The 115,343-nt window shown below is 64.1% G+C and carries 106 protein-coding genes, 1 tRNA gene and 1 riboswitch; of the genes, 63 read left to right on the top strand and 44 right to left on the bottom strand.

The window, feature by feature from the left end:
• Positions 1-32: 32 nt before the first annotated feature.
• The 4 genes from VLA65_RS01365 to VLA65_RS01350 all read right to left on the bottom strand — a co-directional run bounded on the left by VLA65_RS01365 (position 33) and on the right by VLA65_RS01350 (position 4,434).
• On the bottom strand, positions 33-275 hold the full coding sequence (locus tag VLA65_RS01365) for a hypothetical protein (protein ID WP_284991741.1): 243 nt from the start codon (positions 273-275) through the stop codon (positions 33-35).
• 8 nt (positions 276-283) lie between these two features.
• Positions 284-1,720: a flotillin family protein gene (locus VLA65_RS01360; protein ID WP_284991740.1), complete on the bottom strand. Its 1,437-nt coding sequence runs from the start codon at positions 1,718-1,720 to the stop codon at positions 284-286.
• Between the two features lie 109 nt (positions 1,721-1,829).
• Positions 1,830-3,101, bottom strand: a complete 1,272-nt coding sequence (locus VLA65_RS01355) for an FAD-dependent oxidoreductase (protein ID WP_332601570.1) — start codon at positions 3,099-3,101, stop codon at positions 1,830-1,832.
• Positions 3,094-4,434, bottom strand: coding sequence for an MFS transporter (locus VLA65_RS01350; protein WP_332601569.1), 1,341 nt, complete (start codon positions 4,432-4,434; stop codon positions 3,094-3,096). Before VLA65_RS01350 ends, VLA65_RS01355 begins: the two co-directional genes overlap by 8 nt.
• Before the next feature lie 48 nt (positions 4,435-4,482).
• Between VLA65_RS01350 and VLA65_RS01345 the strand changes: the two genes are divergently transcribed.
• The 4 genes from VLA65_RS01345 to VLA65_RS01330 all read left to right on the top strand — a co-directional run bounded on the left by VLA65_RS01345 (position 4,483) and on the right by VLA65_RS01330 (position 8,265).
• Positions 4,483-5,283, top strand: coding sequence for an IclR family transcriptional regulator (locus VLA65_RS01345; RefSeq protein ID WP_332601568.1), 801 nt, complete (start codon positions 4,483-4,485; stop codon positions 5,281-5,283).
• Between the two features lie 287 nt (positions 5,284-5,570).
• On the top strand, positions 5,571-6,701 hold the full coding sequence (locus VLA65_RS01340) for a cupin domain-containing protein (RefSeq protein ID WP_332601567.1): 1,131 nt from the start codon (positions 5,571-5,573) through the stop codon (positions 6,699-6,701).
• Positions 6,698-7,534, top strand: coding sequence for a fumarylacetoacetate hydrolase family protein (locus VLA65_RS01335; RefSeq protein WP_332601566.1), 837 nt, complete (start codon positions 6,698-6,700; stop codon positions 7,532-7,534). The genes VLA65_RS01340 and VLA65_RS01335 overlap by 4 nt, the downstream gene beginning before the upstream one ends.
• The gene (locus tag VLA65_RS01330) at positions 7,534-8,265 is read left to right on the top strand and encodes a maleylpyruvate isomerase family mycothiol-dependent enzyme (RefSeq protein WP_332601565.1); all 732 of its coding nucleotides are present in this window, start codon (positions 7,534-7,536) and stop codon (positions 8,263-8,265) included. Before VLA65_RS01335 ends, VLA65_RS01330 begins: the two co-directional genes overlap by 1 nt.
• A 154-nt stretch (positions 8,266-8,419) precedes the next feature.
• On the opposite strand, the gene VLA65_RS01325 is transcribed toward VLA65_RS01330, so the two are convergent.
• Positions 8,420-8,884 carry a DUF4383 domain-containing protein gene (locus VLA65_RS01325; protein ID WP_332601564.1) on the bottom strand — a complete coding sequence of 155 codons (465 nt, stop codon included), beginning with the start codon at positions 8,882-8,884 and terminating at the stop codon, positions 8,420-8,422.
• 397 nt (positions 8,885-9,281) lie between these two features.
• Here VLA65_RS01325 and VLA65_RS01320 point away from each other — a divergent pair, with 397 nt between their 5' ends.
• Positions 9,282-10,613: a cell division protein PerM gene (locus tag VLA65_RS01320; protein ID WP_284991733.1), complete on the top strand. Its 1,332-nt coding sequence runs from the start codon at positions 9,282-9,284 to the stop codon at positions 10,611-10,613.
• A 30-nt stretch (positions 10,614-10,643) separates the two neighbouring features.
• Here VLA65_RS01320 and VLA65_RS01315 read toward each other — a convergent pair whose 3' ends face one another.
• Complete coding sequence (locus VLA65_RS01315) at positions 10,644-11,066, bottom strand: hypothetical protein (RefSeq protein ID WP_253257189.1); 423 nt, start codon at positions 11,064-11,066, stop codon at positions 10,644-10,646.
• A 38-nt stretch (positions 11,067-11,104) separates the two neighbouring features.
• Between VLA65_RS01315 and purN the strand changes: the two genes are divergently transcribed.
• Complete coding sequence (purN, locus tag VLA65_RS01310) at positions 11,105-11,677, top strand: phosphoribosylglycinamide formyltransferase (protein WP_284991732.1); 573 nt, start codon at positions 11,105-11,107, stop codon at positions 11,675-11,677.
• A 97-nt stretch (positions 11,678-11,774) separates the two neighbouring features.
• Here purN and VLA65_RS01305 read toward each other — a convergent pair whose 3' ends face one another.
• The 3 genes from VLA65_RS01305 to VLA65_RS01295 are packed head-to-tail and all read right to left on the bottom strand — an operon-like array spanning position 11,775 to position 15,038.
• Positions 11,775-13,127, bottom strand: coding sequence for an MFS transporter (locus VLA65_RS01305; RefSeq protein ID WP_332601563.1), 1,353 nt, complete (start codon positions 13,125-13,127; stop codon positions 11,775-11,777).
• Between the two features lie 20 nt (positions 13,128-13,147).
• On the bottom strand, positions 13,148-14,116 hold the full coding sequence (gene murQ / locus VLA65_RS01300; protein WP_307053051.1) for an N-acetylmuramic acid 6-phosphate etherase: 969 nt from the start codon (positions 14,114-14,116) through the stop codon (positions 13,148-13,150).
• Complete coding sequence (locus VLA65_RS01295; protein ID WP_307053052.1) at positions 14,100-15,038, bottom strand: N-acetylglucosamine kinase; 939 nt, start codon at positions 15,036-15,038, stop codon at positions 14,100-14,102. Before VLA65_RS01295 ends, murQ begins: the two co-directional genes overlap by 17 nt.
• Before the next feature lie 120 nt (positions 15,039-15,158).
• On the opposite strand from VLA65_RS01295, the gene purH reads away from it, so the two are divergent.
• Positions 15,159-16,829 carry a bifunctional phosphoribosylaminoimidazolecarboxamide formyltransferase/IMP cyclohydrolase gene (gene purH, locus VLA65_RS01290; protein WP_307053053.1) on the top strand — a complete coding sequence of 557 codons (1,671 nt, stop codon included), beginning with the start codon at positions 15,159-15,161 and terminating at the stop codon, positions 16,827-16,829.
• Between the two features lie 174 nt (positions 16,830-17,003).
• On the opposite strand, the gene VLA65_RS01285 is transcribed toward purH, so the two are convergent.
• A complete protein-coding gene (locus VLA65_RS01285; protein WP_332601562.1) occupies positions 17,004-18,035 on the bottom strand; it encodes a trypsin-like serine peptidase in 1,032 nt (343 codons plus the stop codon).
• A gap of 172 nt (positions 18,036-18,207) precedes the next feature.
• Positions 18,208-19,191: a trypsin-like serine peptidase gene (locus VLA65_RS01280; protein WP_059388023.1), complete on the bottom strand. Its 984-nt coding sequence runs from the start codon at positions 19,189-19,191 to the stop codon at positions 18,208-18,210.
• A 210-nt stretch (positions 19,192-19,401) separates the two neighbouring features.
• On the opposite strand from VLA65_RS01280, the gene VLA65_RS01275 reads away from it, so the two are divergent.
• Complete coding sequence (locus VLA65_RS01275) at positions 19,402-21,621, top strand: NADP-dependent isocitrate dehydrogenase (protein WP_059388022.1); 2,220 nt, start codon at positions 19,402-19,404, stop codon at positions 21,619-21,621.
• A 79-nt stretch (positions 21,622-21,700) separates the two neighbouring features.
• On the opposite strand, the gene VLA65_RS01270 is transcribed toward VLA65_RS01275, so the two are convergent.
• Positions 21,701-22,801: an FAD-dependent oxidoreductase gene (locus VLA65_RS01270; RefSeq protein ID WP_332601838.1), complete on the bottom strand. Its 1,101-nt coding sequence runs from the start codon at positions 22,799-22,801 to the stop codon at positions 21,701-21,703.
• 117 nt (positions 22,802-22,918) lie between these two features.
• Between VLA65_RS01270 and VLA65_RS01265 the strand changes: the two genes are divergently transcribed.
• Positions 22,919-23,365 (top strand): DoxX family protein, encoded by a 447-nt coding sequence (locus tag VLA65_RS01265; protein ID WP_306964029.1) that lies wholly within the window; start codon positions 22,919-22,921, stop codon positions 23,363-23,365.
• 5 nt (positions 23,366-23,370) lie between these two features.
• On the opposite strand, the gene VLA65_RS01260 is transcribed toward VLA65_RS01265, so the two are convergent.
• Entirely contained in the window at positions 23,371-23,868 is a 498-nt protein-coding gene (locus VLA65_RS01260) for a uracil-DNA glycosylase (protein ID WP_284992035.1), read from the bottom strand.
• Positions 23,869-24,757: 889 nt separating this feature from the next.
• On the bottom strand, positions 24,758-26,167 hold the full coding sequence (locus VLA65_RS01255) for a DUF3100 domain-containing protein (protein WP_253257187.1): 1,410 nt from the start codon (positions 26,165-26,167) through the stop codon (positions 24,758-24,760).
• A 210-nt stretch (positions 26,168-26,377) separates the two neighbouring features.
• Here VLA65_RS01255 and VLA65_RS01250 point away from each other — a divergent pair, with 210 nt between their 5' ends.
• A complete protein-coding gene (locus VLA65_RS01250) occupies positions 26,378-27,874 on the top strand; it encodes a chlorohydrolase family protein (RefSeq protein WP_332601561.1) in 1,497 nt (498 codons plus the stop codon).
• A gap of 110 nt (positions 27,875-27,984) precedes the next feature.
• Here the strand turns inward: VLA65_RS01250 and VLA65_RS01245 are convergent, their stop codons facing one another.
• The 9 genes from VLA65_RS01245 to VLA65_RS01205 all read right to left on the bottom strand — a co-directional run bounded on the left by VLA65_RS01245 (position 27,985) and on the right by VLA65_RS01205 (position 39,443).
• Complete coding sequence (locus tag VLA65_RS01245; protein ID WP_332601560.1) at positions 27,985-29,445, bottom strand: hypothetical protein; 1,461 nt, start codon at positions 29,443-29,445, stop codon at positions 27,985-27,987.
• Between the two features lie 107 nt (positions 29,446-29,552).
• A complete protein-coding gene (locus tag VLA65_RS01240; protein ID WP_332601559.1) occupies positions 29,553-30,497 on the bottom strand; it encodes a hypothetical protein in 945 nt (314 codons plus the stop codon).
• Positions 30,498-30,598: 101 nt separating this feature from the next.
• Entirely contained in the window at positions 30,599-31,669 is a 1,071-nt protein-coding gene (locus VLA65_RS01235; RefSeq protein WP_059388017.1) for a Gfo/Idh/MocA family protein, read from the bottom strand.
• 107 nt (positions 31,670-31,776) lie between these two features.
• Positions 31,777-32,478 (bottom strand): ABC transporter ATP-binding protein, encoded by a 702-nt coding sequence (locus tag VLA65_RS01230; RefSeq protein WP_059388016.1) that lies wholly within the window; start codon positions 32,476-32,478, stop codon positions 31,777-31,779.
• A 2-nt stretch (positions 32,479-32,480) separates the two neighbouring features.
• Positions 32,481-33,893 (bottom strand): ABC transporter permease, encoded by a 1,413-nt coding sequence (locus VLA65_RS01225; RefSeq protein ID WP_332601558.1) that lies wholly within the window; start codon positions 33,891-33,893, stop codon positions 32,481-32,483.
• A gap of 199 nt (positions 33,894-34,092) precedes the next feature.
• Entirely contained in the window at positions 34,093-35,193 is a 1,101-nt protein-coding gene (locus tag VLA65_RS01220) for a substrate-binding domain-containing protein (RefSeq protein WP_059388015.1), read from the bottom strand.
• 51 nt (positions 35,194-35,244) lie between these two features.
• Entirely contained in the window at positions 35,245-36,513 is a 1,269-nt protein-coding gene (mmsB, locus tag VLA65_RS01215; RefSeq protein ID WP_059388014.1) for a multiple monosaccharide ABC transporter permease, read from the bottom strand.
• Positions 36,514-36,557: 44 nt separating this feature from the next.
• Positions 36,558-38,114: a multiple monosaccharide ABC transporter ATP-binding protein gene (mmsA, locus tag VLA65_RS01210; protein ID WP_284992025.1), complete on the bottom strand. Its 1,557-nt coding sequence runs from the start codon at positions 38,112-38,114 to the stop codon at positions 36,558-36,560.
• Between the two features lie 138 nt (positions 38,115-38,252).
• On the bottom strand, positions 38,253-39,443 hold the full coding sequence (locus VLA65_RS01205; RefSeq protein WP_284992024.1) for an ROK family transcriptional regulator: 1,191 nt from the start codon (positions 39,441-39,443) through the stop codon (positions 38,253-38,255).
• A 239-nt stretch (positions 39,444-39,682) separates the two neighbouring features.
• Here VLA65_RS01205 and VLA65_RS01200 point away from each other — a divergent pair, with 239 nt between their 5' ends.
• Complete coding sequence (locus VLA65_RS01200; protein ID WP_442880158.1) at positions 39,683-40,492, top strand: carbon-nitrogen hydrolase family protein; 810 nt, start codon at positions 39,683-39,685, stop codon at positions 40,490-40,492.
• A 30-nt stretch (positions 40,493-40,522) separates the two neighbouring features.
• On the opposite strand, the gene VLA65_RS01195 is transcribed toward VLA65_RS01200, so the two are convergent.
• From VLA65_RS01195 to alr, 7 genes are all read right to left on the bottom strand, one after another.
• On the bottom strand, positions 40,523-41,059 hold the full coding sequence (locus tag VLA65_RS01195) for a hypothetical protein (protein WP_332601556.1): 537 nt from the start codon (positions 41,057-41,059) through the stop codon (positions 40,523-40,525).
• The gene (locus tag VLA65_RS01190; RefSeq protein WP_307053064.1) at positions 41,056-41,373 is read right to left on the bottom strand and encodes a hypothetical protein; all 318 of its coding nucleotides are present in this window, start codon (positions 41,371-41,373) and stop codon (positions 41,056-41,058) included. The genes VLA65_RS01195 and VLA65_RS01190 overlap by 4 nt, the downstream gene beginning before the upstream one ends.
• A complete protein-coding gene (locus tag VLA65_RS01185; protein ID WP_306964050.1) occupies positions 41,357-42,784 on the bottom strand; it encodes a hypothetical protein in 1,428 nt (475 codons plus the stop codon). The genes VLA65_RS01190 and VLA65_RS01185 overlap by 17 nt, the downstream gene beginning before the upstream one ends.
• Complete coding sequence (locus VLA65_RS01180) at positions 42,785-43,501, bottom strand: ATP-binding cassette domain-containing protein (protein ID WP_306964052.1); 717 nt, start codon at positions 43,499-43,501, stop codon at positions 42,785-42,787.
• A gap of 72 nt (positions 43,502-43,573) precedes the next feature.
• Entirely contained in the window at positions 43,574-43,813 is a 240-nt protein-coding gene (locus tag VLA65_RS01175; protein WP_059388008.1) for a hypothetical protein, read from the bottom strand.
• 223 nt (positions 43,814-44,036) lie between these two features.
• Positions 44,037-45,644 (bottom strand): PucR family transcriptional regulator, encoded by a 1,608-nt coding sequence (locus VLA65_RS01170; RefSeq protein WP_332601555.1) that lies wholly within the window; start codon positions 45,642-45,644, stop codon positions 44,037-44,039.
• Positions 45,634-46,854: an alanine racemase gene (alr, locus tag VLA65_RS01165; RefSeq protein ID WP_332601554.1), complete on the bottom strand. Its 1,221-nt coding sequence runs from the start codon at positions 46,852-46,854 to the stop codon at positions 45,634-45,636. The genes VLA65_RS01170 and alr overlap by 11 nt, the downstream gene beginning before the upstream one ends.
• Before the next feature lie 219 nt (positions 46,855-47,073).
• Between alr and VLA65_RS01160 the strand changes: the two genes are divergently transcribed.
• Together VLA65_RS01160 and VLA65_RS01155 are read left to right on the top strand one after the other, a co-directional pair.
• Positions 47,074-48,504, top strand: coding sequence for an amino acid permease (locus VLA65_RS01160; RefSeq protein WP_172465546.1), 1,431 nt, complete (start codon positions 47,074-47,076; stop codon positions 48,502-48,504).
• On the top strand, positions 48,501-50,225 hold the full coding sequence (locus tag VLA65_RS01155; protein WP_332601553.1) for a flavin monoamine oxidase family protein: 1,725 nt from the start codon (positions 48,501-48,503) through the stop codon (positions 50,223-50,225). Before VLA65_RS01160 ends, VLA65_RS01155 begins: the two co-directional genes overlap by 4 nt.
• Here VLA65_RS01155 and VLA65_RS01150 read toward each other — a convergent pair.
• The 3 genes from VLA65_RS01150 to purU form a co-directional block, all read right to left on the bottom strand.
• The gene (locus VLA65_RS01150) at positions 50,222-50,746 is read right to left on the bottom strand and encodes a gamma carbonic anhydrase family protein (RefSeq protein ID WP_284992015.1); all 525 of its coding nucleotides are present in this window, start codon (positions 50,744-50,746) and stop codon (positions 50,222-50,224) included. The genes VLA65_RS01155 and VLA65_RS01150 overlap by 4 nt on opposite strands.
• Before the next feature lie 27 nt (positions 50,747-50,773).
• Complete coding sequence (locus VLA65_RS01145) at positions 50,774-51,496, bottom strand: class I SAM-dependent methyltransferase (protein ID WP_332601552.1); 723 nt, start codon at positions 51,494-51,496, stop codon at positions 50,774-50,776.
• Between the two features lie 108 nt (positions 51,497-51,604).
• On the bottom strand, positions 51,605-52,465 hold the full coding sequence (purU, locus tag VLA65_RS01140; RefSeq protein WP_332601551.1) for a formyltetrahydrofolate deformylase: 861 nt from the start codon (positions 52,463-52,465) through the stop codon (positions 51,605-51,607).
• Positions 52,466-52,500: 35 nt separating this feature from the next.
• Positions 52,501-52,585, top strand: a riboswitch (ZMP/ZTP riboswitch).
• Between the two features lie 90 nt (positions 52,586-52,675).
• Here purU and glyA point away from each other — a divergent pair.
• The 13 genes from glyA to VLA65_RS01075 all read left to right on the top strand — a co-directional run bounded on the left by glyA (position 52,676) and on the right by VLA65_RS01075 (position 64,507).
• Positions 52,676-53,989, top strand: coding sequence for a serine hydroxymethyltransferase (glyA, locus tag VLA65_RS01135; protein ID WP_442880157.1), 1,314 nt, complete (start codon positions 52,676-52,678; stop codon positions 53,987-53,989).
• 8 nt (positions 53,990-53,997) lie between these two features.
• Positions 53,998-54,909 (top strand): bifunctional methylenetetrahydrofolate dehydrogenase/methenyltetrahydrofolate cyclohydrolase, encoded by a 912-nt coding sequence (locus VLA65_RS01130; RefSeq protein WP_332601550.1) that lies wholly within the window; start codon positions 53,998-54,000, stop codon positions 54,907-54,909.
• A 251-nt stretch (positions 54,910-55,160) separates the two neighbouring features.
• On the top strand, positions 55,161-56,291 hold the full coding sequence (locus tag VLA65_RS01125) for a sensor histidine kinase (RefSeq protein ID WP_332601549.1): 1,131 nt from the start codon (positions 55,161-55,163) through the stop codon (positions 56,289-56,291).
• Entirely contained in the window at positions 56,288-56,953 is a 666-nt protein-coding gene (locus VLA65_RS01120; RefSeq protein WP_284992010.1) for a response regulator transcription factor, read from the top strand. The genes VLA65_RS01125 and VLA65_RS01120 overlap by 4 nt, the downstream gene beginning before the upstream one ends.
• Before the next feature lie 133 nt (positions 56,954-57,086).
• Positions 57,087-57,389, top strand: coding sequence for an SHOCT domain-containing protein (locus VLA65_RS01115; RefSeq protein WP_332601548.1), 303 nt, complete (start codon positions 57,087-57,089; stop codon positions 57,387-57,389).
• Between the two features lie 229 nt (positions 57,390-57,618).
• Complete coding sequence (locus tag VLA65_RS01110) at positions 57,619-58,548, top strand: ABC transporter ATP-binding protein (RefSeq protein WP_059388000.1); 930 nt, start codon at positions 57,619-57,621, stop codon at positions 58,546-58,548.
• Entirely contained in the window at positions 58,541-59,362 is an 822-nt protein-coding gene (locus VLA65_RS01105) for an ABC transporter permease (protein WP_307052680.1), read from the top strand. Before VLA65_RS01110 ends, VLA65_RS01105 begins: the two co-directional genes overlap by 8 nt.
• Positions 59,359-60,192 carry an ABC transporter permease gene (locus VLA65_RS01100; protein WP_332601547.1) on the top strand — a complete coding sequence of 278 codons (834 nt, stop codon included), beginning with the start codon at positions 59,359-59,361 and terminating at the stop codon, positions 60,190-60,192. Before VLA65_RS01105 ends, VLA65_RS01100 begins: the two co-directional genes overlap by 4 nt.
• Positions 60,193-60,259: 67 nt before the next feature.
• Complete coding sequence (locus VLA65_RS01095) at positions 60,260-60,832, top strand: hypothetical protein (RefSeq protein WP_307052678.1); 573 nt, start codon at positions 60,260-60,262, stop codon at positions 60,830-60,832.
• Between the two features lie 10 nt (positions 60,833-60,842).
• Positions 60,843-61,676: an exodeoxyribonuclease III gene (locus tag VLA65_RS01090; protein ID WP_332601546.1), complete on the top strand. Its 834-nt coding sequence runs from the start codon at positions 60,843-60,845 to the stop codon at positions 61,674-61,676.
• An 18-nt stretch (positions 61,677-61,694) separates the two neighbouring features.
• Complete coding sequence (gene trpS, locus VLA65_RS01085; RefSeq protein ID WP_332601545.1) at positions 61,695-62,786, top strand: tryptophan--tRNA ligase; 1,092 nt, start codon at positions 61,695-61,697, stop codon at positions 62,784-62,786.
• 4 nt (positions 62,787-62,790) lie between these two features.
• Positions 62,791-63,483, top strand: coding sequence for a 2'-5' RNA ligase family protein (locus tag VLA65_RS01080; RefSeq protein WP_306964662.1), 693 nt, complete (start codon positions 62,791-62,793; stop codon positions 63,481-63,483).
• A complete protein-coding gene (locus VLA65_RS01075; RefSeq protein ID WP_441433657.1) occupies positions 63,404-64,507 on the top strand; it encodes a YihY/virulence factor BrkB family protein in 1,104 nt (367 codons plus the stop codon). Before VLA65_RS01080 ends, VLA65_RS01075 begins: the two co-directional genes overlap by 80 nt.
• Before the next feature lie 90 nt (positions 64,508-64,597).
• Here the strand turns inward: VLA65_RS01075 and VLA65_RS01070 are convergent, their stop codons facing one another.
• From VLA65_RS01070 to sdhC, 5 genes are all read right to left on the bottom strand, one after another.
• On the bottom strand, positions 64,598-65,362 hold the full coding sequence (locus tag VLA65_RS01070) for an alpha/beta hydrolase family protein (protein ID WP_284992006.1): 765 nt from the start codon (positions 65,360-65,362) through the stop codon (positions 64,598-64,600).
• 94 nt (positions 65,363-65,456) lie between these two features.
• The gene (locus VLA65_RS01065; protein ID WP_059387992.1) at positions 65,457-66,239 is read right to left on the bottom strand and encodes a succinate dehydrogenase iron-sulfur subunit; all 783 of its coding nucleotides are present in this window, start codon (positions 66,237-66,239) and stop codon (positions 65,457-65,459) included.
• Between the two features lies 1 nt (position 66,240).
• Entirely contained in the window at positions 66,241-68,040 is a 1,800-nt protein-coding gene (sdhA, locus tag VLA65_RS01060; protein ID WP_306964665.1) for a succinate dehydrogenase flavoprotein subunit, read from the bottom strand.
• Positions 68,041-68,131: 91 nt separating this feature from the next.
• Positions 68,132-68,611: a succinate dehydrogenase hydrophobic membrane anchor subunit gene (locus VLA65_RS01055; RefSeq protein ID WP_059387990.1), complete on the bottom strand. Its 480-nt coding sequence runs from the start codon at positions 68,609-68,611 to the stop codon at positions 68,132-68,134.
• A 3-nt stretch (positions 68,612-68,614) separates the two neighbouring features.
• Positions 68,615-68,995, bottom strand: a complete 381-nt coding sequence (gene sdhC, locus VLA65_RS01050) for a succinate dehydrogenase, cytochrome b556 subunit (RefSeq protein WP_084784381.1) — start codon at positions 68,993-68,995, stop codon at positions 68,615-68,617.
• 238 nt (positions 68,996-69,233) lie between these two features.
• On the opposite strand from sdhC, the gene VLA65_RS01045 reads away from it, so the two are divergent.
• The 29 genes from VLA65_RS01045 to VLA65_RS00905 all read left to right on the top strand — a co-directional run bounded on the left by VLA65_RS01045 (position 69,234) and on the right by VLA65_RS00905 (position 99,689).
• A complete protein-coding gene (locus VLA65_RS01045) occupies positions 69,234-70,367 on the top strand; it encodes a mannose-1-phosphate guanylyltransferase (RefSeq protein WP_059387989.1) in 1,134 nt (377 codons plus the stop codon).
• 76 nt (positions 70,368-70,443) lie between these two features.
• Positions 70,444-71,643, top strand: a complete 1,200-nt coding sequence (locus tag VLA65_RS01040) for an amidohydrolase (protein WP_059387988.1) — start codon at positions 70,444-70,446, stop codon at positions 71,641-71,643.
• Positions 71,644-72,019: 376 nt separating this feature from the next.
• Positions 72,020-72,454 carry a MarR family winged helix-turn-helix transcriptional regulator gene (locus tag VLA65_RS01035; protein ID WP_284992005.1) on the top strand — a complete coding sequence of 145 codons (435 nt, stop codon included), beginning with the start codon at positions 72,020-72,022 and terminating at the stop codon, positions 72,452-72,454.
• A 46-nt stretch (positions 72,455-72,500) separates the two neighbouring features.
• Positions 72,501-72,932, top strand: coding sequence for an organic hydroperoxide resistance protein (locus tag VLA65_RS01030; protein WP_306961121.1), 432 nt, complete (start codon positions 72,501-72,503; stop codon positions 72,930-72,932).
• The gene (locus VLA65_RS01025) at positions 72,929-73,948 is read left to right on the top strand and encodes an NADP-dependent oxidoreductase (RefSeq protein WP_332601544.1); all 1,020 of its coding nucleotides are present in this window, start codon (positions 72,929-72,931) and stop codon (positions 73,946-73,948) included. The genes VLA65_RS01030 and VLA65_RS01025 overlap by 4 nt, the downstream gene beginning before the upstream one ends.
• 328 nt (positions 73,949-74,276) lie before the next feature.
• Positions 74,277-75,383 carry a BMP family lipoprotein gene (locus tag VLA65_RS01020; RefSeq protein ID WP_172465512.1) on the top strand — a complete coding sequence of 369 codons (1,107 nt, stop codon included), beginning with the start codon at positions 74,277-74,279 and terminating at the stop codon, positions 75,381-75,383.
• A gap of 163 nt (positions 75,384-75,546) precedes the next feature.
• Positions 75,547-77,097, top strand: coding sequence for an ABC transporter ATP-binding protein (locus VLA65_RS01015; protein WP_284990383.1), 1,551 nt, complete (start codon positions 75,547-75,549; stop codon positions 77,095-77,097).
• Positions 77,090-78,463: an ABC transporter permease gene (locus VLA65_RS01010; protein WP_370872297.1), complete on the top strand. Its 1,374-nt coding sequence runs from the start codon at positions 77,090-77,092 to the stop codon at positions 78,461-78,463. Before VLA65_RS01015 ends, VLA65_RS01010 begins: the two co-directional genes overlap by 8 nt.
• Positions 78,460-79,971: an ABC transporter permease gene (locus VLA65_RS01005; protein ID WP_332601543.1), complete on the top strand. Its 1,512-nt coding sequence runs from the start codon at positions 78,460-78,462 to the stop codon at positions 79,969-79,971. The genes VLA65_RS01010 and VLA65_RS01005 overlap by 4 nt, the downstream gene beginning before the upstream one ends.
• A 2-nt stretch (positions 79,972-79,973) precedes the next feature.
• On the top strand, positions 79,974-80,384 hold the full coding sequence (locus VLA65_RS01000) for a cytidine deaminase (protein WP_284990385.1): 411 nt from the start codon (positions 79,974-79,976) through the stop codon (positions 80,382-80,384).
• On the top strand, positions 80,381-81,691 hold the full coding sequence (locus VLA65_RS00995; RefSeq protein ID WP_332601542.1) for a thymidine phosphorylase: 1,311 nt from the start codon (positions 80,381-80,383) through the stop codon (positions 81,689-81,691). Before VLA65_RS01000 ends, VLA65_RS00995 begins: the two co-directional genes overlap by 4 nt.
• A 65-nt stretch (positions 81,692-81,756) precedes the next feature.
• The gene (locus VLA65_RS00990; RefSeq protein ID WP_059387978.1) at positions 81,757-82,407 is read left to right on the top strand and encodes a DedA family protein; all 651 of its coding nucleotides are present in this window, start codon (positions 81,757-81,759) and stop codon (positions 82,405-82,407) included.
• Between the two features lie 234 nt (positions 82,408-82,641).
• Positions 82,642-83,331 carry a DedA family protein gene (locus VLA65_RS00985; protein WP_332601836.1) on the top strand — a complete coding sequence of 230 codons (690 nt, stop codon included), beginning with the start codon at positions 82,642-82,644 and terminating at the stop codon, positions 83,329-83,331.
• 28 nt (positions 83,332-83,359) lie between these two features.
• Entirely contained in the window at positions 83,360-84,514 is a 1,155-nt protein-coding gene (locus tag VLA65_RS00980; RefSeq protein WP_059387977.1) for an adenosine deaminase, read from the top strand.
• A gap of 88 nt (positions 84,515-84,602) precedes the next feature.
• Positions 84,603-85,241 (top strand): MazG nucleotide pyrophosphohydrolase domain-containing protein, encoded by a 639-nt coding sequence (locus VLA65_RS00975; protein ID WP_307052671.1) that lies wholly within the window; start codon positions 84,603-84,605, stop codon positions 85,239-85,241.
• 93 nt (positions 85,242-85,334) lie between these two features.
• Complete coding sequence (gene eno / locus VLA65_RS00970) at positions 85,335-86,615, top strand: phosphopyruvate hydratase (protein WP_306961132.1); 1,281 nt, start codon at positions 85,335-85,337, stop codon at positions 86,613-86,615.
• Positions 86,616-86,772: 157 nt separating this feature from the next.
• Positions 86,773-87,495 carry an FtsB family cell division protein gene (locus VLA65_RS00965; protein WP_059387976.1) on the top strand — a complete coding sequence of 241 codons (723 nt, stop codon included), beginning with the start codon at positions 86,773-86,775 and terminating at the stop codon, positions 87,493-87,495.
• Between the two features lie 56 nt (positions 87,496-87,551).
• Positions 87,552-88,268 (top strand): DUF501 domain-containing protein, encoded by a 717-nt coding sequence (locus VLA65_RS00960; RefSeq protein ID WP_332601541.1) that lies wholly within the window; start codon positions 87,552-87,554, stop codon positions 88,266-88,268.
• Positions 88,265-89,230 carry a Ppx/GppA phosphatase family protein gene (locus VLA65_RS00955; protein ID WP_332601540.1) on the top strand — a complete coding sequence of 322 codons (966 nt, stop codon included), beginning with the start codon at positions 88,265-88,267 and terminating at the stop codon, positions 89,228-89,230. Before VLA65_RS00960 ends, VLA65_RS00955 begins: the two co-directional genes overlap by 4 nt.
• 16 nt (positions 89,231-89,246) lie before the next feature.
• Positions 89,247-90,635, top strand: coding sequence for a S8 family serine peptidase (locus VLA65_RS00950; protein WP_307052667.1), 1,389 nt, complete (start codon positions 89,247-89,249; stop codon positions 90,633-90,635).
• 71 nt (positions 90,636-90,706) lie between these two features.
• On the top strand, positions 90,707-92,152 hold the full coding sequence (locus VLA65_RS00945) for an NAD(P)/FAD-dependent oxidoreductase (RefSeq protein WP_332601539.1): 1,446 nt from the start codon (positions 90,707-90,709) through the stop codon (positions 92,150-92,152).
• A gap of 131 nt (positions 92,153-92,283) precedes the next feature.
• Positions 92,284-93,204, top strand: a complete 921-nt coding sequence (locus tag VLA65_RS00940) for an N-acetyltransferase (protein ID WP_307052666.1) — start codon at positions 92,284-92,286, stop codon at positions 93,202-93,204.
• A gap of 42 nt (positions 93,205-93,246) precedes the next feature.
• Positions 93,247-93,320: transfer RNA gene (locus tag VLA65_RS00935), tRNA-Leu, on the top strand.
• Positions 93,321-93,561: 241 nt separating this feature from the next.
• Entirely contained in the window at positions 93,562-94,791 is a 1,230-nt protein-coding gene (locus VLA65_RS00930; protein WP_059387974.1) for a branched-chain amino acid ABC transporter substrate-binding protein, read from the top strand.
• Positions 94,792-94,869: 78 nt separating this feature from the next.
• On the top strand, positions 94,870-95,889 hold the full coding sequence (locus VLA65_RS00925) for a branched-chain amino acid ABC transporter permease (RefSeq protein WP_059387973.1): 1,020 nt from the start codon (positions 94,870-94,872) through the stop codon (positions 95,887-95,889).
• A complete protein-coding gene (locus VLA65_RS00920) occupies positions 95,886-97,085 on the top strand; it encodes a branched-chain amino acid ABC transporter permease (protein WP_084784379.1) in 1,200 nt (399 codons plus the stop codon). Before VLA65_RS00925 ends, VLA65_RS00920 begins: the two co-directional genes overlap by 4 nt.
• Positions 97,082-97,969 (top strand): ABC transporter ATP-binding protein, encoded by an 888-nt coding sequence (locus tag VLA65_RS00915; RefSeq protein ID WP_059387972.1) that lies wholly within the window; start codon positions 97,082-97,084, stop codon positions 97,967-97,969. Before VLA65_RS00920 ends, VLA65_RS00915 begins: the two co-directional genes overlap by 4 nt.
• Positions 97,956-98,669 (top strand): ABC transporter ATP-binding protein, encoded by a 714-nt coding sequence (locus VLA65_RS00910; RefSeq protein WP_284990397.1) that lies wholly within the window; start codon positions 97,956-97,958, stop codon positions 98,667-98,669. The genes VLA65_RS00915 and VLA65_RS00910 overlap by 14 nt, the downstream gene beginning before the upstream one ends.
• A 132-nt stretch (positions 98,670-98,801) precedes the next feature.
• Positions 98,802-99,689 carry a Bax inhibitor-1/YccA family protein gene (locus VLA65_RS00905; protein WP_332601538.1) on the top strand — a complete coding sequence of 296 codons (888 nt, stop codon included), beginning with the start codon at positions 98,802-98,804 and terminating at the stop codon, positions 99,687-99,689.
• Positions 99,690-99,762: 73 nt separating this feature from the next.
• Here the strand turns inward: VLA65_RS00905 and VLA65_RS00900 are convergent, their stop codons facing one another.
• The 3 genes from VLA65_RS00900 to galT are packed head-to-tail and all read right to left on the bottom strand — an operon-like array spanning position 99,763 to position 103,354.
• Positions 99,763-101,001 (bottom strand): acetyl-CoA C-acetyltransferase, encoded by a 1,239-nt coding sequence (locus VLA65_RS00900; protein WP_332601537.1) that lies wholly within the window; start codon positions 100,999-101,001, stop codon positions 99,763-99,765.
• Between the two features lie 53 nt (positions 101,002-101,054).
• Complete coding sequence (galK, locus tag VLA65_RS00895) at positions 101,055-102,224, bottom strand: galactokinase (protein WP_332601536.1); 1,170 nt, start codon at positions 102,222-102,224, stop codon at positions 101,055-101,057.
• A complete protein-coding gene (galT, locus tag VLA65_RS00890; protein ID WP_332601535.1) occupies positions 102,221-103,354 on the bottom strand; it encodes a galactose-1-phosphate uridylyltransferase in 1,134 nt (377 codons plus the stop codon). The genes galK and galT overlap by 4 nt, the downstream gene beginning before the upstream one ends.
• A gap of 102 nt (positions 103,355-103,456) precedes the next feature.
• On the opposite strand from galT, the gene VLA65_RS00885 reads away from it, so the two are divergent.
• Genes VLA65_RS00885 through ilvA form a run of 3 tightly spaced genes read left to right on the top strand, consistent with a single transcriptional unit; the run spans position 103,457 to position 107,016 of the window.
• On the top strand, positions 103,457-104,407 hold the full coding sequence (locus VLA65_RS00885) for an aldose 1-epimerase family protein (RefSeq protein WP_332601534.1): 951 nt from the start codon (positions 103,457-103,459) through the stop codon (positions 104,405-104,407).
• 41 nt (positions 104,408-104,448) lie between these two features.
• Positions 104,449-105,774 (top strand): AI-2E family transporter, encoded by a 1,326-nt coding sequence (locus VLA65_RS00880; protein WP_332601533.1) that lies wholly within the window; start codon positions 104,449-104,451, stop codon positions 105,772-105,774.
• 3 nt (positions 105,775-105,777) lie between these two features.
• Complete coding sequence (gene ilvA, locus VLA65_RS00875; protein ID WP_284990405.1) at positions 105,778-107,016, top strand: threonine ammonia-lyase; 1,239 nt, start codon at positions 105,778-105,780, stop codon at positions 107,014-107,016.
• Positions 107,017-107,294: 278 nt separating this feature from the next.
• Here ilvA and greA read toward each other — a convergent pair whose 3' ends face one another.
• Positions 107,295-107,789 (bottom strand): transcription elongation factor GreA, encoded by a 495-nt coding sequence (greA, locus tag VLA65_RS00870; protein ID WP_184736437.1) that lies wholly within the window; start codon positions 107,787-107,789, stop codon positions 107,295-107,297.
• A gap of 153 nt (positions 107,790-107,942) precedes the next feature.
• On the bottom strand, positions 107,943-108,401 hold the full coding sequence (locus tag VLA65_RS00865; protein ID WP_332601532.1) for a DUF4307 domain-containing protein: 459 nt from the start codon (positions 108,399-108,401) through the stop codon (positions 107,943-107,945).
• Between the two features lie 127 nt (positions 108,402-108,528).
• On the opposite strand from VLA65_RS00865, the gene mca reads away from it, so the two are divergent.
• From mca to VLA65_RS00850, 3 genes are all read left to right on the top strand, one after another.
• Complete coding sequence (gene mca, locus VLA65_RS00860; protein WP_284990407.1) at positions 108,529-109,434, top strand: mycothiol conjugate amidase Mca; 906 nt, start codon at positions 108,529-108,531, stop codon at positions 109,432-109,434.
• 70 nt (positions 109,435-109,504) lie between these two features.
• Positions 109,505-109,897 (top strand): hypothetical protein, encoded by a 393-nt coding sequence (locus tag VLA65_RS00855; protein ID WP_332601531.1) that lies wholly within the window; start codon positions 109,505-109,507, stop codon positions 109,895-109,897.
• The gene (locus VLA65_RS00850; RefSeq protein WP_332601530.1) at positions 109,875-112,103 is read left to right on the top strand and encodes a thioredoxin domain-containing protein; all 2,229 of its coding nucleotides are present in this window, start codon (positions 109,875-109,877) and stop codon (positions 112,101-112,103) included. The genes VLA65_RS00855 and VLA65_RS00850 overlap by 23 nt, the downstream gene beginning before the upstream one ends.
• A gap of 14 nt (positions 112,104-112,117) precedes the next feature.
• Here VLA65_RS00850 and trhA read toward each other — a convergent pair whose 3' ends face one another.
• A complete protein-coding gene (trhA, locus tag VLA65_RS00845; RefSeq protein ID WP_059387965.1) occupies positions 112,118-112,759 on the bottom strand; it encodes a PAQR family membrane homeostasis protein TrhA in 642 nt (213 codons plus the stop codon).
• 243 nt (positions 112,760-113,002) lie between these two features.
• On the opposite strand from trhA, the gene VLA65_RS00840 reads away from it, so the two are divergent.
• Positions 113,003-113,764 carry an isoprenyl transferase gene (locus VLA65_RS00840; protein ID WP_059387964.1) on the top strand — a complete coding sequence of 254 codons (762 nt, stop codon included), beginning with the start codon at positions 113,003-113,005 and terminating at the stop codon, positions 113,762-113,764.
• Positions 113,765-114,135: 371 nt separating this feature from the next.
• Positions 114,136-115,343, top strand: a 1,208-nt coding sequence (locus tag VLA65_RS00835) for a PhoH family protein (RefSeq protein WP_442880126.1), incomplete at its 3' end; no start/stop codon positions are given.

Genomic DNA, 115,343 nt, shown 5'->3' with positions numbered 1-115,343 from the left:
CGGGTTCTCTATTGCGCCGGCTGGCGGTCGCGCTATCTGGCAGCCTTCAGGACGTCCGGCAACTCGTCAACGAATACGGTCCCGGGCGGCTCATAGTAGATGACAAGCACCTCGTCACCCACGTTGAAAACACTGCTCTTGTCGAATGGATGCGCGTGGAAGGCGCTCGTACCGCCGTGGAACGGCAGCATCACTTCCCCCACAGTGCCTGGCCCGATACGACCCGTGACCCTGCCGATTTTGCCCGTCAGGCTCCGATCAACCTCTTTGTGCATCGGTGTCCCTATGCATCAGGGGTTTTGGTGGGCCGCTTGGGCGGTTCCTTGCCGTTCTTGAGCGCAGCTGTGATCGATGGCAGGTAGTTGCCCACTTGGGACAGGATCCCACCCACCATGCTGTTGAGGCCCTCGCCGCCGTTGAGGACGGTCAGGTTGCCCACGTGGGCAAACGGTTCAGCCGCGGCTGCCACGATCGCCGGCATGTTCTCCGCGAGCTGTTGGGAGATGACGGCCTCTTGGTTGGTTCCGAGAGCCTCGGCGCGGGCCTTGATGCCGTCCGCTTCCGCCAAGGATTTGGCCTTGATGGCCGAGGCTGCCGCGTCGCCGCGGGCCCGGGTGGCCGCGGCTTCGGCTTCACCCGTGATCTTCGTGGCTCCCGCGATGGCGGCGGCCGCCGTGGCGTTGGCCTGGGCTTCGACTTCCACCTTGCGGGCGTTCGCTTGAGCCTCGAGTTCCGTTCGCCGTGCCCGCGCCTCGGACGCGCTGATGTCGGCGGCCTTTTGGGCTTCCGCCTCGGTGCGTTGGGCGTACGCCTTTGCATCGGCGGGCTTCCGGATGGACGTCTGGAGCTTTTGCTCTTCGCGGTCCGCCTCCAGCTTGGCCACCTCGGTTTCCTGGACCACCACTTGCTGGCGCGCTGTGGCGTCTGCCAACGGACCGGCCTGCGCGGCGTTGGCCCTCGCGGTTTCAGCATTGGCTTGGGCCGCTGATTGCTTGATCGCCGAAATGCTCTGGGCATCCGCGATCTGGGCGGCTGCCTCGGCCTCCTTCTCCGCGGCCTCGCGGTTCCTGGTGGCTTCGGCGATGCGGGCCTCCATTTTGACCTGCGCAATGTGCGGTTTGGCCAGGTTCTGGATGTAGCCCGTGGGGTCCTGGAGGTCCTTGATTTGGAGGGAATCAACTACCAAGCCAAGCTTTTCCATTTCGATGCCGCTTGCGCTGCGGACCAACGAGGCGAGTTTGTCGCGCTCGCGGATGATTTCTTCCATGGTCATGCTGCCAATGATCGAGCGCAAATGCCCTTCAAAAACGTTGTAGACCTGGCTTTCCATTTTGGGCTGTTGGCCGAGAAACCTCCTCGCGGCGTTCGCAATAAACGGCGCAGCGTCACCGATTTTGTAGATCACCACGCCCTCCACGATCACTTGGATGCCTTGCGAGGTCACGCAGTTGACCTGGAGCTCTGTTTCATTCAGCGTCAGGGACAACGTCCTCACGGTTTGGAGCCCGGGAACCACCAAGGCGCCCTTTCCCGTGACGATTTTGAAATCCATTCCGTCCCTGGTGTCCAAACTTCCCCGAGTCAGGCCGGAAATGATCAATGCCTCGTTTGGTTCAGCCACCTTCCACATCAATTTGATGAGAAGCCTTATAACGGTAACGGCGACAACTACCCCCAATACGGTGACGAGAATCGGGAGATAAGCAACGAGGTCGAACATGACTGTCCTTTCAACGGCAAGCACCCAAGCGGCTCGTGTAGTCAGTCTGCTTCGGTCTGCTCCAGGAGTCCAGCAATTTGTTTACCTACAATTGACACAACGGATTCTGCTAGGCGTGCGTTCCCGCGAGCGATACTGTCCTCATCTCGCCGGTGCCGTCGGCTGGGACCGCCGGAACGCCGTCGTCCTCTTGGCCGTAGAGCCAGTCGTTGTACTGGAAGTCGCCGTCCTTGCGGCTCTTGAACAGCAGGTTCCGCAAGACGCGTGCGACGCCGGACACGTGCCACGACTCTCCCCAGACGCGCGCCGTGCGTTGGACGCGGGCCGTCCGCGCCGCGCGGGCTGAGTTGAAATCGCTGACGGCGCGATCCCAAGCAGCGGTGTCCACGCCGTCGTCGTTGAACACGGAGCCGACGGTGGAGTCCTGGAGGACCGCGGCGTCTTCAAGCGCCTGGCAGGCTCCCTGGGCCAAGTACTGGAGCATGGGGTGTGCGGCATCGCCCATCAGGACCAGGCGGCCGTGGATCCAGTTCTCGATCGGATCGCGATCGTACATGGGCCAGCGGATGCCTGTCGCAAGGTTCCGCAGCGCAAGCTGTACCGCCGGAATGCAGTCCTTGTAAGCCGCCTCGAGTTCGTCGACGCCGCCATACTGCTCCTCACCGCGCTCGAACGAGGGCGACTTGAAAACAGCCACGGTGTTGAGCAGCTCGCCTTTGCGCAGCGGGTATTGCACGAGGTGGCAGTCCGGACCGAGGTAGACGACGACGTCCTCGAGATCGGCGGCCGGGGTCTCCGGCGTGATGGGCACCGTTCCGCGATACGCGACGTACGACGACGACACCGGCCCGTCCTGCGCGACGGCGGCGCGGAGCGTGGACTTGAGGCCGTCGGCGCCGATCACGACGTCGGCCTCGTAAACATCGCCGCTGGACGTGTGCGCCACGCCGCGGTGGTTCACGGTCTTGACTTTCTCGACGACGACGTCGTTCACGAGGCGCACGCCGGCATCCTGGCAGGCCTCCAACAGGATCCGGTGCAGGTCGCTGCGGTGGATCACCACGTACGGGGCGCCGTAGCGCTCTTCGAACTCGCCACCGAGGGTCTGCCGGGTGAGTTCCTCACCGGTGAGGGCGTCGCGGAACACCAAGTGCTTGGGGCGGACGCCGATCTCGAGCGCCTTCCCGAGGAGGCCCCAACGCTTCAGGACGCGGGAGGCGTTGGGGGCCATCTGCAGTCCCGCCCCGACCTCGCCGAATTCGGGCGCCCGCTCAACCAATGTCACCTCGGCGCCGTTTGCGCGCAGGGCCAGGGCGCCGGCAAGGCCGGCCATCCCTCCGCCGACGACGAGGACTTCGGTGGACGTTTTGCGGTCAGACATTGCTAGCTCCTACAGAGGTGGTGTTTGTGGGTTGGTTTTTGGCGGCCGTGATCTTCGCGGTCTTGATCTTGGTGCCGATGGCGCCGAGCAGGATGGCCGCGACGGCGGCGGCCCCGGCAAATGCCAGGAAGTTCGAGTTGACGCCCAGGCCGGCCGCGAGCAGCAGCCCGCCTACCTGGGGTGCCGCGACCGCGCCGATGCGCCCGACGCCGAGGGCCCAGCCAAGCGCTGTGCCCCGCAAATGCGCCGGGTAATGGCTGGCCACCGCCGCGATGATGAGGCATTGGGTTCCGTGGGTGCCGACCCCCGCCAGCACCAACATGACGTAGACAAGCCCCACGGGCGGACCCGCCACCAGTACGGCCAGCGCGACGGCGGCGACGGCGGCTGCCGCGATCGCCGTCGGGATCGGACCGAAGCGGGTTCCCGCCCACGCAGTGGCCACCGAGCCGACGACCGCACCGAGGTTGAGTGCCAGCGCGAAGGTCAGGGCTGACCCGAGGTTGTAGCCGGCCAGTTGCATCAGGTTCGGCAGCCAGGTGCCCAGGCCGTACCAGGCAAAGAGCGTGACGAGGGTGGAGACCGCGAACAGGAGACTCATGCCGAGGTACGGGGCACGGAGTAGGGACTTGAAGCCGCCTGTTTGGTTCGCGTTCTTGGCGGCCGGGAGGGTTTCCTCGAGTGTCGCTGGGAGCGTCTCCGGGAGGAAGCGCATGCCGAGCGGAACCACCACGAGGAGCGCCACAGCGGCCACCAGGAACATGACCGGCCAGCCGAAAGCGGGAATGAGCGGAATGCCGGCCACCGCGGCGATCGAGCCGCCGATCGGCACTCCGGACATCATCAGCGTGGCGATGGTGGACCGCCATTTGGCGGGGACCAGTTCCGCGACCAAGGCATTGGCTGAGGGAACAAGTCCGCCCAGGCCGATGCCCGCCAGCAAGCGCAGACCCCCGAAGACGAACGCGTTCGGGGAGAACGCACACAAGATGGTGAAGAGGGAAAACAGTGCGGCGCAGGCGATGATGGTCCGGCGGCGGCCCCAGCTGTCCGACATCCTCCCGGCGAAGATGGCTCCGATCATCATGCCGAGGAACGCCATCGAGCCGACCGTGCCGGCGGTGGCTTTCGTGAGCCCCCAGCCGGTGTCGGTGATGAGGGCGCTCTGGACGGTGCCGTAGACGATGAGGTCGTAGCCGTCGAAAACCACCAGCAACCAGCAGACCAGGACAGCGGCGGCGGAACGCTTGGAGAGCCGGGCGGAGGCCCTGGGGAGGTGGTGAACGCCGTCTTGGGTCCGCTCCGGCGCTGCAGCGGATGGTGTGTGATTCATCCCACCACTGTGTGGCCGTTTGGTTATGCAGCCCAATAGAATTCTGTCGTGCAGAATCTTCCAGCCCGCAAAAAACCGGCCTATTCCATTGAGGCCGTGGACAACGCCCTGCATCTCCTTCAGCTCCTGCGCGACGGCGGCAGCCTGCGCCTCAAGGACGCCGCCGCGGAGCTGGGTGTTGCTCCCTCCACAGCCCACCGGCTGTTGGCCATGCTGGTCTACCGGGGGTTCGCGGTCCAGGACGAGACCCGCCGCTACGTGCCCGGGCCGGCCATGGGGGTTGGACCGGCAGGACTCAGTTGGAGCCGGCTGCTTCGCACGGTGGCGAAGCCGCACATGGAACTCCTGAGTGGGCGGATCAATGAGACCGTCAATCTCATGGTTCGCGTGGGAACCAAGGTGAGGTTCCTGGCCACGGTGGAGGGGACCAACGCCCTGCGGGTCGGCGACAGGCAGGGAACCGTCCTGCCCGCGAACAAAGCCTCGGGCGGCAAGGCGCTGTTGGCAGAGCTGGAGCCCGCCATGATCGAGCAATTGTTCCGCAGCCACAATGCGGAGATCGGCGGCGACAACATTCCCGACGCCGAATATCCGGCTTTCCTGCGCGAGCTTGAGACGATCCGGAGCAACGGATTCGCGGCGAATTTCGAAGGCACCGAGGAAGGGATCAGCGCCTTGGGGGTGGCTCTCCACAACGGGCGGGGCGTCGCCGTGGGCGCGCTGAGCGTAGCTACTCCCGTGGCACGGTTCCGCAGGCTCTTCGATGCTGGTCTTGTGGGTATCATGCGGGAAACCCAGCGCCAATTGGAGATCGATATCGCGGCCAATCCGGCCGAGTCCCAGCCTTGACCCACCCAAGCCGTGACCCACCCAAGCCGTGACCCACCCCAGCCGTGACCCACCCAAGCCGTGACCCACCCCAGCCGTGACCCACCCAAGCCGTGACCCACCCAACTGACTCGCAGTTGATGTCGTTTTGAGGGCCCATAACGACATCTATTGCTAGTCAGTTGGGTCGGCGGGTCCGTCAGGTGGGCCAGAAGATTCTGTCTATCAGAATATGCTGGAGATCACTTGGGGGCTTCCCTAGGGTCTGGAGTACGCCAAAACTGTCCCATACCCCCGAGGAGGCCTCTGTGTCCATCAGCGCCGATAGCACAACCCACGAATCAGTTGCCGCCGAGAACGCTGTTCCGGAACCGACTCCCGAGGAAGCCACCCAGCTGGAGCAGCTGTATCAGGATTTCGAGGCCGGGAACCTGATTCCGCTCTGGACCGAGATCGCGGACCTGATGCCGATGGTGCCGTCCCCGAAGGCCGTGCCTTACGTGTGGCGCTGGAACGATTTGTACCCATTGGCGGCCCGTGCCGGGGACCTGGTGCCTGTTGGCCGTGGCGGGGAACGCCGTGCCATCGCCCTGGCAAACCCGGGCCTCGGCGGTACTCCGTATGCCACACCCACCCTGTGGGCTGCCATCCAGTATCTGGGCGCGCACGAAACAGCTCCGGAGCACCGCCACTCGCAGAACGCGTTCCGCTTCGTCGTCGAAGGTGAGGGCGTCTGGACGGTCGTCAACGGGGATCCGGTGGCGATGCGCCGCGGGGACTTCCTGCTGACGCCGGGCTGGAACTTCCATGGCCACCACAACGACACGGACCAGCCGATGGCGTGGATCGACGGATTGGACATCCCGTTCGTGCACTACGCGGACGCCGGGTTCTTCGAATTCGGCACCGAACGTGTCACTGACGAGGCCACCCCGGACGTTTCGCGATCCGAGCGGCTCTGGGCTCACCCCGGCCTCCGTCCCCTTTCCGGGCTGCAGGACACGGTGAATTCCCCGATCGCGGCCTACCGTTGGGAACACACCGACGCCGCCCTGCGCGAACAATTGCTTCTCGAGGACGAGGGCCACCCGGCCACGGTGTCCCAGGGCCACGCCGCCGTGCGTTACACCAACCCGACCACCGGCGGGGACGTCATGCCCACCATCCGCGCCGAATTCCACCGCCTGCGGGCCGGCGCTTCCACCGAGGCCGTGCGCGAAGTCGGTTCCAGTGTCTGGCAGGTCTTCGAAGGCCGCGGCACCGTGGTGCTGAACGGGGAGTCCAAGGTCCTGGAAAAGGGCGACCTCTTTGTCGTGCCGTCCTGGCAGGAATGGTCGCTCCACGCCGAGAGTGAGTTCGATCTGTTCCGCTTCAGCGACGCCCCCATTTTCGAACGACTGAATTTCAACCGCACGTACATCGAAGGACGCAACAAATGAGACTCCTCACCCTCCGCATTTCTGACGGGACCGGCACCGGCACCGTGGCCGTCCGCCAGGACGGCGACACCCTGACCGAGATCGACGGGTTCTCCGACGTTGGCGCCCTCCTGCAGGACCCCGCCTGGGCGACTATCGCTGAGGCGGCCAACGGCGCAACTCACGCGTACGACGGCGCCGACCTCGCCGCCGTCGTGCCCTCACCGGGGAAGATCATCTGCGTCGGGCACAACTACCGCAACCACATCAAGGAGATGGGCCGGGAAATCCCCGAGTACCCCACCCTGTTCGCGAAATACCAGGAATCGCTAATCGGTCCCAACGACGACCTGGCGTTGCCGCAGGAATCGGACACGGTTGACTGGGAGGCCGAGCTCGCCGTCGTGATCGGCAAGAAGGGGCGCCGCATCAGCGAAGCCGACGCGGCCGACCACATAGCCGGGTACTCGGTGCTGAACGACATCAGCATGCGCGACTACCAGTTCCGCACCATCCAATGGCTGCAAGGCAAGACCTGGGAGGAGTCCACCCCGTTCGGGCCCGCCCTGGTCACCAAGGACGAGTTCGAGGCCGGCCCGCTGATGACCTCCGCAGTGGACGGCGAGATCCAGCAGCAGACACCCACCGGGGACCTCGTGTTCACCCCCGAATTCCTGGTGTCCTACATCTCCACCATCATCACGCTGAACCCGGGCGACGTCATCGCGACCGGAACGCCCGGCGGAGTGGGCCATGCCCAGAACCCGAAGCGCTACCTCCAGGAGGGTCAGCTCCTGGTCACCACCATCGAGGGACTGGGCCAGCTGAGCAACCGCGTGGTCAAAGAAGCCTGATGGTCGCCCGCCACGACCTCACCACCGATCCGGGCCTGCAGGAACAGCTCCTGCAGGCCCGGCGGGGGACCGCGTTCTTCGCCCGCAAGCTCAATGAACTGTCCGATGCCGAGCTCGACGGCGACTCGCTGCTTGCCGGCTGGACTCGCCGCCACGTTGTAGCACACGTGGGCTACAACGCGCGGGCCATCGCCCGCCTCGTGGAGTGGGCGTCGACCGGCGTGGAGACTCCGATGTATCCCTCAATTGCAGTGCGGGATGAGGAGATCAACTTCGGCGCCACCCTGTCTCCCATCGCGTTGCGGAACCTGTTTGACCACTCCGCCGTGCACCTGAGCGTGGAATGGCGGGATCTGCCCGAGGACGCCTGGCACCACACCGTCCGGACCATCCAGGGCAGGGAAGTCCCGGCGTCGGAAACGGTCTGGATGCGCACCCGCGAAGTCTGGGTGCACGCCGTCGACCTCTACAACGGAGCATCGTTCGGTGACATCCCGGCGTCGGTACTGGAACGGCTGCTGCGCGACATCACCGGTTCGTGGGCCGCCCGGGGCACCGACGCCGGGTTGTTGGTCAGCGTCGCTGGCACGGACCTCACGTTTGGCGATCCGGACGCCGCCGTCGTGGTCGCCGGGCCTCTCGCCGGCGTCGTGCAATGGGCCACCGGACGCGGGGCCGGCGGGGTGACCGCTGGCGCTGGGCCCGTGCCGGCGGCACCAAAGTGGATCTGACGGCGTCGGGCACAAAGAAGGTTGGCACAGCTCCCGGCTTCTTCACCGCAGGAACTGCACCAACCGCTTGTATGACTATTCAGATTTAGCTGTAGATCCTACCCATCGGCGGCTCCTGTAATCCCGGGCTAACTCAATCCGGGCTTTGAATAGGCTACTTTGCGTCGTCAGCCAGATGCCGTGAAAACATCCAGCCAGCGGCAATCATCAGGATGCCCAAGACCATGAACGTCCAGTTGTCGAGCGTGTTCAGCGACAGGAAGTTGGCCGCCGAATCAACCCCGACACTCAGTCCGTACACACTGAACACGATGTACAAGGCGCCGAAGCTCATCAGGATATTGCGTGCGCTGTGGCCGCCCGAGCGGGACATCGCCCAGCTGGTTCCACCGATGAGGAGCTGCACAATGTTGAGCAGCAGCGACACTTGGAACACACCCAGGAGCATTGCGTGCGAATTTGGCCCGAAGAACTGCAATTCCCCGTACCGCATGGTGATTCCCGGAATGAATCCGAGAAGGCCCACCAGCGCCATCAGAATACCTACACCCATGCCGATGTTCTGGATGTCCGTCCGTCCAAAGTGAACACCACGTGCATGTGGGGTTGCGGTAGTCATTTATGCCCTCCATCCACCTATTGCGAACAATCCAATTTTACGTCTGACTTATGCAAAAAGCGCTGGGAGCGGCGGCGTCCGGCCGGCCCGGCGGCCCCAACAGGCACTGCGCGCCCCGGACGCTCGCTCACCTACGGTGGGTTTTCCCCGACGCTCGCTCACGTATGTCGGGTTTCCTGCTAACGCTCGCACACATATACGACGACAGCGGTGCGGCCGGAGTGAGCGCGCGTTGGCCCGGCGTGCCTCATTGGTGAGCGGGCGTTGGCCCGGCGTGCCTCATTGGTGAGCGCGCGTTGGCCCGGAACGCCTCATAAGTGAGCGGGCGTTGGGGGATTGGCGGGCCGTGCGGGCGCCTGCCGGGGGAGCGGGGCACGCCGTGGCACGATAGAACACGATGAAACTGCGCGCTGATCAGACTGGTAACCATGGCCTGCCCATGCCTTTGTGGCTGCAGGGCGCCCTTGAGTCGGCCCAGGCCGCCATCATCTCCGCGCTCGTGGTGGTCCTGCCGCTGATCGGTGTCTGGGCAACTGACGGATTCCAGAACCACACCGTCGATTTCCTGGCACGCCTGGCTGGCCAAGCCTGGTTGCTGGTCCACGGCGTTCCGCTGCAACTTGCCACTGTGAACATGGGAACCGCGGGTCTACCGGGTTCCGGGATGTTGTCCCTTATCCCGCTCGGACTGACGCTGGTCCCCTTCCTTTTGGCGTGGCGCGCGGGCCGCCGGCTGGCCAGGGCTTCCTACACGGACCAGCTGTGGCAGGCCTTCTTCGGAGCGTTGCTTGTCTACGGGGCGTTCGGCGCGGCCACCGGATTCGTGTGCCGGACGCAGGACGTCGTCATCAACATCTGGTTCGCTGCCTTACTTCCGCTAATCCCGTTCGGTCTCGGCATGGTGGTGGGTGCCCGGCGTGAGTCGGGCTCGTGGAGCAGGCTCATTGGGGTCGACGCCGTCGATTGGCTTGCACGCACAAGCCAACATTCCCGCTGGGCCGGTTCCTACTTCGGCTCCGCCATCAAGGCCGGATTCGTCGCGATCATGGCAGCCCTGACACTCTCAGCGACGCTGCTCGCCGTCGACCTTGTCATCCACTGGACGGACATCATCGCCGTCTACGAAGGCCTGAAAGCCGGCGCCCTCGGCGGTGGCGTCCTGACCATCGCCCAGCTCGGCTACCTCCCCAATCTGGCGGTATTCGCTTTGGCTTGGTCCTCTGGCGCAGGGTTCTCCCTCGGCATCGGCTCACACGTCGGGCCGCTGGGCACCGCCGTCGGGCCGCTGCCCGCGATCCCCGTCTTCGGCGCACTACCCACCGGGCAGCTCGACTTCGGCGCCGCGGCCCTCGCCCTGCCGGTGATCGCCGGTGTGTTGGCGGGCTGGTGGTTCCTGCGGGCGGGGGAGAACCACTTCGACGAATGGCTCTCCATCAAGATCAAGGCGCGCTGGTTCACGGCTCCTGTTTCCACGCTGATCCTCGGCGCGCTCATCGGGGCCGTCGCAGGGGCTTTGGCCGGAGGCCTCGCCTGGCTGGCGCGCGGTTCCGCCGGAATCGGGCGTCTCACCGAGATCGGCCCGGACCCGCGGTGGACGGCAGTCTGGATCGCCGCGGAGGTGGGGATCGGCGTCGTGATCGGTTATTGGGTGGGGCCCTGGCTCGAGAGGCGGCAGAAGCTCCGCGAAGCGGATCTCGACGATTCCGTGTACGACGGCGACCGCCGCTAAGGTGCCTGCCTCACCTGGCTTGCGCCCCGGCTAGCGCAATCCGGAGGGAAGGGAATTCTGGAAATCCACCTGGCACGAGTTTTGGGCGTGGAGCGTCAGTGCGCCTCGTGCACAGTTCTCCAAGGTGGTGACCTGTTGGAAGAAGACGACTGCGGTGAGCACCAGCAGGCACATGATGGCCGTGACCACGAGCCCGGAAATGGTGCCGAACAGAACGATGCGCGGCTGCTTGAACCGGATCGCCCGCACGAGGACCACCACTCCAAGCACCGCGGCGATGACGGTGAGGATTCCACTGAGCCAGACGTAGCTGATGTTCAGGATATAGACGAACAGGGCGCCAAGCACGGTCAGCAGGAAAGTCCTGAACAGCGTGTGGGTAACGGCAAGCGCTGATTTGGCAGCCTCGCTCTGAGGCTGATGCTGCGGGGTGGGTCCAACGCCGGAATTCATGTTTTCCAGCCTACGCGAGCCAGCCATAAGCTAGTGCAATGCGTATTGTTGTCCTCGTCTCCGGCACCGGTTCCAACCTCCAAGCAGTAATCGACGCCGTGAAGGCGGGCGAGCTGGACATTGAGATCGCAGCCGTGGGAGCCGACCGGCCGGGTACCTACGGCGTGGAACGCTCTGCCGAAGCCGGACTGGACACCTTCGTGGTGGACTTCAAGGACTACGCGGACAGGGCCGATTGGAACGCGGCACTTACGAAAGCCGTTGCCTCGTACGATCCGGACGTGGTGGTCTCGTCCGGGTTCATGCGGATTGTGAGTCCGGAGTTCATCGATGCCTTCGAAGGCAAGTACCTCAACACCCACCCCGCGCTGCTTCCCGCTTTCCCGGGAGCCCATGGAGTCCGCGATGCCATGGCCTATGGTGTGAAAGTGACCGGCTGCACTGTCCACTGGGCCGACGCCGGCGTGGACACCGGGCCCATCATCGCCCAGGAAGCGGTGGACATCGCCCCGGACGACACCGAGGACACCCTGCACGAACGCATCAAGGTGGTGGAGCGTAGGCTCCTGGTCCGGACGCTCGCAGAGCTCGCGGCGGGAAAGCACGCCTAAGTCCTCCGTTCGGCCCAACTAGCTCGCATTAGATGTCGTTTTGGCGGCTCATAACGACAACAAATGCGAGTCAGTTGGGCACCCCCGTGGGGCATGCTCAGTCGAGCTCGAGCTGCTTGGTCTCCGGCGCAAACAACGCCATCCACAGCACAGCCACAACGATCAGCCCGCCAGCCAAGGCGAAAGACGTAGCCAGGCCAAGCTCGGGCCAGAAATACGAAGCGAACACGAGTGGCCCGATCCCGGCACCAACGCGTGAGAAGGTCGAGGCCCAGCCGAAGCCGGAACCCCGAAGCTCCGTGGGGTAGAGCTCCGACACGTAGGTGTAGAGCGCCGGGATGGCCACCTGGATGACGAAGCCGAACGCCAGGAGCCAGAACACGGCCGCGTCAGGAATGTCCACCACCAATGACACGATCACCAGGGTCAACGCGGACAGTGGCCCGGTGATGGCCAGGATCCACTTGCGGCCCACCCGCTCCACCAGCACCGCGGCGACCGCCACGCCCAGGAGCCCGACGCCGGCCATCCCGGCTGTCGTCACGAAGGCCTTGTACTCCTCGAACCCGGCGCCGATCAGAATCCGCGGCATCCACGTCAAGCTCAAGTAGTAGACCAGAAGGATGCTGAAAAACAGGGCCCAGGCCGCCGTCGTGATCTTCCAGTTGAACTGCCAGATCCGTCGCAGTTGCTGCCACGCGCTGCCGGCGGAGAGACGGGGCGCATCTTGTGGTGCGGGCAGGCTGTAGGCGCGCGGCTCGGCTCCCGTGGCCAGGACGAGGCTGTCGATGACGTCGGCGGCCTCTTGGCGCCGGCCCCTGCGGATGAGGAAGAGCGGGGATTCGGGCACGCTCCGCCTGACCCAGAACACCAGCAAGGCAGGCAACACCATCACGAGCATGGTGAGGCGCCAATCGGCAAAGGCCGCAACAAGTCCGGCCGAAATGAAGCCGCACAGGGTGGCCCCTACGGGCCACCAACCATCCATAGCGGTAAGCACCTTGCCGCGATGCTTCCGCGGGGTGAATTCACCGACGAGTGCGTAATCCACGGGAATGCAGCCGCCCAGCCCGAAGCCGGCCATGAAGCGGAAGATGCAGAACCACACGATGTCCGGCGCGAAAGCTCCCAACACAGTAAAGATGGAGAAGATCAGCAGGGTGGCCGTGAAGGCCCGTTTCCGGCCGATGGTGTCCGCGATGGTACCCCAGGCGAAGGCGCCCAAGGCCATGCCGATCAGGTTTGCGGTCCCGATCCATCCGGCGTCGGCGGGCTGGAGGGACCAATGCTTGGAAAGCAGCGGAATGAGGATGCCGTTGAGGGTGACGTCCCAGGCATCGAACATGAAGCCGAGGCCGCCGATCAGGAAAATCCTGCCCTGGACCTTCCACCGCCACGGCAGCTCCTGGACAACCTGTTCGCCGCTCGGGACGGTCGTGTAAGTATTCATTTCCCCTCCTGGGGAAAACTCTATCCGTGCTTCTCGATCGCCTTTCGCAGGAAGCCGCCGGCCTCGTCCAAAGCGCTCTTGGCCTGCCCCGGATCGATCCCCGTCAGCACTACCAGGATGGCTGCCTTGACCGATCCGCCCACGGAATCCAGCGCGCGAATCGCCGTCTCTGCGTCCACTCCGGTGGCGTGTTGGATGGTCCGTTGGGACCTTGCGAGGAGCTTGTTGTTGGTTGCCCGCAGATCGACCATCAGGTTTCCGTAGGTCTTCCCGAGCTTGACCATCGCGAGCGTGCTGATCATGTTGAGGACGAGTTTCTGCGCCGTGCCGGCCTTCAGCCGCGTTGAACCGGCAACGAACTCGGGACCAACCACGACGTCGATCGCCACGTCCGCCAGTTTGCTGATGGGCGAAGCGTGGTTGCAAGCGATCGAGGCGGTGAAAGCGCCTCGGCTGCGGGCCTCCTCAAGGGCGCCGATCACGTACGGTGTGCGTCCCGAAGCCGAGATTCCGACGACGGCGTCCGCCTCGGTCACGCTGATGTCGTGCAGGTCCCGGGCTCCGGCAGTGGCGTTGTCCTCGGCGTACTCCACTGGCTTCTGGATGGCTTGGGTGCCGCCCGCGATGATCCCGACGACGAGCCCCGGGGGAGTGCCGAACGTGGGCGGGCATTCGCTCGCGTCCAAAACCCCGAGCCGCCCGGCCGTTCCGGCGCCGACGTAGAGCAACCGGCCGCCGCGGGCGAGGCGCTCCGCAACGGCGTCGACCACTGCGGCGATTTCCCCGCTGGCTTGTTCGACGGCGGCCGGGACGCCGCGGTTCTGCTCATTCATGGCCGCGACGAGTTCGGCCGTGCCCATGGTGTCCAACTCACTGAGCGCGGGCAACGCGGCTTCGGTTTGCAGGCCCGCGAGCTCCGAACGGAGTTCCTCGAGCCCGTCGGGGGAGTCCGGGGTACCGGGGGAAGAAGCGTCAGGCTGTTCCGTCACGGTGAATGTACCTTTCCTGGAGGAGCCCGCGGCGGTTCGCTGCGAGGGCGGCCCCGTCCATGCCATCGCCGAGAGCCGCAACCACCTCAATCCCAGCCGAAGCGAGGGCGTTGTGCAAGAGCCCGCCGAAGAACTCCGATTTCACGACGCCGCCAAGGAGCGCCACCTGCTTCGTGTCGCCCGCGGCAAGGGCCACGGTGTTCACGAGAAGCCTGCAGGCTTCGTCCACAATGCCGCGTGCGACGGCGTCCCCCGCCTCCGCTTCTTTCAGCACCGCGGGCGTGAAACGCGCCATCGTCCGTGCCGGGTTGTCGGATTCGGCGAGCCACGCCGGAAGTTGCGCGGGCGAGCCTACAAGCGCGGCAGCCGAGCCGAGCAACGACGTGGCAGGGCCGCCGTCGTGAGCTTGTAGTGCGGCCTGAAGGCCCTGCTGGCCGATCCAGCGGCCGCTTCCGCGATCGCCCAAGAGCGGTCCCCAACCGTCGGCACGGTGGAGGGTTCCGGCGCCGTCGAAGCGGAAGGCAACAGCCCCGGTGCCAACAATCAGCACCGTTCCGGGTGCGCCGTGCAGGGCGCCGAGCTGGGCCGCGGTGGCGTCCGAGAGAACCGCGGCCGGGACCTTGAAGCGCTCGGAAAGGAGGACGGCGAGTTCGTGGGAGTTCGCCGCTGAGGCCTCGACCCCGGCCACAGCGGCGCCGATTCCAAGCAAGGAACCTTCCGGGAATGCTGCCGGAAGCCCCCGCGGCAGCATGGCCGCGGTGTCCGCTAGCAGCTCGAAAGCGAGCCGGGCGCCGTTGTCCATGCCGAGGCCGGGGAAGCCCTGCTGGTCCGCCGAGCCCACCACCTCATCGCCTCGCCTGAGTTCAACCCGGCATCGGCTCTTGCCGACGTCGGCAACCAAAATCACATCCGCGGAATCCATGGCCCAACCATATGTTGCGGACGCGGCCACGTCTCGAAAAACGAAGAGGAGCCACAACACGATAAACTCGTCCATATCCCCAGCAACCGCGGAATCCCGCGATATAAGACGGAGACTTTTGTGAGCTTGACGCAGCTTGACCGTGTTCCCATCCGCCGTGCACTGATCTCGGTTTACGACAAGACGGGGCTGGAGGAGCTCGCGAAGGGCCTGCATGCAGCAGGAGTCGCCATCGTCTCCACCGGTTCCACCGCGAAGAAGATCGCCGCAGCCGGTATTCCGGTCAAGGAAGTCGAAGAAGTCACCGGTTCCCCGGAGATGCTCGACGGCCGGGTCAAGACCCTGCACCCGCGCGTGCACGGCGGTATCCTGGCCGACCGCCGCGTTCCTGCCCACATGGAAACGCTGGCCAAGATGGAGATCGAGCCTTTCGACCTCGTTGTGGTCAACCTCTACCCCTTCGTGGAGACCGTCCGCTCCGGCGCTGCGCAGGACGACGTCGTCGAGCAGATCGACATCGGAGGCCCCGCCATGGTGCGTTCGGCCGCCAAGAACCATGCCGCCGTCGCGATCGTTGTTGACCCGAACTTCTACGGCGCCGTCGTGGAAGCCGCCGCCGCGGGTGGCTTCGACCTGAAGACGCGCCGCCGCCTCGCCGCGAAGGCATTCGCCCACACCGCAACGTACGACACCGCCGTTGCCACCTGGACCGCCAGCCAGTTCCTCGACGAAGACGGTGACGGCGTCATCGATTGGCCCGCCTACGCCGGCCTCGCCCTTGAGCGCTCCGAGGTGCTGCGCTACGGCGAAAACCCGCACCAGCAGGCCGCGCTGTACGTGGACAAGGCGGCCCCCGCCGGCATCGCCCAGGCAGACCAGTTGCACGGCAAGGCCATGAGCTACAACAACTTCGTCGACGCCGACGCCGCCCTCCGCGCCGCGTTCGACTTCTCCGAGCCCGCCGTCGCCATCATCAAGCACGCCAACCCGTGCGGTGTGGCCGTGGGTTCGGCCGATGCCGCGGACCCCATTGCCGACGCCCACGCCAAGGCCCACGCTTGCGATCCGGTGTCCGCTTTCGGAGGCGTCATCGCGGCCAACAGCATTGTCACGGCCGGTATGGCCAAGACCGTGGCCGGGATCTTCACCGAGGTTGTCATCGCCCCGGGCTTCGAGCCGGAAGCCGTTGACATCCTGTCCAAGAAGAAGAACATCCGCCTTCTGGCGCTGCCGGACGGTTACGGCCGCTACCCGACGGAACTCCGCCAGGTCTCGGGCGGCGTCCTCGTCCAGCAGGCCGACAAGGTGGACGCCGACGGCGACAACCCCGCCAACTGGACCCTCGCCGCAGGCGTTGCCGCCGACGACGCCACGCTGGCCGACCTCGCGTTCGCGTGGACTGCTTGCCGCGCCGCCAAATCCAACGCGATCCTCCTCGCCAACAACGGGGCGGCAGTCGGCATCGGCATGGGCCAAGTCAACCGCCTCGACTCGTGCAAACTGGCCGTTGAGCGCGCCAACACCCTGGGCGTCCAGGTGGAGTCCAACGTCGACGGTGCCGGCGGTGCCTCCAACGCCGTCGCGACTGGCGCACCCGAGCGCGCCCGCGGTGCCGTGGCCGCTTCCGACGCGTTCTTCCCGTTCGCCGATGGCCTCCAGATCCTGATCGACGCCGGTGTGCGCGCCGTCGTCCAGCCTGGCGGTTCGGTGCGCGACGAGGAAGTCATTGCTGCGGCCAACGCCGCCGGCATCACGATGTACTTCACCGGCGCAAGGCACTTCTTCCACTAGGTCCTTTCCGAGGTCCGGGCGCTCCGCACCGGGTCCACTCGCGGCACCAAAAAATGGACATGTCCTCCCTTCCCGGGAGGACATGTCCATTTTTGGTGGTCGGCGCTGGGCATATTCCCAATATGTCCAACCATGGGAGCGAACAGGGGGCATGTCCCTGCTGCGCCGGGGAGGTTACCGGGCTGTGGACGCTGTCTGGTACGTGCCTTGGATGACCGTGCCCCAGTACGGGCCGTACATCGTGGTGGAGTTGCTTCCGTAGCCGTAGCTGTTCACCGAGTTCTGGTATCCGCTGGCGCTGCTTCCAAGGAACCACGGGCCACCGGAGGAGCCACCCGTCATGTTGCAGGGGATCCCCTGGGTGTTGAACTGGGGGTTGTTGGGATCGTTTGTGGCAGTGCCTGAGCAGCTCTTGGGCGATTCCCCGGTGAAGGGCGATGCCGCGGGGTAGCCGAACGACTTGTACGCCAGTCCTCGGGCAGCGTTGAACTGGACGCCTGAGGCGCCCACCACGGCTGAGAGCTTTTGGCCATTGAGGGTGTTCATGACGGCAAATCCGGTGTCGTACTGGATGTTTCCACTTGAGGACCACTGGCTGGTTGTGTAGAGCGCCTTGGCCGTCCACTTTCCGTAGGGCGCGGCGCCGTCCTGGTAGGCGGGAACGAACGTGAAGTTGCCCGCGAACGCCCCGGGGCCTTCGTTGAGGCAGTGGCCGGCGGTGGACACGGTGCTCTGGTTGGCGGAGGTGACGGAGTTGCCGGAGCAGACATAGTTCACCCCGCCGAGTGTGAAGAACACTTTTCCGATGTGTGAAACGGGAGACTCACCTGCGTTGGCTTTACGATCCACGGCGGGGGACGGCGCTGCAGTGCTGGTGGCATTTTGGCCTTCGATTGTCAGTGCGCGGCCAAGCCCGGGAAAAACCTGATCGGGAGAAGTTGGTATGTCCGAAAGGCCAACCGCGGCCTGTGTCCGGGTCAGCGCCTTGGTGACCAGAAGGTCACCGGAGACGGCGTTCTTCATCCGTTCAGGAGTCCAATAGTCAGCGGTGTTCGCGTCCGACGCCGAATTGCTGCTCACGGTCGACGCATCGGTGCCATCGCTTATGGACGGGGCCGCGGTGGCCCCGCTGCCGGCGCCCAGCGCGAGTAGGGCGGCGGCAGTGAGGCCGAGCAGGCTTGTGGCCAAGGTCTTGGTTCTCGTCACAGTTGTCCTAGATATCGAGCGGACGGCCGCCGGTTTGTGGAGGCCGCCGACTGACGGAACCGAAACTACCGAAGCCGTGACAAGCATGTATAGAAATTGTTCAAGTTTTGTGAGATTTGACTTTCGTTTGACAAGATGCGAATTCTGCCTGGTTTCCAACTGGCCGAAAGACCTAGGATGTGGACGCCGTATCGTAGGCATCCCGGATGACGGAGCCCCAATAAGGCCCGTAGATCACAGCCGGGCCACCAGGGTAGCCGTAGCTCGTAATGGAGTTTTGGTAGGAATCCCGGCCCGAGTCGACCATCCAGGGTCCGCCCGATGACCCACCGGTCATATCGCAGGGAATGCCCTGCGCCTTGAACTGTGGATTGATGGGGTCCTTGGTGGCGTCACCCGAACAGCTCTTCAGCGATTGTCCGTCGAACGGCGGGGCGGCAGGGTAGCCAAAGGCTTGGTAGCTCAGTCCCCGGTCCTGGTTGAATTCCACGCCGGACGCGCCAACGACGTCGGCCAAGTGCTTGCCTTTCACCGTGGCGGTAACTGCGAAACCGGTGTCATAGCGGATGTCGCCGGCGGTGCGCCACTGGGGCGTGGTGTAGAGGGCCTTGGCGGGCCAGATGCCGTAAGGAGCATTGCCGTTGAGATAGGCCGGAACGAACACGAAGTTCTGGACAAAGGCTCCGGGACCCTCGTTGACGCAGTGGCCCGCGGTCGCCACTGTGCTGTCGTTGTCCGACACGACGACGTTGCCGGAGCAGACGTAAGCGAAGGCGCCCATGGTGAAGAAGACCTTGCCGACGTGGTCAATAGGGTCTTCGTCTTGGTGCAGGCTCGAGCTGCTGCCCTTGGCGCTGGCGATTTTCACTGGCGGGCCGGTTTCGACCGTGCCGCTGGCGGTGGCGCCACCTCGTGCGAGGGCTTTGCGGGCGAGGACATCGCCCGGGATGGCTGCTTGCATCCGTTCGGGAGTCCAGTACCCCGTGGGGTCGGTGTTTGTTGTCGCCAGGCTGACGAGCTGCTGCGTCCCAGGCGCTGCGAAGCTCGAAACCGCAGTAGGCGTTGCGGCTGCCGCCCCTCCAGCGGCACAGAGGGTCAAAACGGCGGATGTAATGAGGCTCAGGAGACCAGTGATGGGGAGTGATTTCTTTGTCATGATTGTCCTGCCAATCGTTTGGCGGCCACGTGTTGTCGGCCACAGTTTGACCCAATGAACCTACTCCGATTTGGTGCGGAGGTACATAAGGTTCGGCGCGGTATGACGTTGCACAGCGCGCTTGAGGCCGTCCCGGTACGCGCCAATCCGGCCCCCTCAGGTAAGTTAGAGATGTTGAAATCTGCAGACTTTCAGGGAGATGCCCCGCCAATGGCAAAGATTATCTATACCCACACTGACGAAGCGCCGATGCTGGCGACGTACTCGTTCCTGCCGATTGTGGAAGCCTTCGCCTCAACGGCCGGCGTGGAGGTCGAGACCCGCGACATTTCGCTGGCCGGCCGAATCATCGCCGTCTTCGGTGACTACCTGACTGAAGAGCAGCGGATCAGTGACGCACTGGCTGAACTGGGCGAACTGGCAAAGAAGCCCGAAGCGAACATCATCAAGCTTCCCAACATCAGCGCGTCCGTCCCTCAGCTGAAGGCAGCCATTGCCGAACTGCAGGGTCAGGGCTACGCGCTTCCGGACTACCCGGACAACCCCTCCTCCGACGAAGAGACGGACATCCGCTCGCGTTACGACAAGATCAAGGGCTCGGCCGTGAACCCGGTCCTGCGTGAAGGCAACTCGGACCGCCGCGCGCCCCTGTCGGTGAAGAACTACGCCCGCCAGAATCCGCACTCCATGGGTGCCTGGAGCGCCGACTCCAAGACCAACGTTGCGCACATGACGGAGAACGACTTCCGCTCCAACGAGAAGTCCGTGGTCATCCCGGCCGACGACACCATCAAGATCCAGATCGTCCGCGAAGACGGCACCGTCAAGGTCCTCAAGCCGGCCTTCCCCGTCCTCGCCGGTGAAGTAGTGGACGGCACCGTGCTCCGCGCCGCTGCCCTGGACGAGTTCCTGGCTGCCCAGGTGGTCCGCGCCAAGGAAGAAGGCGTGCTGTTCTCGGCACACCTGAAGGCCACCATGATGAAGATCTCCGATCCGATCATCTTCGGCCACGTTGTCAAGGCGTATTTCTCTGAGCTTTTCGACACCTACGGCAAGCAGATCGCTGCTGCCGGCCTGAGCGCCAACAACGGCCTCGCCTCCATCCTGAACGGCCTCGATGAACTCCCGGAAGACGTCCGCGAAGGCATCAAGGCGGCCATCAAGAAGGGCCTGGAAGACGGACCGGCGCTGGCCATGGTCGATTCGGACAAGGGCATCACCAACCTCCACGTTCCCAGTGACATCATTGTTGACGCTTCGATGCCGGCGATGATCCGCAGCTCCGGCCACATGTGGGGACCGGACGGCAAGGAAGCCGACACTCTCGCGGTCATCCCGGACAGCTGCTATGCAGATGTCTACCAGGTGGTCATCGATGACTGCCGTGCCCACGGCGCCTTCGATCCCACCACCATGGGTACGGTTCCGAACGTCGGCCTGATGGCACAAGCGGCTGAGGAATACGGCAGCCACAACAAGACCTTCGAGGTTGAGTACGCCGGAACCATGCAGGTTGTGGATTCTTCCGGAACCGTGTTGATCGAACACCAAGTCTCCCCGGGCGACATCTGGCGCGCCTGCCAGACCAAGGACGTGCCGATCCGCGACTGGGTCAAGCTGGCCGTCACCCGTGCCCGCGCCTCCAAGATGCCGGCTGTCTTCTGGCTCGACGAAACCCGCGCCCACGACGCCCAGCTGATCGCCAAGGTCAAGGAATACCTGAAGGACCACGACACCGAAGGCCTGCAGATCGAGATCATGTCCCCGGAGAAGGCCACCGCGTTCACGCTGGAGCGGATCCGCAAAGGCGAAGACACCATCTCGGTGACCGGCAACGTGTTGCGTGACTACCTCACCGACCTGTTCCCGATCCTCGAGCTTGGCACCAGCGCCAAGATGCTCTCCGTGGTCCCGCTGATCAACGGCGGCGGCCTTTTCGAGACCGGTGCCGGCGGCTCGGCTCCGAAGCACGTCCAGCAGCTCCTGCAGGAAAACCACCTGCGCTGGGACAGCCTGGGCGAATTCCTTGCCCTGGCCGTCAGCTTCGAGCACCTCGCCACCACCACCGGCAACGCCCGGGCACAGGTCCTCGCGGACACGCTCGACCGCGCCACCGGCACGTTCCTGCTCGACAACAAGTCCCCGAAGCGCAGGGTGGGCGAACTCGACAACCGAGGCAGCCACTACTACCTCGCGAAGTACTGGGCACAGGAACTGGCCCAGCAGAGCGACGATACGGAGCTCGCCGCCGCGTTCTCCGCCGTCGCCGAGGCCCTGACGGCCAACGAGGACACCATCATTGCCGAGATGCTCGGAGTCCAGGGTTCGCCTGCCGACATCGGCGGCTACTACCGCCCCGACGCCGCCAAGGCGGAGGCCGTGATGCGACCTTCAGCAAAGCTCAACGAGGTTGTCGCCACCCTGAACTAGGCGCCCCGCCCACCCAACTAACTCGCAGTTGTTGTCGTTTTGAGCGCTCAGAACGACAACAACTGCGAGTTAGTTGCATTTAAGCGCGGCGGAAGCGGCGCGGCGCGTCAATCCCGTCGACAAGATCGGCAAGTACGCGGCCAATAGCCGGGGTGAACTTGAATCCGTGGCCTGAGAACCCCGCGCCGACCACCAGCGGTCCAAAACGGTCGAGCAGGAAATCTTCGTTGGCCGTGCTCGTGTAAGTGCAGCTGATGGGAACCGCCGATTCGGCGTCGACCCCGGGCAGCCACTCACGAGCGTAGCGGCGGAGGGCCTCCAGCTGAACCGGCTCGGGTTCGAATGTGCGGGCATCCGGATCGGTGACAGGCCCTACGCCATGCCACCCCGCCTTGACCCCCTCGCCTGGAGTGAGCATCCCATAGACGGGGCTGTACCAATAGTCGTCACGGGGATCTCCCGGGTCCGGCGCGTGGTTGAAGCTCGGCCAGGACGGGGAATCATCGATGGGCGTGAAATGGGCAGGTTGCTCTTGGGTGACCACCAAACGGGGGAGTGGGACTTGCGTCCCGACAAGCTTGCTGGTCCAGGCGCCCGCCGCGATGACAATCCGGCGCGCCGTGATTTCCATTGAATCGGTCACGACGACGGCGCGATCCTCGCCGAGCACGCGGATCTCGCGAACAGGGGTCGAATACTCGAAGCGGGCACCGTGTGCCTCGGCCGATGTGCGCAGCGCCTTGAGGGCCTCGGCCGCCCGGACCCGGCCCGATTCCGGCACGAAGAGGACATCGCTTCGGAACACCATGCCCCGCCAACGCTCTGACGCCTCCTTGGCGGAGATGAACTGGCTTGCGATGCCCCGCTCAGCGTGCGCGGTCCGAACTTCCCGGAGCCGGGCAACATTTCCGTGGTTGGCCAGACCCACAAGATCCAACAACTGAGTTTCGGTTTCCTCCGCGAGCCTGTCCCAGAGGTTCCTCGCTTCGCTGACCAAGGCGAGGTAGTCACCCTCTGCGTAGGCCGTGTTGAAGTTGCGCGTCGCGCCATGGGAAGCCCCTACATGGTGCCCCTCCTCAAACTGCTCAAGGAGAACCACCGATCGCCCCTTGAGTGCGAGCTGCCAGGCCGCAGCTGATCCCATCGCGCCTCCGCCGACTACGACGACGTCAACATCCATCCCGGCTTCATCCATCCTGTCCTGCGGCCCTCCCACCGAGGTCCGCTGCGGTTTCCATTCTGCCGTGGACGGAGCGGCTGTTTTGAGCTGTGCCCTCCGCATGGAAGATTGGATCGGGTGAAATTCCTCCTTCCTTCGCAGACCTCGTCTTCGCGCGGCATCGCGTTTCTAAGGATCGTGTTCGGCGGCCTTTTGCTGGTGCACGGAGTCCAGAAGCTGCTCGCGGGGCAGCCTGCGTTTGAGGCAACCATCGCCGCGATGGGTGTTCAAAAAGCGGAGCTGATGTCCTGGCTGGTCATCTGGGGTGAAACCGGGCTGGGCGCACTTTTGGTGCTCGGCGCCCTGACGCGGGTGGCTGGCTTCCTGGCGGCCCTCATGTACGCAGGGATCTGGTTTGTCACCGAATCGGGCAAACCGTTGTTGAGCGATAGCCCCGGAATCAACGCCGAACTGCTCATCCTGTATATCGCGTTGGCGTTGGCGTTCGCCTTCATCGGTTCCGGGGCGGTTTCGCTGGACCGGAGACTGTTTGCCGGGAAGCCAGCCCGGAAATCGCGGCGCTAGGTTTCCTAGCGCCGACCCGCCTGGAGACCCGCGCGGGCCATGGCGTCCGCGTAGGAGCGGCCCATTTCGATCAGCCATTCGGTCTGGCGTTCCTTGGAACCGGCGAAGGCGCGCCCGTGCAGCGAACGGGCCTTGTAGACCTTCAGGCCGCGGCGCCAGATCAGCTGGTTGTCAGTCTTGAGGAGCATCTGCGCCAGGCGGTTGGCTTCCGTTCCGTGCGCGACGATCGCCGATGCGCGCGGGACGAGTTTGAGGAACGCGATGAGCGGCTTGAGCCCGGCACTGACCTGCTCGGGGGTCAGTTTTCCGTTCGCCTCGCCCGGAGTAAACCACGGGTGGGTGTTCCACGGCATCATCCATTCCGGGCGCAGGCCGAGCTGGAACTGCAGACCCAATAGCCGGGTGGCGGCGGCGTCGTCTCCGGCCCACACAACGCCCCGCGGGGAGGCCTCGCTGGTGTTGGAGAACAGGCTGACAATCCGGCAATCCTCCACCGAGTGCATCGGATCCACGTAGGGGACTTCGAAGCCAGGGCGGAGCTTGCGGAGGAACTCCACATGCTGGTTGACCGGAGCGATGTGCGGGGCGAAGAAAGGGCTGTCCGGAACCGCGGGAGTCACCGATTCTTCCGCGGGAGCCGCTTCGGAGCTTGCGGGTTCGACGACGGCGGCGACCGGTTCGACGACGGCGGGTTCGACGACGGTGGCGACCGGTTCGGCGGCGGGTTCGACGACGGGAGCGGCCGCAGGGACCACCCTGCGGGTAATGACCGGGCTGGCCTTGGGCACCGAATTTGTGGGCGCCTTCTTCGGCGTGGCCGTCTTTGCGGCAGCAGCCTTCGGAGCGTCCTTCTTGGCCGGAACCTTCTTTTCGGCCTTGGCCGGGGCGTCCAGGTCATCATCCTCGTCGTCAAACAGACCATCGAAGAGCTTGTCGAGTTCGTCGTAGCCGGTGCCGTAGTCGTCGTCGAGCTCGGGGTCGCGCCCGAAACCTTCCTCGTACCGCGAGTCCAGTTCGGTGCGGTAATCCTCGTCGTGGACCTCGAAATAGTCCGGTTCGGCCAATGCGGTCATGAGAGCAGGGGTCTCCTGGGGTCGGGCAGGGGCCAGTATCGGGCGCGAAGGGGCGCGTCCGTTTCCGGGCCAGTTGATGGGGGCTCTCCGGGGGACCGGTTGAGCCTTTAGATCTTAGCAAGCCATAGATGGTCTGGAGTCCTTCAGCCGTTCATCTGACTCGGTATGTCGCGCGGCTCCGGGGATCAAGGAACCGCGATGCGTCGAACATCACCCGTGGGCGCCGCCGAGGGCGGGCGGAGACACGAGAGGGCGGTGGAATGGACGAAAGAGTCCATTCCACCGCCCTTGTTCGGCGTCAGTCGTCCGGCGTCAGCCCTCAGATGTGGATGACGAATTGTGCAAGTGCCGCGGCCGCTATGAAACTTGCGGAGAACGTGATGGTCGCCACAATGACCGTGCGCCAGTTGAGTGTCTTCAGCGCGTTGATGTCGCGTCCAACGTTCATGCCGAGCAGGGCGATCGAGCCAAGGCCCACGTAGAGCGGGTCAAGGTTGTGGGTGAAGGAGACGATCAAGCCGCTGAAAGGCAGAATCGGAGCTGTTGCCAACGTGGCGAGCGCAAGGACCCATACGCTCGACGGCACGGCGGGAACGTACTTGGCCAGTACGAATGCCAGCGCGGTAAGGAGGCCAAGGATCACCACGCCAATGACGTCGTTGATACTGGTGGACTTGGTGCCCAAGGCGTTGAGGACCACGCCCGCGGCGATGCTTGCACCGAAAGCGATAATCCACGTTGAGGGCTTCGTGCGCACTTCGGGGTCCTGGAGCACGGCTGAAACGTCCACTTTGGATCGGTCCTGTGGCCGGCGCAGCTTCGCGGCAACGGGGTTCCCGTTGCGGTCAAGGCGCTTGCCTTCGTCATCGCGGCGGAAGAGGCGCGACCAGAACTTGTAGAGCCGCAAAGACATCGGCAACGAAAGGAAGGCTCCGGCGTAGAAGCCCACAAGGTTCGTCACCAGGTTCGACAGGGCTGCAAGCGCCATGATCTCCGGTGCTTGCCCGGGATACAGGATGGACAGGGCCGCGACGCCGCCAAGCATCATGGATCCCGAGCCGAGGCCCAGGCCCAACGCGAGTGCAAGCGGGTCGAAGATGCCCATTCCGCCGAGCAAGCCGGCCAAGAGGGAGATGAAGACGGCGCCGAATACACTGCCCAGCAGCCACACGGAGAAGACGCCGCGGTAGACCGGGGACTTCACACCGAAACGCTGCAGTGCGTAGGCCAAATAGGATTCCCGGTCAATTGCCCAGGTGGCCCCGATGGCCGTGCGGCCCATGCCCAGCGCGACGCCGACCGGCAGGGCAATGATGACGGTTCCGAAGATGTGGCCGACTTCCTGGAGCAGGATGGCCGGACCGAGGGAAGTCAGTTTGGCGAAGGAGGGTCCCACCTGGGTGCCGAGGGCTCCGAGGAACATGACGATGCTGACGTTGAGCAATACCGAGGCCACGGCACGGCTCTGGCCGGACATGGGGCGCACCTTCTGGACGCCGATGACGGCGCCCATCAGCACGGCCCACAAGACGGGCATGAGTACGATAGCGGCGTTGCCGAGGGGAATCTTGTGTGTTCCGGCCAGGATGGCGACGGCGCAGACGGCTGTGGACAGCAGGATCATCGATCCCCATTGCCGTGCGGTCGGGGTGAAGAGGCGGGCCCGTCCGTGATCGACGTTGACTACGGGCGTATCCACCTCCGGAGTGGTTGTGGATTGGTTCTTCATTGTTGTGCACCCTTCGTGTGCTGCAGTGGCGAGGGACGGATACATCCATGCCATTTGGTATACCAAAGATGGTAAGGTGGATCACATCGCAATGCAAGACATGTCACAAAAGCTGCTCGGATTCCCCAAACCTAGGGCATTCGCGCGATCGTCCGATGCCGGACTCGGTCTGCAGCTTTTTGACCTTGGGATACCAAATTTGGAGGGTTTATGATCACTCAGCTTTCTGCCCGGTACGTCCTTGGCTATGACGGGACCGGGCACGTCATGCACACGGATGGGCACGTGGTGATGAGGGATGACGAGATCATCTACGTGGGTACCGACTACGCCGGTCCCGTTGACGAACGCCGGGACTTTGGACAGAGCCTCATCTCCCCTGGCCTCATCGATCTCGACGCCTTGGCGGACATTGATCACATGATCTTCGACTCCTGGCCCACCGAGGAAATCGCTCCGGGCTTGCAATGGTCAGAAGACTACTTCCATAACCGCCGCCGCGATGTCTTCACCGCGACGCAGCGCCAGAGCGTACGCAAGTTTGCGCTGGCGCAGCTGGCCTTGCACGGCGTGACCACCTACATGCCGATTGCCTCGGAGATCCACAGCTCCTGGGCGGAAACCTTCGAGGAACTCAAAGGGATGGCACAGTCCAGCATCGAGCTCGGCCTGCGCGGCTTCCTGGGCTCCGCGTACCGTTCGGGGATCAACGTCACTGACCACGACGGCCAGCGCGTGATCCTTTTCGACGAGGAGGAGGGACGCACAGGGTTCGCCGACGCCGCACGGTTCCTCGACTACGCCGACGAGCTAGGACACCCGTTGCTTACCGGTGTCCTGCTGCCATGCCGGATCGAGACACTCTCGGACGAACTGATGCGCCGGACTGCCGAACTGGCCACCGAACGCAACGCGCTGGTCCGCCTCCATTGCCTCCAGGGGACCAATGAAGACGGTTTCCTCGTCAAGCTCACGGGGCGTACAGTCCTTGAGCAGCTTGCGGATTCAGGCCTGCTGGACACGCGGCTCCTCATCCCGCACGGGGTTGTCATCGACGGCACCGACCCGTCCTCCAGCGCAGAAGGCGGGCCGTTGGATGTGCTGGCCCGGCATGACGTCAGCATCATTCACTGCCCCCTGACGTCGTTCCACTACTCAGGCATGCTCAAATCCTTTGACGCCTTCGCAGCCGCCGGGGTCAACATGTGCCTGGGAACGGATTCATTCCCACCGGACCTGATCAAGGGCATCGACGTCGGCACGCACCTGGCCCGCATCGCAGAGGGCCGCCGGGACGCTGGTACGGTCTCGGCGTTCTTCGACGCTGCCACCCTGGGTGGTGCCAGGGCACTGGGTCGCGACGACCTGGGGCGCCTGTGTCCGGGCGCCCAAGCCGACATTATGGTCGCCTCACTGGAGGACTTCCGTGACGGAGTCGTGGAAGATCCATTGCGCACGCTCATCCTCAACGGTTCGGCACGCAATGTCACCGACACGTACGTTGCGGGCCGCCCCGTGGTTGTTGACGGCTCGCTCCCAGGCATCGACCTGGATGGACTGCGCGCTGAGGGTCAGCAGCTCTTTGGACAGATGGTGGACGCCTACGGCGAACGCGACTACCTGCGGCGCGATGCCTCCGAGCTGTTTCCACCGGTCTATGCCCCGGCAGCAGCTCTGACACATGACGCGACGGCGTACGCAGCTTAAGGGTCAGAAGTCCCTATGTTCACGCGTGAGCTCCTCCGCGGGGCTGTTTGCCCTGCGGAGGAGCTGCGAGCGGGCTACACCCAATGCGGTGGAGAAGCCCGAGCCGGTGACTATGCGGGAATTGTTGCCCGGATCTTCCGGCTGCCCACCATCACGATGAGGCCAAGCAACAGCAGCGCTGCCGCGAACAACAACCACAGGCCATTGAAGCCGGTGCTTGCGAGAACAGCCGTTCCGGTCCCAACAGCACCCGCTGCAGTTACAGAGGCCGCATTGGCTTGTGCTGCAGTTTCGGATGCAAGGGCCGCCGGTGTCTCAACCGAAGGAGCGGCTGCAGCCGGATCGACGAAGCCCTGAGATCCGACCGGCCCGTTCACGACGGGCAGGCTCACGACCGGCAGCGTGACGGCGGGCAGGGTGACAACGGGTTGGCTGATAGAGGGCAATCCCAAACCCACCGATGCGGTGCCGACAGTGTTCGGCAGACCCAAGGGTGCCGTCAGTCCTGCACTCAAGAGCGATCCGACGCCTCCATTGGTGCCCGTCGACGCGGTGCCGAGTAGGCTCGCCGAGGTGTCACCCAAGGAGGCCAGTCCGTTCACCGGGGCCGTGACGCCGGTTCCGCCGGTGCCTCCGGTGGCGCCAGTCGGCGTCGTGCTGAGGACGTTGACCGAGGTGTCACCCACGGTGACTGGAGCGGTGACAGGCGCGCTGACGCCAGTGCCTCCGGTGGTGCCGGTCGGCGTCGTGCTGAGGAGGTTGACCGCGGTGTCACCCACGGTGACAGGAGCGGTTACCGGTGCCGTGACGCCGGTTCCGCCGGTGCCTCCGGTGGTGCCGGTCGGTGTCGTGCTGAGGACGTTGACCGAGGTGTCACCCACGGTGACTGGAGCGGTGACAGGCGCGCTGACGCCAGTGCCTCCGGTGGTGCCGGTCGGTGTCGTGCTGAGGACGTTGACCGAGGTGTCACCCACGGTGACTGGAGCGGTGACAGGCGCGCTGACGCCAGTGCCTCCGGTGGTGCCGGTCGGTGTCGTGCTGAGGACGTTGACCGAGGTGTCACCGACGGTGGCCAGTCCGTTCACCGGTGCCGTGACGCCGGTGCCTCCGCTGGTGCCTGTCGGTGTCGTGCTGAGGACGTTGACCGAGGTGTCACCCAGGGTGACTGGAGCGGTGACCGGTGCGCTGACGGGAGCCGTCGCCTGGGTGCCAGAGGCTGTTCCAGGGGCGGATTTGCTCAGAACTGCCAGTGAGGTGGCTCCGATATTAACAGGGACCGATATCGGAGCCACCACCTGGGTTCCGGACGGGACGGCTGCTCCGCCGGAATTGGTCGCCGGGGCCGGAACCGGGGCGAGTGCAGGGGCGGTGGTCGCGGCGCCCGAAAGGATTGAGAGCGACGTCGACCCGACGTTCACCGGAATGGACACCGGTGCAACGACTTGGGTGCCTGAGTCATTGCCCAGCGCACTTGTAGTGGTGTCTGCCGCGTTCGCGGCAGTTGCGCCGAGGGCTATCAACCCACCGGCAAAGAGGGTGCCAAGCAGCCCCTTGCGAATCATGCTGTGCATTATGTTGTTCTCCTGAACGAGTAGTTCCAAAAGGCGCATTGGAGCGCCTGGATTGACCATTTGCCGCGGTCCGGAATTGGCTTCCGGGAAAGCGGCGGGGCGAGGAACTAGTCAGGGGATGAACCCGGGTCAAACGACACCGGAGCCGGAACTCTGCCGGCAGCAGCTGTTGACACGATGGTCCCAGCCAAGGGGTAAAACAGCTTGGTGCCTTGGAGCCAAGCGGCAGAAGCTCCCGAGGGATTGCTGGAAAGGACCGCAGAGCCGCTTACGGTGTCGCTGCCGCCTGGCGCACCGGGCGGGAATGTCCCGTCGGAGGGCGCTGAAGGTTCGTTTGAACCGCTAGCCCGGACAGTCGACTTCGAAGGCGTTGCCATCAGGCCCCGAGGGCCACTGGAGCCAGCGAGGCTGAGCAACGGGGTCGCGACGTCCTGAGCCGACATCAAGGGGACACTGCCAGCGGGCCCTGCAACAGCGGGTCCCGCTTCAAGGGCTTCGCCGATTCCGGCGGCATCGGGGATGTGGATTGAAGGGACGGTTACGTCCGGGACAGTGACCGGAAGGCTGCCAACCAAGGAACCAACGCCTGACCCGACCCCGTCAACCGCGCGCGCTGCCGGCGATACGAGGCTTGCAGTCGCGGCACTAACTGCGCCATCAGGGAGGACTGTGCTCACCATGGGCGTGTTGGCCAGAAGTTGATCGACGCTCGCAGTCAGCTGCGGAAGCTCGTTGACCACCACAGGGGGCACCTGTACCGCGGGTAGCCGGACCTCGGGGACTGGAACGGATGCCACGGCCGGGGCCGGCACGGACGCGACACTTGCCGCAACCGCGTTGCTGACAGTTCCGGAAAGCCCCTTTGGCGTATTGTGCACCACGTTTGACACCGCAGAGCTCGCGCCGCCCAGAAGGGTGTGGTTGTTGGTGTTTCCGGAATCAGCGCTGGCTGCCGTGGAAGAGAGGGCGATCCAAACAACGGCCCCCGCGCCGGCAAGCATGACGGAGCGGAGAACATGAAGAACGCGCGACTTACTTTGCTCAGCTTCCATCTCGACACCCCCCAGCGTCAGCTTGGATCGACGATCGCTCCCATCCTAGGCCTCACTAGTTAACTAGTCCAGACGTTGGAGGGCGGATTCGCCCATTCAGTTCAGCGGGCGTCGTTGGCGTATCGGACTCCGAGCTGGGATCGCACCCCGTCGAAGAGGCGCATTGTGTTCAGCGAATCGTCCAAGGGCATCACGGGACTTTCGGTCAGTCCTTGCTGGACACAGCGGGTAACCTCACGCAGTTCGTAGGTGTAGCCGATCCCGACCGCGTCAAAACGTTCGGTCCGGGGTTCATCCCAGCCCGTTCGAATCAGCAGCTCGCGCGGATTGTTAATGGACCCCTGCGTCTGGAGGAAGCCCTTGGAGCCTGCAACGGATGCCGAGCGCGGCCCATGGGCCAGCAACGAGGATGTCAGCTGGGCGATAGCACCGCCGTCGTAACCCAGCGTGAGCGCATTCTGGGAGTCGACGCCGTCGTCCGTCAAAGTGCCGATTGCGCTGACAGACTGCGGGAAACCGAGGGTGCCCAAGGGCCACAGCAGGGCGTACACCGTGAGGTCCAAAAGGGCTCCACCGCCGTCCGCCGGGGCCCAAATGCGGGCGGTGGGATCGTACGGGGCAGGGAATCCAAGGTCGGCGCTGACCCACTTGATGTCGCCCAGCTCGCCGGACGCGGCAATGGCGAATGCCCTCTGCATGCTGGGCAGGAATCGACTCCACACGGCTTCCATGAGGAACAGTTTCCGTTCCCGGGCCAGAGCGACGAGCTCCGCCGCTTCACGGCCGTTGATGGTCAAAGATTTCTCGCACAGGACGTGCTTCCCGGCGTTGAGGGCATCCCTGACGATCTCGAAGTGTTGGGCATGCGGGGTGGCCACGTAGACGACATCGACGGCGTCATCGGCTAGCAGCCGCTGGTAGCCGGGTACACCGCCGTCGTCGCCATAGGACTTCGTGACCCCCTGCGCGGCGGCAAAGGCATCCGCGGATTCCTGGCGCCGTGAACTCACTGCATGGAGGTTTGCGTCCTCGAGCTGGGCGAGGTCGCCGCTCACGGTCTTGGCGATTCCTCCCGTGGCGATGATGCCCCAGTTCAAGGCCTTGCCAGTGGCCGCGCGGGGATCCTGGTTCGGCTGGCTGAACAACCACGGTTTGGCGATATGCAGACTCATGCGGCCAATCCTCTCATTGCACAAGCCGCGTTTACAGGACGCATTCGGGCCAACGGGCCGGGAACCTTGCGATTCCCGGCCCTCCGTCTGTAGCACTGAAGAGGCGATCAGGCCCCGGCGGCGACCCGCGGACGAACGGCTTCCTCGCTCAGTTTGCCCTGCTGCAACCTGAAGCGGCGCTCGGTCTTCTGAGCCAGGCTTCGGTCGTGCGTCACCACCAAAATGGTGGTGTTATGGTCCCGGCTCAAGGAACTGAGCAGTTCGATGATGTGCTCACCGGTCTGCTCATCCAGGTTGCCGGTGGGCTCGTCGGCCAGGATGAGCTTGGGCTCGTTGGCCAGCGCCCGGGCAATGGCAACGCGCTGCTGCTCGCCGCCCGAGAGCTTGTTGATGCGGCGGGACTGTTTCTCCGGATCCAGCTGCACCTGCTCCAGGAGGGACCTGGCCCGCTCCAAGCGGGCAGCCTTCCGCATTCCGGCGAACTCCATGGGCAGCATCACGTTATCCACTGCGGAAAGGTTGGGGATGAGGTTGAACTGCTGGAAAACGAACCCGATGTCCCGGCGCCGGTATTCGGTGAGTTTGCCGGCGGGGAGCCCGGCCAGACTGACTCCGTCCACGACGACGTCCCCGCTGGTGGGCTTGTCGAGGGCACCGAGCAGGGAGAGCAGGGTGCTCTTGCCGCTTCCGCTCTTTCCCACGATCGAGGCGAGGGTGCCCTTTTCGAGCTCGAAGCTCACGCCGTTGACGGGCTTGATGGTGCGGTCGCCGGACTTGAACTGGCGGACCAGGTCTTTGACTTCAATCATGGCTATTCTCCTCGGAGGACTTCGATGGGGCGGATGCGGGCGGTGAGCAGCGCTGGTACCAAGGCGCCCACGACGGCGACGCCGAAGACCGCGGCAACGCCTGCAGCAATGACGCCGGGGGAGGCGCTCGCCGTGACCGAGGTCAGCAACTGGGAGGCTCCGCCGAAGGGGTTTCCACCTGGACCACCAAACCCTCCGCCGCCGGGACCGCGCTGGCTCGTGGCCGTCGTCGAGCTGTTGGAACTGATCAGCGCCGACGCGATGCCGCCGCTGGCGAAGGAGGCGATGGCAGCGCCAACGACGCTGCCAAGCGCCACGAGGACGAGGGCTTCGAGCACGAACTGCAAGCCGATGGTCCGGTTGCGGGCGCCGATGGCCTTGAGGACTCCGATCTCACGGCGGCGCTCGCGGACCAACATGACCATGATGAGCAGGATGATCAAGCCGGCGGTGCCGAGTGCCGCGAAGAAGGCCACGAGTGAAATGTTCTTGACGCTGTCCAGCGAACTGACCGCGGTTTCGAGGTTCCGCTGGCCCTGTGTGACGTCGGCCTTGCCGGAGCCGAGGGCGGCTTGAAGCGCCGTCTTGGCGGCGTCCACATTCGCCATGCTGTTGACGGTGACCACCATGCTGGAGAGCTCGCCCGGAGTCGCCGCGAGGGCCTGGGCCTCGGCGAGTGTCGTGTACACGGCGTTGTTGCCGAAAGTGGTGCCGGCGTCAAAGATGCCTGCCACCGTGAACGTCTTGCCGGCGATGGTGAACGTCGAGCCGGCCTTGAGGTTGTTCTTCGTCGCGAGAGTCGTTCCGACGAGGGCCTTGGTGCTGGCGACGGTGTAGTCGCCCAGGCCTGTGCCGCTCGTGATGTTCAGGGCCTTGCCGGCGGTGTCCACCTCGGCCCCGATACCCGTAGCAGTGATGGGCAGCGAGAACGTGGGCGCCGTTCCGGTGCTACCCGAGCCCGTGCTGCCGCTTGTGTTGTTGCGGTTGCCGAGCGTGCCGGCGTCGATGGCTGCCTGAAGGTTCGTGGTGACGCTCGTGCCACCGCCGGGACCGCCACCGGGTCCGGCTTGCTGCCCCGTGGTGCCGGTGGTCGAGGTGGAGGCCGTCGTCGCGGTCTCCAGCCGCAGCGCCTTGGTGCCCACCACGGAAACGACGTTCGGTACCGCTGCCGCCGTCGCGGTCTGGGCCGCGGTGAGCGGCTCGCCGCCGCCGTCGAATCCCTGCGCGCCGGCCGGATTCACGGTCAGGACCGTGCCCACGGAGGCGTTCAGCTCCTGGACCTTGCCGCCAACGGCTTGGTTGGCCACGAGCATGGCCAGTGCCAGCCCGATCGCGACGGCCAGGACTGCCACTACAGCCGCGGTTCTTATCTTGTTGCGGAAGGCATTGCCTACACTCCGGGCGAGGACGCTCACGGTTCTCCTTCTGGACCTGGCCCGCCCCAGCGGCGCGCCTGCTCACCTAACAGTGCTCACGGCGGCTGTGCGGCTGTGCTGCTGAAGCTATGCGGGGCCTGTGAAGAGTTGCGCGACGGCGGATGGAGCCGGACACACCGACGGCGGCCACCCCCTGGAGTGGGGATGGCCGCCGTCGTTGGTGCCTAGAGGAGAGCTACTACTTGGTGATCGGGCCGAGGACCGGATCGTCCACGTAGGCCGTCTTCACGTTGGCGAGGGTCACGATGACCGGAGGCAGCAGGTACGCCGGCACGGTCTTGACGCCGTTGTTGTAGGACTTGGTGTCGTTGATTTCCGGGGTCTTGCCGGACTGGATGTCGTTGACCATGGTGATGGAGTGCTCAACGAGCTTGCGGGTGTCCTTGTTGATGGTGGAGTACTGCTCGCCCGCAAGGATGGACTTGACCGACTCAACCTCGGAGTCCTGGCCGGTCACGACCGGAAGCGGCTTGCCTGCCGCCTTGACCGAGGTCAGGATGGCGCGGGCCAGGGTGTCGTTCGGGGACAGCACGCCGTCCAGCGAAGCGCTCGTGTAGGTACCTGCGAGCAGGGTGTCCATGCGCTTCTGGGCGTTCTCTGCCTTCCAACCCTGGGTGACGGCCTGCTCGAAGGACTTCTGGCCGGAAACCACCTTGAGGGTTCCGTCATCGATCTTCGGCTGCAGGATGCTCATGGCGCCGTCGAAGAAGACCTTCGCGTTGGCGTCATCGGGGGAACCTGCAAACAGCTCGATGTTGTACGGGCCGCTCGGCTTCTTGGCCTTGAGTCCGTCCAGCAGGGCCTGGCCCTGCAGCACACCGACCTTGAAGTTGTCGTAGGCCACGTAGTAGTCCACGTTGGAGGTGTTCAGGAGCAGGCGGTCGTAGGCAATGACCGTAGCGCCGGCGTCCTTGGCCTGCTTGAGCTGCGTGCCCAGCTGGGCGCCGTCGATGGCACCGACGATGATGAGCTTGTCGCCCTTGGTGATCATCGCGCTGATCTGGTTCTGCTGCTCCGAAACGCCACCGTTTGCGAACTGCACATCCGGCTTGAAGCCTGCGCTTGTGAGCCCGTCGTTGAAGAGCTTCTCTGCCAGGACCCAGTTCTCACTGGTCTTCTGCGGGAGCGCGACGCCGATCGAGGAACCCTTGGGGAATGCCTCGCTGCCGCTTGACGAGCCACCGGAGCTGCCGCTGTCCGTACGGCCGCAGGCCGTCAGCGCCAGTGCCGCGATCGCAGCTACTGCTGCTGCCTTTCCTGCTTTACCAAACATTCGCATATCTTGGTTCGCTTTCTTTGTTGTGGATGGAACAAGCCGTCTTGAAGCCGATCAGGCTTCCTTGGAGATGACTTCCTTGGTTGAGGTCGTCTCGTCCGGGGCACTTTCGCTGCTCCGGCCGAAGTTCTTCATCATCAATCCGATGATCGATTTCTTGCCCTGCGTCTTGTTGTAGACGTCGAAGGCAACTGCCGCCAGCAGCACGAGGCCCTTGATGATCTGGGTGAGGTCCGCGCCGACGCCGAGCAGTTGGAGGCCGTTGTTGAGGACAGCCATGACCAGGCCACCAACGATGGAGCCGATCACCGTGCCCACGCCGCCGGTGACCGCTGCGCCACCGATGAATACGGCCGCGATCGCATCCAGTTCCCAGCCGACGCCGTCGAACGGACCCGAAGCCGTGGAGCGGCCCACGAAGATCATGCCGGCGAGGCCGGCAAGGATGGACATGTTCATCATGACCATGAAATTGACCTTCTTGGACTGGACTCCGGAGAGTTCGGCCGCGTGGCGGTTGCCGCCGACTGCGTAGATGTGGCGGCCAATGACCGTCTTGGCGGAAATGAAACCGTAGATCAGGACCAGCACGGCCAGAATAAGGCCCGGGATGGGGAACGAGGTGCCTGGGCGGCCAGTCGCGAACAGGTACGTGGCGTAGAGGATGGCTGCATTGACGAGCACGAGCTTGGTGACCATCACCCAGCCTTCTTGCACTTCGGCGCCCAGTGCCTGGGCGGTGCGGCGGGAACGGATCGCACTGACAATCACGAAGGCGACGGCGATAAGGCCCAGCAGGATTGTCAGGTTGTTATACCCCGTCTTCGGCCCTATCTCGGGCAGGTACCCGGAGCCCAGGTACTGGAAGTCTTCCGGGACCGGAACGGTGTTGGACTTGCCCACGAACTGGTTGAAACCGCGGAAGAGCAGCATGCCGGCAAGGGTCACGATGAAGGCCGGGATACCGACGTATGCCGTCCAGAATCCTTGCCAGGCTCCGATCAGGGCGCCGAGCAGGAGCCCGAACAGGACGGCTACGTACCAGGGCAGGTGCCAGTCCCTGATGGCCAGGGCCACCGAGATGCCGACGAAGGCCGCTACCGAACCTACGGAGAGGTCGATGTGGCCGGCGATGATGACCAGGACCATGCCGATGGCCAGGATCAGGATGTAGGAGTTGCCGTTGAAGAGGTTGATGACGTTGCCCGGGGTGAGCGTGCGGCCCGAGGTGAAGATCTGGAAGAAGATGACGAGTGCAACCAGGGCGAAGATCATGCCGAATTGGCGGGTGTTGCCACCGAATAGCTTCTTGAGCGCGTTCATTGTTTTGGGTCCTTGTGTCCGTGTGGTTCTGGAGATGACCGGGGTCAGGCAGCTTTGCGGCTGGATGTCATGAGCTTCATGAGGCTTTCCTGGCTGGCTTCGTCCTTGTTGAGTACGCCAGTGATGGAGCCCTCGAAGATGGTGTAGATACGGTCGGAGAGGCCCAGCAGTTCGGGAAGTTCGGAGGAGATCACAATCACGCCCTTCCCTTGGTTTGCCAGCTGCTGGATGATTCCGTAGATCTCGTACTTGGCCCCGACGTCGATTCCGCGGGTGGGTTCATCCAGGATGAGAAGGTCCGGATCAGTGAACATCCATTTGGCGAGAACAACCTTTTGTTGGTTTCCGCCGGAAAGCTTCGATACGCCTTCCTCCACCGACGGCGTTTTGGTGCGCAGCGACTTCCGGTATTGCTCGGCCACCATGAATTCCTTGTTGGTGTCCACAACGATTCCCCGGCTGATCTTCTTCAAGTTGGCAGACACCGTGGTGGTCTTGATGTCGTCCAGGAGGTTCAGTCCCAGGCTCTTGCGGTCCTCCGTGACGTAGCCGAGACCGGCGTCGATCGCTTGGCGGACGCTGCGCATGGTGATCGGTTTGCCGTCCTTGTACACCTGCCCCGAGATGAACCGGCCGTAGGAGTGGCCGAAGACGGAGCGGGCAAGCTCGGTGCGCCCGGCGCCCATCAGGCCGGCAAAGCCGACGATTTCACCCCGGCGCACATGGAAGCTGGAATTCTTGCAGACCAGGCGGTCCTGGATCTGGGGATGCCCGACCGTCCAATCCTTGACTTCGAAGAACACCTCGCCGATCTTCGGCGTGTGGTCCGGGAAGCGGGACTCGAGCGTCCGCCCGACCATGCCCTTGATGATCCGGTCCTCGTCGACGCCGTCTTCCACGACGTTGAGCGTCTCGATGGACTTGCCATCGCGGATGATGGTGATCTCGTCCGCGATCTGCTCGATCTCGTTGAGCTTGTGGGAAATGATGATGGACGTGATGCCCCGGCCCTTGAGGCCAAGGATCAGGTCCAGCAAGTGCTGGGAGTCCGATTCGTTCAGGGCTGCCGTGGGCTCGTCGAGGATGAGCAGCTTGACGGACTTGTTCAGCGCCTTGGCGATTTCCACCAGTTGCTGCTTGCCGACGCCGATTTCCTTGATGGGGGTATCCGGGTCTTCGCGCAAGCCGACCCGTGCGAGGAGTTCGATTGACCGCTTGCGTGCCTCGGCCCAGTCGATGATGCCGCGACGGACGGGTTCGTTGCCGAGGAAGATGTTTTCCATGATGGACAGCTCGGGGATCAGTGCCAGTTCCTGGTGGATGATCACGATTCCCGCATGTTCGCTGGCCCGGATGTCCTTGAACTGCTGGACTTCCGCCTGGTACACGATGTCGCCGTCGTAGCTGCCGTAGGGGTAAACCCCGGAGAGCACCTTCATCAACGTGGACTTTCCTGCACCGTTTTCGCCGCAGATCGCATGGATTTCGCCCACCTTGACCCGGAGGCTCACGTCCGAGAGCGCCTTCACGCCGGGGAATTCCTTGGTGATGGACCGCATCTCGAGGAGAACCGGATCCTGGTGCGTTATGGGGGTCGACATACCCTCGCGCCTCCAATGTTTGACGTCGTTGTCGGCTCGGGGATGGCGAGCCTATCTGATGAGAAAGTAAACTGGATCACACCGCTTGTCGTCAAGACTTTAACGCAAGACGGCGATAACAGCGTGGTAACGAAATGTTTAGGACTGCTTAATTCCGGCGTGCTGGAACACCAAAGCGGCCGCCCCCAGGGCCTCCGCCCGGGCGCCGAGCGAAGACATCGCGAGGTGCGTTGTCTCGCCGATTACGGGCACTGCATGGCGGACGAGGCCCCGCCGGATCGGGTCCAGGAGGATGTCGCCGAGGCCGGCCAGAGGGCCGCCCACCACGATGACTTCCGGGTTTATGAGATTCGCCACATTGCCGAGCGCGCGCCCCACTGCGAGTCCGGCGTCGTCCACTACGCGAAGAGTCGCCGGATCCCTCGCCAGGGCGTTGCGGACAATGTCCTCGGGTTCGAGATGGAGCCCTGAGCCCTTCCCGAGCAGCTCGATCATGGTGGTGGTGGAAGCCATCGTTTCCAGGCAGCCCCGGTTGCCGCAGCGGCAGATCGCGCCGTATTCGTGGATGGTCGCATGGCCGATTTCTCCTGTGATTCCCACTGCCCCGTAGTAGGGCGCACCGTTGATGATGAGGCCCGCTCCGATGCCGGAGCCGATCTTGAGGAACATAAGGTTGCTGATCCCGCTGTGGGGCCCCCAGGTGACCTCGGAGAGGGCACCCAGATTGGCGTCGTTGTCAACGTATACGGGAAGATCGAGGGCTTCCTCCAGCCGTTCGAGAATCTGGATCCCCACCCATTCGGGCAGGATGGCGCCCTGCGCCACGGTACCGGAACGGCGGTCGATGGGGCCCGCTATGCCGGCCCCCGCGCCAACCACCGCGCTTCGGTCCACGCCGCTCTCGAGCAGGAGCTTGTTGAGGAGTGCGACGGCGGCGCTGATGCCCTGTTCGGCGTGGTGGCCAAGGGGGAGCGTGACCGTTTCCTCGACGATGATGTGATAGCCCAGCGAGGCCAGGACCACCCGCAGGTGGCGCCGGCCAAAATCGATCCCGACGGCCACCGCGCCGTTGCTGTTGAGCCTGACGTTCAGCGCCCGTCGTCCGGAGCTTGTGATCGGTTCGGTGGAGACGAGCCCTGCGTCCTGCATGATCTTGACGATGTTGGACACTGTTGCCGTGGAAAGGCCGGTCTGCCGGGCGAGTTCGGCCTGGGTGGAGGGGCCGCTCAGCAGGCATTCGATGAGCCGCTGCTGGTTCAGGTGGCGCAGCGCTGATTGCGAGCCGGGGTTCTTGCGGTGGCTCTTCGTCGAGCTGGATGTTGCGGGCATGAAATGAAGCGTGCCTCAAATCACAGTTGCAGTCAAGAAGTTAACGCAATGGAGTGAACTTGCATCGTCATCATGAACTATGCCCCAGTTTTGTACGAACCATCCCCGGCGGGCTGCCCACAGGTCCTTTTGTCCCGGGTGGTGAGCCTTCTGCTGGCTAGGCTGGAAGGACGAGTGATCCCGGGCGTGTCTCCCATGAACGTCTGACGGGGATGCAAGGTGCTATTGAGGTGGTAATGATGCTGCTGTCCGTTCTGCAGGCCAACGCTGTTGTCCTGGACATCGACGCCAATCTGAAGACGGTCGATGCGGCGGCACAACGCGCTGCCGCGGCCGGGGCCGCCTTGTTGCTAACCCCCGAGCTCTTCCCGGTGGGGTACGCTCCGCTGAGAGTCCACACGGAGCTTGATCCTGCGGTTATTCCAGGCATTCGCGGGCGTCTTGCGGACATCGCCCGCACGCACGGAATCGGACTGGTCTACAGCCTTCCCGCACCAGTTGCTGATGGCGGCTGGCATATCTCCGCCACTCTCCTGGACGCCCACGGAACCGTGCTCCTGGACTATGGCAAAGTGCACCTCTTCGGCGCGGAGGAGCGAAAGGCGTTCTCAGCCGCCCAAGCAGCTCCCGGCGTCGTGGACTTCAACGGGGTCAAAACGTCGCTGCTGATTTGCTACGACGTCGAGTTTCCCGAAAGTGTCCGCGCCGCCGCCACGCGAGGCGCCGAACTCCTGCTGGTTCCCACCGCCTTGTCCGCGGGCTTCGATGCCGTTCCGCAAGTCCTGATCCGGGCCCGGGCGCTGGAAAGCCAGCTCAATGTGGCCTACGCGAACCACAGCGGCCACGAGGACGGCTGTGACTTCCTCGGCGGGAGCGTGGTCGCCGGTCCGGACGGTTCATTGCTCGCTGCCGCCGGGGATGGTGCCGAATTGCTCTTCGCCGAGATCTCCACTGAAAGCGTCAGGGCGGCACGGGAACAGGTGCCCTACCTGCGCGAACGCCGCCCGGAGCTGTACCGGGAGTGGGAAGGTTCTGCTCCGAAAGGTTGAGGCCGCGAATGCATGGGGTGGATGAGTAGCTCAGCGGTTGACTACGGGCGCGCGTAAGCCAACCGGCCGAGCCCAAGCACGGATTCCGAGAATGAGGCTGCGTCCGTCGCCAAAGAATGGCAGAAGAAAGACTGCATGCAACAGGAACCAGTGCTGCAGGAATGAACCGGGTGCCAGTAGTGCAACCAGCGCCCCCACCAAGCATGATCCACCCGGACCGAGTATCGCCACGATTGCGATCTGCCATCCGTAGAGATGCCCGACGGGAATGACGGAGAAGCGAAGGATGCCGGAAGAAACTACGACGTCGGAAATCCCGTGAAACAGCCTCATGCCCGCAACGTGAGACCACTCATGCACCAGAAATCCGCACAGCAGGCACAGCACATGCACAAGAAGCCACAGGCCAGCCCGGAAAAGTATCGGGTCAGTGGTCATGGCGGCCAGGAAGGTGCACGCCGTGAAGCCGAGAGCCGCGGCGGCAAAAGGCAATCTACATGACCATATGAGTTGCTTGGCTATCAGCCCGGCAGTGACATCCCGGAGGGCGAACTTTCGAACAGTCAATCCTGGTTCGCTTGTAGGAGTCGCTTCTTGTGGAGCTTTAACCGTTCCAGGACTGATGCAACGGCAACATAAAAGACAAGCGATGCCGCGAAGACAAAAGCGATGGGCGCGCCGTTCGACACCCCGATTTCCAACGCGGTCGCCCCGTCGGGCTTTGCATGGGGCTCGAAGAAGAGCGCGCCGAACAGGCCAGATTTCCTGACTCCTATTTCTGACGCCGAGAACATCGTGGTGATGAAACTTGCGACAACGACGATCATGGTGACAACAAAAGAGACTGTCATCCCGACGATGGATCTAAGCAACCACTTCATGGCGTGCAATCCTTTCCATTCTTCGCATACCCAGGATGCTGTAAAAGACGACGAGCATGTTAAGCGCGGTGAAAATTCCCGCACTGATCATTGGATCAAAGTTAAAGACGTTCAAGCCGAGCGCCACAATCATGACGACTATCACCGTGAGCAGGACCCCCATGATGACAGTGAATGGGTTTCCCTTCTCAGGAGGGAAAGCGATGCCAACTAGGGTTGATATGAGAATGTTGCTCAAACACAATCCAAGCACCGGCAGGCACGCTTCGAAGGTAATTCCTTGCGACAAGGAAATCGTGATGACTGGAATGCCCACAACCATCAAGAGGACGCCTTGCGAGCCGACGAGGCGTAAGTAGTTCGCAACGGTGCGGCCCGGATAAGTGACCATGCGCCGCAGGGGCTCCGAGTTTGAAAATGCATAGACTCCCTGAAATGTTATGAGAGCGAGGACGTAGGGTGGGAACACCAAATGCTCGAGCCAGGCGAAGACTGAATAAATGATGATAAAAGAGATAGCCACCATCGTTTCGAAACTTCGAAACAAGACCAGAATGTAAACGCCGAACGTGCGATCTGCCAAGCGTGAAGGCAGAAAGACGAAGAAGCGACGCATCGGGACGTAGTTCCTGGGTGCGATGGCGACGATTGCCGGAATTACTGCCGCCGATGTCGCAAGGAGGATTAAAATGGATAACCAGAGCCCAACGGCTTCCTGCAGTTTCGCGTAGAGCAATGCAGGTGCAAAGTAGTCGCGCCCCAATACGTAGCTTTCGGCGATCTGGCTGCTCTGCTCGTTGGTTTGAGGAAACGCCACCGCCAGCCCGAAAGCCAGCACCATCGGGACTATCAGACTGCGAAGTCGGGCGATCCCGAGGGCCTGCAGAGCACGCTCAAGCAGGTAGTAGCCGAGGCTCAGAAGCAAGTAGGTTGAAATAGCGGGGAACCAGATGGATGCCAGAACCCTCGGAATGTAATCAGGACCCTCGATCAACACGGTTGAAATGGAGAAAGCACCGAAAACGAACACGGTCATAAGGAGAACGAGGGATGACTCAAAGAGCGCAAACGCCATCGTCCTTTCCTTGTTGGTCACGGGCAGATTGAAGGAGAGCTTCAGAAGCTCATCTGCCTTCATGAACAGCACCCGGATCAGTGTGTACGCAATAAGTACCCAAAATCCGACCGATGCGTTGGCCACTTGAAGAACCGGCTCAAGCAGGCCGGTTCCACCGAGATACTGACGGATGACCACATAGCTCAACACGTTGAATCCCGCGAACGCGAGAACGAGCAGGAATATGGTAGAAAGCCGAGCAGCCGGGCTGGCCAACAGGCCTCGTCCCAAGACGCGCCTCACGATGAAGAGCCAGAACAATCGAGACAGGAGAACTACGCTCTTGAAGCGCATTTAGGATGGCTCCATTGCCTGGATGAATTCGTTGGCAAGGTCAGCTATCGTTCCGTGATCTTCGATAATCTTCCGGACGGGAGCCTGAACCACCAGGGCCCCTTGGATGAGAAGCGCCAGCTCGTCAGCGACGTGCTCCAACATGGTGAAGTCATGACTGCACAGCAGAACCGATCGGCCTTCTTTGGCAAGTTGTCGGATATCTCGTTCGAAGAGGTTGATGGCGTCGATGTCGACGCCATTGAGGGTCTCATCGATGACGGTAAACCTTCGCCGGAGCATGAACGCGGCGATAAGTTGCAGCTTCTTCCTCATGCCGTGTGAGTAGTCCTCGATCAAGTCGCGGTGCCTGTCGCGCATGGAGTACCTGGCGAATTGCGTCCTCAGTGCCGCGTGATCCATGGATTCTCCATAGAGCCCGTGCATGAAACGCACGTATTCCTCCCCCGTGAGGAACTCAGGGAGGTAATCATTGCTCGACAAGTAGATCGAAGACATCTTGGCGCTGCGGCTCTGACTGCTGACAGGTCCGATGCGGACGCGGCCGCTTTGAAGTTGGAGCAGATCCAGGATGACCTTTATCAGGGTGGACTTCCCGGATCCGTTGGGACCGATGAGGCCCATGATCTGGTCCTCGGCGATCGTGAACGAGACATCATGAAGCACTTGGGTTCTGGAGTTATAGGCGTAGTTGACGTTGGCAACACTGAGAGTCATGAGGCGTGATTCCGATGCTCTGGTCGTGGTGGCACGTTGTCAGTGCCACCACGACGGCTGGCTTGCTGGGAGTTACCTGCATTCAACCCACACAGAGACGCCCCATTGGCTCCAACTCCAATTGCCAGTAAAGCGGCCTCGTCCTTGCGTCAAACACCAGACGGCCATCGCTGCGAGCATTGCAAAAGCAAGCACCATCAGGACGGCGAGAACCACCAGAAACCAGCCATCGTAGCGAACAATCATTTCGTCAATCTTGGTTCGTGCCGTTGCCATGGTGCTGCTTGCATTCAAGGCGGTCGTAGTGAGCATTTCGTTCCTCCACTTCGATTTGAGCTACTGGCGGATCCCGTGTAGCCGGCACTCGAATGCTAGGCCGCGAAAACCGCGTCTCAGTGGTCAAACGGCGAAATTAAGTGGTGAAACCCGGCAAAATACGTGCAAAATCGACGTTTCTCCGTGTGCCGGCGGCTCCGTCTACGTGTTTTAAGCAGCACGACACGTAGGCGGTGCCGCAGTCAGAAAGTGCCCGGGACTAGGCATCCCCTCCGCCCGCCAAACCGTCCGCGTACTGCAGCGCGATCCAAAGCTCCGCACGCACCTGGGCCTGGTTCAGATCCGTATCGAGCAGTTCGGCGAGCAGGCCGATCTGGCGGCGCACGCTGTTGCGGTGCAATCCCAGCAGTTTGGCGGAGGCGTCCCAGCTGCCGTTTTCGCTTAGCCAGCCCCTGAGCACTGCCAAGAGGGGATCGCGCCGATCAGCTTCCAAAGCAAGCACCGGTTCAAGAAGCCTCGCAGCTAGCATGGACCCGGCCTCGCGGCCCAGGAGCCCGGTAACCGACCAGGTCACCTCGTCGACGCGGGCGCTCCGTCCGCTGGACTGGACCCGTGAACGTAGCGAGGTCACCCGCTGGTGCGCTGCGGCGAGGCCTGTCAGTTCGGTCGGGTCTCCGATGACGAGCCGCCAGCCCAGCTTTTCTACGTCCGCCAAGAGCGCGTCGTCCACCTTCAAGCGAGTGATCGCGGCGAATCCGTACTCGGTGATTTCCACCAGTTTGGTGTCGAAAAGGCGCCGCCACTGCAAGAGCTCACGCACCGGGCTGTCGCCGGCGGGCCATTCGGGAGAGTCCACCTTGATGCCCTGGACCACGCGCAGGGGAGCGGATCTGGTGGAAGACAGGCTCTGCGCGAGGAGGTCCTTGAGCCCGTTCACGTGCCGGGTCCCGCCGCTGGCAAGGCTTTCAGGGTGCAGCAACAACGCCGTCGCCAATTGGCTCGGGGCGAGCGAGCCGCTGGTCCGTTGGCGGACCAGCAACTCCAGCAACCCCACCACCGACTGCACCACACTGTTCTGTGCGGGCGTCAGCGCAGCGTCCGAGCCCAGGATCAGGGCGCCGAGGTTGGCGTCCTTGGTGCTCCGCAGCGGGTGGCCAAAGACCATCTCCGATCCCGGCTGCTCAAAGCCGTCCACCTCGACTCGCGGCCCGCTGCCCGAAAGGAGCCGTTCCAGCATGGGCTCCAGCAGTGAATGCTCGACGCCGGTGCTGCCGCCGGCCGCGTGGGCGCGCGCACGTACCCGCCCGTCCGCTCCGACCAGAAGTGCCCAGACGGGCACCTTCTGGACCAAAGCGGCGAGCAGCTCGTGTTCAGGCCGAGGGGAGAGGACCGCCCGCATGAGTTGCCGGTTGGTGTCCGCGAGCTGGCGGAAGACCTTCGCATTGTCCGATTCCAGGAGCTGGGAGAACTCTAAGCCGATCGCTGCGAACGGGATGGACTCGGGAATCTCGATCAAGGTGAGCTTGTGCCGGCGGCACGCTTTCAGCAGCTCGGACGGGACGGCGTCGAAATACGGCCTGATCCCGAAGCCCAGCGCCGCCACTTTGGCCCCCACCAGCCGCTTCACGTAAGCATCGACGTTCTCGCTGGACCCGCCGTCCCCCAGGAAAGGGAGCCCCGCGGTCAGCAGGAACTCCCCGTCCGGCAGGTAGGGCGTGGGGTCGTCCAGTTCGCTGGGTTCAACCCAGCGCAGCAGCTCCCCGCCGCTGCCGCCGTCGTGGAGTATCTCCAACTCCGGCGGCAGCTGCTTCAGGAACTGCTCAAGCGTGACGAAACTCAGGCGGCCGGGGGTCGGCTCAGGCGACATCGCTCGGTGCCGCCTGGTAATCGGGGCACTCGTAGGCGCTGGACTCATACGCGCGGGGGAGCCGCGGTGCGATCCGGTTGATGATCTCGTCGCCGTGGCGTCCGATGGCGGCGCCCCAATCGGCGGCGCTCGCGGCCCCTCCTGCGGGATCACCGAACAAAACCGCTGTGTCTCCGACCTCGATTCCGGACGCGTCCGGGCCGAGGTCCACCATGAACTGGTCCATGCACACCTTGCCGATCACCGGGACCCTCCGGCCGGCGATCTGGACCAGGCTCCGGCCGCTGATGCCCTTGGGGATACCATCGGCGTAGCCGAGGGGGATGAGGCCGAGATAGCGCGGCTCGTGCGTGATGGCCCGGTGTTCGTAGCTGACGCCAGTCCCCGCCGGGACTTTCTTGACCATGACGAGCGGCGCGGTGACGCTCAAAGCGGGGCGGAGTCCGAAGTCCGCGGGATCCAGGTGGTCCGCTGGGGCCAAGCCGTAAATCGCCAGTCCGGCGCGGACCATGTCGAAGTGGAATTCGGGCCGGTCCAGGATGTTGGCCGAGCTCGACACGTGCCGCAGCTGCGGGTCCAGTCCGGCAGCGCGGGCTTCGCCAACCGCGTCTTCGAACTCCGCGACGGCCGCGGCGTTGCCGGGGTGGGCGGGAACGTCGGCCCAGGCCAAGTGGGTCCAGATGCCGCGGACAAGCACCGTGCCGTCCTGCTCCGCCATGCGTGCCCGGGCCACGAGTTCGGGCCAGTCTTCCTTGCGCGCGCCGCCGCGGCTGAGTCCGCTGTCCAGCTCCAGGTGCACGACGGCGGGGCGGCCCAATTGTTCCGCGATCCCGGCCAGGACCTCAAGTTGACCGACGCTCCCAAGCGAAACGTCGACGTCGTACTCGAGCGCCTCACGGATGGTCGCGCTGGTCTGGGATGCCAGATACAGCCACGACAGGACCGGCACGGTGATGCCCGCCTGACGCAAGGTGATGGCTTCGCTCAATTGGGCCGTTCCGAGCCAATCAGCCCCTGCCCCCACCGCCGTGCGGGCCACGTCGACGAGGCCGTGACCGTAGCCGTTCCCCTTGACCACGGCCATGAAATGCGGCGCGGCGGTGCGCCTTTTGAGGGCCTTGATGTTGTCTGAAATCGCAGACAGATCAACGCTGACCCGCCCGGAAAGCGCCGTTTCCGGCGTCGTTTCTGATTGTGCAATACGTCTCATGGTTGATCACTATAGGTCATTTTGCACCGCCGTGAGAGCTGGCTCACAGGCTTACGGTTGTCAGGGGAAACCGCCAACTACTCTGAAGGGACGTCAACGGTGACTGTGCCTACCTCCACCCAGACCAAGCCAACGCACGCCACGAATGCGGATGCAGGCAATGCCGCCCGCCGCCCGGGGCTCGGTTCGCAGCTCCTGCGCCGCAAGCCGATCGGGCAAATGGTCAGCGAAGCAGGAAGCAGCGAAAGCGGTACGCCGCTGGTCCGCAGCTTCGGCGTCCTCCAGCTGACGATGATCAGCGTCGGCGCGACCCTGGGAACCGGCATCCTGGTGATCCTGGGTGAATCCGTGCCGCTGGCCGGACCCGCGGTCTGGATTTCCTTCGTGGTCGCTGGGCTGGCCGCCCTGTTCTCGGCCGTGTCCTACGCCGAAATGGCAGGCCTCGTGCCCGTCGCCGGGTCCAGCTATTCCTACTCCTATGCCACGATGGGCGAGGGCATGGCCTGGATCTGTGGTTGGTGCCTCGTCCTCGAATACGCGGTCTCCGTAGCTGCCGTGGCCGTCGGCGCAGGGCAATACGTGAACGAAACACTTGCCGCGTTCGGGCAGTTCCTGCCGGACGCGATGTCCCAGCCACCGGGCAGCGGCGGCGTGGTCAACGTGCCGGCCATGCTGATCGTGGTCCTCGCCATGGTCCTGCTGGTGCGCGGCGCCAAGGAAAGCGCCTGGATCAACACCGTGATCGTGACCATCAAGATTGTCATCCTGCTGTTCTTCTGCGCCGTTGCGTTCACCGCGTTCAACGCCGGCAACTTCGAACCTCTCATGCCGATGGGGGCCGCAGGCGTTTCGGCCGCAGCATCCCGGGTGTTCTTCTCCTACATCGGTTTCGACGCCGCTTCCACCGCAGGCGAGGAAGCCCGCAATCCCAAGCGAGACCTGCCCCGGGCCATCCTGCTCTCCATGGTGATCGTGACCAGCATCTACGTCCTGGTTGCCGTGGCCGCTATCGGTGCCCGGCCCTGGGAATGGTTCGGCGGCACTGAGGCAGCCCTGGTCCAGATCCTCGAGGAAACCACCCACCAACCCTGGATCGCGCTCGTCTTCTCCATCGGTGCCGTGCTCGCCATCGCCAGCATCGTCCTGACCGTGCTCTACGGCCAGACCCGCATCCTGCTCTCCATGTCCCGCGACGGGCTGGTCCCTGAGGTCTTCGGACGGATCTCCCCGCGCACCGGCACTCCGGTGGCCGGAACGCTCATCGTGGGCACCGCCGTCGCACTCACCGCGGGACTTGTCCCGCTCGGCGCGCTGGCCGACGCCACCAGCATCGGCACCCTCTTCGCGTTCGCGCTGGTCAACGTCGCCGTCATCTACCTGCGGCGCAACCGCCCGGAGCTCAAGCGCAGCTTCCGCGTACCGCTCTACCCGATCACCCCCGTCCTCGGCACCCTCATGTGTGCCTACCTCATGGCCAACCTGGGTGCCGACACCTGGGTGGTGTTCGGTGGCTGGATGCTCGTGGGGATCGCCCTCTACTTCGGCTATGGACGCCGGAACTCCAAGGTAGCGGCCCTGACCGAACAGGAATACCGTGAACTATCCGCCAGGGTCGCCGACCCGGAAACTGTGAAGGCAGAACTTTCATGACCATCGCCACCGAATTGCCCACGGAACCCACACCCCGCGCGGGGGATGCCGGAATTTCCCAAGCAACGCCGGCCGACGCTCCCATCACCATGCTGAACCCGGACTTCCCGTTCAGCTACGACCACTACCTGGCCCACCCCGACGGGCTGGCGGTTATTCCGCCGGAACTGTACGGCACAGAGGTCGCGGTGATCGGTGCGGGCCTTTCGGGACTCGTCACGGCCTACGAGCTCATGAAGCTCGGGCTGCGCCCCGTGGTCTACGAGGCCGACCAAATCGGCGGGCGGTTGCGCACCGCGAGCTTCCCGTCCGCTCCCGGAGTGGTGGCAGACCTCGGTGGCATGCGCTTCCCGGTGTCCGGAAAGGCGTTCTACCACTACGTGGAACTCCTCGGCCTGGACACCCAGGAATTCCCCAACCCGCTTGCCCCGGCAACATCGAGCACCGTGATCGAGTTGGCCGGACAGAAGCACTACGCCGCCACGTCGGCTGAGCTGCCGGAGTTCTTCCACGAGGTTGCCGCAGCCTGGAAGGCAGCAGTGAATGACGGCGCCGCGTTCCAGGAAATGCAGGAGGCGATCCGGGCCCGCGACACCAAGCGCATCAAGGAGCTATGGAACGGGCTGCTCCCTCTCCTGGACGAACAGACCTTCTACGGATTCATCGCCGCAAGCACGTCCTTCAAGGAGGCCGGATTCGCGCACCGCGAGGCCTTCGGCCAAGTAGGTTTCGGCACGGGTGGCTGGGACACCGACTTCCCCAACTCCATCCTCGAAATCCTGCGCGTCGTCTACACCGACGCCGATGACCAGCACCGCCTCATCACGGGGGGAGCGCAACGGCTCCCCGAGGCACTGTGGCACCACGCGCCGTCGGGCATGGCCCACTGGCCCGAGGGCACCTCGCTCGCATCGTTGCATTCCGGTTCCCCTCGCGGGGCCGTGGACCGCATTGAGCGCGGAGCGGACGGCGACCTCATGGTGCGCGAGCGTTGGGGCCGCGAAACCGGGTACTCCGCCGTCGTGACCACCTGCCAGTCCTGGCTGCTGTCCACGCGCATCCACACCCAGGAATCGCTGTTCCCCTCGGAACTGTGGACCGCGATCGAACGCTCGCACTACATGCAGTCGTCCAAGACCTTCGTCATGGTGGACCGGCCGTTCTGGAAGGACATCGACCCCGAAACGGGCCGCGAAGTGTTGTCCATGACGCTGACCGACCGGCTCAACCGGGCGACGTACCTGCTCGACGACGGCCCGGACAAGCCTGCCGTCATCCTGCTCTCCTATACGTGGAACGACGACGCCCTGAAGTGGCTCTCGCTCAGCGCCGAGGAACGCGTCAGGCTCATGCTGCACTCGCTCGAGCAGATCTACCCGGGTGTGGACATCGCGAGCCACATCGTGGGACAGCCCATCACCGTTTCCTGGGAGGCCGACCCCAACTTCATGGGTGCCTTCAAGGCCAACCTGCCAGGGCACTACCGCTACCAGCAGCGCCTGTTCACGCACTTCAAGCAGGACAAGCTGCCGGAGAGCCAGCGAGGCATCTTCCTTGCGGGCGACGACGTCTCGTTCACCGCAGGCTGGGCCGAAGGCGCCGTCACCACAGGGCTGAACGCTGTGTGGGGCGTGGTGAACCACCTCGGTGGTTCGTCCGTGGCAGGCAACCCCGGTCCCGGTGACCTGTTGGACGAGCTGGGGCCGATCAGCCTGGACTAACCCTGCGCGTGCATCCCGCGGTGCGCCGCCGCTAGCTCCCGGTAGTGCGCTGCGTTGCGCTTCACGCCGTCGAGCTCTTCTTCGCTCAGTTCGCGTCGCACCTTGGCAGGCACGCCCGCAACCAAGGAACGCGGCGGGATGACAGTTCCCTCAAGCACGACGGCGCCCGCGGCCACCAGCGAACCCGTACCGATCACGGCTCCGTTCAGGATGGTGGCGCTCATGCCGATGAGGCAGTCGTCCTCAACGGTGCATCCGTGGACGACGGCGCTGTGGCCGACACTGACGCGCTCGCCGACGGTGCAGGGGAAGCCGGGGTCGGCGTGCAGGACCACATTGTCCTGGAGGTTCGAGCCGGCACCGACGCTGATGGCGGCGGTGTCGGCACGGACTGACACACCATAGAAGGCGCTGGAGTCCGCGCCGAGGGTTGCCTTGCCGATGATGGAAGCCGTGGGTGCCACGAAGGCGGTGCCATGGATGGCCGGGGTATCCCCGGCGAACGTGTAAATGGGAGCCATGGGGCAAGCCTAATCCCCACCGCCTCCCTAACCTCGCTTCGCTCGGCCAGGGAACCCTGGCGGCGTGGGCCCAAACGAAGGAGTCCGGAGGACCAGGAACTGGTAATGCTGCGTCCAGTTCCCGGCGCCGGGTCCCGACTCGACTCCTGTGCCCTCGGGCCAGGTCTCAAAGCGCTCCACTTCGCCGTGCGCACCAAAGATGCGGCGCACGGTGTCGTCGCTCCGCCGGCTGAAGAACCGCCGCGGCTCGTCCTGGTCCTCGGGGTTGAGGACTTCCTCATCGTCACCAGACCAGAGCCCGACGGCGATTGGCGCGCCAGCCGCGCTGACCCGCACGAGTTCACTGACGACGTCGTGGATTACCACGTTGGGCACGTGCAGGAGGGTGCTCATAGTCCACACGGCCGGGAAAGTAGCATCGGCGAACGGCAGGGACCGGCCGCTGGCAACGCTGGCGTCGAGCCCTTTGGCACGGGCAACATGGATGCTCTCCTCGGACAGGTCGACGCCGGTGTAGTGCAATCCGGCCCGCACGAATTCCAAGCCTTCGACGCCTGTGCCGCAGCCTAGTTCGAACAGCGAGTGCCTGTGTTCTTCCTTGAGCAGGCGGATAAACCAGTCGCGGCATTCCGTCCGACGCGGGGTCATGGCGCGGGTGTTCTGGATGCCGGCCTGCCGGTCGTAGTAAACGGCCAGGTTCGCCTCGTGATAGTCGGCTTCGTCGCTGAAGGCCCTTCGGGTCCCGTCCATGGACCCAGCGTAGAACACCCAACTAACTAGCAGTAGGTGTCGTTATGAGGCCTCTAAACGACAACAACTGCGAGTCAGTTGGGTGGGGCGCCTAGTTGGGTGGGGCGCCTAGTTGAACACCACTGTGCGGGTGCCGTCGAGCAGGACGCGGTGCTCTGCGTGCCACTGCACAGCCTGTGCCAGCGTGCGGCCCTCGACGTCGCGGCCCATCTGCACGAATTGCTCGGCCGTGCGTGCGTGGTCCACCCGGATGACTTCCTGCTCGATGATCGGACCCTCGTCGAGGTCCGCCGTGACGTAGTGCGCAGTGGCCCCGATGATCTTCACGCCCCGGGCATGCGCCTGGTGGTAGGGCTTGGCCCCCTTGAAGGACGGCAGGAAGGAGTGATGGATGTTGATGGCCTTGCCGTTGAGCTCGGAGCAGAGCTCGTTGGAGAGTACTTGCATGTAGCGCGCCAGGACGGTCAGCTCGATGCCGTGCTCATGGATGAGTGCGAGCAGCTTCGCCTCGGCCTGCGGCTTGGTGTCCGCTGTGACCGGGATGTGGTGGAAGGGGATCCCATAGAACTCGGCCAGGCCTTCGAGGTCCCGGTGGTTGGAGACGATGGCCGGCACCTCGATGGGGAGGGTTCCTGAGCGTTGCTGGAAGAGCAGGTCGTTGAGGCAGTGTGCGTCCTTTGAACCCAGGATCAGGGTACGGACCTTTTGGCCCACCGGGTTGATTTGCCACTTCATGCCGAATTCTTCGGCCACCGGGGCCAGCGCCGCACTCAGTTCAGCCTGGCTCGAAGACGTTGTGGCTTCCACCCGCATGAAGAAGTTTCCCGTGCTGGGGCTGCCGTATTGCTGGGAATCTGCGATGTTGCAGCCGGCCTCCAACAAAGCCCCCGCAACGGCGTGCACAATTCCGGGCCGGTCCGGGCAGGACAGGGTTACAACAAAAGACGTAGGCAGGGTGGAGTCAGTCACAGCTAAAGCCTACCGTTGCGCACCTGTTGTACTGTTTAAGTCGTCGCGACTGGCGTTGGGTGGTGCACCACCAGGGAGCGGCATTTTGAAGACCACGGATCGTACGCCTGGGCCGAGGGTCACGTTTTACTGTCGCTGTGCCATGCCCCGTAATCAAAGGCATGGAAAAAACCCAGCCGGTAGCCTGACCTGTAGAAATACCCGTTGCCTATCCAGGAGATCTTCGTGACCACCACCACCATCACCTCCGCGACCATCAGCAACCAGCCGCTTGCCGAGCTCGACCCCGAGATCGCAGCAGTTCTGGAACAGGAACTCGGCCGCCAGCGCGGCACCCTGGAAATGATCGCTTCCGAGAACTTTGCGCCCCGCGCTGTCATGGAGGCTCAGGGCTCCGTCCTGACCAACAAGTACGCCGAAGGCTACCCGGGCCGCCGCTACTACGGTGGTTGCGAATACGTGGACGTCGCCGAGCAACTGGCCATCGACCGCGTTAAGGCGCTCTTCGGCGCCGAGTACGCCAACGTCCAGCCGCACTCCGGTGCGCAGGCCAACGCCGCAGCCCTGTCCGCCATGATCACTCCAGGTGACAAGATCCTCGGCCTTTCCCTTGCCCACGGCGGCCACCTGACCCACGGCATGAAGCTCAACTTCTCCGGGAAGCTCTACAAAGTGGCTGCCTACCAGGTTGAAGAAGACACCTTCCGCGTGGACATGGACAAGCTCCGCGAACAAGCCATTGCCGAGAAGCCCCAGGTCATCATCGCCGGCTGGTCCGCTTACCCGCGCCACCTCGATTTCGCAGCCTTCCGTTCCATCGCCGACGAGGTTGGCGCGCTCCTCTGGACGGACATGGCCCACTTCGCGGGCCTCGTCGCAGCCGGCCTGCACCCGAGCCCGGTGCCGCATTCCGACGTCGTGACCTCCACGGTGCACAAGACGCTGGCCGGCCCCCGTTCCGGCGTGATCCTCGCCAAGCAGGAATGGGCCAAGAAGCTCAACTCCAACGTGTTCCCGGGCCAGCAGGGCGGCCCGCTCATGCACGTGATCGCCGCCAAGGCCGTTGCCTTCAAGATCGCCGCCGGCGAGGAGTTCAAGGAGCGGCAGGAGCGCGTCCTCGAAGGCGCCAAGATCATCGCCGATCGCCTCAACCAGGCCGACGTCGCGGAGGCCGGTGTTTCCGTTCTGACCGGCGGCACCGACGTGCACCTGGTCCTCGTGGACCTGCGCAACTCGCAGCTGGACGGCCAGCAGGCCGAAGACCTCCTTCACTCCGTGGGCATCACCGTCAACCGCAACGCCGTTCCGTTCGACCCCCGCCCGCCGATGGTCACCTCGGGCCTGCGCATCGGTACCCCGGCCCTGGCTACCCGCGGCTTCGGAGCCACCGAGTTCGCCGAGGTTGCCGAGATCATCGCTTCGGCGTTGAAGGCCGGTTCCGCTACCGACGTCGAAGCATTGCAGGCCCGCGTCGACAAGCTCGCCGCTGACTTCCCGCTGTACCCGCAGCACGAGCAGTGGTGAACCCGTCCATGGCGCAGACCGCGAAGATCCTTGACGGCAAGGCCGCCGCTGCCGCCATCAAGTCTGAGCTGACTGAGCGTGTAGCTGCACTGAGGGCCCGCGGCGTAACTCCGGGCATTGCCACTGTGCTCGTCGGTGGGGACCCTGCTTCGCAGCTTTACGTGTCCATGAAGCACAAGCAGTCCGTGGAAATCGGGATGAACTCGATCCAGCGTGAGCTTCCGGCGGACGCCACCCAGGCGCAGGTCGAGGACCTCATCGACGAACTCAATGCGGACCCCGCCTGCCACGGTTACATCGTGCAGCTGCCGCTGCCCAAGCACCTGGACACCGACGCCATCCTCGAGCGGATCGACCCCGCCAAGGATGCCGACGGCCTGCACCCGACCAACCTGGGCCGGCTGGTGCTCAACGTCAACGGAGAGATCACCTCGCCGCTGCCGTGCACACCCCGCGGCGTCATCGAGCTCCTGCAGCGCAACGGCTACAGCCTCGCCGGCAAGCACGTCGTGGTGGTCGGCCGCGGGGTCACCATCGGCCGCTCGATCGGACTGCTGCTCACGCGGCGGGCCGTGAACGCCACCGTGACGCTCACGCACACCGGCACCAAGAACCTCTCGGAGCTGCTGCGGCAGGCGGACGTGATTGTCGGCGCTGCGGGTGCCAAGCACATCGTCAAGCCAGGGGACGTGAAGCCGGGCGCGGCCGTGCTCGACGTCGGTGTCACCCGTGAAACCGACCCCGAGACGGGCAAGAGCAAGGTCCACGGGGACATCGATCCCGCGGTTGCCGAGGTAGCCGGCTGGATTTCGCCGAACCCCGGCGGCGTGGGCCCCATGACCGTGGCGCTGCTCATGACCAACGTGGTCGAAGCCGCCGAACGCCAAGTGGCAGCGGGAAGCGCCTCCGGCGTCGCCTGATTGTGCTCCCCACCACCGTGTAGGGCGCCTACTCCCGCGGGANNNNGGTCCCCAAGACCTGGATCAGCGCCACCGCGATCACGATGAAACTCGTGGGAGGACCCTGGAAACGCCGCTGCATGCTCCGAGCCTAGCCGCGGAGGGCGCCGACGTCGTCGGGTTAACGGTGTAGGGCGCCTACTCCCGCGGGAGTAGGCGCCCTACACCGTTAACCCGACGACGTCGGCGCCCTCCGCGGCTAGGCTCGGAGCATGCAGCGGCGTTTCCAGGGTCCTCCCACGAGTTTCATCGTGATCGCGGTGGCGCTGATCCAGGTCTTGGGGACCGTCTTTTCAGCGAGCCACCAGGCCACCGTGCGCCCCTTGGACCCGCTCGCCTTCATCTTGCTGTTGGCGGGACCGGGGGCCTTGGCTTTCCGGACCCGCAGGCCGGCCGTCATGCTCCCGATCACCCTCCCGGCCGCGTCCGTCTATCTGCTCCTCGGTTACGCCTGGGGTCCGATAGTGCTGTCCCTGGCTCTCTCGATCATCCTCACTGCTGCCGCGGGGCTGCGCTGGCAGGCCTGGCTCGGGGCCGGGATTTCCGCCGCGGCCGTCGTTCTGATGGCTGTCCTCGCCGGAGATGAGACGGGGCTGGTCCGGGCCTCTGCCGGTGTCGCCTGGGCCGCGATCCTTGTCCTGATCGGTGAAGGCTTCCGACGCCGGGGCGAACGGATGGCCGAATACCGGCGACGGCGGGAGGCCGCGAAACAGGCCGAACGGGACGAGTACCGCCTCACGCTCGCCCGCGATATCCACGATGTGGTGGCGCACTCCCTGTCGATGATCAACGTCCAAGCCTCTGTGGCGCTCCATCTGGGAACGAACGATCCCGAGAAGCTCCGCCCGGCGCTGGAGGCCATCAAGGCCGCGAGCAAGGAGTCCTTGGCCGAAGTCCGCCAACTCCTCGGTGTGCTGCGCGACGACGCCCCGCTGAGTCCCTCGGCTCCGCCAAGCCTGGGGCGGATCCCGGAACTCGTCGACGACGCGCGGCGAGGCGGCCTAGAGGTGCGGTTCGAAAACTCCGTAGACCCGGAACGCGTGGGCCCAGGCCAGCAGGAAGCGGCCTACCGGACCGTCCAGGAAGGGCTGAGCAACGTCCGCAGGCACTCAGGTGCGGCGTCCGCCGTCGTACTTCTCGAATTGTCCGGGAACGCGCTGAGGGTGCGGATTGACGACGACGGCGGAGGCCTCCGCGGAGCGCCCGCCGGGAACGGGCTGAGGGGCATGCGGGAGCGCGTCGAGGCGCTGGGCGGCACGCTTGGCCTGACGCCGCTGGAGCCCGGGCTGCGCGTGGAAGCGAACCTTCCGCTGAACCCCCACGAGGGAGGACACCAACGATGATCCGCTTGCTGCTCGCCGACGACCAGAACCTTATCCGGGCGGGATTCCGGGCCCTCCTGGACGCCGAACCGGACATGGAGGTGGTGGCCGAAGCCGGTACCGGCCGGGACGCCGTCAGGCTGGCCGAGCGTGAGGCACCCGACGTCGTGCTCATGGACATCCGCATGCCGGATGGCGACGGGCTGGCCGCAACCCGGCAAATCCTGGCCAACCCACAACTCGCGCACACGCGCATTATCATCCTCACGACCTTCGAGCTGGACGAATACATCGCCGAAGCCGTGCGCGCGGGCGCCGCGGGCTTCCTCGTCAAGGACACCGAACCGGAGGAACTGATCCGGGCCGTGCGGGTAGTGCACGACGGCGACGCCCTCCTTTCGCCGTCGGTGACACGCCGCATCATGGCCCAGCTTGCCCTGCACAGCAAGGCGGCGTCGAAGACAGTGCCGCTGGAGCAAATCACCGAGCGCGAACGGGAAGTTCTGGCGTTGGTTGGCGAGGGCCTGAACAACGCAGAGATCGCCGAGCGGCTGTTCATCACCCCGCTCACGGCAAAGACGCACGTTTCACGGATCATGACCAAACTGCTGGTGCGTGACCGTGCGCAATTGGTGGTGCTCGCGTACGAGTCCGGCCTGGTGCGGCCGGGTTGGAGCAGCTAGCCCTGGCCTGCAGTCTCCCGGGGGAGTAGGCAGCTGGCCGCAAGTGACTCCCGGTGGCCGACGCGTTTCGACGGGCCAAAAACAAGACTGGAAACAGAGCCGAGATACGGCCTGTTGAGAGTTTGGACTGGACATGTTGACATCACTGAGCACCACCATCGGCGCCGCGGCCGCGCAGCTGCCCGCCGACGTCGTCGTCCACGGACCGGGGGACGGATTCGTCTTCTGGCCGTTTTTCCTCCTGATCCCGCTGTTTTGGTTCCTCGTGATCGGATTCTTCATCTTTTTCGGCCGCCGGATGTGGCGCCGGAACCACTACTGGGCAGCAACACAGGGCGCCGAAAGCGTGCTGAGGGAGCGCTACGCGCGGGGCGAAATCGATGAGACCGAGTACCGCCAACGCCTGGAAGTGCTGCGGGCACATCCCACGAAGTGATGAACCGACGGATTCTGCTGGATCATTCGTCTGGATAAACCCTCAGGCCCTGGAACCACGCGGTTCCAGGGCCTGAGGTGCGGAATGATCCAGCAGAATGTCGCGAAGGGTCCAGCAGGTTAGTCCAGAAAATTGCGGAATACCTCTTTCACGTATTCCTTGGCTCTACTAGTCTGCTGGGGTGCACAATGAAGCCACCCGATCTTCCTCCACGTCAGCCAGCTTCCAGATGAACCCACCCGCAGTCATCACCGCCGAAAACCTCACCAAGAGCTACGGCGAGCTCATCGCCGTCGACGGAATCTCGTTCGAGGTCCCGGCAGGGGAGTCCTTTGGCCTGCTTGGCCCCAACGGTGCCGGCAAATCGACCACCATGAAAATGATCGGCGGAGTCTCCCAGCGCACGTCCGGGAAGCTCAGCATCATGGGCCTGGACCCGGAAACCCACGGGCCGGAAGTCCGCGCGCACCTCGGAGTGGTACCGCAACAGGACAACCTGGACGAGGAACTGAAGGTCCGCGAAAACCTGATTGTCTATGGCCGCTACTTCGGCTTGCCCTTGAGCTACTTGCGCCCCAAGGCTGATGAACTGCTCGAGTTCGCCCAGCTGACGGACAAGGCCAAGTCGAGGGTCGATGCCCTGTCGGGCGGCATGAAACGGCGCCTCACGATTGCCCGCTCGCTGATCAACGAGCCCAAGATCCTGCTCCTGGACGAGCCCACTACGGGACTGGACCCGCAGGCGCGCCACATCCTTTGGGACCGGCTGTTCAGGCTCAAGGAGCAAGGTGTCACGCTGATCCTCACTACGCACTACATGGACGAGGCCGAACAGCTTTGCGACCGGCTGATCGTGGTGGACAAGGGCCGGATCATGGCCGAAGGTTCGCCTGCCAGCCTGATCCGCGAATATTCCACGCGCGAGGTGCTGGAACTGCGCTTCGGTTCGGAACGCAACGCCACTATCGGCGCCGAACTCGCGGGCATCGGCGAACGCGTCGAGACGCTCCCGGACCGGGTGCTCATCTACGCGAACGACGGCGAATCGGCCCTGGAGCAAGTCTCCGCACGCCGGCTCCGTCCCCTGACATCGCTGGTGCGGCGTTCTTCGCTGGAGGACGTCTTCCTCCGGCTGACCGGACGGAGCCTCGTTGACTAGCGCCCACTCGCCTGCCGTCTCAGCCAGCCGGGCGAAGCGCTGGGGATCTTTCTTCTACGCCGAGCAGGTCCTCCGAGTGATGCGTGGCTACGGCTGGTCCGTGTTCCTGTACAGCGTGGGGCAGCCGGTGGCCTACTTGTTCGCCATGGGAGTCGGGCTGGCGAGCCTCGTGGATGCGAACAGCGCAGCGGTGTTCGGTGGAGTGAACTATTTGACCTTCATCGCGCCGGCATTGTTGGTCTCATCCGCGGTCATGACGGCGTCGGGAGACTTTTCCTACCCGATCATGGACGGCTTCAAGTGGCGCCGCGTGTTCTATGGCCCGCACGCCTCCCCGCTGGTACCGCAGCAGATCGCCGCGGGCCACATCATGGCGAGTGCCTTGAAGTTCCTGGTGCAATCGGTGGTGTACTTCGCCATCGTGGCCATGTTCGGTGCCTCGCCGAGTCCGTGGGGTTGGGTGTCGGCGATAGTTGCCACGGTGGCCGGACTGTCCTTCGGGCTGCCGCTCATGGCCTATGCCTCGACCATCACCAAAGACTCCGGCCAGTTCGCGCTGGTGCAGCGCTTCATCGTGGTGCCGCTGTTCCTGTTTTCGGGCACCTTCTTCCCGCTGGATTCGCTGCCGCTTGGAGTGCGCTGGATCGGTTGGATCTCCCCGGTCTGGCACGGCACTCAGCTCGGCCGCGTCTTCACCTATGGACTCGAGGAGAATCCCTTGTTGACCCTGGCCCACGTCCTGTTCCTTGTGGGCTCCGCCGCCGCAGGCTGGACGCTGACACGGCGCCAGTTCGTCAGGAGGATGGGAGCATGAGCGTTCTTACCGGAGGCCACAGCGCCACCGACGCCGCCCGTGAACGTACCTTCGGCCCGCTGTACTCCCGCAACGCGCTTGCTGTTGTGTCCCGGGGCCTCATGGCAGCGAAAAGCAGCACGTGGTTGATTCTGGTATCCGGGTTCTTCGAGCCGGTGCTTTACCTGATTTCCATGGGCGTGGGACTCGGCCCGATTGTGGGTACCGTGGCGGGACCGGGCGGCCAGGAAATCAGTTATGCGGCCTACATCGCGCCCGCGCTCCTTGCCGTGTCCGCCATGAACGGCGCCGTCTACGACTCCACCTGGAACGTCTTCTTCAAGATGAACTTCGCCAAGCTGTACCAGGGAATGCTCTACACCTCCCTCGGGCCGTTGGATGTAGCCATCGGGGAGATCTTCCTGGCCCTGCTGCGCGGACTCCTGTATGCCACGGGGTTCACGGCCGTCATGGCCGTCTTGGGCCTCATCACCACGCCATGGGCCGTCCTCGTCATCCCCGCCTCAGTGCTGATCGCTTTCGGCTTTGCGAGTTTCGGCATGGGCATCACGAGCTTCATGAAGACGTTCCAGCAGATGGACTGGATCAACTTCTTCATGCTGCCCATGTTCCTTTTCAGCTCTACCTTCTACCCGCTGAGCGTCTATCCGCAATACATCCAGTGGCTCATCCAAGCAATGCCCCTCTGGCATGGCGTGGAACTCCTGCGGCAGATCAGCATCGGCTCCTTCAGCCCGGCCACGGCAGTCCATATCGCCTACTACCTCGTGATGATCGGACTCGGCATCACGCTCACTACCGGAAGGTTGCGCAAGCTCTTCCTGAAATAGCGGCGCGGGCTGTTCGCCGGGGGTGGAAGCGGGCGGTTCGCCGCGCGGAGTTTGCGACAATGGGTGCATGCGATCCCTCGGCGACTCCCCGTCATCTGTTCCCTCGTCCGCTTCCGCCAGGAGCCCTTTCAAAGGTTTCCGCATCGGTGGACTGGGCATGACCGTGGTGCTCATCGCTTTCCTGGTGGCCGTGATCTTCGCCGCCAACCACAACGACGTCGTCGGTTGGATCGTTGCGGTTGTCTCCTTCGGCTGGCTCGCGCTCGCCGCTTTCGTGGTCTTCAGCATCCAGAAGGCCGCCAGGAGGGCCGGTGAAAAACTCACCGAGGCCCAGAACGCCTTCAACGCGGCAACCGGCCGGGCGCCGTCGTCGTCGAGCGCCGACCACGGTGGCACACGGGTGGTCTCGGAACGGAGCGAAGCTGACGAAATGCGGGACCTCAAACTGGACCACTCTTTCAAGATTGTCCAGGTGCAGGTCCGCGTGGTGGAGGACGAACGCGCCAAGGGCGACGCCGCCGATCAGGACACGATCAACCGCGCTTTGGAAACCATCGCCATCACGTCAAGCAATGCCCGGGACATGATCAAGTCATCCGGCGGCGGCGACGAGCCCGTCTCGGGCACCATCATCGACTAGAGTGGACGGGGTGAGCTCGGCATTGAAGAAGGACTCCCTTCGCATCGCAACGGTCAACGTCAACGGCATTCGCGCCGCCTACAAGAAGGGCATGGCGGAGTGGCTGGAACCGCGCGACGTCGACATCCTGTGTCTGCAGGAAGTCCGCGCGCCCGATGAGGTGGTCCACCAGCTCATCGGCGAAGGCTGGTACATCCTGCACGCCGAAGCCGAGGCAAAGGGCCGCGCCGGCGTTGCGATTGCCTCCCGGCAGGAACCCGTCGCCACCCGCGTGGGTATCGGCGACGACTACTTCGCCACGACTGGGCGCTGGGTCGAGGCGGACTACGTCGTTCGGGACGGCGGCGGCAAGGACACTACCCTGACGGTCGTCAGCGCCTATGTGCACTCCGGCGAAGTGGACACACCCAAGCAGGTGGACAAGTACCGCTTCCTGGACATCATGACCACGAGGCTTCCGGAACTTGCCAAGCACAGCGAGCATGCCTTGGTGGTCGGCGACCTGAACGTGGGCCATACGGAGCTGGACATCAAGAATTGGAAGGGCAACACCAAGCGTGCCGGTTTCCTTCCTGAGGAGCGCGCGTACTTCGACCGCTTCTTCGGCGACGAGATCGGATGGAGGGATGTCCACAGGGGCCTGGCAGGAAATGTCGATGGCCCCTACACCTGGTGGTCCCAGCGCGGTAAGGCCTTTGACACTGACACAGGCTGGCGCATCGACTACCACATGGCCACTCCCGGACTCGCGGCAGCCGCACTTTCGGCCGTCGTCGACCGGGCGCCGTCATGGGACACCCGTTTCTCCGACCACGCACCGCTGGTAGTCGACTACCAGCTCTAGGCTTTCGAAAGTTTCCTCATGACCAGTTCCACCACGACTGAACCCGCTGCAGCCGCAGCCAAGGCAACATCAACCAAACTGGCCGCCGGGGCGAAGCACCGCGTGCTGTCCGGCATGCAGCCCTCTGCTGACTCCCTCCACCTGGGCAACTACCTCGGTGCCCTGGTCAACTGGGTCCGCATGCAGGACGAGTACGACGCCATCTTCTTCATCCCGGACCTGCATGCCATTACGGTGCCGCAGGATCCATCCGAGCTGGCCCGCCGTACGCGCGTCACCGCTGCGCAGTACATCGCCGGCGGTGTAGACGTCAACAAGTGCACCCTGTTCGTCCAGTCCCAGGTGCCTGAACATGCCCAGCTGGCGTGGGTCCTGGGCTGTATCACGGGCTTCGGCGAAGCATCGCGCATGATCCAGTTCAAGGACAAGTCGCTGCAACACGGCTCGGACCACGCGAGCGTCGGGCTCTTCACCTACCCGATCCTGCAGGCGGCCGACATCCTGCTGTACCAGCCACACGGGGTGCCCGTAGGCGAAGACCAGCGGCAACACATTGAGCTCAGCCGCGACCTCGCCCAGCGTTTCAACAGCCGCTACGGCGAGACATTCCAGGTGCCGCAGGCCTTTATCCAGAAGGAAACGGCCAAGATCTACGATCTCCAGAACCCCACGGCCAAGATGTCCAAGTCCGCGGAGTCGCCGGCCGGCCTGATCAACCTGCTCGATGACCCGAAGGTCACGGCCAAACGCATCAAGTCGGCAGTCACGGATAACGGCACGGAAATCCGCTTCGATCGCGAAGCGAAGCCCGGAGTGTCCAACCTGCTGAGCATCTACTCGTCCATCAGCGGCCAGACGGTGGAGAAAATCGTCGCGGACTATGAAGGCAAGATGTACGGCCACCTGAAGGTCGACCTCGCTGAACTCGTTGCGGCCCACCTCGGGCCGATCCGGGACCGCGCCAACGAGTTGCTCGCCGATCCGGCAGAACTCGACCGGCTCCTGGCTCACGGAGCGGACAAAGCCCGCGAGATCGCCTCGGCCACGCTCGCCGACGTCTACGCCAAGGTGGGCTTCCTGCCGTACGGCGGAGCACAAGGAATCCGCTAAAGCCATGTGCGCGGCTGGCAAGCTCAGCGTCCAGGTCGGCTCCCGTTCACGGGGAGCCGGCCGGGACACTGATGCCCGCCCGGGCACGGGCGCACACCAGTCTGCCAGCGCGTGCGGGGACAACCTGTGCGTAGGGGTCATTCTGGGTTTCCCCCGGGAAGTCGCCCAGGAACTGCAGCAATGGCGTGCATCCTTTGGCGATCCGATGGCGGAAGTGATCCCGGCCCACATCACCCTCGTGACCACTACCCCTGCCCAGGACTGGGAAGCAACCCTTGAGCATGTCCGCGACGTCGCGCGGCGCCAGGCACCATTCAGGATCACGATTTCCGGCACGGGCTCCTTCCGGCCGGTATCCCCGGTGGTGTTCCTGAAGGTCGCAGACGGTTTCGAGGAGTGCGTAGGCCTGCACGAACAACTACAGACCGGCCCCCTGGAACGCGATCTTCCCTTCCCCTACCACCCGCATGTGACGGTAGCGCACGACGTCGCTCCCGAGAGTCTTGACGAGGCCGAAACGGTGCTCAAGAACTACAGCGCCACCTTCCCTGTGGTTAGCATGGGACTTTACGAGCACGACGACAACGGCATTTGGCAGCTACGGGAAGAGCTCGACTTTGGCGGCGACGCAGACCAATCACGGAAAAGCACAGCGCAACGACCGGCAGCAGGCGGAGAAGCCACCGCTGCCGACTGAAGGGGCGCAGCTGAAGCTGCAGCTCATCCATCGTCAGGTCGAATGGGGTAAAGCCCGGCGCTCGGGCAACAGAGGCGCCACCATACCGGCGTTCATCAACCTGGCCCTCGCCCGGCTCAGCAACTTCCGGCCGATGCGCGCCTTCAACCTCTACAACCTGCGCCACGGTCCGTTGTTGAGCGCCGGCATAGGCTTCACCATGTTCTTCTCCATCACAGGCCTGCTGGCCACGGGATTCGCCGTGACCGGCTTGGTCCTCAACGGGCAACCCCAACTAGTTGATTCAATCGTCTCGAGCGTCGCCACAGCGGCCCCGGGACTCCTGAAAACCAGCGGGGGCAACGGCCTGGTGGATCCGCATGATCTCCTGAATCCCACAGGCCTTGGCTGGACGGCCGTCATAGCCGCCGTCGTCACGGTCTTTACTGCTCTCGGCTGGATCGCGGGGATCCGGGAGGGTCTCCGCGGGGTGTGCGGTCTGGAGCCCGTGCAGGAAAACCCTCTGCTGATGAAGGCCCGCGACGCCGGTACCCTCCTGCTGCTCGGCGCAGCCTTGGTGGTCAGCGCCGGTGTTTCGCTCGTGTTCGGGACAGCAGCCGGATGGATCATCGAGCGGCTCGGTTTGGCCGACGCCGTCGCTGGCCCGGTCACCTGGCTCGTTCGCACGGCCGTACCCCTGGTCCTCAACTGGGCGACGGCGGTGATCATGTTCCGCTTCGCAGGCCGCTTGAAGCTTCGCCGGCAAGCCTTCGTGGAAGGAACGGTGCTGGCCGGCATCGGAACCACCATCCTCCAGATCTTCAGCACGGAGTTGCTGGCGAATGCCGGACGGAATCCCATTCTGGCCTCATTTGCCATCATCATCGGGCTTCTCATCTGGTTCAACCTGGTCAGCCAGGTCTACTTGGTCTCCGGGGCGTGGGCGGCCGTCAGGGAAGCGGACACCAGCGCCCACGGGCACCCCAAGCCGGCCCTCGGATCGCGGCACCCTTCGCCCCGCACGTTCCACGCAAAGGACTCCTGAGGGAGCCAGCGCCCCAACTAGCTAGCAGTTGTTGTCGTTTTGAGCCCTCATAACGACAACAATTGCTAGTCAGTTGGGCTGGGGCCCGCGCTAGTCGCCGAGGTACTGCCCGGCCCAGGCGGAGATGATCCCTGCAACCCGGGCAGCTTGTCCTTTGCCCGTCAACAGGTGGTCACTGCCTTCGAGCGAAATGAAGCTCCGAGGGTGCCGTGCAGTCTGGAAGATCTCGCTGGCGTTGTCGATGCCCACGGTGTTGTCCGTGGGGGAGTGCAGCACCATGAGGGGCCTGTGCAGGGTACGGATGCAGTCCCTGAGGTCGGCCTTCTCGACATCCTCGACAAAGTGCCGGCGGACCTCCATGCGCCTGCCGCCCAGGTTGACCTCGGCGCTGCCTTCGCTGAGGATCGTGCTGACTTCGGCGTCGAACATGTGCTCCACGTGCCTGGGCTGGAACGGGGCGCCGACCGTCGCAACGGCACGTACCTCGGGGAGGCTGAGGGCGGCAGCCAACACGGCCGCCCCTCCGAAGGAGTGGCCAACAAGCAGGGAGATTTCCTTGCCTTCGGCGCGCATGAACCCGGCGGCGCGGATGGTGTCAGCCACCTTCACACTGAACGATCCAGCGGACCAATCGCCGGCGGAGTCGCCCAGTCCAAGGTTGTCGAAGCGAAGCATGCCGACGCCGAGATCCGCCAAACCCTTGCAGATGCGCGATGCTGACGGGCTGTCCTTGCCGAGGGTCAAACCATGGGAGAACACACCCCAGCCCCGGACCGGACCCTCAGGAACATCCACGATCCCTGCCAAGAGATCTCCGGTGCTGCCTTCGAAGCTGATCTTCATGGATTTGGACACCTGTCCGCCTTTCGTTTTGCGAGGAAGTCTTAAACAGCGACGACGGCGGACCCCGCCAAGGGGACGCCGTCGTCGTCGTATTCTGAATTTTGGACTAGATCTTGCGTGCCAGGATGGCCTGCTTGACCTCGGCGATGGCCTGGGTCACCTGGATGCCACGCGGGCAAGCTTCCGAACAGTTGAAGGTGGTGCGGCAGCGCCACACGCCTTCCTTGTCGTTGAGGATCTCCAAGCGCATGTCACCGGCATCGTCGCGGGAATCGAAGATGAAGCGGTGTGCGTTCACGATGGCGGCCGGGCCGAAGTACTGGCCGTCCGTCCAGAACACGGGGCAGGACGACGTGCAGGCGGCGCACAGGATGCACTTGGTGGTGTCGTCGAACCGTTCACGGTCCTCGACCGACTGCAAGCGTTCCTTGGTGGGCTCGTGGCCCTTGTTGATCAGGAACGGCATGACTTCGCGGAAGGACTGGAAGAACGGCTCCATGTCCACGATCAGGTCCTTCTCCACCGGGAGGCCCTTGATCGGTTCAACGGTGATGGGCTTGGAGGTGTCCAGGTCCTTCAGCAGGGTCTTGCACGCGAGGCGGTTGCGGCCGTTGATGCGCATGGCGTCGGAACCGCAGACGCCGTGGGCACAGGAACGGCGGAACGACAGCGAGCCGTCGATTTCCCACTTGATCTTGTGCAGGGCGTCCAGCACGCGGTCGGTGCCGTACATCGTCAGCTGGTGGTCTTCCCATGCGGCCTCTTCCGAGACCTCGGGGTTGTAGCGTCGCACTCGCAGCGTGATGTTGAAGGTCGGGATTTCCCCGCCTCCACCAATGTGCGCGGGCAGCTCGATCTTGGATGCTGGCTCAGCAAGTTCAGCAGACATCTTAGTACTTCCTCACCATCGGCTCGTAGCGCGTAAAGACAACAGGCTTGGTGCCGAGGCGGATGCCCGCGATTGCTTCCGCAGATCCGTCCGCCGGAGCGTGCTCATCCTTATACGCCATGGAGTGCTTCATGAATTTCTCGTCGTCGCGCTCCGGGAAGTCCTCCCGGAAGTGGCCTCCACGGGACTCCTCGCGGTGCAGGGCAGCAACTGTCATGACCTTGGCCAGTTCCAGCAGGAAGCCCAGTTCCACCGCTTCGAGCAGGTCAAGGTTGAAGCGCTTTCCCTTGTCCTGGACGCTGATGCGCTGGTACCGCTCTTCGAGGGCCGCGATGTCCTTGAGCACCTGGTTCAGGGTGTCCGCCGTACGGAACACCTGCATGTTGGCGTCCATGGTGTCCTGCAGTTCCTTGCGGATCGCGGCAACCCTCTCGCCGCCGTCGGAAGTGCGGACGTGGTTCAGCAGATCCAGCGTGTATGCCTCCGGGTCTTCCGGGAGCTCCACGAAGTCAGCGGTCTTGGCGTATTCGGCCGCAGCAATGCCCGCACGCTTGCCAAAGACGTTGATGTCCAGCAGGGAGTTGGTACCCAGGCGGTTGGAGCCGTGCACGGAAACACAAGCAACTTCGCCGGCCGCGTACAGGCCCGGCACGATGGTGTCGTTGTCCTGAAGGACCTCGGTGGTGATGTTCGTGGGGATGCCGCCCATGGCGTAGTGCGCCGTCGGGAACACGGGAACCGGCTCGGTGTACGGCTCGACACCGAGGTAGGTGCGGGCGAATTCGGTGATGTCCGGGAGCTTCGCGTCGATGTGGGCCGGCTCGAGGTGGGTCAGGTCCAGGAGGACGTAGTCCTTGTTCGGGCCGCAGCCGCGTCCTTCACGCACTTCGTTTGCCATGGAGCGGGCCACGATGTCGCGGGGAGCGAGGTCCTTGATAGTGGGAGCGTAGCGTTCCATGAAACGCTCACCCTCGGAGTTACGCAGGATCGCGCCTTCGCCGCGGGCAGCTTCCGAGAGGAGGATGCCCAAGCCGGCAAGACCGGTCGGGTGGAACTGGAAGAACTCCATGTCCTCCAGCGGGATTCCGCGGCGGAACGCGATGCCCATGCCGTCACCGGTCAGGGTGTGGGCGTTGGAGGTGGTCTTGAAAACCTTGCCCGCGCCGCCCGAGGCGAACACCACGGACTTGGCCTGGAAAACGTGCAATTCGCCGGAGGCGAGGTCGTAGGACACGACGCCGGCAACGCGCTTCTGCTTGTACGGCGTCCCGTCTTCGCGGACGGCGTCTTCCTCGACGGTCAGCAGGTCCAGGACGTAGTACTCGTTGTAGAACTCGACGTTGTGCTTGACGCAGTTTTGGTACAGCGTCTGCAGGATCATGTGGCCCGTGCGGTCTGCTGCATAGCAGGCGCGGCGGACCGGAGCCTTGCCGTGGTCACGGGTGTGGCCACCGAAACGGCGCTGGTCAATGCGGCCTTCGGGCGTGCGATTGAACGGCAAGCCCATCTTCTCCAGGTCCAGCACGGCGTCGATGGCTTCCTTCGCCATGACCTCGGCTGCGTCCTGGTCAACCAGGTAGTCGCCACCCTTGATGGTGTCGAACGTGTGCCACTCCCAGTTGTCCTCTTCGACGTTGGCCAGGGCTGCACACATGCCGCCCTGGGCTGCGCCGGTGTGGGAACGGGTGGGGTAGAGCTTGGTCAGTACTGCGGTGCGTGCGCGCTGACCGGATTCGATCGCGGCGCGCATGCCGGCGCCGCCGGCACCGACAATAACGACGTCGTACTTATGGACCTGCATACCAGATGCTCTTTCTCTCTAAGTCAGATGGTCGGCGGAGCCTGCTCCGCGTGTTGTGCACAGCCGGACAAGCCGGTGGTGCAGCGGAGCGCTACGGCGCCGGGCAGAACCCGCCGGGCAGCTGAACGCCGTTGACGACGGGGCACGGGTTGAACGTGAAGATCACCAGTGTGCCAAGAACGACGATGACGACCGTGGCCGCGTAAAGGACTACCTTGAGCCAAAGGCGCGTGGCGTCCTTCTCGGCGTAGTCGTTGATGATGGTGCGGACGCCGTTGGTGCCGTGCAGCATGGCGAGCCACAGCATGGCCAGGTCCCAGAACTGCCAGAACGGGTCGGCCCACTTGCCGGCCACGAAGCCGAAGTCGATGCCGTGGATGCCTTCGCCCACCATGAGGTTCACGAAAAGGTGGCCGAAGATCAGAACCACGAGCACGACGCCGGAGAGCCGCATGAACAGCCACGCGAGCATCTCGAAGTTCCCCTTGGAACCGGTGCCGCGACGGTACTGCGGAGCAATCTTCCCACTGCCGATTTTTCCACTGCGCGGGCTTTGAATGTCAGTACTCATGGCTTAGTGGCCTCCCAGTGCGAGGGACAGGTGGCGGATGGCGAAGGCCCCGAAGGTGACCAGCCACAATACCAGGACGGTCCACAGCATCTGGCGCTGGTATTTCGCGCCCTTCTTCCAGAAGTCAATGGCGATAACGCGCAGGCCATTGAAGGCGTGGAAAACGATCGCTGCGACGAGGCCCGTTTCGCCCAGGGCCATGAGGGGGTTCTTGTAGGCGCCGATAACGGCCGTGTAGGCCTCCGGGGACACACGCACCAGTGAGGTGTCCAGCACATGGACCAACAAGAAGAAAAAGATCACAACACCGGTAATGCGGTGTCCAACCCAGGACCACATGCCTTCACGGCCGCGGTACAAGGTGCCAGCTGGTTTTGTCGGCACTGAATAAACCTTCCTGCAACACAGCGGCGCTGGCACGGGATCCATGCGGGGGAAACGCCAGCTGCGAGAGCACTCGTAGCTCAGCCTAAATCTAGGCTTCGCTCACAGCTTATTCAATTTAGGCACCCCTTCTTGTAACGAGAGCGCGGGGTTTCGCCTGAATTCCGGCGTTTTCGCCACGATGGTGAGACGAAGACCACAAAGCGGGACTTGAGCGGGTGTCGGATAAGGTGTTGCGGTGAGTATAGAAAACGCTGCAAGCCTCGAATCGCCATTGCGCCACTTCCATGCGGTTATTCCGGCCGGCGGAGTGGGCACGCGCCTGTGGCCGCTTTCGCGTGCTGCCGCGCCCAAGTTCCTCCACGACCTCACGGGTTCGGGCAGCACCCTCCTGCGGGCTACGTACGACCGTCTCGAACCGTTGGCCGGCAACCGGGTTCTGGTGGTTACGGGTGTGGCGCACCGGGTTGCCGTCTGCCGCCAGCTTCCAGAAGTGGGCGAAAACGAGTTGGTCCTCGAAAGCGAACCGAAGGACTCGGGAGCGGCGATTGGCCTCGCCGCCGCCATCCTGCACCGTCGCGACCCCGACACCATCATGGGTTCCTTCGCCGCCGACCACGTCATCAGCCCGGACCACCTTTTCCAGGAAACTGTGCGCGAGGCTATCCACACTGCGGCTGCCGGAAAAATCGTCACCATCGGCATCAAGCCCACGCACCCCTCGACCGGGTTCGGTTACATCCGCACCGGGGACTTGCTCAATATCGACGACGCGCCGAATGCGCACGCCGTGGTCGAGTTCGTCGAGAAGCCGAGTGAGGACATTGCCAAGAAGTACCTCGAGACTGGCGACTACGTCTGGAATGCCGGCATGTTCGTCGCGCCCGTCGCTCTCATGCTCAAGCACCTGGAGGCAAACCAACCGGTCCTGTTTGCCGGGCTGCAGGAAATTGCCGACGCCTGGGACACGCCGGAACGCGATGAAGTGACCGCCCGGGTGTGGCCCACTCTGCCGAAGATCGCCATTGACTACGCCGTGGCCGAACCAGCCGCGGCGGCGGGGGATGTCGCCGTCGTGCCCGGTACTTTCCGCTGGGACGACGTCGGAGACTTCGCCGCGATCGGCCGCCTCAACAATGCCGGCGACGTCGATGAGGTGACGGTCCTCGGTGAAGGCGCCCGCGTCTTCACGGAGAACGCCAGCGGCGTGGTTGTCTCCGATACGAAGCGTGTGATCGCCCTTATCGGGATCAAGGACGTCGTGATCGTCGATACGCCGGACGCGCTGCTTGTCACCACGAAGGAGCACGCCCAGCGGGTCAAGGGTGCGGTGGACGCGCTCAAGGCAAGTGGAGACACCGACGTTCTATAGTGCCCTCTTGCGGCGCTGTCCGTAACCAAGAGACCCCTTTCGCTATTCGGGGGGTGTGGATGGCTAGAGTTGTGAGGTGCGCAATTTCACTACCGAAACCGAGCCGACCCCTGTGGTGAAGCCATGGCTTGACGATCTCTTGCCGGAACTCCTTGAATTCCGGAGGGACCTGCATGCGCACCCCGAACTTTCCTTCAAGGAATTTCGCACTACGGACAAGCTGGTTGAACGGCTCGAGGCGGCGGGACTTGAACCCCGCCGGCTGGAAGGCTCGGGGCTGACGGTCGACGTCGGCGACGGGCCCATCGCCACGGCCCTGCGCGGAGACATCGACGCCCTCCCCATCATCGAGGAGACCGGGCTTCCGTTCGCGTCGAAGAACCATGGCGTCACCCACGCGTGCGGGCATGACGTCCACACCACGAGCATGCTTGGCATTGCCCTGGTGCTGCACGCCATGCACCAGGAATCCCCCTTGGGCGGAACGGTGCGCATCATCTTCCAGCCGGCAGAAGAAACCATGCCCGGCGGTGCGTTGTCCTGCATCGAGCAGGGCGTGCTCCAAGGCGTTCCGCGTATTCTTGCGCTGCACTGCGATCCGCGTATCAACGTCGGCAAGATCGGCACGCGCATCGGCGCCATCACCTCGGCGTCGGACACCATCAAAATCGAATTGACCGGACGTGGCGGCCATACTTCCCGTCCGCATTTGACCGAAGACCTGGTCTTCGCGCTGGCCCAAATCGCCGTCAACGTGCCGGCCGTCCTGTCCCGCCGGGTCGATGTGCGCAGCGGCGTTTCGGTGGTGTGGGGCCAGATCGCGGCAGGTTCGGCACCCAACGCCATCCCCGCCAACGGCTACATGGCCGGCACCATGCGTTGCCTCGACAGGGACGCCTGGCACAGCGCAGGGGAGTTGCTCGACGACGTCGTCCAGCAGGTTGCCGCGCCGTACGGGGTGGACGTGCACCTTGAGCACACCCGCGGCGTCCCCCCCGTGGTCAACTCGGAACACGAAACTGCCATCATCGAGGCCGCTGCCCGTGCGGAACTCGGCGAGCACGCCGTCGTCCTGACACCGCAGTCCATGGGTGGCGAGGACTTCGCCTGGTTCCTGGCCGACCTGCCGGGTGCCATGATGCGGCTCGGAACCCACACGCCCGGCGGCGAGGAATACGATCTCCACCGCGGTGACTTCATTGTGGACGAGCGTGCCCTCGGCTTCGCAATCCAAGTCCTTGCCGCCGCCGCGCTGCGAACCATCCGGGATCTCTGAACCTCGACGCTCGCTCACTTATGCCGGGTTTTGGCCGGACGCTCGCTCACTTATGCCGGGTTTTGGCCGGACGCTCGCTCACTTATGCCGGGTTTTGGCCGGACGCTCGCTCACTTATGCCGGGTTTTGGCCGGACGCTCGCTCACTCTTGGTTTAAAGGCCGGGGATCCTCCTGCGGATTATCTTCAGGAGGATCCTTTCGTTTGGGCTTGTTTGTGAGCGGGCGTCGCCGGGGTTGGGCTTGTTTGTGAGCGGGCGTTGCCGGGGTACGGCTTGTTTGTGAGCGGGCGTTGCCGGGGTACGGCTTGTTTGTGAGCGGGCGTCGCCCGAAGCAATTGAGTTGTGTGCAATTTAATTGTGAGCTATCGTTATTCCCATGAGTGAAGCCCCCCGCCTCGACCGCCAGGTCTGTTTCGCGCTGTATTCCGCTTCGAAGGCGGCCACGGCGGTCTACCGGCCGGTGCTGGACGAGCTTGGACTGACGTATCCGCAGTACCTCGTGATGCTGGTGCTCTGGGAGAACGAGCCTCGAAGCGTCCGGGAACTGGGTACCGAGCTGGGACTCGACTCGGGCACCCTGTCTCCGCTGCTCAAGAGGCTTGAAGCCATGGGCCTCGTGGAGCGCCGGCGTTCAGTAGAAGACGAGCGTCGCGTCGAGATCCACCTGAGCGACGCCGGGCGGGCGCTGAGTGCCCGGGCGGGGGCTGTTCCGCAGCGGCTCGCCGACGCCGCCGGCTTGAGCGCAGCCGAGCTCGCGCAGCTTCACGACACTCTGGGCCGGCTTACCGCCGCCCTCCATTCAGCCATCTGATCCTCCACCCCAGCACCTCCATCCCATCGAAGGAAAAGGAACCACAGTGAAGACTTTGTACATAGCAGAGGCGCTTGCCTCCGGTGAAGGCCGCGAAGGCAACGCACGCACTAATGACGGCAAGTTGGACGTCACCCTCGCCAGCCCGGTGGAACTGGGCGGAAACGGCCAGGGCACCAACCCCGAGCAGCTCTTCGCCGCCGGATACGCGGCATGCTTCCACTCGGCACTCAGGCTGGTGGGACGCAAGGCCCGGGTGGATCTGACTGATTCCGCCGTGGCCGCCAAGATCCATTTCGGTGCCTTGGAGGGCAGCGAGGGATATGGCCTCGCCGCGGAGCTTGAGATCGCCCTGCCTGCCCTGGACCGCGAAACCGCCGAGCAGCTCGTGGCCAAGGCCCACCAGATCTGCCCCTACTCCAACGCGACCCGCGGGAACATCGCCGTCGACATCAAGCTTGTGGAGGTGGCCGCATGAGCGCCGCCGTTCCCACGAGCACCCGCGAAATCCAGCTGGCGTCCCGCCCGCAGGGACGCCCCGTCCAGGAGAACTTCCGGCTGGCAGAGACCGATCTGCCGGAGCTGCAGGACGGCCAGATCCTGGTCCGCAACGAGTTCATGTCGGTCGATCCCTACATGCGCGGCCGCATGAATGACACAAAGTCCTATTCGGCGCCTTTCCGGCTCGACGCAGCGCTCGACGGCGGTGCGGTGGGCGAGGTGATCGCGTCCCGTTCCGAGGCACTCAAGGTGGGTGACGTCGTCGTGCACCAGCTCGGCTGGCGCGAATATTCGGTGGTGGATGCGGCAAGCGCGACGCCGGTCCCGGCCGGACTGGCGCCGACGTCGGCGTTCCTCGGGGCGCTGGGCATGACGGGCCTGACGGCGTATGCCGGACTGCTCAAAGTGGCCGAGTTCAAAGCCGGGGACGTGGTCTTCGTTTCCGGTGCCGCCGGCGCGGTTGGTTCGATTGTCGGGCAGGTCGCCAAGGCCATGGGGGCCTCCAAGGTGATCGGCAGCGCCGGTTCCCCGGAGAAGGTGGCGCGTTTGCTGGAACTCGGCTTCGACGCGGCGTTCGACTACCACGACGGTCCGGTGGCGAAGCAACTGCGTGAAGCAGCGGGGGAGCGCGGCATTGCCGTCTACTTCGACAACGTGGGCGGCGAACACCTCGAGGCTGCCCTCGCGGTCCTCACCGTGGGTGGCCGGGTGGCAATGTGCGGTGCCATTTCGCAGTACAACTCCACAGAGCCCACGCCGGGCCCGCGGAACCTGGCCTTGGCCATCGGAAAGCAATTGACCCTGCGTGGCTTCCTCGTGGGCGGCCAGCGCCAGCACGCCGCGGAGTTCGCCGGGAAGATGGCCGGATGGCTGGCCGATGGAACGGTCCGCTACGACGAGACGATCGTTGACGGACTGGAAAACGCGCCGAAGGCCTTCATCGACCTCCTGGATGGGGCCAATACCGGCAAGATGCTGGTCCGGCTGCACTGAGGGATTCCCGGCGCGAACTGGCGGCAGATGCCCGCAAAACGCGATTTTTGGGTCATCTGCTGCCAGTTCGCGCACTTGGGAACGGGCATCCTAGGACCGTTCGCTGGGAGTTCCGCTACTGCTTGGTAACAAAAGCTCAACAATCTTCGGGTTGTTGGGCTTTTGTGTTACCCGGGTGTGTTCAATCCCACTAAAGTTGTGCCATCAGTGCGCCCCAGGCGCAGTGCTGCGAAGCATCAGTGAAAACAGAATTTCAGACTCGAGTTTTCGAAACGGACACTCATTGACCAACTGTCGTAGCATCAATCACTTTCTTCCTGGAGGAAAATTGAAGCAATCACTGCGTGCCACACTAAAGCGCGGTTCATTTGCGGGCGTCGCAACTGCGGGCGCCGCTGCACTTTTGCTGGCAGGCTGCGGTAGCGCACCGTCTGCTTCGAGCTCGGGCAGCGCCACCAAGTCGGACTACACCGCATGCATGGTGTCCGACTCCGGCGGCTTCGATGACAAGTCGTTCAACCAGTCAGGCTTCGAGGGCCTTCAGGCAGCAGCCAAGGACCTGAGCATCCAGGAGAAGCACGTCCAGTCCAAGGCCGACACGGACTACGACCCCAACCTTCGTTCCATGGTCCAACAAGGCTGCAAGCTGACGGTTACGGTCGGCTTCCTGCTTGGCGACGCCACGAAGAACATCGCGACGGCGAACCCCAACAGCCACTTCGCCATCATCGACTACTCGGACCCCACCTTCCCGAAGAACGTCAAGCCGATTGTCTATAACACTGCCCAGGCCGCGTTCCTGGCCGGGTACCTCGCCGCCGGCACGTCCAAAACGGGCAAGGTTGCGACCTTCGGTGGCCTCAACATCCCCACCGTGAGCATCTTCATGGATGGCTTCTCCGACGGCGTGAAGTACTACAACCAGAAGAAGGGCAAGTCCGTCCAGCTGCTTGGCTGGGACAAGGACAAGCAGGACGGAACGTTCGTCGGCGACTTCAAGCAGGTCGACAAGGGCAAGGTCCTCACCCAGGGATTCCTTGACCAAGGGGCGGATGTGGTCCTTCCCGTCGCTGGACCTGTTGGAGCGGGCGCCGGAAGCGCGATCCTTGACGCCAAGGCAAAGGGCACGGACGCAAAGCTGATCTGGGTCGACTCGGACGGCTACCTGACCGCACCCGCCTACAAGTCGGTCATCCTGACGTCGGTCCAGAAAACCATGGCGACGGCCGTGGAGACGGTCATCAAGGCCGACAAGGAAGGCAAGTTCGACCCCAGCCCGTATGTCGGCACCCTCGACAACGGGGGCGTGGCGCTTGCCCCGTTCCACGATCTCGACTCCGCTGTTCCGGCAGACATGAAGAGCGATCTTGACCAGTTGAAGAAGGACATCATCTCCGGCGCAGTCAAGGTCGAATCGAAGTCCAGCCCCAAGTAAAAATCCGGGCTAAACCGCATCGCGCTGCCCTTCAGCCGAGTTTTGGCAGAAGGGCAGCGCGTTCTGCGTTGCCTTCAATTTGCTCTTCGACACTCCTTTGCCGAGCACTATGCTGGGAGCACGGTGATGACGAGGAGCCATCCTTTATAGATGGGTTGGAGTTTTGAAACTCGAACTGAAAGGGATCACGAAACGCTTCGGGTCCCTTGTAGCCAATGACCACATCGATCTGGTGGTTGAACCCGGCCAAGTCCATTGCCTCCTGGGCGAAAACGGTGCCGGTAAATCCACCCTGATGAATGTCCTTTACGGACTCTACGACCCCAGCGACGGCGAAATCCTGGTCGACGGCAAGCCGGTCGTTTTCAAGGGTCCCGGCGATGCCATGGCTGCCGGGATCGGAATGGTCCACCAGCACTTCATGCTGATTCCGGTATTCACCGTCGCCGAAAACGTCGCGTTGGGAAACGAAGCCACCAAGGCAGCCGGTTTCCTGAACTTGGATGAAACCCGCCGGAGAATCTCCGAGATTTCCAAGCAATACGGGTTCCATGTCGACCCCGATGCCCTCGTGGAAGACCTGCCCGTAGGCGTCCAGCAGCGGGTCGAGATCATCAAGGCACTCGTGCGCGACGCCGAAGTCCTGATTCTCGATGAACCGACCGCGGTTCTCACTCCGCAGGAAACCGATGAGCTCCTGGACATCATCCGCCAGCTCAAAGCAGCCGGAAAGTCAATTGTCTTCATTTCGCACAAATTGCGTGAGGTCAAGGAAATTTCGGACATCATCACGGTGATCCGGCGGGGGAAAGTGGTGGGCTCGGCCGATCCTTCGGCGTCCCCTACGGAACTCGCCTCGGCGATGGTTGGCCGCGCGGTCAGCCTGACCCTGGAAAAGAAACCCGCCCAACCGGGTGAAGCGACTTTCAAGGTCCGGGACCTTACGGTTGTGGACCACAATGGCCAGCACGTCGTGGACGGGCTGAGCTTCGACATCGCCAAGGGTGAAGTGCTCGCTATCGCCGGTGTCCAGGGCAACGGCCAGACGGAGCTCACGGAAGCCATCCTCGGCGTCCAGCAGCACGTCACCGGGTCCATCGTCCTCGACGGCGTCGAACTTCTCGGCAAGAGCGTCAAGCAGGTCTTGTCCGCCGGCGTCGGGTTCGTCCCTGAGGACCGCAAGATCGACGGCCTGGTGGGAACGTTCTCCATTTCCGAGAACATGATCCTGGACCTTTACGACAAGGCGCCTTTCGCCCAAGGCATCGGCATGAAACCGGCCTTGATTGCTTCGCACGCGGAGAAGAAGGTCGAGGAGTTCGATGTGCGGACGCCGTCGATCGATGTCGCCGTGGGTACGCTCTCCGGAGGCAACCAGCAAAAGGTGGTCCTGGCCCGGGAGCTCTCCAGGCCGTTGAGGCTCTTCATCGCATCGCAGCCCACGCGAGGGCTCGACGTCGGCTCCATCGAATTCGTGCACAAGCGGGTCATTGCCGAACGGGACAACGGAACTCCCGTGATGATCGTGTCCACCGAGCTCGATGAAGTGCTCGAACTCGCTGACAGGATCGCCGTCCTCTACCGGGGAAAGCTGGTCGGGATTGTTCCGGCCGGTACGTCCCGCGACGTGCTGGGCTTGATGATGGCCGGCGTTCCGGAACATGAGGCAGAACTGACTGCGCACAAGACCCTCGAGGGAGGAACCCATGTCTGAGTCCAATACCCCTCGGCAGGAAAACGAGGCCGAGCCTGAGCGCCCGGAGACTCTGGACGACGAGGTCGTCCTGGATGTCGCGCTGGACACGGCCGACGGCGCAATGGCCCCGTCAGTAATTCCGGCTGCCAGCCAGGGCGGACAGATCCCGCACGCCGCCGGTGGTTCGGTCTTCCGGCAGATCGTGACCGGAAACGCCATGGTCTCGGTGTTGTCCGTGCTCCTCGCGATTGTGCTCGGCGGAATCCTGATGGCCGTGACCAACCCCAAAGTCGCCGAGACAGCAGGTTACTTCTTCGCGCAGCCGGGGGACATGCTTACCGAGGTCTTCAGGCCCTACGTGGCGTTGGTCCAGGGCGCCATATTCAACTGGGCCGGGGCCGACGCCGCTGCCCAGCTGTACCCGATCACTGAGACCCTGACGGTGTCCACCCCCCTGATCCTGGCTGGACTCGGCGTGGCCCTGGCCTTCCGTGCCGGGCTGTTCAATATCGGTGCGCAAGGCCAGATCATCTTCGGTGCCCTGTTCGGCGCCTACGTGGGATTCACCTGGCACCTGCCTTTCCTCGTTCACCTGTTGCTTGTCATCGTTGCCGGATTCATCGGCGGCGCGGTGTGGGGCGGCGTCGTCGGGCTGCTCAAGGCCCGGACCGGTGCCCATGAGGTCATCGTGACCATCATGCTGAACTACATCGCCAACTTCCTGCTCCTGTTCCTGCTGACTACTCCCGCTTTCCAGCGCAAGGGCTCCACCAACCCGATCTCGCCCTTCCTGGACCAATCGGCACTGTTTCCGGAGTTGCTCGGACCCCAGTTCAGGCTCCATGCCGGATTCCTCTTGGCAGTGCTGGCAACGGTTTTCGTCTGGTGGCTCCTGAAGCGCTCCACGCTCGGCTTTGAATTCCGGGCCGTGGGCGCCAACCAGAGCGCGGCACGCACCGCTGGAATCAACGTTCCCCGCGCCGTGATCCTGGTGATGGCGATTGCGGGTGCGCTTGCGGGCCTGGCCGGCATTGCGCAGGTATCCGGGACGGAGAAGTACCTCTCGGGAGGCGTCGCCGCTTCCATCGGATTCGATGCCATTACGGTCGCTTTGCTCGGCCGTTCGACGCCGTGGGGAACCTTCTTCGCCGGGCTCCTGTTCGGCGCGTTCCGCGCGGGAGGTGTCGCGATGCAGGCCGAAACCCAGACCCCCATCGACATCGTCCTGGTCATCCAGTCCTTGATCGTCCTGTTCATTGCGGCACCGCCGCTGGTACGCGCGATCTTCGGACTGAACCCGCGCAAAAAGAAGAAGGCCACCGGCGGCCCCGGCTCCGGAACCATCCCCTCCGGAAAAATCGAGAGCGGAGCTGCAACAGCATGAGCACCACAACAACTCAGCCCGGCGGTGGCACACCCGCCGGCAACGCCCCGGCGAGCCCGGGAAAGACGGGCGCCACGGAGCTGGTGAGCTGGAAGGCCGGCATCGGATTGTCCCTCCTCGCAATCCTGGGAACCGTGCTGTTCGGTTTCATGTCCAATTCGAAATCGGCAGGCTTCGGCATTGCCGAGGCGGCCAATGAAGCGGCCTCAAGTGTCGCCGCTTTGGTCACGTTCGTCCTGGCCCTTCTGCTTTCGGCTGGACTCGGATATCTGTGGTTCGTCCGCCGTCGTTCAGGCCGCGCGTCAGTTTCCGGCACGGTACCCGGTTGGCTGCCCGCCTCCACCGTCGCCGCCGTCGTGGTCCTCGGCCTCGCCGCGCTCGGCGTGGCAAAGGTTTCAAAGGTCACGCTCCCTTCCGCGGCCATCGGCTGGATCGCCGCCGTGATTCTCCTGGGCCTAGCGGGCTACACGGTGTACCTCACCCAGGCGAAGAGGGCCGTACCCCGCTGGGTGGGCGGCACCTTTGCCGCCGTGTTCCTCATCGGGTTCATGGTCTGGATCGTGGCTGGCGGAAATGGCGATGAGCCGTCGATCTCCCTCGCCGGACTGATCGCAGGATCCGTCACCTTGGCCGTGCCGCTGGTCTTCGGATCCCTTTCCGGCGTCCTGTGCGAACGCGTCGGCGTGGTCAACATTGCCATTGAGGGCCAGCTCCTGCTGGGAGCATTCTCCGCAGCCGTCGTTGCCACGGTGACGCACAACGTCTACGCCGGACTGGTCGCGGCGGCCGTCGCCGGAACGCTTGTCTCCTTGGTCCTGGCCGTGGTCAGCATCAAGTACCTCGTCAACCAGATCATCGTCGGCGTCGTGCTCAACGTCCTCATCAGCGGACTGACGAGCTTCCTCTTTTCGACGCTGCTGACGGCGGACCCGGATGGACTCAACAAGCCGGGGCGCTTGCCTCCGGTGGACATTCCCTTCCTGTCCGATATCCCCATCATCGGCCCCATCCTGTTCCACCAGTCCCTCGTGGGCTATTTGATGTACATCGCAGTGATCGTCGTTTACCTCGGCCTCTTCCACACGAAGTGGGGGCTGCGCGTGCGGGCCGTCGGCGAGCATCCGCAGGCGGCCGACACCGTGGGCATCAACGTCAACCGGACCCGATTCTGGAACGTGCTCATGGGCGGTGCGATCGCGGGCATTGGCGGCTCGTTCTTCACGCTCGTATCCGTGGATGCGTTCAGCAAGGACATGTCCGGTGGCCGTGGGTATATCGCGTTGGCGGCATTGATCTTCGGGCGCTGGAACCCGATCGGCGCCTTCCTGGCCGCGTTGCTGTTCGGCTTCGCGGACAATCTGCAGAGCGTCATCACCATCATCGGATCGCCTGTGCCGAGCCAGTTCATGGCCATGTTGCCGTACGCCTTGACGGTCTTCGCCGTCGCTGGATTGGTGGGCAGGTCCCGGCCGCCGGCGGCGAGCGGCATACCGTACGTCAAGGGCTGACCGTGGCGCTCAAGGGTACCGAGGTGGACTGGGCGGCCCTCGAAGCCGCCGCGGTCGCCGCCATGGGGAAGGCCTACGCTCCGTATTCGAAGTTCCCGGTGGGGGCGGCTGCCCTCACCGAGGACGGGCGGATCGTCAGCGGATGCAACGTCGAGAACGCCAGCTATGGACTCACGCTGTGCGCCGAGTGCGCCCTGGTGGGGGACCTCCACATGGGTGGCGGCGGCAGATTGCGGGCGTTCTATTGCGTCGACGGCAAAGGCAATGTCCTCATGCCGTGCGGCCGTTGCAGGCAATTGCTGTATGAATTCCGGGCACCCGGCATGCAACTCATGACAACGCAGGGCATCAAGACCATGGACCAAGTGCTGCCAGATGCCTTCGGTCCCGACAACCTGGAGGAGAACCGGTGACACAGACTGAAGCTTTTGATGCCGTACAGATCATCAGCATCAAGCGGGACAAAGGAACCCTAAGCCCGGAGCAGATCGACTGGACCATCGATGCCTACACCCGCGGCGTCATTGCCGACGAGCAAATGGCAGCCCTGAACATGGCGATCCTGCTCAACGGGATGGACCGTGCCGAGATCTCGCGCTGGACCGAGGCGATGATCGCCTCGGGCGAGCGGATGGACTTCTCCAGCCTGCGGCGTCCCGACGGCGGCATGAAAGCCACCACGGACAAACACTCCACCGGGGGTGTCGGGGACAAAATCACCCTTCCGCTGGCGCCGTTGGTGGCGGTCTTCGGGGTGGCGGTTCCCCAGCTTTCCGGGAGGGGACTGGGCCACACAGGCGGCACGCTCGACAAGCTCGAGGCGATCCCCGGATGGCGGGCTAACCTGAGCAACGAGGAAATCCTGGCCCAGCTGCAGGACGTGGGTGCGGTCATTTGCGCCGCGGGCACGGGTTTGGCTCCGGCGGACAAGAAGCTCTATGCCCTGCGCGACGTCACGGGCACCGTGGAAGCCATTCCCCTGATTGCCTCGTCCATCATGAGCAAGAAGATCGCCGAAGGCACCGGCTCCCTGGTGCTCGACGTGAAGGTGGGTTCCGGGGCATTCATGAAGGACGAAGCCCGTGCCCGGGAGCTGGCCGAAACCATGGTGGCCCTGGGCAAGGATGCGGGCGTCAATACGGTGGCGCTCCTGACTAACATGGGGACACCGCTGGGCCTGACCGCGGGCAATGCCATCGAGGTGGAGGAATCGGTGGAGGTGCTCGCGGGCGGCGGTCCGGAAGACGTCGTCGAGCTGACCGTCAGGCTCGCCGAAGAGATGCTCGCCTGCGCCGGAGTGCACGACGCCGACCCCGCGGCCGCCCTCAAGGATGGCCGCGCGATGGATGTCTGGAACCGCATGATCGAAGCCCAGGGCGGCGATCCGCGCGCGGCCCTGCCAGTGGCCAAGGAATCGGAGGTCATCCCGGCTCCGGCCGACGGCGTCCTGGTGGAGCTCGACGCCTTGGCGGTGGGCGTGGCTGCGTGGCGCCTCGGCGCTGGACGCGCCCGGAAGGAAGACATCGTCCAGGCCGGCGCAGGGGTGCGGATGCACGCCAAACCGGGCGCCTTGGTCCGGGCGGGGGAGCCACTCATGACCCTCCTCACCGACACCCCGGAAAAGTTCGACAGGGCCAAGGAAGCCTTGGAAGGGGCTGTGCTCATTGCGCCGGAAGGCTCACGGCCGGCGCAACGGCTCATCATCGACCGGATCTCCTAGGCTGATCTCCCGGGCATTCCGGAATGCCCGGGAGACAATCCCTGCGGCCATTCGTTAGGAAGACCGTGCAAGCCATCAACGACTTCATCCTCGCCGCGGCCGGGCAGCCTTGGGTCTTGCTCCTGGTTTTTGCCTGCTGCGTGATCGACGGTTTCTTCCCGCCCATTCCCAGCGAGTCGATGGTGGTGGGACTCGCGGCAGTCTCCGTGACCGCAGGGATGCCCAACACGTGGCTGCTGATCCTGGTGGGAGCCCTTGGGGCCTTCACAGGTGACAACATCGCCTACTTGATTGGGCGCAAAGTAGGTGTACGCCGATGGCGGTGGATGCGTTCCCAAAGGATGCAGGGTGCCTTCCGCTGGGCCGGGAGGGAACTACGACGGCGGGCCGCATCACTGATCATGGTGGCCCGGTTCATCCCCATCGGCCGGGTGGCCGTCAACCTCACAGCCGGAGCAACCCACTTCCCGCACGGCATGTTTGTGGCGCTCACGGCTATGTCCGCCGTCCTGTGGGCCAGTTATTCGGTGGCCATCGGTGTGTTCTTCGGCCAATGGTTCGAGCACAACCACCTGCTCGGGGCGGTCATCGCGATCGTCGCTGCCGTCATCCTGGGAATCATCGTGGACCGGATCATCAGCAAAGTCCGCGGGGCCACGCCCGCCACCGTAGAGGACGAAGAAACCGGGGAGCCCGAAGAGGAATCGGTCGTGTAGCAGGCACGGCAGGGGGGAGCCATCTCCTCCCTTGGTATGACGTGCCTGGCACCGGAATATCCCTCCATGGGGGGATGCTTCCATTTCGACTTTCGAGCTAGCCTTAAATTGTGTTCCACCCGGCCGGGGCGTAGCGAACGACGCCCGGGCCGTGGGACACTGGATAGCGATCTATGTCACGCGACCGTGTGACTTTCCTTGAGGAGCAATGCCTGCGTGGACTTCATGAACCACATGCTCGAGCATGCCGCCGGGCAACCGTGGATCTACCCGGTGCTCCTGGTTTTCTTTTTCATCGACGGCTTTGCCACGATCCTTCCCAGTGAGACCGCGATCGTCGGGCTCTCGGCCCTTGCGATGCACCGGGGTGAGCCCAACCTGTGGCTCCTTGGCGCCACCGCGCTTGTCGGGGCCATGGCCGGCGACAACATGGCCTATATGCTGGGCCGCAAGATCGGCCTGGACCGCTGGAAATGGATGCGCAAGCCGAAGGTCCAGAAGATGTTCGCGTGGGCGCACTACGAGTTGGACAAGCGCGGCGCCGTGCTGATCTTCACCGCCCGGTATATCCCCTGGGGCCGGGTGGCGGTGAACTACGTCGCCGGACAGACCGGCTTCCGCCACAAGACCTTCTTCTTCCTGGACGCCTTCGCCTGCCTCACCTGGGTAGGCTATTCGATCGGCATTGGATCGCTGGCCGGCCACTGGGTGCACAACAACCCGCTCCTCGGCGTGGGGATTGCGGTGGCATTCGCCGTGGTACTCGGCGTCATCGTGGACCACAGCCTGCGTTGGTGGCACAAGCATCTCGAAAAGAAAGACGGCGAGAAGAAGGAAGCGGCCTCCGCGGAAGCAGCCGCAGCAGACGCGGGAACCGCGGTTAACGCGACGGCCGGCGTCGACCGCTCAAACCCTGCTGGCTAAGCTTCTTCCGTCCCCCTAGAGTTGAGACGTGACTGAGCCTATTGTTGATGCCGCCCCTGCCCTTGACTTCGACCTGAAGAGCCTGCCGAAAGTTTCCCTTCACGACCATCTGGACGGGGGACTGCGCCCGGCCACCATCATCGAGCTGGCGGAGGCCGTCGGCCACACCCTGCCTTCCACGGATCCCGTAGCGCTGGGCCAGTGGTTCCGTGAGTCCGCAGACTCCGGTTCTTTGGTCCGCTACCTCGAAACCTTTGACCACACGATTGCCGTCATGCAGACCAAGGAAGGCCTGGCGCGCGTCGCCAAGGAATTCGTCGAAGACCTGGCTGACGACGGCGTCGTGTACGGCGAGATCCGTTGGGCACCTGAGCAGCACCTGCAGAAGGGCCTCACCCTGGACGAGGTTGTGGACGCTGTCCAGGAAGGGCTCGACGCCGGCGTCGACGCCGTTGAGGAGTCAGGCCGCCAGATCCAGGTGGGCCAGCTCATCACGGCGATGCGCCACGCGGACCGCGGCCAGGAGATTGCCGAGCTCGCAGTGCGCCACCGCTACAACGGAGCTGTCGGCTTTGACATCGCCGGAGCCGAAGACGGTTTCCTGCCTTCCCGCTTCAAGGACGCGTTCACCTACCTGGCCGAGCACAACTTCCCGGCCACGGTCCACGCCGGCGAAGCCGCGGGCCTGGAAAGCATCCAGTCCGCCCTTGTGGACGGCCGCGCCCTGAGATTGGGTCACGGCGTGCGCATCGCGGAGGACATCACCGTTGAGTTCGAAGACGCCGAGGGCGAAGAAGCCGACGACGACGCCGAGGACACCGTCGGCATGGTCACCTTGGGTGAAGTGGCAGGCTGGGTCCGTGACCGTGGAATCGCGCTGGAAATCTGCCCTTCCTCCAACCTGCAGACCGGCGCGATCGCGAACTTCGGCGAAGGCATCGAGAACCACCCGCTGGACATGCTCTACCAGTTGGGCTTCAACGTCACGATCAACACGGACAACCGCCTTATGAGCGGTGTGACGCTCACGGACGAGTTCGAGCTTCTCGTGGAGACCTTCGACTACGATCTCGATGACCTCCTCGAACTGACCCTCAACGCCGCCGAGTCGTCGTTCCTGCCGTTGGACGAAAAAGAAGCGTTGGTGGAGTACATCAACGACGCCTACGCCAACCTTGGCTGAACAAACTCCTTCGGGCGCCAGTTCTCCTGAAAGTCCTGTCGTGGAGTTGCTGGGGACGATTGCCTCTTTGCGCGAGCACTGTCCTTGGATGGGGGCGCTGACCCACGAGTCCTTGGTCGAGTACCTGATCGAGGAAGCGTATGAGGTTGTCGATTCGATCGAGGCCGGCGCGTCCGGTTCCGATACATCCGACGAACTCCGCGGCGAGCTGGGCGACGTGCTGCTCCAAGTGGTGCTGCACGCCCGGCTCGCCGAGGAGCAAGGACAATTCACCTTCGACGACGTCGCGCGCGCCATCACGGACAAGATGGTGCGGCGCAATCCCCACGTGTTCAAACCGGACGGGTCCTTGCAGGAATCCTTCCCGGCCACCGTGGAGGAGATCGTCGAAAAGTGGGACGCCGTGAAGAAGGCCGAGAAGCCCGGGCGTTCGGATCCCTTCGAAGGCATTCCACCGCACCTTCCCGCCCTCGCCTTGGCGCAAAAGTCGCTTGACCGCGCAGCCCGCTCAGAGCGCTCGGGCAGTCCTGAACGCGGCGGCCGTCCAGTCGCGGCGGTGGAGGTTCCCGACTCCGAAGCTGCGCTTGGAGACTTGCTGCTCGCCGTCGTCGCGGGCTCGCGGGAGAAGGGCTTCGACGCCGAACGGGCCCTGCGCGGTGCCGTCCGCCGATACCAGGGCCGCGACGGCGAAGCCACAAAACGTGAGGGTTCCGACGCTGTTCCGTAACCTTGGCCGGTCTCGACTAGGCTAGTGGCGACGAGGACGTCGAGAATTTCCCTCAAGATTCCCAGTAAATCGCTTCACCATAAGGAGCAGTCCATGGCGCTTATCGATGCCATCCACGCCCGCGAGATCCTTGATTCCCGCGGAAACCCGACAGTAGAAGTTGAAGTTCTGCTTTCCGATGGCCAGATCGGCCGCGCGGCAGTTCCCTCCGGTGCTTCCACCGGCGAGCACGAAGCCGTCGAACTGCGCGACGGCGACAAGGGCCGTTACCTCGGCAAGGGCGTCCAGAAGGCCGTTGACGCGGTCATCGACGAAATCGCCCCGGCCCTGATCGGCTTCGACGCCACGGACCAGCGCAGCATCGACCAGGCCATGATCGACCTCGACGGCACCCCGAACAAGGGCAAGCTCGGCGCGAACGCCATCCTCGGCGTTTCCCTCGCCGTGGCAAACGCGGCCGCCGCCTCCGCGGACCTGCCCCTGTACAAGTACCTGGGCGGCCCGAACGCCCACGTCCTGCCCGTCCCGCTGATGAACATCCTCAACGGTGGCTCCCACGCCGACTCGGACGTCGACATCCAGGAATTCATGATCGCCCCGATCGGCGCCGAGACCTTCTCCGAAGGCCTGCGCTGGGGCGTTGAGGTCTACCACAACCTCAAGTCGGTCCTGCAGGCCAAGGGCCTCTCCACCGGCCTCGGCGACGAAGGCGGCTTCGCTCCGAACCTGCCGTCCAACCGTGCCGCACTGGACCTGATCCAGGAAGCCATCAAGAACGCCGGCTACACCCCGGGCAAGGACATCGCCCTCGCGCTGGACGTCGCCTCCTCCGAGTTCTACAAGGACGGCGCCTACCAGTTCGAAGGCAAGGCACTCTCAGCCACCGAGATGAGCGCCTACTATGCCGAACTCGTTGCCGATTACCCGCTGGTCTCGATCGAGGACCCGCTGGACGAAAATGACTGGGAAGGCTGGAAGACCCTTACCGACACCATCGGTGACAAGGTCCAGCTGGTTGGCGACGACCTCTTCGTCACGAACCCGATCCGCCTGCAGCAGGGCATCGACTCCGCCACGGCCAACTCCCTGCTCGTCAAGGTCAACCAGATCGGTTCCCTGACGGAAACCCTGGACGCCGTTTCCCTGGCCCAGCGCTCCGGTTACACCACCATCACCTCGCACCGCTCCGGCGAAACCGAGGACACCACCATTGCTGACATCGCCGTTGCCACCAACGCGGGCCAGATCAAGACCGGTGCCCCGGCCCGCTCCGAGCGCGTCGCCAAGTACAACCAGCTGCTGCGCATCGAAGAAGAACTCGACGACGCCGCCCGCTACGCCGGCCGCAGCGCTTTCCCGCGTTTCAAGGGCTAGTATCCGCTGAAACAGCTGACCGGTGGCTATGGTGGAAAGACCATAGCCACCGGTTCTGTTTAACGAAATGTGCGAGCACTTCGGCAAACCGCAGGCTCCGTGAGGAACGCAACGCGCAGCAACCCGCCAGGCAAGCACCAGGCATTACAGGAGTGTCATGGCCACCCGCCGCCCCAAGGTCCCCCGGGCAGATGCCCTCGGCCGCTCGCCCCAAAAGAACCCCGACGGCGGCCATGTCATCCGTGCCGACTTCGGCGAGTCCCGCAAGGCATCCGCCGCCCAGCAAGAGGCACCGGTTCATGCAGGGTCCAGGACGCCGTCCAATGCCAAAGCCGAAGGCGGCACCCAAAGCAAAGCCCCTTCCGGGTCCAAGGTTGGTGGTGCTGCGAAACCGGGACGTTCGGGAAACACCCCGGTTGTCGGCAAGGCATCCAGCAAGGCGTCCGGTGCCGGATCCTCGCACTCCGACAAGGACCACGGCGCGCGCCCTGTGCCCGCGAAGGCGTTCTCCGGCCGTATGCTTGCCCTCGCTGTGGTGATGATAGCGATCACTATCATGCTCGCTCCCACAGTGAAGATCTGGTTGGAGAAAAAGGCCGAAATCTCCGGCCTGGAAGCCGACATTGCCAGTAAACAGGCCGAGCAGGCCAGCCTCCAGAAGCAGATCACGCGGTGGCAGGACCCCAACTACGTGAAACAACAAGCCCGGGACCGCATTAACATGGTTATGCCGGGTGAAGCTGGCTACTGGGTGTTTGGTGGAGACGTTCCCGCTGGCACACCGGGTGGGAGCACCAGTTCAGGAGCTTCCGGAAGCCCGTCCAACCTGCCATGGGTGGACGGCCTGTGGGAATCCATCAGGCGCTCGGCAACAGACTAGACGCGGTGCCCGCCGCCGTCGCGCCCTGATGGGCGCGGCCAAAAAGGGCAGGAAGGATGGCAGCGCCAGTGGAAGACAACTCGGCACCTGCATCGCAGGAGTCCCGCAAGCCATCAGCACACGATCTCGAAATCCTCAGCCGCCAGCTCGGACGGCCGGTGCGCGACGTCGTCGAAATCCCGGCGCGCTGCGTCTGCGGCAACCCGCTGGTCGCTGCAACCGCTCCGCGCTTGAGCAATGGCACCCCGTTTCCCACGACGTTCTACTTGACGCACCCCGTCATCACCGCCGCCGTGTCGCGGCTGGAAGCCGGCGGGCTCATGAATGAGATGAACGAACGGCTCACCGCGGACGAGCCTTTGGCTGCGGCTTACAGGAGCGCCCACGAAGCCTATCTCCAGGCGCGTGACGAGATTGCCGGACGTGCCGGCACGGGAGACGTTCCGGAAATCGCAGGGGTCTCGGCCGGCGGCATGCCTACCCGCGTCAAGTGCCTGCACGTGCTGGTCGGCCACTCCCTGGCCGCCGGTCCCGGCGTCAATCCGCTCGGCGACGAGGCCATCGGGGCGATTAGCGAATGGTGGACCGCGGACCGCTGCTATTGCGACGGCGCATGGGACAGTGCGGGGGAGGCCCCGTCCAAGGACCTCAGCCGCCACGGACCGCAGGGCCTGCCGGACATCGTGGGCCGTCCCGCCCCCGTCCGCAAATCCAAGTCCTCCCACGCGACAGAGCCATCAGGGAAACCATCCGCAGGGGGGCTCAACGTATGAACCGCGTAGCTGCGATTGACTGCGGGACCAATTCGATTCGCCTCCTGATCGCGGATTCCAACGGCACGGACTCCGGGTCTCCCTTGCGGGACGTTGTCCGCGAGATGCGCGTGGTGCGCCTCGGCCAAGGGGTTGACGCCACCGGCGAACTCGCCCCTGAGGCGCTTGAGCGCACCTTTGCGGCGACCGCCGACTACGCCGAGCTGATCCGCCATCACGGAGCCCGGGGCATCCGTTTCGTGGCGACCTCTGCCAGCCGGGACGCCCGTAACCGGGACGTCTTTGTTGACGGGATACGGGGGCTGCTGGGCGTCGAACCCGAGGTCATCTCCGGTGACGAAGAAGCCTCGCTGTCCTTCGCCGGCGCAAGCAGCGTGCTGCCTTCGCGCGGCAAGGACCCTGTGCTTGTGGTGGACCTTGGCGGTGGAAGCACCGAATTCGTCCTCGGAGACTCCGACGGCGTCATTGCCGCCAAATCCGTCGACATCGGCTGCGTGCGGCTGACCGAGCGGCACCTTCGCAGCGACCCTCCGACGCCGGAGCAGATCGCCGCCGCGGAAGCCGACGTCGACGCAGCCATGGACCTCGTGGCCCGCACGGTCCCGCTGGACCGGGCCACCGCCGTCGTGGGCGTAGCCGGTACCGTCACCACCATCACCGCGCACGCGTTGGGCCTGGACGAGTACGATCCCGCACTCATCCACGGTGCCAGCCTGGACCTGGAGACCATCAGCGACGCGGCCACAAGTTTGTTGGAAATGAGCCGCGAGGAACGTGCCCGGCTACCCTACATGCACCCCGGACGCGTCGACGTCATCGGTGCCGGAGCCCTTGTTTGGCGCCGCATCCTCCAACGCTTGGCTGAGCTCGGAGAGGGCTCCATCACTGCGGCTACCTCCAGCGAACATGACATCCTCGACGGCATCGCGCTGAGTATTCTGAGCATGCCGAGTACTCGGTAAGAGTGGGTATTCGCTGATGACGTTGCCACACGGCTGGCGCCGCCGGACAGCATCGGCCGCGCTGGCGGCCATGCTGGCCGGGGGAAGCCTTGCAGGGGCCCTGCTTACTGCCCCTTCGGCGTTCGCCGACTCTTGGCGGGACAAGGAATACTGGCTCAACGAGTACGGCATTTCCGCAGCCTGGCAGGTATCAAAGGGCGCCGGGGTGAAAGTGGCCATCATCGACAGCGGAGTGGACGGGCAACACCCCGACCTCAACGGCGCGGTGGTCGGAGGAACCGACGCTTCCGGTGCGGGCGACCCCAACGGACAGAAAAGCATCGGGGCCAAACCTGAGCACGGGACCCTCGTCGCCACGCTGCTGGCAGGGCGTGGACACGCTCCGGCCAGCCCATCGGCGTCTCCGTCGCCGGGGCCGTCCCCTTCGCCCGGTTCCGGCGTCGGTCCGGACGGAATCGTCGGCGTCGCGCCCGAGGCCCAGATCCTCTCCGTTTCCGCCTGGCTCGGTTCGCCGAATCCGGCGGGCAAGACGGACCAGGAACAGATTCCCGAAGCTGTCCGATGGGCGGTGGACAACGGCGCCAAGGTCATCAACATTTCCCTCGGCAGCACCTCGCCTGATTGGCCCCAAAGCTGGGATGCGGCGTTCCTCTATGCCGAACAAAAGGACGTGGTGATCGTGGCCGCGGCGGGCAACCGGATCGGCGGAAACGTCCAGGTGGGCGCGCCGGCCACGATTCCGGGTGTACTGACCGTGGCGGGACTCGACCGGAACCGTACGGCCAGCGTCGACGCTTCTTCGCAGGGAATCAGCATCGGCGTCTCGGCGCCCGCGGAGAAGCTGGTGGGCGGACTGCCCGGTGGGAGCTATGAAGATTGGGCCGGCACGTCCGGCTCCGCGCCGATTGTCTCCGGCGTCGCGGCACTTATCCGCTCGAAGTGGCCTGATATGAGCGCCAAGCAGGTCATCAACAGGATTGTGTCGACGGCCGAGGATGCAGGCGCGCCCGGCAAGGACCCCATCTATGGCTACGGCATCCTCAATGCCGAGGCGGCCCTGAAAGCCGATGTACCCGAGGTAGCGAGCAATCCCGTGGGATCCATTGCGGACTGGATCCGGGTCCATCGACGTGGCGACCTCAGCAGCCCGACGCCTCCGTCAACGTCGAAACCAAGCATTCCCGCGGCCACCTTGGCGGATCCCACAGTTCCCGCGGCCAAGGCGCCATCGCAGTCCGACACTGCGGTTCCGGCCGCGGTGGTCATCGGCTTTGGTTCGCTTTTCGTGGCGATCGTCGCGGGCGCCACCGTCCAATTGAGGCGCGCCTACCGGACCTCCCCGGAACTGCCCGACGAGACCTCGACCGGCGTGGTGGACGTCGTGGATCCGAGCCCCCCGAAATAGCCTCAGGCGCCGATCCGTAGCGTCGGGAAATAGTTAGTGAAGATTTTCACAAGGTGCTGTACTCTGTTCTTATGGCAACCACCCCTGAGCTCATTGACCGTCCCCGTGTTCTCGTTGTCGGCGGCGGATACGTCGGCCTGTACGTAGCACTCAAGCTGCAGAAGAAGATCGCGAACGCCGGCGGCATCGTCACCGTCGTTGATCCCCTTCCCTACATGACCTACCAGCCCTTCCTCCCCGAAGTGGCCGGCGGCAACATCGAGGCACGCCACGCCGTCGTCTCGCACCGCCAGCACCTCAAGCAGACGGAACTCATCCAGGGCCGCGTCACCAGCATCGACCACAAGAACCGCACCGCCGTTGTTGCTCCGGCCGACGGTGGAGTGCCTTTCGAGATCCCGTACTTCGACGTCGTGGTTGCCGCCGGCGCCATCACCCGGACGTTCCCCATCAAGGGCCTCGCTGACGAAGGCATTGGCCTGAAGACCATCGAAGAAGCGGTCGCCCTGCGCAACAAGGTCCTTGAGCGCATCGAGGTTGCCTCCACCATGACGGACGCCGCCGAACGCGCCAAGGCCCTGACCTTCGTGGTCGTGGGTGGCGGTTTCGCAGGTATCGAGTGCATCACCGAGATGGAAGACCTCGCCCGCGCTGCCGTCAAGAACAACGCGCGCATCCGCCAGGAAGAGGTCCGCTTCGTTCTCGTCGAAGCCATGGGCCGCATCATGCCCGAGGTCACCGCAGCCCAGGCAGAGTGGGTTGTCGAACACCTGCGCAGCCGCGGCATCGAGGTCCTGCTCAACACCTCCCTCGACAACGCAGAGGGAAGCCTCAAGCTCATCAACCTGCCGGACAAGACGCCTGCCCAGGAGTTCGAAGCCGACACCCTCGTGTGGACTGCAGGCGTGCAGGCCAACCCGATGATCCGTTCCACCGACTTCCCGCTCGAGCCGCGCGGACGTGTCCGTGTCCTCCCGGACCTGCGCATCGCGGGCGACGAAGGCATCATCGACAACGCCTGGGCAGCCGGCGACATCGCTGCCGTCCCGGACCTCACGGGCAGCGGCCTGCCGGACGGCACCTGCGTTCCGAACGCCCAGCACGCGCTGCGTCAGGCCAAGCGCCTCGCCAAGAACCTGTGGGCCTCCCGCTGGGACAAGCCCATGGGCGACTACAAGCACAAGAACCTCGGTGCGGTTGCCGGCTTCGGCGAATGGAAGGGCGTTGCCAACATCAACATCCTGGGCCGTATCGGCCTCAAGGGTGGACTCGCCTGGCTGGCCCACCGCGGCTACCACGGCCTGGCCATCCCCACCGGTGAGCGCAAGGTCCGCGTGATCTTCAACTGGATCCTGGGCATGACGATGGGCCGCGACACCACCCAGCTGCTGGACCTCGACAACCCGCGTGGAGCCTTCGTGGCCGCGGCCACCCCGGCTCCCAAGCCGGCCGCCGCACCTGCGCCGGCCGCTGAGCCCGCCGAAGCCAAGGCTCCGGTCACGGCTGACGCCAAGTAGCGAACCCCAAGCAGCCCCGCCGACGGCGGTCGTTTCCCACGCGGGAGCGGCCGCCGTCGTCGTTTAACTCGCGGCCCGTCCGCGACGGCGGTGCAGGCATGGCCGGCGACGGCGGGTCCTAGACTTGCAGCATGGCTGGCGAAAGCGATCTGACGACCCTCCTGGGATCCATGCACCCCGTCCTTCGGGACGGCGACTACGTGTACGCGTTGTGGCCGCACGGCAAAGCGCTTGAGGGCGATATCGAAGCCGCTGTCCGCGAAGCGGAAGGCCTCACGGTGGTCCTGCGCCGTGAAGAAGCCGGACGCCTGGGACTGTCCTACGATTTCGTGGCGGCGTGGATCACTCTTCAAATCCACTCTGCCTTGGACGCCGTGGGGCTCACAGCGGCCGTCAGCTCCGCCCTCACGGCCGCTGGTATCAGTTGCAACGTCCTGGCAGGGTTCCATCACGACCACCTGTTGGTTCCATCCGCCGAACGCGGGCGCGCCATGGAAGTCCTTAAGCTGCTGGGCCAGGGCGTGGTGGTGCGAACGGAGCGGCAGGATGACCGCGAGTCCGTGCTGGCGCTCACGGCTGCCGCCTTTTCCACCAGCCCGGTCACCGGGCTGCCCGTCGACGGAGTCCCGGCCGAAGTGAAGCTCCTGCGTGAACTCTTCGAGTGCGATGAGTACCTGCCGGAGTTCAGCATCGTGGCCGAGATTGCGGGTGAGATCGTGGGCCACGTCATCAGTACCCGCGGCCGGATAGGGGAGCTCCGGCTTTTGGGGCTTGGCCCCATCAGCGTCGAACCGCACCTGCAGCGGCGCGGCATCGGATCTGCCCTCTTGCGGGAAACCGCTCGACGGGCCGACGAAGCGGGCGAACCGGGCATCGCCCTGCTGGGCAGTCCCGAGTACTATCCGCGCTTTGGATTCCTGCCCGCGCGCACGCTGGGCGTGGTGGCCCCCGACGCCGGGTGGGGAGACCATTTCCAACTGTTGCCCCTCAAAGCATGGCCCGACGGCGTCAGTGGAACCTTCCGTTATGCCGCGCCGTTTGAACGGCTCTAGGAGACGAAAGAGGGGAGTGCACTGGGTTACCATTATCCGGGCGCCCCAGTAGCCCAATTGGCAGAGGCAGCGGACTTAAAATCCGCGTGTTGTGGGTTCGAGTCCCACCTGGGGCACGCATGCGAAATGCGAACCCTGCGGCCCCACTTGTTGCGCCAAGCTGTGCCGTGACAGGAATTTAACCCCGCGTTCATGTGAAGGGCCGTCCGGACTGGACAGCGACACACCGTTATTAGATCCTGACCTGCGTATATGTGTTCTAGGACACATATTTGGTAGTACTCTCATGGAACATGTTCGAAGTGAAAGTGACTTCGGGCGAATGACCACGAATCAGACGCACCGCGGAGGCTATTTATGTACAGGAAGAAAGTCATTTCGGCGATTGCAGCAGCAGCCACCCTCGGCATGCTGGTGGCGGGCTGTGCGAATCAGACTGCCCCTAGCGGCACCGAAACCTCGGGTGGCGGCGGCAGGATCAATATCCCTGCGATTTCCAAAGTCGACGTTCCTGCCGGAGCTGTTTTGCCTGCAGGCGATGGCAAGGCAAATTGCCCGTCAACCACCACCCTTGCCTATGCCGGTGCCGAGACAGGACCCAACGCCCAGCTGGGTATCAACATCTTCAACGGCATCCAACTGGCCATCAACCAGCACAACACCGCGAACCCCGGCTGCCAGGTCCAGTTCAAGAAATTCGATACTGAAGGCGATCCGAACAAGGCCACTGGCCCGGTAACGCAGATCGTGTCCGAGCCGGACATCATCGGAGTGGTGGGCTTGCCCTTCTCGGGAGAATCCAAGGCCACCGGCAACATCTTCGAGCAGAAGGGCTTGGTGCACATCACGCCCTCCGCAACCAACCCGAGCCTGACGAAGAACGGCTGGACCACTTTCTTCCGGGCCCTCGGCAATGACGCCGTCCAGGGTCCGGCCGCAGCGAAGTTCCTCACGGACAAGCTGCAGGCCAAGAAGGTCTACCTCGTCCAGGACGACTCTGACTACGGCATCGGTTTGGGAACCACAACCTCCGCGGCCCTGGGCTCCGCGATGGTGGGGTCCGACAAGGTTGTCACAGGCCAGAAGGACTTCTCGGCCGTGATCTCCAAGATCATGAACGCCAAGGCAGACACCGTCTACTACGCGGGCTACTACGCAGAAGGCGCTCCCTTCGACCAGCAGCTGGTTGGAAAGGGATTCACCGGCTCCTTCGTGGGCCCGGATGGCGTGAAGGATGACCAGTTCATCAAGCAGGCCGGCGACGCATCGTCGAACTCGTACTTCACCTGCCCGTGCATCCCCGGCGAGCTGATCCCGAGCTTCGAGTCCGAGTACAAGAAGCTTGCCAACGCTGAGCCCGGAACCTACTCCATTGAAGGTTACGACGCAGCCACGGTCCTGCTCTCCGGTATCGACAAGGGCAAGCAGTCCCGCGCGGACCTTCTTTCCTGGGTCAAGTCCTACGATGCAGACGGCCTGTCGAAGCACTACAAGTGGGATTCAACCGGCGAACTGGCAACGCCTGATGTTTACGGCTACAAAGTTGAGAACGGCAAGATCGTTCCCATCGGCGTCATCGGAAAATAACACCGAGCCCAGATGAATGCTGGGGGTTAGCATCCATGCCGACCCCCAGCATTTCTTTTGATTACATCAGGAAGTGCCATGATCAGTGAAGTAATTCCCAACCTGCTCCACTCGGTTCCCATGGACGATACGTGGATCACCTTCGACGTAAACTCCTTTACCGAAAATTTCTGGAGTTCTACCTTTGACGGGTTGACCTTCGGGGCAATTTACGCGTTGGTAGCCCTCGGCTATACCCTCGTCTACGGCGTTCTCAACCTCATCAACTTTGCCCACTCCGAAGTGTTCATCACGGGCTGTTACGGGGTGTTCTTTACCCTCAGCGCGCTGAATTTCGGGCCCTCTGCTCCGAGGCTGGCCTTTTGGGCCATCGTGGGAAATCTTGTCCTCGCCCTCGTCGTCGCCATCATCGCCTCAGCCTTGATGGCAGTGATCGTGGAACGGGTGGCCTATAAACCTTTGCGGCAGCGCAAGGCGCCCCGCCTGGCATTCTTGATTACCGCCATCGGTGTTTCCTTCGCCATTCAGTACACCATCTACTGGTGGCGCGGACCGAGCCCGGAGGCTGCGCTGACGATGTTCAGGCCGCTCCCGATTTTCGACGTCTTCGGGACGATCGTCGATTCGCAGCAGGTGGTGATCGTGGTCGCAGCGATTATCCTCATGATCGCCACCGACCAGTTCATCAGGCGGTCCCGGACCGGCCGGGGCATCCGTGCCGTGGCGCAGGACCCGGATACCGCAACTTTGATGGGTGTCAACAAGGAAAAGATCATCGTGACCACCTTCATCATCGGAGGGATCCTGGCCGGCGCAGCCGCCTTGTTCTACGTGATGAAAATCCCGTCCGGCGTGCAATACAACGGCGGATTCATCCTCGGCGTCAAGGCCTTCGCGGCCGCTGTCCTCGGAGGCATCGGCAATGTGCGCGGCGCTTTGCTGGGCGGCCTGCTGATCGGTTTGATCGGCAACTACGGCCAGGTGCTCCTGGGCAGTTCCCAATGGACCGACGTGGTGGCGTTCGTGGTCCTGGTGTTGGTATTGATTGTGCGACCCGAAGGTGTCTTGGGTAGCTCGCTAGGAAAGAGTAAGGCATGAGCACAACAGACGGCCCCACACTTATTCCCGATGATGCTTCGGCACAGGAAATTGCGGACCGCGAAGCCAAAATGCGGCGCCGCAAAGGCTGGTTCCCGGGACTCAGCGACAAATGGAACGCGCTCCCGCGCCAAACCCAATGGCTGATCCTCATCGTCGTCGTGGTCATTGCGTACTTGCTCCCCATCCTCAACCCGCCGTTGATCACGACGGAACCAGGCAACAATTGGCAAATCGCGCTCGCGCAAATGTCTGTTTATGCCCTGGTGGCTGTGGGCTTGAACGTGGTGGTCGGCTATGCGGGCCTCCTCGACTTGGGCTATGTGGCATTCTTTGCCCTGGGTTCCTACACGGCGGCAATGTTTACCAGCCCGGATTCGCCGTATGTGCACATTCCCTACTTGTGGACGCTCCCGCTGGCGATGGCAGTCGCCATGTTCTTCGGAGTGGTCCTCGGTGTGCCTACGCTTCGCCTTCGCGGCGACTACCTGGCTATCGTCACGCTCGGCTTCGGTGAAATCGTGCGCATTTTGGCCACGATTATTCCGGCGATGAAAGGCCAGGTTGGCTTCCAGAACGTTGGCCACCCTCCGGGAACGGATTCGAGCGGGCAAACAATTTTCCAGAACTCGAACGGAACCCCGTGGTACTGGCTGACGCTGTCCATCATCATCGTGGTGCTTTTGGCCGCGGGAAACCTGGAGCGCAGCCGCGTGGGACGCGCCTGGATTGCCATCCGCGAGGATGAAGATGCCGCGGAAATCATGGGCGTCCCGACCTTCAAGTACAAGGTGTGGGCTTTTGCCATCGGCGCTTCCGTGGGCGGGCTCTCGGGTGCCTTGTTTGCCGGGCAAGTGGGCTTTGTGAACAACCAGAAGTTCGATATCGCCACGTCTATCCTGTTCGTCGCTGCCGTTGTCATGGGCGGCACGGGGAACAAGGTCGGTGCGATTCTCGGCGGTGCGTTGGTGGCATATATTCCACTCCGTTTCACCGCGATTGCCGAGTTCAAGTATCTGATCTTTGGCGCGGCGCTGGTGGTCATCATGATCTTCCGCCCCGGTGGCCTTCTGCCCGCACGCCAAAGCCTCCTCGCCTACGGCCGCCTGGCGTACAACAAACTCAAGGGTGCCATGGGCGACATTCCTGCTTCGGGCAAAGTCGTCCTGGAACCGGGAAAGGGGGCTGACAAATGAGTGAAGCGATCGAACCGGATATTGATGTAGAGGCACTCAAGGAACAGGGTGTGGACCTCGAAGTCGCCGAGAAGGTGGCCCCTGAGAGGGACATCGTCACCAAAGTGGGCGAAGCCTTGGTGCAGGTCCAAGACCTCACCATCAAATTCGGCGGCCTGACGGCTCTGGACAATGTCACGTTTGATATCAACAGAGGCGAAATCCTCGGTCTCATCGGCCCCAACGGTGCCGGTAAGACCACTTGTTTCAATGCCATGACGGGTGTCTATAAGCCGACGTCCGGAAAGGTCCTGCTCGAAGGACAATTGCTCAACGGACTGCCGCAGCACCGGATCACCAGGCGTGGCCTGGCGAGGACCTTCCAGAACATCCGCCTTTTTGGTGAGATGACCGCTTTGGAAAACGTGGTTGTCGGCCTCGATGCACGCCACCGCACGAGTGTCGGCGGAGCGCTCTTCCGTCTGCCCACTCATGTCCGGGAAGAGAAAACCGCCATTGAACGCGGCATGGCATTGCTTGAGTTCGTGGGCATCGCCGATCATGCCCACTTCTTGTCACGGCACTTGCCTTACGGTTACCAGCGCCGCCTGGAAATCGCGCGCGCACTTGCGACTGATCCCAAAGTCCTGTGCTTGGACGAGCCCGCAGCAGGGTTCAATCCGGCGGAAAAAGAAGAGCTCATGGCCCTGATCCGGACCATTCGTGACGACGGCTACACGGTCCTGCTCATTGAGCACGACATGAAGTTGGTCATGGGGGTGACCGACCGGATCGTGGTCCTTGAGTTCGGGAAAAAGATCGCGGATGCGGTGCCGAAGATTATCCGCGATGACCCGAAAGTTATTTCCGCCTATCTCGGGGAGCCTGAAGATGACCTTGCTTGAGCTGAAGAACATATCCGTCCACTATGGCCGGATCCAAGCCATTTCCGACATGTCATTCAGCGTGGAGGAAGGCGAAATCGTCTCGCTCATCGGGGCAAATGGTGCCGGCAAGACCACCACCATGAGGACCATCTCCGGATTGCTGGCTCCGTCGGCTGGCTCCATCACGTTCGCCGGCAAGGACATCACCAGGATGAAAGCGCACATCCGCGTCGTCCAGGGCATTTCGCAAGCGCCTGAGGGCCGGGGAATTTTCCCCGGCATGACGGTGGAGGAGAACCTTGACATGGGTTCCTACGGCCGCAAGGACCGGACCAAGGTTGCAGACGATTTGGAGCGAGTCTTCGACCTGTTTCCGCGGTTGAAGGAACGTATCAAGCAGTTTGGCGGCACCATGAGCGGTGGCGAACAACAGATGCTCGCGATTGGCCGGGCCCTGATGTCCAACCCCAAGCTGTTGCTCCTGGATGAACCTTCCATGGGGCTGGCTCCGCAGTTCATCCGCCAGATCTTCAAGATTGTCACCGAGATCAACAACCAGGGCACCACGGTGCTTCTGGTGGAGCAAAACGCCAACCAGGCCCTGGCCCGTGCACACCGTGCTTTTGTCCTGGAAACCGGGTCAATTACGCACAGGGGCACCGGCAAGGAACTGCTCGCCAACCCGGCGGTCAAGGAAGCGTACCTCGGCGTCGGATAGCCCCGGGTGCCGGCACCCTCGCAACGCGGAGGGTGCCGGCATCGGCGGCGGTGGAACTTTCGGTGCGGACCAAGCGTGGGAATTGGTAGCGTGAACTATCACTTCGCACCCACAGCAAGAAGGACATCCACCATGGCACTCGGCGGCAACCCGATCTTCAACGGAAAGAATTTCCGTGGAGCCACACAGGCTCCGCCCGTTCCCAGCTACACCCACGGCCAGCCCCAGTATGGCCAGCCCCAGTACGGCCAGCCTGCCTGGGCGGCACAGCCGCCCATGACGAGCGATCAGCTGCAGGAGATGTACAACCAGCCCGCAGCCGGTCCGGCCGAGACCGGCCGTATGACTTTCGACGACGTCATCGTCAAGACGGCAGCGTGCCTTGCGGTGCTGCTGCTTGGCGCGGCGGTCACGTTGTTCGTTGCTCCGGGAACCGCAAATCTCCTGATGATTGTCGGCGCGTTGGGCGGCTTCGCGTTGGGCATGGTCAACTCCTTCAAGAAGCAGCCGTCCCCGGCACTGATCCTGACGTATGCCGGACTTGAGGGTCTGTTCCTCGGAGGCCTGACCCGCCTCCTGGACGGAATGTTCCCGGGCGTCGGCCTGCAAGCTGTCATTGGCACCCTTGCGGTGTTCGGCGTGACCTTGGCTCTCTTCAAGAGCGGCAAGGTGCGTGCCACCCCCAAGGCTGTTCGCTTCTTCATGATCGCCATGCTCGGCTACCTCGTCTTCGCAGTGATCAATATGGTCCTGGTGTGGACGGGCGCAGTCCAGTCGCCGTTCGGCCTGAGCAGCAGCGTGCACATCTTCGGCATCCCGTTGGGCGTTTTCATCGGCATCCTGGCTATCGGCCTGGCCGCATTCTCACTGGTCATGGACTTCACGAGCATCGAACAGGGTGTCCGGCAGGGCGCTCCGGAGAAATACTCCTGGACGGCCGCTTTCGGCCTGACCGTCACGCTCGTGTGGCTGTACGTGGAGATCATCCGCCTGCTGGCGATCCTGCGCGGCGACGACTAAGCTCCCAGGATTTGTTGAGCGTAGTGCCCCTGAAGATCCGTCTTCAGGGGCACTACGTGTCTTTCCGGTGCGGTTAGGACAGACGCTCGAAGACCACCGCCATGCCCTGCCCGCCACCGACACACAGGGTCGCCAGTCCCAAGGTGCCGTCCCGTTCCCGGAGGCCATTGAGCAAAGTGGTGGTCATCCGGGCGCCTGTCATGCCAAAGGGATGGCCAAGGGCGATGGCGCCGCCGTGGACGTTGAGTTTCTCCGGATCGATGCCGAGTTCGCGGGCGCTCGCTACCACCTGGACGGCGAAGGCTTCGTTGAGTTCTACGAGGTCAATGTCCGCCATTCTCAGCCCCGCCAGGGCCAAGGCCCGGCGCGACGACTCCACGGGCCCCATGCCCATGAGTTCCGGGGAAAGGGCGCTGACTCCCGTCGAGACGATGCGTGCCAGCGGCTCGAGGCCAAGCTCCCGGGCCCGGAAATCGCTCATGACCACCACGGCTGCGGCGCCATCGTTGAGAGGGCAGGCATTCCCGGCGGTCACGGTCCCTTCCTTGCGGAAGACCGGCTCCAAGGCGCTGACCGCTTCAAGGGTGACGCCGGCGCGAGGTGAATCGTCGCGCTCGACGACGGTCCCGTCTTTGCGGGTGTACGGCGTGATCTCGCGGGCGTAGAAACCGGAGGCGATGGCCGCCTCGGCGCGGTTCTGGCTCTGGACCGCCCACAGATCCTGCTCGGCCCGGCTGATTCCGTGGCTCGTGGCGACGTTTTCCGCGGTCTGTCCCATCGCGATGTAGACGTCCGGCATCCGTCCTCCCATGCGGGGATCCGTCCACGGGGTGTTGGACGCGGCCCGGGCGGCCGTACGGGCGCGCGCGGCTTCAAACAGGGGGTTGTGCACGCTGGTGTCGGTTTCCCCTGCCCCGACCCAGTTCTGGTAGCGGGACACCGATTCGACCCCCGCCGAGACGAAGGCGTGGCCTTCTCCGGAGCTGATGGCGTGGAAGGCCATCCGCAGGGTTTGCAGGCTCGAGGCGCAGAAGCGGTTGATCGTGGCCGCGGGGACGGTGTCCAGGCCGGCCAGGACGGTCACCACCCTGGCCATGTTCGAGCCGGCCTCGCCGCTGGGCTCGGCGCAGCCAAGGTAGAGGTCATCGAGCCCGCGGCCGTCTAGTGCCCCTGGATCGAAAGCCGGAATCTTCGCCAGCGCGGCAGTCACCATGGCCGCCGCGAGGTCGTCGGGACGTTCGTCCTTGAGGGACCCTTTGAAGGCCCGTCCAATGGGGCTTCTGGCGGTGGAAACGATGACGGCCTCAGTCATGCCCCCAGCTTACGCCGGGGCCGGCCCGCCGAAAGGCGGCGGATGCACGGACCTCAGGCGAGTCGTGTGGCCCCGGCGGCCGGGGTCACGGTGAAGATGTCCGGCGTCGTGAAACCGGCCGCCGCGAAGGCGCGTACGACGGCGTCGCGCACCTCCTGCTCGTGGCCCACCGGGGTGAGGGCGATGGCCGAGCCGCCGAAGCCGCCGCCCGTCATCCGGGCGCCGATGGCACCGTGGGCTCGGGAGGTTTCCACCGCGAGATCCAGTTCCGGACAGGAGATCTCGAAGTCATCGCGCATGGACGCATGGCTCGCATCCAGGAGCCTGCCGATGTGGGCGGGGCCCTCCGTGGTGAGGCGTTCCACGGTCTGCAGCACGCGGTCGTTTTCCGTGACGATGTGACGCACCCGCCGGAAAGTGATGCTGTCCAGGAGGCCGCTGGCTTCCTCCAAGTCGCCGATGCCGACGTCGCGCAGGGCCGGGACCCCCAGTACCTGGGCCCCGAGTTCGCAGGAAGCACGACGCGAAGCATAACCGCCGTCGGCATGTGAATGGGAGACCTTGGTGTCGATGACCAGCAGAACGAGTCCGGCCTCCTGGGCGTCGAAGGGGACTAGTTGCACGCTCTGGTCGCGGCAGTCCAGGAAGACCGCATGGCCCTTTGACCCGCGAAGCGACGCCGACTGGTCCATGATTCCGGTAGGGGCGCCCACGAAGTCGTTCTCGGCCCTCTGCGTTGCGAGGACCATGTCTTCGGCGCCCAGTCCCGCGCCCGTTAGCTCGTTGAGGGCGGAGATGACGGCGCATTCGATGGCGTGCGAGGAGGACAGTCCCGCGCCCAGCGGGACATCCGAATCCATGAGGAGGTCGAAGCCCGGGACAAGGACGCCGCGCTGTTGCAGGGCCCAGGCGACGCCGAGCGGATACTTCGTCCAGCCTTTGGCCGCTTCGGGAACCAACGCGTCGACGTCGGCTTCGACGAGGCCTTGCCCGCCGAAGGTAGACAACAGCCGGACGCGTGAGTCATGGCGGATCCGGACTGCAACCTTCGCGGTCTTGTCGATGGCGAAAGGCAACACGAAACCTTCGTTGTAATCGGTGTGCTCGCCGATCAGGTTCACGCGTCCCGGTGCCTGCCACACGCCGTCGGGGGCTGAACCGAAAGTCGACTCGAAAAGCCCGGAGAGGGCGCCCACGGCGGGGGCGTCGGGAGTGGAGGTCATGCTGGGGCCCCTTCCGGAATAGCGCGCTGGGAATCGCTGGCGACGGCGCGCAGCCGTTCGGCCACCGATTCGGGCGTGGTGTCGTTGATGAAGGCTCCCATGGCGGCCTCGGAACCGGCAAGGTACTTGAGCTTGTCGGCGGCACGGCGTGGGGAGGTGAGTTGCAGGTGCAGGTGGCCGGACGGTCTCAAGACGCGATCCAGGGGTGCCTGGTGCCAAGCGGAAATGTACGGTGTGGGAGTCGGATACAGGGCGTCCATGCGCTTGAGCAATTCAAGGTAGACGTGGGCTAGTTCGTCGCGTTCTTCGCCGCTCAAAGCGGCGAGATCGGGAACTTGCCGATGCGGGACGAGATGCACCTCCAACGGCCAGCGGGCGGCGAACGGCACGTAGGCGCTGAAGTGCTCGGCTTCGAGCACCATGCGGCTCCCGTCCTGGCGTTCGGCCTTGAGGATCGAGGACGTGAGCGATTCCCGGCCCTTGGATTCGTCGAAGTACCGGCCGGCGGCGGCGCCAAGGCTGGCCGCCCGCGGCGTGACGTAGGGGTAGGCATAAATCTGTCCGTGCGGGTGGTGAAGGGTTACCCCGATGTCAGCGCCCCGGTTTTCGAACGGGAACACCTGCTGGATTCCGGGAAGGGCGCTGAGCGCCTCAGTCCTGTGCGCCCAGGCTTCGACGACCGTGCGTGCCCTGGTTTCGCCAAGCTCGGCAAAGGATCCGGTGTGGCTGGGCGTGAATGAGACAACTTCGCACCGGCCGTATGCAGGGCCGGAGGTTCCCCAAGCGGGCATGCCCGGGATCATGCCGACCGCCGGCCCCAGTGAGGGGAAGCGGTTCTCGAACACCACGACGTCGTAGTCCGGCGCCGGGATTTCGGAAGGGTTCGAGGGCGTGGTGGGGCAGATGGGACATTGGTCTGCCGGTGGCAGGTGGGTGCGGCTTTGGCGGTGTGCCGCCACGGCGACCCATTCGCCGCTCAGCGCGTCGTAGCGCAACTCGCCCGGATCGGCGCGCTGCGGCAGCTCACGGTGATCCGTCAGCGAGCCGGGATCGCGCTCCGGCGAGCCGGCGTCGTCGAAATAGATCAGCTCCCGGCCATCGGCGAGGCGTGTGCTGGTAAGGCGAGTCATGGATTTATGGTGCCACAGAGTGCTCAAAAAGGCAAAATATCTAACAAAAAAGAACATTGAGGGTGAAGCCAAGCAACACATGGGATGCAGTACGGTGGTGCCATGCCTCCCACAACACCGTCTTCGACACCGGGCGAAGAGACCGTATCCCGACGCTTTGCCAGCGGACGCCAATTCGAGATCCGCCGCGGTGACGCACTCGCCGTCGTCACCGAGCTCGCCGCGGGCTTGCGGTTGTTCAGCCGCGACGGCGTCCAGCTCACCGAGAGCTACGGCGACGCGCAACTTCCGCCCGGGGCCACCGGAATTACCCTGGCCCCGTGGGCCAACCGGATCGAGGACGGGATCTGGTATCTCGACGGCAAAAAGCAGCAACTGGACATCACGGAGGTGTCCCGCAACAACGCCAGCCACGGGCTCCTGCGCAACTCGTCCTACGCCCTCGTGGCGGAAGGCGAATTCTCCGTGACCCTCGAAGCCGTGATCTTCCCGCAGCACGGCTACCCCTTCCTGGCCCGGCATCAGGTCCACTACGAGATCGACGCCGGGCTGGCGCTTCGGGTCTCCCAGAGTTTCATCAATGATTCGGCGGCCCCCGCGCCCTTCGTCCTCGGGGCGCACCCGTATTTGCGTGTAGGGGATGTTCCGCCGGAAGAGATGGTCCTGACTGTCCACGCCGGTACGCGGCTCGTGGCCGACGAGCGGCTGATCCCGCGTAGTTTGGTGCCTGTCGACGGTGATTTTGATTTTGGCGCCGGCCGGAGTGTGGGTGGCCTGGATGTCGACGTGGCGTTCACGGATTTGGAGTTCGACGGCGGCATCGCCCGCCAAACGCTGTCGGCGCCGGATGGCCGAAGCGTCTCCTTGGAGCAGGACGAAAACTGCACCTACGTCCACATCTTCGTCACGGATACTTTTCCGGGCCGCTCGAAAGCGGTGGCGATTGAGCCCATGACCGGTCCGGCGAACGCGTTCAACTCGGGCGCTGGCCTCCGGTGGCTCGAACCGGGGGAGACCTTCACTATGGGGTGGGGAATCGTGGGCGCGCTGTAGATGGGTTTCCTATCGGGCGCTCCCTGCGGAATTATGGGTGAATGACGCCAGCACAGGACGCCACGCCATCGAGTGAGCCCGTTTCGGCCGCGCCCAGGCAGGTGCCGGAGCATCACATTGCGCAGGACATCCCGTACGGAGTCCGGATTGCTGCCGCGTGGGCATGGCGGGTGGGCCTCATATTGGTGGTCGTTGGAGCCCTTATTTGGCTGTTGGGGAAGGTCAGCTTCCTGATCATCCCGCTCATGGTCGCCTCCCTCCTGGCAGGCTTGCTCTACCCGGTCACGGGGTGGCTCAGGAAGCTCAAGATGCCCCAAGGAGCGGCCGTTGCCATCACAGTGGTGGGCTTCCTCGGGGTTATCGCGGGAGCCCTGGCGTTGGTGGGACGGCAACTCGCTGTGGGATTCGGCGAGCTGTGGCAGGAAGCGCTCACGGGCGTCCAGCAAATCCAGGCCTGGCTCGCTGACGGCCCGCTGCACCTGACCGCGGACCAGATCGACACCTACATCCAGAGCGCCACCTCGGCCCTGCAGAACAACAGCAGCAGCATCCTCAGCGGTGCCCTGTCCTTCGGTAGTACCGCCGGGCATTTTGCCGCGGGCATGGTCCTGGCCCTCTTCATCCTGATCTTTTTCCTCCTCGAGGGGGCCAGGATCTGGCGGTTCATCGTCGGGCTCCTGCCCCGGACCGCACGCGCAGCGGCCTATGGCGCGGGCCGGCGCGGTTGGTCGTCCATGGTCAGCTACGTGCGCATCCAGATGTTCGTTGCGTTCGTGGACGCGGTGGGGATCGGCGTCGGCGCAGCGATTATCCAGGTTCCCCTCGCCCTGCCCCTGGGTGTGTTGGTGTTCATCGGCTCGTTCATCCCGGTGGTCGGTGCCCTCGTGACGGGAGCCATCGCGGTGCTCCTGGCCTTGGTGGCGAATGGTCCCGTCAACGCGCTCGTCATGTTGGCCATCGTCCTGTTCGTGCAGCAGCTTGAAAGCCATATCCTCCAGCCGCTCATCATGGGCAAGGCCGTATCGCTTCACCCGGTCGCCGTCATCTTGTCGGTCGCCGCCGGTTCCTATCTGGCCGGAATCCCGGGAGCGCTCTTTGCCGTCCCGCTCCTCGCCGTAGCAAATACGGCGGTTCGCTATATTGCAGCGCGGACGTGGGAACATGATGAAGGACTGATGACGGCGTACGCCGGCGCAGGGATTGCACCACCGGACTCCGATGAGGAACCCACCATCAAGGAAATCCACGGTCCCGGCGCCAACGCGGGCGCACGGTCCAACAGCGGCGAAGGCGCCGCAGGTCAGCACGCGGCTGCGGAACGGACATTCGCCAAGGATGCCGCACAGCACACCAACAAAGGAGATTAACCCGTGAATACCCTCGATACCCTGCCCGTCACCCTGGACGATGTCCTTAAGGCGCAGGAGCTGCTCGAGGGCATTATTACCAAGACCCCCATCGAGTCCTCGCGGGCGCTGGGAGCGATGGTAGGCGGAGAGGTCTTCTTCAAATGCGAGAACCTCCAGCGGGCAGGTTCCTTCAAGGTCCGCGGTGCCTACGTGCGGATGGCACGCCTGTCTCCCGAGGAAAAGAAGCGCGGCGTGGTGGCGGCTTCGGCAGGCAACCACGCGCAAGGCGTTGCGGTGGCGGCGAAAAGCCTCGGAATCAAGGCACGCATCTACATGCCGCTCGGTGTGGCGCTTCCGAAGCTTGCCGCAACCCGCAGCCACGGAGCCGAAGTCGTCCTGCACGGACACAACGTGGATGAGGCCCTGGCCGAGGCGCAGCGCTACGCGAACGAAACTGGCGCGGTCTTCGTCCACCCCTTCGACAACGTCGACGTCGTGGCGGGCCAGGGCACGGTCGGGCTCGAAATCCTGGATCAGGTCCCTAACGTCGACACGGTCCTGATGGGCGTCGGTGGCGGTGGCCTGCTGGCCGGAGTCGCCGTCGCGATCAAAGCGAGGGCCAGGGAGCTGGGACGCGAGATCCGGATCATCGGCGTGCAGGCCGAGAACGCGGCCGCCTACCCGCCGTCGCTCGCCGCTGACGCCTTGGTGCCGCTCAAGAAGGTTTCCACCATGGCGGACGGCATCGCCGTCGGACGCCCCGGCCAGCTGCCGTTCAGCATCATCCGCGAACTCGTGGACGACGTCGTGACGGTGAGCGAAGACTCTTTGGCCCGGGCCCTCATCTTCCTGCTCGAGCGCGCCAAGATGGTGGTCGAGCCGGCCGGTGCTGTCGGCGTCGCAGCCCTCATGGACGGCAAGATCGAGAACCCGGGGACCACCGCCGTCATCCTGTCCGGCGGCAACATCGACCCCATGCTGATGCTCAAGGTGATCCAGCGCGGCCTCTCGGCTGCGGGGCGCTACATGACCGTGCGCATGATGCTGGATGACCGTCCCGGTTCCTTGGCGACCATTGCCCGCATCATCGCCGAAAACGATGCCAACGTGACCGGCCTGGACCACACCCGGGTGGGCGGCGCGATCAGCATGGGCGACGTCTCCATCACCGTCAACCTGGAAACCAAGGGCCACGAACACAGCGAGCAGGTCCTGGCAGCCCTTCGAGCCGAGGGCTTCCACCCGATCGTGGTGCACTGACGCCGTAGCCCAGCCCAACTGACTCGCAGTTGTTGTCGTTATGAGCCCTCAAAACGACAACAACTGCGAGCTAGTTGGGGGAACGCAAAGCAAAACGCCGGCCCGCCCCGGGAAGGGGTGGGCCGGCGTTTTGCTTTGCGTTCCCCCAACTCGCTCGCAGTTGTTGTCGTTATGAGCCCTCAAAACGACAACAACTGCGAGCTAGTTGGGGGAACGCAAAGCAAAACGCCGGCCCGCCCCGGGAAGGGGTGGGCCGGCGTCGTTGTTTCGCGGAACAATCAACCGGCGAACGGCTTGGCGGAAACAATCTCCACCGGAATTTCCTTGCCGTTGGGGGCGACGTAGCTGATCTTGTCGCCTTCCTTGTGGCCCATGATCGCCACGCCGAGCGGGGACTTCTCGCTGAAGACGTTGAGATCGGAATCACCGGCGATTTCACGGGATCCGAGCAGGAAGGTCTCTTCGTCACCGGCGATGCGTGCGACGACGAGCATGCCGGGCTCGACGATTCCATCATCGGCCGGAGCTTCGCCCACCTGGGCGTCGCGCAGGAGCACGGTCAGCTGGCGGATGCGGGCCTCGATCTTGCCCTGCTCTTCCTTGGCGGCATGGTATCCACCGTTTTCCTTGAGGTCGCCTTCCTGACGGGCGGCTTCGATCTTCTGTACGATCTCCGCACGGCCAGGGCCGGAAAGGTGGTCCAGCTCTGCCTTCAGGCGGTCAAATGCGTCCTGGGTAAGCCAAGCTGCAGGCGCGCTGTTGGTGGTCGACACGGACTTCTCCTTATGGATCTGACAAGCAAAGACCCCGCCGGTGCAGGCCACTCGTGGAACTCAGCAACCAACTCAGCGGGGTTAAGGTATTGATCCAGTGTAGTCAATCCTGTGGACAAACCCAAGCTCACTGAGTCGCGGGTCACACCGTTGCTATTTGCTGCCGTCGACAATCCAGCAGTTGTCCACGACGGCCGACACGGCCTCGGACTCCGTGCGAAGGATGGCCCTTTGGGCGGTTGTCTGGCCACCGTCGGCCCCCGCCTTCGGGGCATTCGGGCCGATCTCAACGACTTTCCAGCCGACCACCGCGAACTTGGAATCCATGGCCTTGACCGCGCATTTTGCGGTGGCACCCGGGTTCTTTGTGACCTGGAAATCGACCGACAGCTGGGTGGCATCAGTAGCGCTGTAACCGATGTCCTTGAAAGACACAGACGATTGCGAGGAAGACATAGTGACCCAAAACAAGAGCCCGATGACCACGAGGAGGACGGCGATGACGATGTTCCGTTTGGTTTTCCCTCCGAAGGCGCGCTTTTGGCTGCCGTAGCGATTGGCTAGGCTGGTAGTTGCTGGCAGCGCCGTGCCCGATGGGTCTTCCGAAGTCACCCACCCAGTTTAGTGGGCTTCCGGCGCCTCTTCGCCCACAGCGGAGTCGCACGCGTTAGAAAGACCTGATCAGTACAGCCACCAGCAAACCCAGAACAGCATGACCCGGAAAGAGGAACCGTACCGGATGAGCACATCGACCAGCCCCGACACGCAGCTCCGGCTGCTCGCCGTCCACGCACACCCGGACGACGAGTCAAGCAAGGGCGCGGCAACCATGGCGATGTATGCGGCTTCCGGCGTGGAGGTCATGGTGGCTACCTGCACCGACGGTTCCCGCGGGGACATCCAGAACCCGGCCATGGAGTCCGCCCCGCACCCGAAGCGCGACATGGCAGGCGCGCGCCGTTTGGAAATGAAGCAAGCTGCCGCGGTCCTTGGAATCAAGCAGCGTTGGTTGGGCTTCGTGGATTCCGGACTGCCCGACGGCGATCCGTTGCCACCCCTGCCCGCCGGCTGCTTTGCGCTTCAGCCCCTTGAGCGGGCCTCGGCACCGCTCGTCCGCTTGGTCCGCGACTTCAAGCCGCACGTCATGGTGAGCTACGACGAAAACGGCGGCTACCCGCATCCTGACCACATCATGGCCCACAAGGTTGCCGTCGAAGCCTTCCACGCAGCCGGTGACCCGGAACGCTACCCTGGGACAGGCGAAAGCTGGGCGCCCAGCAAGCTGTACTACGACCGCGCCTTCAGCCCCGACCGCTTCCGGGCCTTGCATTTCGCGCTCGAAGAGGCAGGCCTGCAATCGCCCTACGCCGAACGCCTGGCCTCCTGGCTTGAAGCCGACGCGGAAGGACATACTCCCCCGAGGCCTATGCACCAGACCACCACGCAAGTGGATTGCGGTGACTACTTTGAGGCCCGTGACGACGCACTCAGGGCGCATCGGACGCAGATTGACCCCCTCGGCTTCTTCTTCGCGGTATCCCCGGAGATGCAGCGCAGGGCCTGGCCGTGGGAGGACTACACGCTGGTCGACTCCCGTATCCCGGCCGAACTGCCGGAAAAGGACCTGTTCGCAGGGCTAAGATAGGATCGCCGGCGATTTCTATCAAGCGTAGAAGTCGCCACCCGGCTGGAAACTCCCAAAGAAGGTTTGAACCGTGCACCACTTTCTCATCGCCCTGGCCACGACCCCGTCGCCTACCCCGACCCCGTCGCTGCGCCCCGGCTTGTCGGAAGACCAGGTGACCCCGGGAACCTGGGGATTCGTCCTGACTGCCTTCATCGTGGTGCTCACGACCTTCCTGATCGTCGACATGGTCCGCCGGATCCGGCGGGTCCGCTACCGCGCCCAGGTTGAAGAAGCCCTGGTCGGGGGTCCCGACGCGGCTGAGGCGGACGGTTCCGGGACTGGCGGCGCTGGGACCGGCACTGCTGAGACCGGCGGCGCTGCGACCGGCGCTGGGACCGGCACTGCTGAGACCGGCGGCGCTGTTGCGGGCAAGCCGCGCGCAGAAGACTCCGACGGCGATGCCGGCTCCGGAGCCCGCTGACCCGGGCATCACCCGGGAATGGCCGGGGGCGTCCAACGCCCTCGGCTCGGAACCGTCCGCCTATCTCCGCCAGCATGCGGACAATCCGGTGTACTGGCGGCCGTTCGGCGACGAGGCCTTTGCATTCGCGGCGGCCCGCGATGTTCCCGTCTTTCTCTCCATCGGCTATGCCGCGTGCCACTGGTGCCACGTCATGGCCCACGAGTCATTCGAAGACCAGGACACCGCCGAGTATCTGAACGCCCACTTCGTGGCCATCAAGGTGGACCGCGAAGAACGCCCCGACGTGGACTCGATCTACATGGCAGCCACGCAGGCCATCAGCGGCGAGGGCGGCTGGCCGATGTCCGTGTTCCTGACGCCTGACGGCTTGGCCTTCCATGCGGGCACCTATTTCCCGCCGAAGCCACAACCCGGAAGGCCGTCCTTCCGCCAGGTGCTTGAAGCGGTCCATGAGGCTTGGCTGGAACGCCGCGACGCCGTCGAGCAAAACGCGCGAGGGCTCGCCGTCGGCATGGCCGATGCCCAGCTCGCCTCAGCCGTGTTCCTCGACAGGCCGTCCGAAAGCCTGGACAGAAGCCTGTTATCGGAAGCCGTGCGTCTTCTCGCCCGTTCGGAGGACCCCGACGGCGGTGGCTTCGGCGGCGCTCCCAAGTTCCCGCCGTCGGCCGTTCTTGAGTTCCTGATCCGGCACGCTGCCGCGCCGTCGGATACCTCGGACGCCGCCCGCGACATGGCGGGCCGCACGCTCGCCGCCATGGCCCGTTCCGCACTGTGCGACCAGCTCGACGGCGGCTTCGCCCGGTATTCCGTGACCGCGGACTGGGCCGTGCCGCATTTCGAGAAGATGCTCTACGACAATGCCCAGCTCCTCCGTGCCTACGTCCACTGGGTCCGGCTTCGGGGCGACTGGGTCTTGCCGGCCGGCGAGGCCGCAAGTGTGGCGTCGCGGGTGGCGGACTGGATGCTCGGCTCGCTCGGCGTGGGTGATCCCGCGGCGCCGGACGGACTCGCTTCCTCGCTCGACGCCGATACCGTGGTGGACGGAGTGCATCACGAAGGGGCGTCCTACCTGTGGACTCCTGCGAGCCTCGAAGCCGTGCTTGGCCCCGGGGACGGCGCCGCAGTGGCCCGGCTCATGAACGTGGGGCCGTCCGGGACGGTCTCGGAACTCGGATCTCCGCTCCATCCCGGGCGCCAGCTCTCCGGTGCGGAATCGCGGTTGTGGAACCGAGTCAGGCCCGCCTTGCGCGCCGCGCGCTCGGCGCGGCCCCAACCGGCCCGGGACGACAAGGTCGTAGCGGGCTGGAACGGCCTGGCCATCGCGGCGCTTGCCGAAGCCGGCGCTGTCCTGGACAGGCCTGAACTGGTGACCGCCGCGGAAAGCGTGGCCGAGTACCTGGTGCGCGCGCACTGGCGTCCGGCCGCCGGCACCTCAAAGCCCGGGGCGAGGGTGCTGATCAGGGTCTCGCACGACGGCGTTGCGCGCGGCATCAGCGGCCTGTTGGAAGACTACGCATTTTGCGCCGAAGGCTTCCTGGCCCTCTACGCGGTGACTGGCCAGCAGCGCTGGTACCGGTTCGCGGAGGAGCTGATCAGCGGAGCCTGCGCGCGATTCGTGGTGGACGGCAGGTTGTCGGACTCCGTAGGGGAGTCGGCCCAGGTATTCAACGCGCAGGGCCAGCACGCGGGCCTGGACCCCTTCGACAACGCGGCGCCCAGCGGGGCAGCTGCGTTTGCCGGAGTGTTGCTGAGCTACGCGGCCTACTCCGGTTCGCACGAGCACAGGGCCATGGCGAGCAACATCCTCTCGCTCCTGCCGCCCATAGCCGGGCGGGCTCCACGGGTAGCGGGATGGTTGCTTGCGACCGCCCAGGCAGCCGCGGTTGGTCCCGTAGAGGCCGCAGTATCCGGCCCGCCAGGCGCCAAACAACGGGAACTCCACCGCGCGCTGTTGGCCTCGCCGAGCCCGGGGATGGTGGTTGCGGTCCAGCTCCGTGTGGCCGGCCAACAAGCGCCCGACGACGGCGCCCTGCCCGGGGCCCGGGCAGCGGAACCTGAGGTGCCGCTGCTCGAAGCCCGTACGGCTGCCGCGGACGGCTCACCGCTGGTGTATCTATGCCGGGGGATGGTGTGTGACCTGCCGCTTGGATCGGTCGAGGAACTCGCGCAGCGCCTCGACGCGATGGCGGAAGCCGCCGGCTAGCCCAGGATCGCCAATTAACTCAGCACGGCAATCATGATCGCGGCGAAATGTGCGGCGAACGCCAGCACGGTGAGGGCGTGGAAGAGCTCGTGGAAGCCGAAGTTCAACGGACTGAAGTTGGGCCTCTTGATTCCGTAGAAAACCGCGCCCGCGATGTAGAGGACCCCGCCCACGCAGATCAGGATCGCCGCTGGAACGTTCGCCGTGAAGAACTCCGGCAGGTAGAACAATGCCCCGCAGCCAAGCGCGACGTAGATGGGCACGTAGAGCCAACGTGGAGCGCCGGTCCAGAGAACCCGGAAAAGCACTCCCAGCAGTGCACCGGACCAGATCACCGACAGCAGGAGGACGGCCTTGGGACGCTCAAGCAGCGACCATGCGAGGGGCGTGTAGCTGCCCGCGATCACCAGCATGATGTTGGTGTGGTCCAGGCGCTTGAGGACCATCCTGGTCTTCGGCTCCCAATTGCCGCGGTGGTAGACCGCGGACACGCCGAAGAGCAGCACACCCGTCAAGGCGTAGATGGCGGAGGCGATTTTGCGATCCGTCGTTGGCGCCAATGTCACCAGGACGATCCCTGCCGCGACGGCGAAAGGCGTGGCCACAGCATGGATCCAGCCGCGCCACCTTGGCTTGGTTGTGAGCAGCTCCGACATCGTTAAAGCGTAACCCGCGCCTGGATAAGTTACTGCCGAGTAGCGCCCTTTGCGATCGTTTTCCGCTGTTCAGGTGTGCCGGCTGCCCGCCTTGGGAAGGTAGCCTTGGTGGTGCGCCTACGGCAGCGGTCCGGAGGTGTCGATAGTTGTTTGGCTGGGGGCTGGCTGCCAAGCGGGCCGGCCGCCGTCGTCGTTTGTTTCGCTTTTAACGTGCTGTTCATAGGAAGTCAGGTGAGTGTCCGGATGGAGTGGCCCGGCTTCCTCTACGGCTTCTACGAGCGCAAACTGCTCCGTTCGCTCGAGCGGGAGAAGATTCCCCGGCACATCGGCGTCATGGTGGATGGCAACCGCCGCTGGGCGCGGCAGTTCAACGCTCCGACCAGCGAAGGCCATCAGGCAGGCGCGGACAAGATCCACGAATTCCTCGGCTGGTGCCAGGAACTCGGTGTCAAAGTCGTCACGCTCTACATGCTCTCGACGGACAACATGAACCGTTCCGGCGAAGAGCTCGAACTGCTGATGGGAATCATCGCCAACACGCTCGACCGCTTGGATGACGACGCCGATATCTCGGTCCACGCCATGGGCGCGCCGGAGCTCCTTCCGGACTACCTCGCCGAGAGGCTCAACAAGCTCACGGCCCGCACACCGATCCGCGAGCGGCTGCATGTGAACGTGGCCGTCGGGTACGGCGGACGGCGCGAGATCGTTGACGCCGTGCGGGAACTGCTGCACGACGCCGTCGCGCACGGCCGCGACATCACCGAGCTGGCCGATGAGCTCTCAGTGGACGACATCTCGCGTTTCCTTTACACGCGAGGCCAGCCGGACCCGGATCTGGTGATCCGCACGTCAGGTGAACAGCGTTTGTCAGGTTTCCTCATGTGGCAAAGCGCCTACAGCGAGTTCTACTTTTGCGAGGCACTCTGGCCCGCGTTCCGCAAGGTTGATTTCCTGCGGGCCCTGCGGGACTACGCCGGCCGCCAACGCCGCTTCGGTTCCTGACTCGGTGACTTCCGGTGCGCTCCCGTTTACGGGAAGTTCACATGTTGTCTACACGAATCGCCGTTTGGGCTAACCGGAAATGTAATCGCACGGGAATACGTTAATCCCATCAGGAGGCAAACCGCCTGCTGATCGGGGAGGCCAGTAGATGGAGCGAATCATCGCACCAGTTACGTGGGGGGCCGCGCCCGGCCTTCCGGCCGAGCCGCCTCACGAATAAGCCGGGTTCGCCCGGGGCTGGAGTCGATGTGGCTATTTCTGAGCAACTGCCCGTAGTCGTTTCAGACGGGGAAAGTTCAGCTACCTCTCGCACCAAGCGGGCCAACAGCGGGCGGACTGCACAGTCCGGGACCCCGACTGGCCGGAGCTATGTGATTGACACTTCCGTCTTGCTTTCCGATCCGCACGCCCTGTTGCGCTTCGCGGAGCACGAAGTCATTGTCCCGATCGTGGTCATCACCGAATTGGAGGGCAAACGCCACGATCCCGAGTTGGGCTACTTCGCCCGCAAGGCCCTCAGGCTCCTGGATGACCTGCGCATCGAGCATGGCGGATTGAATCAAGCCATCCCGATCGGAACCGACGGCGGCACGCTGCGCGTTGAGATGAACCATGTGTCCACCGAAGTGCTTCCGGCAGGATTCCGTGGCCCGGACAACGACAGCCGCATCCTGGCAGTCGCCAAGAACCTCGCCAACGAAGGCCGCAACGTCACGGTCGTCTCCAAGGACCTTCCGATGCGCGTCAAAGCCTCCGCGATGGGGCTGTTCGCGGACGAATACCGCAATGAACTCGTCAAGGACTCCGGCTGGACCGGGATGGCGGAGATCGAAGCCAGCGAGGACGAAATCACCACCCTGTACGGGCATGAACCGGTGTTCATCCCGGCGGCGGCGGAGCTGCCCGTCAACACGGGACTGGTGCTGCTTTCCAACCGGGGCTCCGCCTTGGGACGCGTGGGCGCGGACAAACAAGTGCGGCTGGTCAAGGGGGACCGCGATGTCTTCGGACTGCACGGCCGCTCGGCGGAGCAACGGCTTGCGATCGATCTGCTCATGGATCCCAGCGTCGGAATCGTCTCGATCGGAGGCCGCGCGGGTACGGGAAAGTCGGCCCTCGCCCTGTGCGCCGGACTCGAGGCCGTCCTGGAGCGCCGGGAGCACCGCAAAGTGATCGTCTTCCGCCCCCTGTATGCGGTGGGTGGACAGGAACTTGGCTACCTTCCCGGTTCCGAGGCGGAGAAGATGAACCCCTGGGCGCAGGCGGTCTTCGACACTCTCGGTGCGCTCGTCAGCCAGGAAGTCGTGGAAGAAGTCATGGACCGGGGCATGCTGGAAGTCATGCCGCTGACCCACATCCGCGGACGTTCGCTCCATGACGCCTTCGTGATCGTGGACGAGGCACAGTCGCTCGAAAAGAACGTGCTCCTCACGGTCATGAGCCGTATCGGCCAGAACTCCAAGATCGTCCTGACCCACGACGTCGCCCAGCGGGACAACCTCCGCGTCGGCCGGCACGACGGCGTTGCCGCCGTCGTCGAGACCCTCAAGGGGCACCCGCTCTTCGGCCACATCACCCT

This window comes from Arthrobacter sp. S2(2024) (assembly GCF_036662515.1).
Lineage (GTDB): Bacteria > Actinomycetota > Actinomycetes > Actinomycetales > Micrococcaceae > Arthrobacter.
Note: the sequence above shows the minus strand (reverse complement) of the source record. Positions and strands in the feature narration are given on the sequence as shown.

Bases quoted from the DNA above. Each gene is read 5' to 3' on its own strand.
- VLA65_RS01365 (WP_284991741.1), bottom strand. From the start codon at position 275: ATGCACAAAGAGGTTGATCGGAGCCTGACGGGCAAAATCGGCAGGGTC.
- VLA65_RS01360 (WP_284991740.1), bottom strand. From the start codon at position 1,720: ATGTTCGACCTCGTTGCTTATCTCCCGATTCTCGTCACCGTATTGGGG.
- VLA65_RS01355 (WP_332601570.1), bottom strand. From the start codon at position 3,101: ATGTCTGACCGCAAAACGTCCACCGAAGTCCTCGTCGTCGGCGGAGGG.
- VLA65_RS01350 (WP_332601569.1), bottom strand. From the start codon at position 4,434: ATGAATCACACACCATCCGCTGCAGCGCCGGAGCGGACCCAAGACGGC.
- VLA65_RS01335 (WP_332601566.1), top strand. From the start codon at position 6,698: ATGAGACTCCTCACCCTCCGCATTTCTGACGGGACCGGCACCGGCACC.
- VLA65_RS01330 (WP_332601565.1), top strand. From the start codon at position 7,534: ATGGTCGCCCGCCACGACCTCACCACCGATCCGGGCCTGCAGGAACAG.
- VLA65_RS01325 (WP_332601564.1), bottom strand. From the start codon at position 8,884: ATGACTACCGCAACCCCACATGCACGTGGTGTTCACTTTGGACGGACG.
- VLA65_RS01320 (WP_284991733.1), top strand. From the start codon at position 9,282: ATGAAACTGCGCGCTGATCAGACTGGTAACCATGGCCTGCCCATGCCT.
- VLA65_RS01315 (WP_253257189.1), bottom strand. From the start codon at position 11,066: ATGAATTCCGGCGTTGGACCCACCCCGCAGCATCAGCCTCAGAGCGAG.
- purN (WP_284991732.1), top strand. From the start codon at position 11,105: ATGCGTATTGTTGTCCTCGTCTCCGGCACCGGTTCCAACCTCCAAGCA.
- VLA65_RS01305 (WP_332601563.1), bottom strand. From the start codon at position 13,127: ATGAATACTTACACGACCGTCCCGAGCGGCGAACAGGTTGTCCAGGAG.
- VLA65_RS01295 (WP_307053052.1), bottom strand. From the start codon at position 15,038: ATGGATTCCGCGGATGTGATTTTGGTTGCCGACGTCGGCAAGAGCCGA.
- VLA65_RS01280 (WP_059388023.1), bottom strand. From the start codon at position 19,191: ATGACAAAGAAATCACTCCCCATCACTGGTCTCCTGAGCCTCATTACA.
- VLA65_RS01275 (WP_059388022.1), top strand. From the start codon at position 19,402: ATGGCAAAGATTATCTATACCCACACTGACGAAGCGCCGATGCTGGCG.
- VLA65_RS01270 (WP_332601838.1), bottom strand. From the start codon at position 22,801: ATGGATGTTGACGTCGTCGTAGTCGGCGGAGGCGCGATGGGATCAGCT.
- VLA65_RS01260 (WP_284992035.1), bottom strand. From the start codon at position 23,868: ATGCACTCGGTGGAGGATTGCCGGATTGTCAGCCTGTTCTCCAACACC.
- VLA65_RS01255 (WP_253257187.1), bottom strand. From the start codon at position 26,167: ATGAAGAACCAATCCACAACCACTCCGGAGGTGGATACGCCCGTAGTC.
- VLA65_RS01250 (WP_332601561.1), top strand. From the start codon at position 26,378: ATGATCACTCAGCTTTCTGCCCGGTACGTCCTTGGCTATGACGGGACC.
- VLA65_RS01245 (WP_332601560.1), bottom strand. From the start codon at position 29,445: ATGCACAGCATGATTCGCAAGGGGCTGCTTGGCACCCTCTTTGCCGGT.
- VLA65_RS01240 (WP_332601559.1), bottom strand. From the start codon at position 30,497: ATGGAAGCTGAGCAAAGTAAGTCGCGCGTTCTTCATGTTCTCCGCTCC.
- VLA65_RS01235 (WP_059388017.1), bottom strand. From the start codon at position 31,669: ATGAGTCTGCATATCGCCAAACCGTGGTTGTTCAGCCAGCCGAACCAG.
- VLA65_RS01230 (WP_059388016.1), bottom strand. From the start codon at position 32,478: ATGATTGAAGTCAAAGACCTGGTCCGCCAGTTCAAGTCCGGCGACCGC.
- VLA65_RS01220 (WP_059388015.1), bottom strand. From the start codon at position 35,193: ATGCGAATGTTTGGTAAAGCAGGAAAGGCAGCAGCAGTAGCTGCGATC.
- mmsB (WP_059388014.1), bottom strand. From the start codon at position 36,513: ATGAACGCGCTCAAGAAGCTATTCGGTGGCAACACCCGCCAATTCGGC.
- mmsA (WP_284992025.1), bottom strand. From the start codon at position 38,114: ATGTCGACCCCCATAACGCACCAGGATCCGGTTCTCCTCGAGATGCGG.
- VLA65_RS01205 (WP_284992024.1), bottom strand. From the start codon at position 39,443: ATGCCCGCAACATCCAGCTCGACGAAGAGCCACCGCAAGAACCCCGGC.
- VLA65_RS01200 (WP_442880158.1), top strand. From the start codon at position 39,683: ATGCTGCTGTCCGTTCTGCAGGCCAACGCTGTTGTCCTGGACATCGAC.
- VLA65_RS01190 (WP_307053064.1), bottom strand. From the start codon at position 41,373: ATGAAGTGGTTGCTTAGATCCATCGTCGGGATGACAGTCTCTTTTGTT.
- VLA65_RS01185 (WP_306964050.1), bottom strand. From the start codon at position 42,784: ATGCGCTTCAAGAGCGTAGTTCTCCTGTCTCGATTGTTCTGGCTCTTC.
- VLA65_RS01180 (WP_306964052.1), bottom strand. From the start codon at position 43,501: ATGACTCTCAGTGTTGCCAACGTCAACTACGCCTATAACTCCAGAACC.
- VLA65_RS01175 (WP_059388008.1), bottom strand. From the start codon at position 43,813: ATGCTCACTACGACCGCCTTGAATGCAAGCAGCACCATGGCAACGGCA.
- VLA65_RS01170 (WP_332601555.1), bottom strand. From the start codon at position 45,644: ATGTCGCCTGAGCCGACCCCCGGCCGCCTGAGTTTCGTCACGCTTGAG.
- alr (WP_332601554.1), bottom strand. From the start codon at position 46,854: ATGAGACGTATTGCACAATCAGAAACGACGCCGGAAACGGCGCTTTCC.
- VLA65_RS01160 (WP_172465546.1), top strand. From the start codon at position 47,074: ATGGTCAGCGAAGCAGGAAGCAGCGAAAGCGGTACGCCGCTGGTCCGC.
- VLA65_RS01155 (WP_332601553.1), top strand. From the start codon at position 48,501: ATGACCATCGCCACCGAATTGCCCACGGAACCCACACCCCGCGCGGGG.
- VLA65_RS01150 (WP_284992015.1), bottom strand. From the start codon at position 50,746: ATGGCTCCCATTTACACGTTCGCCGGGGATACCCCGGCCATCCATGGC.
- VLA65_RS01145 (WP_332601552.1), bottom strand. From the start codon at position 51,496: ATGGACGGGACCCGAAGGGCCTTCAGCGACGAAGCCGACTATCACGAG.
- VLA65_RS01130 (WP_332601550.1), top strand. From the start codon at position 53,998: ATGGCGCAGACCGCGAAGATCCTTGACGGCAAGGCCGCCGCTGCCGCC.
- VLA65_RS01125 (WP_332601549.1), top strand. From the start codon at position 55,161: ATGCAGCGGCGTTTCCAGGGTCCTCCCACGAGTTTCATCGTGATCGCG.
- VLA65_RS01120 (WP_284992010.1), top strand. From the start codon at position 56,288: ATGATCCGCTTGCTGCTCGCCGACGACCAGAACCTTATCCGGGCGGGA.
- VLA65_RS01115 (WP_332601548.1), top strand. From the start codon at position 57,087: ATGTTGACATCACTGAGCACCACCATCGGCGCCGCGGCCGCGCAGCTG.
- VLA65_RS01110 (WP_059388000.1), top strand. From the start codon at position 57,619: ATGAACCCACCCGCAGTCATCACCGCCGAAAACCTCACCAAGAGCTAC.
- VLA65_RS01100 (WP_332601547.1), top strand. From the start codon at position 59,359: ATGAGCGTTCTTACCGGAGGCCACAGCGCCACCGACGCCGCCCGTGAA.
- VLA65_RS01095 (WP_307052678.1), top strand. From the start codon at position 60,260: ATGCGATCCCTCGGCGACTCCCCGTCATCTGTTCCCTCGTCCGCTTCC.
- trpS (WP_332601545.1), top strand. From the start codon at position 61,695: ATGACCAGTTCCACCACGACTGAACCCGCTGCAGCCGCAGCCAAGGCA.
- VLA65_RS01080 (WP_306964662.1), top strand. From the start codon at position 62,791: ATGTGCGCGGCTGGCAAGCTCAGCGTCCAGGTCGGCTCCCGTTCACGG.
- VLA65_RS01065 (WP_059387992.1), bottom strand. From the start codon at position 66,239: ATGTCTGCTGAACTTGCTGAGCCAGCATCCAAGATCGAGCTGCCCGCG.
- sdhA (WP_306964665.1), bottom strand. From the start codon at position 68,040: ATGCAGGTCCATAAGTACGACGTCGTTATTGTCGGTGCCGGCGGCGCC.
- VLA65_RS01055 (WP_059387990.1), bottom strand. From the start codon at position 68,611: ATGAGTACTGACATTCAAAGCCCGCGCAGTGGAAAAATCGGCAGTGGG.
- VLA65_RS01035 (WP_284992005.1), top strand. From the start codon at position 72,020: ATGAGTGAAGCCCCCCGCCTCGACCGCCAGGTCTGTTTCGCGCTGTAT.
- VLA65_RS01025 (WP_332601544.1), top strand. From the start codon at position 72,929: ATGAGCGCCGCCGTTCCCACGAGCACCCGCGAAATCCAGCTGGCGTCC.
- VLA65_RS01010 (WP_370872297.1), top strand. From the start codon at position 77,090: ATGTCTGAGTCCAATACCCCTCGGCAGGAAAACGAGGCCGAGCCTGAG.
- VLA65_RS01005 (WP_332601543.1), top strand. From the start codon at position 78,460: ATGAGCACCACAACAACTCAGCCCGGCGGTGGCACACCCGCCGGCAAC.
- VLA65_RS00985 (WP_332601836.1), top strand. From the start codon at position 82,642: ATGCTCGAGCATGCCGCCGGGCAACCGTGGATCTACCCGGTGCTCCTG.
- VLA65_RS00975 (WP_307052671.1), top strand. From the start codon at position 84,603: ATGGGGGCGCTGACCCACGAGTCCTTGGTCGAGTACCTGATCGAGGAA.
- eno (WP_306961132.1), top strand. From the start codon at position 85,335: ATGGCGCTTATCGATGCCATCCACGCCCGCGAGATCCTTGATTCCCGC.
- VLA65_RS00965 (WP_059387976.1), top strand. From the start codon at position 86,773: ATGGCCACCCGCCGCCCCAAGGTCCCCCGGGCAGATGCCCTCGGCCGC.
- VLA65_RS00960 (WP_332601541.1), top strand. From the start codon at position 87,552: ATGGCAGCGCCAGTGGAAGACAACTCGGCACCTGCATCGCAGGAGTCC.
- VLA65_RS00955 (WP_332601540.1), top strand. From the start codon at position 88,265: ATGAACCGCGTAGCTGCGATTGACTGCGGGACCAATTCGATTCGCCTC.
- VLA65_RS00950 (WP_307052667.1), top strand. From the start codon at position 89,247: ATGACGTTGCCACACGGCTGGCGCCGCCGGACAGCATCGGCCGCGCTG.
- VLA65_RS00945 (WP_332601539.1), top strand. From the start codon at position 90,707: ATGGCAACCACCCCTGAGCTCATTGACCGTCCCCGTGTTCTCGTTGTC.
- VLA65_RS00940 (WP_307052666.1), top strand. From the start codon at position 92,284: ATGGCTGGCGAAAGCGATCTGACGACCCTCCTGGGATCCATGCACCCC.
- VLA65_RS00930 (WP_059387974.1), top strand. From the start codon at position 93,562: ATGTACAGGAAGAAAGTCATTTCGGCGATTGCAGCAGCAGCCACCCTC.
- VLA65_RS00925 (WP_059387973.1), top strand. From the start codon at position 94,870: ATGATCAGTGAAGTAATTCCCAACCTGCTCCACTCGGTTCCCATGGAC.
- VLA65_RS00920 (WP_084784379.1), top strand. From the start codon at position 95,886: ATGAGCACAACAGACGGCCCCACACTTATTCCCGATGATGCTTCGGCA.
- VLA65_RS00915 (WP_059387972.1), top strand. From the start codon at position 97,082: ATGAGTGAAGCGATCGAACCGGATATTGATGTAGAGGCACTCAAGGAA.
- VLA65_RS00910 (WP_284990397.1), top strand. From the start codon at position 97,956: ATGACCTTGCTTGAGCTGAAGAACATATCCGTCCACTATGGCCGGATC.
- VLA65_RS00905 (WP_332601538.1), top strand. From the start codon at position 98,802: ATGGCACTCGGCGGCAACCCGATCTTCAACGGAAAGAATTTCCGTGGA.
- VLA65_RS00900 (WP_332601537.1), bottom strand. From the start codon at position 101,001: ATGACTGAGGCCGTCATCGTTTCCACCGCCAGAAGCCCCATTGGACGG.
- galK (WP_332601536.1), bottom strand. From the start codon at position 102,224: ATGACCTCCACTCCCGACGCCCCCGCCGTGGGCGCCCTCTCCGGGCTT.
- galT (WP_332601535.1), bottom strand. From the start codon at position 103,354: ATGACTCGCCTTACCAGCACACGCCTCGCCGATGGCCGGGAGCTGATC.
- VLA65_RS00885 (WP_332601534.1), top strand. From the start codon at position 103,457: ATGCCTCCCACAACACCGTCTTCGACACCGGGCGAAGAGACCGTATCC.
- VLA65_RS00880 (WP_332601533.1), top strand. From the start codon at position 104,449: ATGACGCCAGCACAGGACGCCACGCCATCGAGTGAGCCCGTTTCGGCC.
- mca (WP_284990407.1), top strand. From the start codon at position 108,529: ATGAGCACATCGACCAGCCCCGACACGCAGCTCCGGCTGCTCGCCGTC.
- VLA65_RS00850 (WP_332601530.1), top strand. From the start codon at position 109,875: ATGCCGGCTCCGGAGCCCGCTGACCCGGGCATCACCCGGGAATGGCCG.
- trhA (WP_059387965.1), bottom strand. From the start codon at position 112,759: ATGTCGGAGCTGCTCACAACCAAGCCAAGGTGGCGCGGCTGGATCCAT.
- VLA65_RS00840 (WP_059387964.1), top strand. From the start codon at position 113,003: ATGGAGTGGCCCGGCTTCCTCTACGGCTTCTACGAGCGCAAACTGCTC.